This window comes from Pseudomonas qingdaonensis, from assembly GCF_018398475.1.
GTDB lineage: Bacteria > Pseudomonadota > Gammaproteobacteria > Pseudomonadales > Pseudomonadaceae > Aquipseudomonas > Aquipseudomonas palmensis.
Map to the genome: position 1 here is coordinate 2442342 of NZ_CP074676.1, position 115343 is coordinate 2557684.

The 115343-nt window shown below is 65.0% G+C and carries 93 protein-coding genes and 1 tRNA gene (2 of these 94 cut by a window edge); 55 read left to right on the forward strand and 39 right to left on the reverse strand.

Features of this window, described 5'->3' with window-relative positions; translation table 11 throughout:
• The 5 genes from KH389_RS11195 to KH389_RS11215 form a co-directional block, all read left to right on the forward strand.
• On the forward strand, positions 1 to 894 hold the 3' portion of the coding sequence (locus KH389_RS11195) for an aldehyde dehydrogenase (NADP(+)) (protein ID WP_213607356.1). 693 nt of this gene lie to the left of the window's left edge; only the last 894 of its 1587 coding nucleotides appear in the window; the start codon falls outside the window, past its left edge; it ends in the stop codon at positions 892 to 894.
• Positions 887 to 1945, forward strand: a complete 1059-nt coding sequence (locus KH389_RS11200; RefSeq protein WP_054914328.1) for an Ldh family oxidoreductase — start codon at positions 887 to 889, stop codon at positions 1943 to 1945. Before KH389_RS11195 ends, KH389_RS11200 begins: the two co-directional genes overlap by 8 nt.
• A gap of 26 nt (positions 1946 to 1971) precedes the next feature.
• Positions 1972 to 3189 carry a fumarylacetoacetate hydrolase family protein gene (locus KH389_RS11205; RefSeq protein WP_213607357.1) on the forward strand — a complete coding sequence of 406 codons (1218 nt, stop codon included), beginning with the start codon at positions 1972 to 1974 and terminating at the stop codon, positions 3187 to 3189.
• Positions 3190 to 3275: 86 nt separating this feature from the next.
• Positions 3276 to 4589 (forward strand): MFS transporter, encoded by a 1314-nt coding sequence (locus KH389_RS11210; RefSeq protein WP_054914329.1) that lies wholly within the window; start codon positions 3276 to 3278, stop codon positions 4587 to 4589.
• A 172-nt stretch (positions 4590 to 4761) separates the two neighbouring features.
• Positions 4762 to 5142 (forward strand): hypothetical protein, encoded by a 381-nt coding sequence (locus KH389_RS11215; protein ID WP_043864065.1) that lies wholly within the window; start codon positions 4762 to 4764, stop codon positions 5140 to 5142.
• A gap of 46 nt (positions 5143 to 5188) precedes the next feature.
• Here KH389_RS11215 and KH389_RS11220 read toward each other — a convergent pair whose 3' ends face one another.
• From KH389_RS11220 to KH389_RS11245, 6 genes are all read right to left on the reverse strand, one after another.
• Positions 5189 to 6409, reverse strand: coding sequence for a zinc-dependent alcohol dehydrogenase (locus KH389_RS11220; protein ID WP_058540342.1), 1221 nt, complete (start codon positions 6407 to 6409; stop codon positions 5189 to 5191).
• Positions 6410 to 6456: 47 nt separating this feature from the next.
• Entirely contained in the window at positions 6457 to 7251 is a 795-nt protein-coding gene (locus tag KH389_RS11225; protein ID WP_213607358.1) for a DUF3618 domain-containing protein, read from the reverse strand.
• The gene (locus tag KH389_RS11230; protein WP_078481157.1) at positions 7248 to 7676 is read right to left on the reverse strand and encodes a phage holin family protein; all 429 of its coding nucleotides are present in this window, start codon (positions 7674 to 7676) and stop codon (positions 7248 to 7250) included. The genes KH389_RS11225 and KH389_RS11230 overlap by 4 nt, the downstream gene beginning before the upstream one ends.
• Positions 7676 to 8257, reverse strand: coding sequence for a hypothetical protein (locus tag KH389_RS11235; protein ID WP_104572566.1), 582 nt, complete (start codon positions 8255 to 8257; stop codon positions 7676 to 7678). Before KH389_RS11235 ends, KH389_RS11230 begins: the two co-directional genes overlap by 1 nt.
• 185 nt (positions 8258 to 8442) lie before the next feature.
• Complete coding sequence (locus KH389_RS11240) at positions 8443 to 8916, reverse strand: hemerythrin domain-containing protein (protein WP_043864060.1); 474 nt, start codon at positions 8914 to 8916, stop codon at positions 8443 to 8445.
• Between the two features lie 231 nt (positions 8917 to 9147).
• Complete coding sequence (locus KH389_RS11245; RefSeq protein WP_043864059.1) at positions 9148 to 10938, reverse strand: thiamine pyrophosphate-requiring protein; 1791 nt, start codon at positions 10936 to 10938, stop codon at positions 9148 to 9150.
• A 176-nt stretch (positions 10939 to 11114) separates the two neighbouring features.
• On the opposite strand from KH389_RS11245, the gene KH389_RS11250 reads away from it, so the two are divergent.
• A complete protein-coding gene (locus KH389_RS11250) occupies positions 11115 to 12155 on the forward strand; it encodes a GlxA family transcriptional regulator (protein WP_244988720.1) in 1041 nt (346 codons plus the stop codon).
• A gap of 124 nt (positions 12156 to 12279) precedes the next feature.
• Positions 12280 to 12354, forward strand: a tRNA-Gln gene (locus tag KH389_RS11255).
• A 154-nt stretch (positions 12355 to 12508) separates the two neighbouring features.
• Here the strand turns inward: KH389_RS11255 and KH389_RS11260 are convergent.
• Together KH389_RS11260 and KH389_RS11265 are read right to left on the reverse strand one after the other, a co-directional pair.
• The gene (locus tag KH389_RS11260; RefSeq protein ID WP_213607359.1) at positions 12509 to 13738 is read right to left on the reverse strand and encodes a DUF3422 domain-containing protein; all 1230 of its coding nucleotides are present in this window, start codon (positions 13736 to 13738) and stop codon (positions 12509 to 12511) included.
• Between the two features lie 5 nt (positions 13739 to 13743).
• A complete protein-coding gene (locus KH389_RS11265) occupies positions 13744 to 14346 on the reverse strand; it encodes a TetR/AcrR family transcriptional regulator (RefSeq protein ID WP_213607360.1) in 603 nt (200 codons plus the stop codon).
• A gap of 97 nt (positions 14347 to 14443) precedes the next feature.
• On the opposite strand from KH389_RS11265, the gene KH389_RS11270 reads away from it, so the two are divergent.
• The 9 genes from KH389_RS11270 to KH389_RS11310 all read left to right on the forward strand — a co-directional run bounded on the left by KH389_RS11270 (position 14444) and on the right by KH389_RS11310 (position 26384).
• Positions 14444 to 15193, forward strand: a complete 750-nt coding sequence (locus KH389_RS11270; protein ID WP_043864056.1) for an SDR family NAD(P)-dependent oxidoreductase — start codon at positions 14444 to 14446, stop codon at positions 15191 to 15193.
• Positions 15186 to 15944 carry an SDR family oxidoreductase gene (locus tag KH389_RS11275; protein ID WP_078481155.1) on the forward strand — a complete coding sequence of 253 codons (759 nt, stop codon included), beginning with the start codon at positions 15186 to 15188 and terminating at the stop codon, positions 15942 to 15944. Before KH389_RS11270 ends, KH389_RS11275 begins: the two co-directional genes overlap by 8 nt.
• Before the next feature lie 160 nt (positions 15945 to 16104).
• Entirely contained in the window at positions 16105 to 18180 is a 2076-nt protein-coding gene (locus KH389_RS11280) for a hydantoinase/oxoprolinase family protein (RefSeq protein ID WP_213607361.1), read from the forward strand.
• Positions 18181 to 18220: 40 nt separating this feature from the next.
• Positions 18221 to 19873, forward strand: coding sequence for a hydantoinase B/oxoprolinase family protein (locus tag KH389_RS11285; protein ID WP_236171901.1), 1653 nt, complete (start codon positions 18221 to 18223; stop codon positions 19871 to 19873).
• Between the two features lie 3 nt (positions 19874 to 19876).
• Entirely contained in the window at positions 19877 to 21079 is a 1203-nt protein-coding gene (locus KH389_RS11290) for an aminotransferase class I/II-fold pyridoxal phosphate-dependent enzyme (protein ID WP_213607362.1), read from the forward strand.
• A 33-nt stretch (positions 21080 to 21112) separates the two neighbouring features.
• Positions 21113 to 21925 (forward strand): NAD-dependent epimerase/dehydratase family protein, encoded by an 813-nt coding sequence (locus KH389_RS11295; RefSeq protein WP_213607363.1) that lies wholly within the window; start codon positions 21113 to 21115, stop codon positions 21923 to 21925.
• Between the two features lie 33 nt (positions 21926 to 21958).
• Positions 21959 to 23155 carry an NAD(P)/FAD-dependent oxidoreductase gene (locus KH389_RS11300; protein ID WP_196932844.1) on the forward strand — a complete coding sequence of 399 codons (1197 nt, stop codon included), beginning with the start codon at positions 21959 to 21961 and terminating at the stop codon, positions 23153 to 23155.
• Positions 23156 to 23182: 27 nt separating this feature from the next.
• Positions 23183 to 24868, forward strand: coding sequence for a thiamine pyrophosphate-binding protein (locus tag KH389_RS11305; protein WP_244988702.1), 1686 nt, complete (start codon positions 23183 to 23185; stop codon positions 24866 to 24868).
• Between the two features lie 64 nt (positions 24869 to 24932).
• Positions 24933 to 26384 (forward strand): NAD-dependent succinate-semialdehyde dehydrogenase, encoded by a 1452-nt coding sequence (locus KH389_RS11310; RefSeq protein WP_043864048.1) that lies wholly within the window; start codon positions 24933 to 24935, stop codon positions 26382 to 26384.
• A 27-nt stretch (positions 26385 to 26411) separates the two neighbouring features.
• Here the strand turns inward: KH389_RS11310 and KH389_RS11315 are convergent, their stop codons facing one another.
• Positions 26412 to 27137, reverse strand: a complete 726-nt coding sequence (locus KH389_RS11315; RefSeq protein WP_043864047.1) for a FadR/GntR family transcriptional regulator — start codon at positions 27135 to 27137, stop codon at positions 26412 to 26414.
• A gap of 363 nt (positions 27138 to 27500) precedes the next feature.
• On the opposite strand from KH389_RS11315, the gene KH389_RS11320 reads away from it, so the two are divergent.
• From KH389_RS11320 to KH389_RS11340, 5 genes are all read left to right on the forward strand, one after another.
• Complete coding sequence (locus KH389_RS11320) at positions 27501 to 28649, forward strand: branched-chain amino acid ABC transporter substrate-binding protein (RefSeq protein ID WP_052504315.1); 1149 nt, start codon at positions 27501 to 27503, stop codon at positions 28647 to 28649.
• Positions 28650 to 28792: 143 nt separating this feature from the next.
• Positions 28793 to 29731, forward strand: a complete 939-nt coding sequence (locus tag KH389_RS11325; protein WP_043864046.1) for a branched-chain amino acid ABC transporter permease — start codon at positions 28793 to 28795, stop codon at positions 29729 to 29731.
• A gap of 12 nt (positions 29732 to 29743) precedes the next feature.
• Positions 29744 to 30985, forward strand: a complete 1242-nt coding sequence (locus tag KH389_RS11330; RefSeq protein WP_043864045.1) for an ABC transporter permease subunit — start codon at positions 29744 to 29746, stop codon at positions 30983 to 30985.
• Positions 30982 to 31755: an ABC transporter ATP-binding protein gene (locus KH389_RS11335; RefSeq protein WP_043864044.1), complete on the forward strand. Its 774-nt coding sequence runs from the start codon at positions 30982 to 30984 to the stop codon at positions 31753 to 31755. Before KH389_RS11330 ends, KH389_RS11335 begins: the two co-directional genes overlap by 4 nt.
• 2 nt (positions 31756 to 31757) lie before the next feature.
• Entirely contained in the window at positions 31758 to 32474 is a 717-nt protein-coding gene (locus tag KH389_RS11340; protein ID WP_088514428.1) for an ABC transporter ATP-binding protein, read from the forward strand.
• A 7-nt stretch (positions 32475 to 32481) separates the two neighbouring features.
• Here the strand turns inward: KH389_RS11340 and KH389_RS11345 are convergent, their stop codons facing one another.
• Positions 32482 to 33156: an SOS response-associated peptidase gene (locus tag KH389_RS11345; protein ID WP_213607365.1), complete on the reverse strand. Its 675-nt coding sequence runs from the start codon at positions 33154 to 33156 to the stop codon at positions 32482 to 32484.
• A gap of 92 nt (positions 33157 to 33248) precedes the next feature.
• Positions 33249 to 34433, reverse strand: a complete 1185-nt coding sequence (locus KH389_RS11350; RefSeq protein WP_100632636.1) for an acyl-CoA dehydrogenase family protein — start codon at positions 34431 to 34433, stop codon at positions 33249 to 33251.
• 246 nt (positions 34434 to 34679) lie between these two features.
• On the opposite strand from KH389_RS11350, the gene KH389_RS11355 reads away from it, so the two are divergent.
• On the forward strand, positions 34680 to 35645 hold the full coding sequence (locus KH389_RS11355; RefSeq protein WP_058540331.1) for an ABC transporter substrate-binding protein: 966 nt from the start codon (positions 34680 to 34682) through the stop codon (positions 35643 to 35645).
• A 14-nt stretch (positions 35646 to 35659) separates the two neighbouring features.
• Entirely contained in the window at positions 35660 to 36622 is a 963-nt protein-coding gene (locus tag KH389_RS11360) for an aliphatic sulfonate ABC transporter substrate-binding protein (protein WP_043864039.1), read from the forward strand.
• A gap of 191 nt (positions 36623 to 36813) precedes the next feature.
• On the opposite strand, the gene KH389_RS11365 is transcribed toward KH389_RS11360, so the two are convergent.
• Together KH389_RS11365 and KH389_RS11370 are read right to left on the reverse strand one after the other, a co-directional pair.
• Positions 36814 to 38397, reverse strand: coding sequence for a rhodanese-related sulfurtransferase (locus tag KH389_RS11365; protein WP_213607366.1), 1584 nt, complete (start codon positions 38395 to 38397; stop codon positions 36814 to 36816).
• Positions 38394 to 39002: a cysteine dioxygenase family protein gene (locus KH389_RS11370; protein ID WP_088514431.1), complete on the reverse strand. Its 609-nt coding sequence runs from the start codon at positions 39000 to 39002 to the stop codon at positions 38394 to 38396. The genes KH389_RS11365 and KH389_RS11370 overlap by 4 nt, the downstream gene beginning before the upstream one ends.
• A gap of 253 nt (positions 39003 to 39255) precedes the next feature.
• On the opposite strand from KH389_RS11370, the gene KH389_RS11375 reads away from it, so the two are divergent.
• The 4 genes from KH389_RS11375 to KH389_RS11390 all read left to right on the forward strand — a co-directional run bounded on the left by KH389_RS11375 (position 39256) and on the right by KH389_RS11390 (position 43446).
• Positions 39256 to 40338, forward strand: a complete 1083-nt coding sequence (locus KH389_RS11375) for an LLM class flavin-dependent oxidoreductase (protein ID WP_213607367.1) — start codon at positions 39256 to 39258, stop codon at positions 40336 to 40338.
• Positions 40339 to 40421: 83 nt separating this feature from the next.
• On the forward strand, positions 40422 to 40922 hold the full coding sequence (locus KH389_RS11380; protein WP_244988703.1) for a tripartite tricarboxylate transporter TctB family protein: 501 nt from the start codon (positions 40422 to 40424) through the stop codon (positions 40920 to 40922).
• A 10-nt stretch (positions 40923 to 40932) separates the two neighbouring features.
• On the forward strand, positions 40933 to 42435 hold the full coding sequence (locus KH389_RS11385) for a tripartite tricarboxylate transporter permease (protein WP_043864035.1): 1503 nt from the start codon (positions 40933 to 40935) through the stop codon (positions 42433 to 42435).
• A 36-nt stretch (positions 42436 to 42471) separates the two neighbouring features.
• Complete coding sequence (locus tag KH389_RS11390) at positions 42472 to 43446, forward strand: Bug family tripartite tricarboxylate transporter substrate binding protein (RefSeq protein ID WP_213607368.1); 975 nt, start codon at positions 42472 to 42474, stop codon at positions 43444 to 43446.
• A 39-nt stretch (positions 43447 to 43485) separates the two neighbouring features.
• Here the strand turns inward: KH389_RS11390 and KH389_RS11395 are convergent, their stop codons facing one another.
• From KH389_RS11395 to KH389_RS11410, 4 genes are all read right to left on the reverse strand, one after another.
• The gene (locus KH389_RS11395; protein WP_213607369.1) at positions 43486 to 44376 is read right to left on the reverse strand and encodes a LysR family transcriptional regulator; all 891 of its coding nucleotides are present in this window, start codon (positions 44374 to 44376) and stop codon (positions 43486 to 43488) included.
• A gap of 89 nt (positions 44377 to 44465) precedes the next feature.
• Positions 44466 to 46865: a hybrid sensor histidine kinase/response regulator gene (locus tag KH389_RS11400; protein WP_043864032.1), complete on the reverse strand. Its 2400-nt coding sequence runs from the start codon at positions 46863 to 46865 to the stop codon at positions 44466 to 44468.
• 9 nt (positions 46866 to 46874) lie between these two features.
• The gene (locus KH389_RS11405) at positions 46875 to 47336 is read right to left on the reverse strand and encodes a response regulator (protein ID WP_043864031.1); all 462 of its coding nucleotides are present in this window, start codon (positions 47334 to 47336) and stop codon (positions 46875 to 46877) included.
• 18 nt (positions 47337 to 47354) lie between these two features.
• The gene (locus KH389_RS11410; protein ID WP_054914354.1) at positions 47355 to 49610 is read right to left on the reverse strand and encodes an ATP-binding protein; all 2256 of its coding nucleotides are present in this window, start codon (positions 49608 to 49610) and stop codon (positions 47355 to 47357) included.
• Between the two features lie 295 nt (positions 49611 to 49905).
• On the opposite strand from KH389_RS11410, the gene mqo reads away from it, so the two are divergent.
• Positions 49906 to 51552 carry a malate dehydrogenase (quinone) gene (mqo, locus tag KH389_RS11415; protein ID WP_058540324.1) on the forward strand — a complete coding sequence of 549 codons (1647 nt, stop codon included), beginning with the start codon at positions 49906 to 49908 and terminating at the stop codon, positions 51550 to 51552.
• 34 nt (positions 51553 to 51586) lie between these two features.
• On the opposite strand, the gene KH389_RS11420 is transcribed toward mqo, so the two are convergent.
• The 8 genes from KH389_RS11420 to KH389_RS11455 all read right to left on the reverse strand — a co-directional run bounded on the left by KH389_RS11420 (position 51587) and on the right by KH389_RS11455 (position 58816).
• Complete coding sequence (locus tag KH389_RS11420; protein WP_104572556.1) at positions 51587 to 52954, reverse strand: sensor histidine kinase; 1368 nt, start codon at positions 52952 to 52954, stop codon at positions 51587 to 51589.
• Positions 52951 to 53613, reverse strand: coding sequence for a response regulator (locus KH389_RS11425; RefSeq protein WP_054914356.1), 663 nt, complete (start codon positions 53611 to 53613; stop codon positions 52951 to 52953). The genes KH389_RS11420 and KH389_RS11425 overlap by 4 nt, the downstream gene beginning before the upstream one ends.
• An 11-nt stretch (positions 53614 to 53624) precedes the next feature.
• The gene (locus KH389_RS11430; protein ID WP_078481133.1) at positions 53625 to 54269 is read right to left on the reverse strand and encodes a tetratricopeptide repeat protein; all 645 of its coding nucleotides are present in this window, start codon (positions 54267 to 54269) and stop codon (positions 53625 to 53627) included.
• Positions 54266 to 55075 (reverse strand): SDR family oxidoreductase, encoded by an 810-nt coding sequence (locus KH389_RS11435; protein ID WP_213607370.1) that lies wholly within the window; start codon positions 55073 to 55075, stop codon positions 54266 to 54268. Before KH389_RS11435 ends, KH389_RS11430 begins: the two co-directional genes overlap by 4 nt.
• Positions 55062 to 55733, reverse strand: a complete 672-nt coding sequence (locus KH389_RS11440) for an iron-containing redox enzyme family protein (protein WP_058540320.1) — start codon at positions 55731 to 55733, stop codon at positions 55062 to 55064. Before KH389_RS11440 ends, KH389_RS11435 begins: the two co-directional genes overlap by 14 nt.
• Positions 55730 to 57211, reverse strand: coding sequence for an AMP-binding protein (locus KH389_RS11445; protein ID WP_058540319.1), 1482 nt, complete (start codon positions 57209 to 57211; stop codon positions 55730 to 55732). The genes KH389_RS11440 and KH389_RS11445 overlap by 4 nt, the downstream gene beginning before the upstream one ends.
• Positions 57201 to 57878: a thermostable hemolysin gene (locus KH389_RS11450; protein WP_213607371.1), complete on the reverse strand. Its 678-nt coding sequence runs from the start codon at positions 57876 to 57878 to the stop codon at positions 57201 to 57203. Before KH389_RS11450 ends, KH389_RS11445 begins: the two co-directional genes overlap by 11 nt.
• A gap of 119 nt (positions 57879 to 57997) precedes the next feature.
• Positions 57998 to 58816 (reverse strand): LysR family transcriptional regulator, encoded by an 819-nt coding sequence (locus tag KH389_RS11455; protein WP_054914362.1) that lies wholly within the window; start codon positions 58814 to 58816, stop codon positions 57998 to 58000.
• Positions 58817 to 58917: 101 nt separating this feature from the next.
• Between KH389_RS11455 and KH389_RS11460 the strand changes: the two genes are divergently transcribed.
• Positions 58918 to 59643, forward strand: a complete 726-nt coding sequence (locus KH389_RS11460) for an SDR family oxidoreductase (protein ID WP_043864027.1) — start codon at positions 58918 to 58920, stop codon at positions 59641 to 59643.
• An 18-nt stretch (positions 59644 to 59661) separates the two neighbouring features.
• Here the strand turns inward: KH389_RS11460 and KH389_RS11465 are convergent, their stop codons facing one another.
• The 7 genes from KH389_RS11465 to KH389_RS11495 all read right to left on the reverse strand — a co-directional run bounded on the left by KH389_RS11465 (position 59662) and on the right by KH389_RS11495 (position 68068).
• The gene (locus KH389_RS11465) at positions 59662 to 62166 is read right to left on the reverse strand and encodes a TonB-dependent siderophore receptor (protein WP_143516628.1); all 2505 of its coding nucleotides are present in this window, start codon (positions 62164 to 62166) and stop codon (positions 59662 to 59664) included.
• Positions 62167 to 62292: 126 nt separating this feature from the next.
• A complete protein-coding gene (locus tag KH389_RS11470; RefSeq protein ID WP_213607372.1) occupies positions 62293 to 63273 on the reverse strand; it encodes a FecR family protein in 981 nt (326 codons plus the stop codon).
• 55 nt (positions 63274 to 63328) lie between these two features.
• The gene (locus KH389_RS11475; RefSeq protein WP_043864025.1) at positions 63329 to 63826 is read right to left on the reverse strand and encodes an RNA polymerase sigma factor; all 498 of its coding nucleotides are present in this window, start codon (positions 63824 to 63826) and stop codon (positions 63329 to 63331) included.
• A gap of 94 nt (positions 63827 to 63920) precedes the next feature.
• Complete coding sequence (locus tag KH389_RS11480) at positions 63921 to 64472, reverse strand: dihydrofolate reductase family protein (protein WP_213607373.1); 552 nt, start codon at positions 64470 to 64472, stop codon at positions 63921 to 63923.
• Positions 64473 to 64608: 136 nt separating this feature from the next.
• The gene (locus KH389_RS11485; protein ID WP_213607374.1) at positions 64609 to 65139 is read right to left on the reverse strand and encodes a cupin; all 531 of its coding nucleotides are present in this window, start codon (positions 65137 to 65139) and stop codon (positions 64609 to 64611) included.
• Positions 65140 to 65231: 92 nt separating this feature from the next.
• Positions 65232 to 66062 carry an alpha/beta fold hydrolase gene (locus KH389_RS11490; protein ID WP_043864022.1) on the reverse strand — a complete coding sequence of 277 codons (831 nt, stop codon included), beginning with the start codon at positions 66060 to 66062 and terminating at the stop codon, positions 65232 to 65234.
• A 146-nt stretch (positions 66063 to 66208) separates the two neighbouring features.
• Positions 66209 to 68068, reverse strand: a complete 1860-nt coding sequence (locus KH389_RS11495; RefSeq protein WP_054914368.1) for an ABC transporter ATP-binding protein — start codon at positions 68066 to 68068, stop codon at positions 66209 to 66211.
• A gap of 220 nt (positions 68069 to 68288) precedes the next feature.
• Here KH389_RS11495 and KH389_RS11500 point away from each other — a divergent pair, with 220 nt between their 5' ends.
• Positions 68289 to 69074 (forward strand): PhzF family phenazine biosynthesis protein, encoded by a 786-nt coding sequence (locus tag KH389_RS11500; protein WP_213607375.1) that lies wholly within the window; start codon positions 68289 to 68291, stop codon positions 69072 to 69074.
• An 81-nt stretch (positions 69075 to 69155) separates the two neighbouring features.
• Positions 69156 to 69374, forward strand: coding sequence for a hypothetical protein (locus KH389_RS11505; RefSeq protein WP_043864019.1), 219 nt, complete (start codon positions 69156 to 69158; stop codon positions 69372 to 69374).
• Between the two features lie 45 nt (positions 69375 to 69419).
• Here the strand turns inward: KH389_RS11505 and KH389_RS11510 are convergent, their stop codons facing one another.
• A complete protein-coding gene (locus KH389_RS11510) occupies positions 69420 to 70295 on the reverse strand; it encodes a helix-turn-helix domain-containing protein (RefSeq protein WP_052504313.1) in 876 nt (291 codons plus the stop codon).
• A 218-nt stretch (positions 70296 to 70513) separates the two neighbouring features.
• Here KH389_RS11510 and KH389_RS11515 point away from each other — a divergent pair, with 218 nt between their 5' ends.
• From KH389_RS11515 to KH389_RS11545, 7 genes are all read left to right on the forward strand, one after another.
• On the forward strand, positions 70514 to 71368 hold the full coding sequence (locus KH389_RS11515; protein ID WP_213607376.1) for a hypothetical protein: 855 nt from the start codon (positions 70514 to 70516) through the stop codon (positions 71366 to 71368).
• A gap of 163 nt (positions 71369 to 71531) precedes the next feature.
• Complete coding sequence (locus KH389_RS11520; protein WP_043864017.1) at positions 71532 to 72767, forward strand: MFS transporter; 1236 nt, start codon at positions 71532 to 71534, stop codon at positions 72765 to 72767.
• A 186-nt stretch (positions 72768 to 72953) separates the two neighbouring features.
• The gene (locus KH389_RS11525; protein ID WP_043864016.1) at positions 72954 to 73784 is read left to right on the forward strand and encodes a dihydroorotate dehydrogenase electron transfer subunit; all 831 of its coding nucleotides are present in this window, start codon (positions 72954 to 72956) and stop codon (positions 73782 to 73784) included.
• Positions 73784 to 74719 (forward strand): dihydroorotate dehydrogenase, encoded by a 936-nt coding sequence (locus tag KH389_RS11530; RefSeq protein ID WP_043864015.1) that lies wholly within the window; start codon positions 73784 to 73786, stop codon positions 74717 to 74719. Before KH389_RS11525 ends, KH389_RS11530 begins: the two co-directional genes overlap by 1 nt.
• Complete coding sequence (locus tag KH389_RS11535) at positions 74716 to 75972, forward strand: Zn-dependent hydrolase (RefSeq protein WP_043864014.1); 1257 nt, start codon at positions 74716 to 74718, stop codon at positions 75970 to 75972. Before KH389_RS11530 ends, KH389_RS11535 begins: the two co-directional genes overlap by 4 nt.
• Complete coding sequence (locus tag KH389_RS11540) at positions 75969 to 77327, forward strand: dihydroorotase (protein ID WP_213607377.1); 1359 nt, start codon at positions 75969 to 75971, stop codon at positions 77325 to 77327. The genes KH389_RS11535 and KH389_RS11540 overlap by 4 nt, the downstream gene beginning before the upstream one ends.
• Before the next feature lie 26 nt (positions 77328 to 77353).
• Positions 77354 to 77683, forward strand: a complete 330-nt coding sequence (locus KH389_RS11545) for a hypothetical protein (RefSeq protein ID WP_078481115.1) — start codon at positions 77354 to 77356, stop codon at positions 77681 to 77683.
• Positions 77684 to 77722: 39 nt separating this feature from the next.
• Here KH389_RS11545 and KH389_RS11550 read toward each other — a convergent pair whose 3' ends face one another.
• On the reverse strand, positions 77723 to 78625 hold the full coding sequence (locus KH389_RS11550; protein WP_058540305.1) for a LysR substrate-binding domain-containing protein: 903 nt from the start codon (positions 78623 to 78625) through the stop codon (positions 77723 to 77725).
• A 148-nt stretch (positions 78626 to 78773) separates the two neighbouring features.
• Between KH389_RS11550 and KH389_RS11555 the strand changes: the two genes are divergently transcribed.
• The 11 genes from KH389_RS11555 (at position 78774) to KH389_RS11605 (ending at position 96489) form a co-directional block, all read left to right on the forward strand.
• The gene (locus tag KH389_RS11555) at positions 78774 to 80357 is read left to right on the forward strand and encodes a zinc-binding metallopeptidase family protein (RefSeq protein ID WP_116053748.1); all 1584 of its coding nucleotides are present in this window, start codon (positions 78774 to 78776) and stop codon (positions 80355 to 80357) included.
• Positions 80358 to 80451: 94 nt separating this feature from the next.
• Complete coding sequence (locus KH389_RS11560; protein ID WP_043864009.1) at positions 80452 to 82188, forward strand: amidohydrolase; 1737 nt, start codon at positions 80452 to 80454, stop codon at positions 82186 to 82188.
• Positions 82189 to 82202: 14 nt separating this feature from the next.
• A complete protein-coding gene (locus KH389_RS11565) occupies positions 82203 to 83204 on the forward strand; it encodes a CobW family GTP-binding protein (RefSeq protein WP_058540303.1) in 1002 nt (333 codons plus the stop codon).
• A gap of 186 nt (positions 83205 to 83390) precedes the next feature.
• The gene (locus KH389_RS11570) at positions 83391 to 84992 is read left to right on the forward strand and encodes a 5-guanidino-2-oxopentanoate decarboxylase (RefSeq protein ID WP_043864007.1); all 1602 of its coding nucleotides are present in this window, start codon (positions 83391 to 83393) and stop codon (positions 84990 to 84992) included.
• 46 nt (positions 84993 to 85038) lie between these two features.
• Positions 85039 to 85845: an ABC transporter ATP-binding protein gene (locus KH389_RS11575; protein ID WP_054914376.1), complete on the forward strand. Its 807-nt coding sequence runs from the start codon at positions 85039 to 85041 to the stop codon at positions 85843 to 85845.
• Positions 85846 to 85925: 80 nt separating this feature from the next.
• Positions 85926 to 86702 carry a transporter substrate-binding domain-containing protein gene (locus KH389_RS11580; RefSeq protein ID WP_213607378.1) on the forward strand — a complete coding sequence of 259 codons (777 nt, stop codon included), beginning with the start codon at positions 85926 to 85928 and terminating at the stop codon, positions 86700 to 86702.
• A 36-nt stretch (positions 86703 to 86738) separates the two neighbouring features.
• On the forward strand, positions 86739 to 87452 hold the full coding sequence (locus KH389_RS11585; protein WP_043864005.1) for an ABC transporter permease: 714 nt from the start codon (positions 86739 to 86741) through the stop codon (positions 87450 to 87452).
• 10 nt (positions 87453 to 87462) lie between these two features.
• Positions 87463 to 88152 (forward strand): ABC transporter permease, encoded by a 690-nt coding sequence (locus tag KH389_RS11590; RefSeq protein ID WP_043864004.1) that lies wholly within the window; start codon positions 87463 to 87465, stop codon positions 88150 to 88152.
• 44 nt (positions 88153 to 88196) lie between these two features.
• The gene (locus KH389_RS11595) at positions 88197 to 89378 is read left to right on the forward strand and encodes a pyridoxal phosphate-dependent aminotransferase (RefSeq protein WP_043864003.1); all 1182 of its coding nucleotides are present in this window, start codon (positions 88197 to 88199) and stop codon (positions 89376 to 89378) included.
• A 21-nt stretch (positions 89379 to 89399) separates the two neighbouring features.
• Complete coding sequence (locus KH389_RS11600) at positions 89400 to 90860, forward strand: aldehyde dehydrogenase family protein (RefSeq protein ID WP_213607379.1); 1461 nt, start codon at positions 89400 to 89402, stop codon at positions 90858 to 90860.
• A gap of 505 nt (positions 90861 to 91365) precedes the next feature.
• Positions 91366 to 96489: a RecQ family ATP-dependent DNA helicase gene (locus KH389_RS11605; protein ID WP_058540300.1), complete on the forward strand. Its 5124-nt coding sequence runs from the start codon at positions 91366 to 91368 to the stop codon at positions 96487 to 96489.
• A gap of 31 nt (positions 96490 to 96520) precedes the next feature.
• Here the strand turns inward: KH389_RS11605 and KH389_RS11610 are convergent.
• The 4 genes from KH389_RS11610 to KH389_RS11625 form a co-directional block, all read right to left on the reverse strand.
• Positions 96521 to 97683, reverse strand: a protein-coding gene (locus KH389_RS11610; RefSeq protein ID WP_213607380.1) for an IS3 family transposase whose coding sequence is annotated in 2 segments (ribosomal slippage) — positions 96521 to 97431 and positions 97431 to 97683 — 1164 coding nt in all. Because the reading frame shifts where the segments join, the coding sequence is not laid out codon by codon here.
• A 299-nt stretch (positions 97684 to 97982) separates the two neighbouring features.
• On the reverse strand, positions 97983 to 99953 hold the full coding sequence (locus tag KH389_RS11615; RefSeq protein WP_058540299.1) for a dynamin family protein: 1971 nt from the start codon (positions 99951 to 99953) through the stop codon (positions 97983 to 97985).
• A complete protein-coding gene (locus KH389_RS11620; protein WP_058540298.1) occupies positions 99950 to 102187 on the reverse strand; it encodes a dynamin family protein in 2238 nt (745 codons plus the stop codon). The genes KH389_RS11615 and KH389_RS11620 overlap by 4 nt, the downstream gene beginning before the upstream one ends.
• A complete protein-coding gene (locus tag KH389_RS11625; RefSeq protein WP_058540297.1) occupies positions 102184 to 103941 on the reverse strand; it encodes a dynamin family protein in 1758 nt (585 codons plus the stop codon). Before KH389_RS11625 ends, KH389_RS11620 begins: the two co-directional genes overlap by 4 nt.
• A gap of 179 nt (positions 103942 to 104120) precedes the next feature.
• Here KH389_RS11625 and KH389_RS11630 point away from each other — a divergent pair, with 179 nt between their 5' ends.
• The 3 genes from KH389_RS11630 to KH389_RS11640 are packed head-to-tail and all read left to right on the forward strand — an operon-like array spanning position 104121 to position 110010.
• Positions 104121 to 105413, forward strand: a complete 1293-nt coding sequence (locus tag KH389_RS11630; protein ID WP_058540296.1) for a hypothetical protein — start codon at positions 104121 to 104123, stop codon at positions 105411 to 105413.
• Positions 105410 to 107401, forward strand: a complete 1992-nt coding sequence (locus KH389_RS11635; protein WP_058540295.1) for a phospholipase D-like domain-containing protein — start codon at positions 105410 to 105412, stop codon at positions 107399 to 107401. The genes KH389_RS11630 and KH389_RS11635 overlap by 4 nt, the downstream gene beginning before the upstream one ends.
• On the forward strand, positions 107398 to 110010 hold the full coding sequence (locus KH389_RS11640) for a helicase-related protein (RefSeq protein ID WP_078481721.1): 2613 nt from the start codon (positions 107398 to 107400) through the stop codon (positions 110008 to 110010). The genes KH389_RS11635 and KH389_RS11640 overlap by 4 nt, the downstream gene beginning before the upstream one ends.
• Before the next feature lie 226 nt (positions 110011 to 110236).
• Here the strand turns inward: KH389_RS11640 and KH389_RS11645 are convergent, their stop codons facing one another.
• Positions 110237 to 111151, reverse strand: a complete 915-nt coding sequence (locus KH389_RS11645) for a LysR family transcriptional regulator (protein WP_058540294.1) — start codon at positions 111149 to 111151, stop codon at positions 110237 to 110239.
• 198 nt (positions 111152 to 111349) lie between these two features.
• Between KH389_RS11645 and KH389_RS11650 the strand changes: the two genes are divergently transcribed.
• The 3 genes from KH389_RS11650 to KH389_RS11660 all read left to right on the forward strand — a co-directional run.
• Complete coding sequence (locus tag KH389_RS11650; RefSeq protein ID WP_043863985.1) at positions 111350 to 112372, forward strand: zinc-dependent alcohol dehydrogenase family protein; 1023 nt, start codon at positions 111350 to 111352, stop codon at positions 112370 to 112372.
• Between the two features lie 546 nt (positions 112373 to 112918).
• On the forward strand, positions 112919 to 114328 hold the full coding sequence (locus KH389_RS11655; protein ID WP_213607381.1) for a hypothetical protein: 1410 nt from the start codon (positions 112919 to 112921) through the stop codon (positions 114326 to 114328).
• Between the two features lie 71 nt (positions 114329 to 114399).
• Positions 114400 to 115343 carry the 5' portion of a VRR-NUC domain-containing protein gene (locus tag KH389_RS11660; protein ID WP_058540292.1) on the forward strand. The gene runs 709 nt beyond the window's last position, so only the first 944 of its 1653 coding nucleotides appear in the window; the start codon lies at positions 114400 to 114402; its stop codon lies beyond the right edge, outside the window.

The following is a 115343-nucleotide window of genomic DNA, read 5'->3' on the forward strand; positions in this document are numbered from 1 at the left end:
ATCCAGGCCGTGGGCTTCACCGGTTCGCTCAAGGGCGGCCGTGCCCTGTGCGACATGGCGGCGGCGCGGCCGCAGCCGATCCCGGTGTTTGCCGAGATGTCGAGCATCAACCCGGTACTGGCGCTGCCGCAGGCACTGGCCAGCCGTGGTGCGCAGATGGCCAGGGAACTGGCCGCCTCGGTGGTGCAGGGCTGTGGCCAGTTCTGTACCAACCCGGGCCTGGTGCTGGGCATCCGCTCGCCGGCCTTCACCACCTTCATCGAGCAACTGGGCGGCCACCTGGCCGAACAGGCGCCGCAGACCATGCTCAACGCCGGCACCCTGGCCAGCTATGGCAAGGGCCTGCAGGCACTGCTGGCGCACCCCGGCATCCAGCACCTGAGCGGCCAGGCACAAGCCGGCAACCAGGCCCAGCCGCAGCTGTTCGGCGCCGATGTCAGCCTGCTGCTGGAACACGACGAGTTGCTGCAGGAAGAGGTGTTCGGCCCCTGCACCATCGTGATCCAGGTGGCCGACGACGCCGAGCTGCTGCGCGCCGTCAGCGCCCTGCGTGGCCAGCTCACCGCCACGCTGCTGGCCGACGGTGACGACCTGCCGGCCTTCGCCCAGCTGTTCGGCGTGCTCGAAGACAAGGTCGGCCGCGTGCTGGTCAACGGCTACCCCACCGGTGTGGAGGTGTGTGACGCGATGGTGCACGGCGGCCCGTACCCGGCCACCTCCGATGCCCGCGGCACCTCGGTCGGCACCCTGGCCATCGACCGCTTCCTGCGCCCGGTGTGCTACCAGAACGTGCCCGACGCGCTGCTGCCGGACGCCCTGAAGGACGCCAACCCGCTGGGTATCCAGCGCCTGGTCGATGGCCAGTACAGCCGCCAGGGCCTGAGCGATGTCTGAAGCCCGGCGCTACGACACGGCCACGCTGACCCGGTTCGTCGAACAGTTGTTCGAGGGTGCCGGGGCCGACGCCGAGGTGGCCCGGGTGGTGACCCGCGTGCTGCTCGAGGGCGAGCTGCTGGGGCACCGCACCCACGGCCTGAACCTGGTCAGCCGCTATGTCGGTGGCGTACAGCGCGGTGAGGTCAAGGCACGTGCCGCCGACCTCGAACACCTGCAGGGCAGCGGCATCGCCACGCTGTTCGACGGCCACTACGTGCTCGGGCCGTACTGCGTGGAGCGTGCCCTGGCATGCGCCGCGCAGGGTGCCCAGGCGCAGGGTATCGGCATCTCGGTGGTGCGCCGTGCCTCGCACATCGGCTGCCTGGCGGCCTACCTCAAGCCCTACACCGACCGTGGCCTGGTGGCCCTGCTGTATTCCTCCGACCCGTCGGTGGGGCTGGTGTGCGCCCAGGGCGGCATCGACCCGATCTACACCCCCAACCCGATTGCCGCGGGTATTCCGACCCAGGGCGAGCCGATCCTGCTGGATGTGAGCATGTCCAGCGTCACCCTGGGCCTGGTGGGCCAGTGCCGCGATGCCGGCACCACCTTGCCTCACGCCGTGCTGATGAGTAACGACGGCACGCCGAGCAACGACCCGCGCGACTTCTTCACCACGCCCCAGGGCAGCCTGCTGCCATTGGGCGGGCAGGCCTTCGGGCACAAGGGCTTTGCCCTGGCCCTGCTGGTCGAGGCGCTGACCTCGGGCCTGGCCGGGCACGGGCGCAAGGACGCGCCGCAGCAGTGGGGCGCCTCGGCCACCGCAGTGGTGATCGACCCGCGCTTCTTCGGCGGGCTTGAGGCCTTTACCGCCGAGAGCAGCTTCCTTGGCCAGTTGGTGCTGGCCAGCCGTCCGCTCGACCCGCAGCGCCCGGTGCGCCTGCCGGGCCAGGCCGGGCTGAAACTGCGCGAGCAGGCGTTGCGCGAGGGCCTGGGCCTGTCGCCGGCGGTGCTCGATGCGCTGAACCAGACCGCTGCGCAGTTGCAACTTGCGCCGCTTTCGCAATGACCGACCACCACAACAAGAGTGCACACATGACCAACCAGAACCAGGCGCACGCGCCTCTCGCACTGAGCAACGATCTCGCCGTGTTCGCCACCGGCAGCTGGGTAGGGCGGGTGTGGCTGCCCGAGCAGGGCCCGGCCGTGGTGCTGGTCAGGGCCGGCGCGGTGCATGACATCAGTGCGCATGTGGCCACCGTCTCGGCCCTGCTCGAACAACCCGACCCGGCCGCCTACCTGCGCGCACTGCCGCTGGGCGAGGCGTTGATCAAGCTGCCCGCGCTGCTGGCCAACAGCGACCCGCAGCAGCGCGATGCACGCCTGCCATGGTTGCTGGCCCCCATCGACCTGCAGGCGGTCAAGGCCGCCGGCGTGACCTTCGCCGCCAGCCTGCTGGAGCGTGTGGTCGAAGAGCAGGCCAAGGGCGACCCGGCCAAGGCCGACGCGATTCGCGACACCCTGGTCAGCCGCATCGGCGCCGACCTGTCGCGTATCGTGCCCGGCTCGGCCCAGGCCGAAGAACTGCGCGTGCTGCTGGTGGAGCAGGGCATGTGGTCGCAGTACCTGGAAGTGGGCATCGGCCCGGACGCCGAAGTGTTCACCAAGGCCCAGCCGTTGTCGGCGGTCGGCCACGGCGCCGATATCGGCCTGCACCCCAAGTCCAGCTGGAACAACCCCGAGCCCGAGGTGGTGCTGGCGGTGTCGAGCAACGGCACCATCCACGGCGCCATGCTGGGCAACGACGTGAACCTGCGCGACTTCGAAGGGCGCAGCGCGCTGCTGCTGTCCAAGGCCAAGGACAACAACGCCTCGACCGCCCTCGGCCCGCTGCTGCGCCTGTTCGACGAGACCTTCAGCCTGGAGGACGTGCGCGCCGCCGAAGTCGACCTGCGCGTCGAAGGCCGGGATGGCTTCGTGCTGCAGGGGCGCAGCTCGATGCGCCAGATCAGCCGCGACCCGGTCGACCTGGTGCAGCAGACCCTCAACGAGAACCACCAGTACCCCGACGGCCTGGTGCTGTTTCTGGGTACCCTGTTCGCGCCCAAGCAGGACCGTGACCAGCCCGGCAGCGGTTTCACCCACAAGCTGGGCGATGTGGTCACCATCAGCAACCCGCTGCTGGGCAGCCTGTGCAACCGCGTGACCACCAGCGACCAGGCGCCACAATGGGCATTCGGCCTGCGTGCGCTGATCGAAAGCCTGAGCCGTCGTGGCTTGCTGGAGGTGGCAGTGACTGCACGCCAGCCCTGAGCGGGCGTGCGTATTCCAGGGATGACGTGTGGATGAAGGATCGCCTCGGCGTTTGACGCTGCAACAACAATAATAAAGGCCATCAGATGAACGCACTGAAGAAGTACCAACGCATCACCGTCGTGTTTCTGCTGTTGATCGGCATCGTCAACTACCTGGACCGCAGCGCGCTGTCGATTGCCAACACCTCGATCCAGCGCGACATGCTCATCAGCCCTTCGCAGATGGGCATCCTGCTGTCGGCCTTCTCCGTGGCCTACGCCTTTGCGCAGTTGCCACTGGGCCTGATCATCGACCGCCTGGGCAGCAAGATCGCCCTGGGCGCATCGTTGCTGGCCTGGTCGGTGGCGCAGTCGCTGTGCGGGCTGGTCAACAGCTTTGGCGGCTTCATGGGCCTGCGGGTGCTGCTGGGGATCGGCGAGGCGCCGATGTTCCCCTCGGCGGCCAAGGCGCTGTCGGAATGGTTCGACGCCAACGAGAGGGGCACGCCGACCGGCATCGTGTGGTCGTCGACCTGCCTGGGGCCGTGCCTGGCGCCACCGTTGCTGACGCTGTTCATGGTCAACTTCGGCTGGCGCGGGATGTTCATCATCACCGGCGTGATCGGCATCGTGCTGGCGCTGTGCTGGTTGACGTTCTACAAGAGCAAGGCCAGGTACCTGGCGGAACTGGCGGCGCAGGGCCAGGCGCTGCCAAGCGAACAGCCGGCGCCGCGGGCTGACGCGGTGCAGGCGCCCAAGGCGTCGTACTTTGCCGGCTGGCTCGACCTGTTCAAGCACCGCAGCACCTGGGGCGCGGTGCTGGGCTTCATGGGCGTGATCTACATGCTGTGGCTGCACCTGACCTGGCTGCCGGGCTACTTCGAGCGCGAGCACGGGCTGAACCTGTACGACACCGCGTGGGTGGTATCGCTGGCCTATGGTTTCGGCGCGGTGGGCACCATCGTGGCGGGGCGGTTCTGCGACCTGCTGGTACGGCGTGGCATGAGCGTGCTGGCCAGCCGCAAGTTCAGCGTGATCACCGGGCTGGTGCTGGCGGCGCTGTTCACCTTGCCGCTGTCGTATGTGAGCGGGTTGACCGGGTGCGTGATACTGCTGTGCCTGGCGCTGTTCAGCATCAACATGGCCAGTGCCACGGCGTGGATGATCGTCAACACCATCGTCGACAGCCCGCGGGTGGCCTCGTTTGGTTCGATCCAGAACTTTGGCGGCTACATTGCAGGGTCCGTGGCGCCGATCGTGACCGGGTTCAGCATCCAGTATTCGGGCTCGTTCAATACCGCGTTCATGATCAGTGCGGTGGTGGCGCTGTGCTCGGCGCTGGCGTACTTCCTGTTGCTCAAGGCGCCGATCGGCGGGGCGGATGAGCCGGCGGGGCAGATGGCCGGGGCTACCCAGTAGGACAGGTGGCGAGCGCTTCGCGCTCGTTCACTGGCGTGCCAGCGAAGAGGCCGGTGGTCTTCGCTCCTCTGCCATTCATCCACCCAATCGCACCCTGGCGCACGCGCGCCCTCAAACCCCCTGAATGGCCCGTGACACGGGCCCGCATTCAACCGGATCGAGGGTGAGCACCATGCCCCAGGGAAGCAAAGCCAAGTACACCGCCGAGCAGAAACGCAAGGCGCAGCACATCGAAGAAAGCTACGAGCAAAAAGGCACGCCCAAAGCCGAGGCCGAGGCGCGTGCCTGGGCCACGGTGAACAAGCAGTCTGGCGGGGGCGAGAAAAAGGGCGGCTCAGGTCGCAGCACCCCGGCCGGCGAAAAGCACGCCGCTGCCTCCGACTCGGCCAAACGCGCCGCCAGCACCCGCGCCGGCCACGCGCGCACCTCCACCACCTCGTTGGCCAGCCAGACCAAGCAAAGCCTGCTCAAGGAGGCGCGCAGCAAGGACATCAAGGGGCGCTCGAGCATGACCAAGGCGCAGCTGATCGAAGCGCTGCACGCCCACCACTGAACCCGCCCGACGCTGACCGGCGAGGCTGCCGGCCAGCGTCACGGGCTCAGGCCACCACGCCGTCGTCGACGATGGCCATCGGCAACTCGATGCTGCTGTCGCCAGGCGTGAGGATGACCTTGCGGCACTCCTGCTCCTTCTTGTCGAAGATCCTGTAGCCCTCGGCCGCCTGCTCCAGCGACAGGCGGTGGGTGATGATGGTTTCCGGCGTGAGCGCGCCGGTTTCGATGTAGCCCAGCAGTTCCGGCAGGTAGCGCTGCACGTGGGTCTGGCCCATGCGAAAGGTCAGGCCCTTGTCGAACGCATCGCCGAACAGGAAGCCGTGGATGAACCCCGAATACACCCCCGGCACACTGACCACACCGCCGCGCCGGGCTGCCGCGATGCACTGGCGCAAGGCCTTGCCGCTGCTGCCCTCGAGCTTGAGCGCGGCCAGCACGGTTTCGGTGGTGCTGCCCTTGGCCTCGAAGCCCACCGCATCGACCACACCATCCACCCCGCGCATGCCCGGGGTCTGGCGGATGATGGTATCGGCCGGGTCGTCGTCATCGTCGAAATTGATCGGGATCACGCCATACGCCTGCTGCGCATAGGCCAGCCGGTAGGGGTGGTGGTCGACCATGAAGATGCGTTCGGCGCCGAGCATCCGCGCCACCGCCGCGCACAGCAGCCCGACCGGCCCCGCGCCGTAGATGGCGAGGCTCGAACCCTGGCCGATCTCGGTGTTCTTCACCGCCTGGAAGGCCGTGGGCAGGATGTCGGACAGAAACAGCACCTTCTCGTCGCTCAGCGTGCCCGGCACGCGGAACGGACCGGTGTTGGCCTTGGGTACGCGCACGTACTCGGCCTGGCCGCCGGGTACGCCACCGTACAGGTGGCTGTAGCCGAACAGCGCTGCGCCAGAGGGGATGAGCTTCTTGTTGAGGATCGCCCCGCGCCCGGTATTGGTGGTCTCGCACGCGGCGAACAGGTCCTGCTGGCAGAAGAAACAGCTGCCGCAGGCAATCACGAACGGGATCACCACGCGATCGCCCGGCTGCACCGCGGTCACCCCGGTGCCGACTTCCTCGACCACGCCCATGAACTCGTGACCGAAGATATCGCCGTCTTCGACCGCCGGGATCTTGCCGCGGTACAGGTGCAGGTCCGAGCCGCAGATGGCGGTGGCGGTCACCCGCAGGATCAGGTCGTCGGGTTCTTCCAGAATGGGGTCGATTACGGTATCGACCCTGACGTCGTGGGCGCCGTGGTAGGTGAGTGCTCTCATGGTCTCTCCAGCTTCGCGTAGGTAGGTGCAACACAGAGGGGCGACACTCAGGGCCTGAAGCCCAGGCCGTCGGACAGGTCGGCAGGCCCCTCGCGGGGGGCCTGCGCGGCAGCTGCCGGCGCGCTGGCGTCGGCGTTGTGCACGGCCTGGGTGGCGTCGGCGTACAGCGCCTTGCCGGTGCGGGTCACCTTGTCGGCCAGGGCATCGCGGGTTTCGCCCATCAGTTCGTCCTCCTTGCGCGTGCCGGGCAATGCCGCGCCCAGGGCCGCGCCGAGGGCGATGCCGATGGCGGCCAGCACCAGCGGCTGGTCCTTGAGCAGGTGGTCGAACTGGCCCTTGAGCTGCGCGGCCTGGGCCTGCACCCGGTCGCTGGCGTGGTGCGCGGCCTGGCGCACCTTGTCGGCCGAGCTGCCCAGGCTGTCGCCGGCGTCGCGCGCCTTGTCGTGGGCCACGTCCGAGGCGTGGTGCAGGTGCTCGCCGGCCTGGGCCATGGCGCCCTTGATGCCGCTGGCAGCGTCGCCCAGCGTGTCGGCCAGGCCGCTGCCGCCAAAGGTCGGCGAGCCGGGTGAGAAGGGGCGGTTCTGGTTCAGCGCCAGCCACGCCAGGCCCACGCCGGTGAGCACGGTGGGCACCGGGTTGTGCTTCAGGGTGGTGCCCAGGTTCTGGAAGAACTCGCCGCCGTTGCCCTTGAAGTACGCCATGCCCTGGTCGATCAACTGGCCGGGGGGGAGGCGGTGTTCCAGCGAGTCCACCAGGTGGCTGATGCTGGCGCGCTTGGCGTCGATCTCCTGCTCCAGGGTTTCCGGGCTCTTGTGCGATTCGGCTTCGAATGAGGTGCTCATGAGACTTTCCTCTTCAGTGCGTCCTTGTCCTGTTGCAGGGCATGCAGGGTGCGGTCAGGGGTGAGGTTGGACGGGTCGAACTGCTTCTTGCCGGCCTGCAGCATCATGAAGCCGATGACCAGGGTCACCGCGCCCACGATCAGCGCCGCCAGCCAGGGCGCGACCACGTAGGCCAGGCCGTACACCGCCGCCATCAGCAGGATGATCAGGCCCGCCAGCAGCACCATGGCGCCGCCGGCCACGGCGGCTGTACCGGCCTTAAGGGTGGTCAGGCTGCGTTGCAGTTCGGCCTTGGCCAGTGCCAGCTCCTTGGTGAACAGCTCGGGCACTTCACGGGTGAGCTGGCGCAGCAGGCTGCCGATGCTGGTGTTGTCGTGCTCGCCCGGTGGCGCGGGGGGCAGGGTATCGAGTGGGTCGCGTTCCATCACACACCTCCCTTGAAGCTGTCCTGGGTGTTGGGGCCATCGGCCAGGGTGCGGCCCAGCGGGTCGGCGGGCACGGGGTTGTCGCGCAGCGGCGGTACCGAGCTCTGGTAGGGCGCGCTGGCGCCGTAGGCCTGCGTGGGGGTGCCCGACGCGGTCGGGTGGCTGCTGCTGGCGCGCAGAAAGCGCGACAGGCCAAAGCCGATGGCGACGCTGCCGGCCAGGAACAGCGTGGGGTTGTCGCGGGCCAGTTGCGCGCCCTTGTGCACCAGGTCCTCGATGCTGTTGTCGCGGACCTGGTCGGCAAAATCGCCCAGCCCGCTGGCCAGTTGCGCCATGTACTGGGCCAGCCCGAGGGAATCCTTGCCTTCAAGGGCCGAGGCTGCCGACTGGGCGCCTTCGACCAGCGAGTCGAGCTGTTCGGCGGCCAGGTCGCGATACTGCTCGTACTGTCTGGCGCCGTGTTCCCTGGCGTCGTCGAGCAATGCCCCGGCGTCTTCGGCCAGGGTGTGCAGGTGTTCCTGCGGGGTGCCCTGTGGCGACTGCGAGGCGTCGCCGTGGGCCGACTGATCAGTCCCGTTCATTGTGGTTCTCCCTTACGTTCGGATAAACGCCGGGCACACTGCGCTGATTGCCAAGCACTGTTTTACGGACTCTCAGGCGGATGACGATGGACGTGGCGGCAGAGTTCAAGGCAAGTGACAGGTGACTGCCAAGGGCACGACCAAAGGTGGGGCGGGCCCGCCCGGCGGCGGGCCTGGGGAAGGGGTCAGTGGCTGGTGGTATTCTTGAGGGCCTTCATGTAGTTGGCCTTGAACGCCTGCATCTGTTCGCCAAGGGCCTCGAGTTCGGCTTTTTTCAGCAGCTTGCGAGCCTGCGGGAACATCTCGGACTCTTCTTCCTCGATATGGTGTTCGAGCAGCTCTTTCACCACCTTCACGCGGCCGGTGAACTCCGGGGTCGACGGGTCGGTGGTCTTGAGGTCGGGCAGCACCAGGGAGTCGACGGTGCGGTGCTCTTCCTTGGCCTCGTAGTACATCACGTCCTGTTCCTTGCCGCCGGCCTGCTTGAACGCCGGGTAGAGGATCTGCTCCTCGATCTCGGTGTGCACGGTGATTTCCATCTCCAGTTCGGCAAGCAGCTGGGTGCGCGTCTTGACGCCGCGCTCGGTGGATGCGCTCAGTTTTGCCAACAGGGCCTTTACGCGCTTGTGATCGGCTTCGAGCAGTTCAATGGCATTCATGGTGATCTCCGGTGGCGGGTACGGTGGCGGGTACGGTGGCGTGTTCGCCTCGGTAGTCGTTGCATCAACGATGCCAGCCTGCACCGCTGGAAAAACCTCGTTGAATCAACGGCGTCGCCAGCGCATGGGCAGCGTCAGGCTTGCAAATTGCCCGAAACGGCCACCGGATCATGCAGTTTGGATGAAGGCACACTGCCCACGCTGCCTCAGCGAAGTGGCGTGGGCATGCAATCAGCGCTTGCGCTTGGGCAGCACCGCGCTGAGCACCTGCTTGGCGGTCTGGGTGATCACGCCGGCTTCGTCGGGGTCGCCCTTGAGCAGGGTGGTGGCGAAGTTCTTCGCCTGTTGCACGGTGATGTGCGGCGGCAGGGGCGCCACGTTGGGGTCGGTCTTGAACTCGATCAGCACCGGGCAGTCGCTGGCCAGGGCCTGCTCCCAGGCGGCGGCAACGTCTTCTTCACGCTCGACGAAAATGCCCTTGAGCCCGATGGAGATGGCAAACAGGTGGTAGGGCACGTCGGGAATGTTCTGCGACGCCTCGAACTTGGGGTCGCCCTCCATTACCCGCTGCTCCCAGGTGACCTGGTTGAGGTCCTCGTTGTTGAACACCGCGCAGATCCAGTTCGGGGTCTGCCACTGACGCCAGTACTTGGCCACGGTGATCAGCTCGGCCATGTTGTTCATCTGCATGGCGCCGTCGCCCACCAGCGCGATCACCGGGCGCTCGGGGTGGGCGAACTTGGCCGCGATGGCGTAGGGCACGGCCGCACCCATCGAGGCCAGGCCGCCGGACAGCGAGCACTGCATGCCGCGGCGGATCTTCAGGTCGCGGGCGTACCAGTTGGCGCACGAACCCGAGTCGCTGGTGATGATGGCCTGGTCGGGCAGCCGCGGGGACAGTTCGTGCACCACCCGCTGCGGGTTGATCGGGTTGGCGCTGACCAGGGCGCGTTTTTCCAGGGTCTTGTCCCAGCGGGCGCGCCAGCCTTCGACCTTCTTGCGCCAGCTGCGGCTGGTCTTGCTATCGAGCAGCGGCAGCAGGGCGCTCAGGGTTTCGGCCGCATCGCCCACCAGGTTGACCTCCATCGGGTAGCGCAGGCTGAGCATGTCGGGCTGGATGTCGATCTGCACCGCGCGGGCCTGGCCCTCCTTGGGCAGAAACTCGGCGTAGGGGAAGCCCGAGCCGATCATCAGCAGGGTGTCGCATTCCTGCATCAGCTTGTAGCTGGGCTCGGTGCCGAGCAGGCCGATGGCGCCGGTGACCCAGGGCAGTTCGTCGGGCAGGGCGGCCTTGCCCAGCAGCGCCTTGGCCACGCCGGCGCCGAGTTTTTCGGCCACGGCGATGACCTCGTCGGTGGCGTTCAGCGCGCCCGCACCAACCAGCACGGCGACCTTCCTGCCCGCATTGAGGATGTCGGCGGCGCGCTGCAGGTCGGCCTCGTAGGGCACCACCCTGGGCTTGCTGTAGCCGACGCCCGAATGCAGGGTGCCGTGGGCGCGGGCGGGTTCTTTATAGGGCAGGTCCTGCAGGTCGTTGGGCAGGATCACCGCCGTGACGCGGCGCTCGCCCACCGCCGTGCGCACGGCACGGTCGATCAGGTGGCGTACCTGGGAGGGTTCGGAGGCCTGCTGCACGAAGGCGCCGGCCACGTCCTTGAACATCGACAACAGGTCCAGTTCCTGCTGGTAATGGCCGCCCAGCGCGGTGCGGGCCTGCTGGCCGACGATGGCGAGCACCGGCATGTGGTCCATGCGCGCATCGTAGAGGCCGGTGAGCAGGTGCGAGGCGCCGGGGCCGGAGGTGGCGATGCACACCCCCAGCTCGCCGGTGAACTTGGCATGGGCTGCGGCCATGAACGCGGCCATTTCCTCGTGCCGCGCCTGGATGAATTCGATCTTGCCCCGGGCCCGGTCGAGCGCGCCGAACACGCCGTTGATGCCATCGCCAGGGTAGCCGTAGATACGTCGCACGCCCCATTGATACAGCCGCTCAACCAGGAAGTCGCCCACTGTCGTCGTCATTCGATCCCTCACGTTTACAAGTGATAGTCAGAGGTCTGGACCGGGCGCGCGCGCAGAAAGTTTCAACTGTCGAGCGTGGCGACGACTATCGCGGCGGGGGCATTTGGAGGCATATTGCCGTGCCACCCGGCGTGCTCTGCACGCTTTACCAGAACAACCAGAAGAGGCAGAACGTGGTGCAACGGCGGCAGTTCAGCGGTGCCCTGCAGGGCTCGAACCTGCGTTTTGTAGGCGGGCAGGGTCACGGCAGCGGGCCCCGGGCGCGGGTGGGCTTTGTGCTGCTCGAACATTTTTCGTTGCCGGCCTTCACCCAGGCGCTCGATACCCTGGTCACCGCCAACCTTATCCAGGCCGATGCCTTCGTCACCACCACCTTCAGCCTTGACGGTGCCTCGGTGGTCAGCGACCTGGGGCTGGTGATCTGCCCGGATGCGCCGCTGGGTTTGAAGACGCTCGAAGGCCTGGACCTGCTGGTGGTGTGCGGTGGCCTGCGCACCGTGCTGCGCCCGCTGCCGGAGCTGGCGCTGTTGCTGCAACGGGCTGCGCAGGTGGGGGTGGCGTTGGCGGGGCTGTGGAATGGTGCCTGGTTTCTGGCCCAGGCCGGCCTGCTCGATGGCTACCAGTGTGCGGTGCACCCGGAGAACCGTGCGGCGCTGGCCGAGCTGGCCAGGCATAGCCAGGTGACAGGGGAGAGCTACACGGTGGACCGAGACCGCCTGACGGCGGGCAGCCCGGCGGGGGCGTTCAACATGGTGCTGGAATGGATCGGCCAGCGTCATGGGCGTGGCCTGGTGGATGCCGTGGTCGATATCCTGGCCTACGAGGCCTCGCGCTTTCGCCGGGTGCAGCCGACCGTGCACCAGAACATGAGTGCGCCGCTGCGCGAGGCGATCAAGCTGATGGGGGCCAACCTTGAAGAGCCGCTGAGCCAGGTGCAGTTGGCGCAGTATGTGGGGTTGTCCCGGCGTCAGATCGAGCGGCTGTTCCAGTCGCAGCTGGGGACCACGCCGGTCCGTTACTACCTGGAGTTGCGCATTACCGAGAGTCGCCGGTTGTTGCAGCACTCGGACCTGGCGTTGATCGATGTGGCCCTGGCGTGCGGCTTTGTTTCGCCCAGCCATTTCAGCAAGTGCTACACCTCTTTTTATGGGTACGGCCCGTCGAAGGAGACGCGATTTGGCTGCGTGAACGGGCCGCAAAAGCCGGACATGCCGTAAGCCATGCGGTAACCACCTGTTTTTTCGTTATTTTTTATCGTTGGGGGCTTCCCTGGCGAAGCGAAAGTTGGTACATTTCCGCTCATTCCTGCCGAGGCCTTTCATGGGCTTCCAGTTGCATCACAGGGGCGTCGCCAAGCGGTAAGGCAGCAGGTTTTGATCCTGCCATGCGTTGGTTCGAATCCAGCCGCCCCTGCCATTTTTTCCCGTATCAACCTTCCCCAACTATCAAAAGCTGCTTGATTGCGGTTGGCTTCCGTTCGTGCTGCGTTTCGCTGCCGGGCCAGCGGCGCCAAGGCTGCAGGCCATGGCGCTCGGTTTAAACAACGTAGGTTCAAACGCTGGTCGCAGGGCTAGTGATCGTTGTGCTTGACCTTGCGCACCCGCACCAGAATCAACCCCAGCACGCCGATGGCCAGCGGCGCCATGCCCAGCAGTGCGTCCCGTGCGCTGACCTGCAGCCCCATCACCGTCAGGCCTGAATAGATCAGCTTGAACAGGTTGAGCAGGTAGTAGGTGATGGCGATGATCGACAACCCTTCCACTGCGCGCTGGATCTTGATCTGGGTGTCGGCGCGGGTGCTCAGGCTCTTGAGGATCTCCGCGTTCTGCTCCTCCATTTCCACCTGCACCCGTGCCTGCAGCAGGTCGCCCAGGTTGGCCACGCTCTTGGCCAGCTGGTCCAGGCGCTGTTCGGTCACGGCGCAGTAGCGCACCGTGGGCTTGAAGCGCCGTTCGATGAAGATACCCAGCCGCTGGCAATCGCCCAGGTGGCTTTCGCGCAGCTCGCCCAGGCGCTCGAACACCAGTTGCGCATAGGCCTGGGTGGCGCTGAAGCGGTGGCGGGTCTTCGCGGCGCTGCGCACCATCTGCGCCGACAGCCCGGCAATGTCGCCCAGCAGTGCCTTGGCGTTGCCCGGCTGCGGGTCGGCGTTGCGCTCGGACAGGCTCACCAGGGTTCTGTCGTAGGCATTGAGCTCCACGCTCAGGGCCTTGGCGGTGTCCAGCGACAGCGAGGCCATCATGCGGTAGGTCTCGATCTCCAGCAGGCGCCGGATCATGCGGCCCTGGCGGTAGGCATTGAGGCGCCTGTTGACGAACAGGAAGCGGTTGGTGCCGTCCTCGCCCAGGCGAAAATCGCTCCATACCCGCGCATCGCCCCCGCCAATGCACGAGCCGCACGGGTCCTTGAAACCGTAGCGCGACAGCTCGCCGGCAAATGCCGCGTCGTTGTGCACCATGATCTGCACGGCATTGATCAGGTAGGGCAAAAAAGCATCGACCCTGTCCATCTGCAGCGCGGGCAGGGGCTGCCAGGCCGGCGTCTGCTCGGTGGTGGTGACCACCAGGGTGAGGGTGACGAACTCGGCGTGCCGTTCCCATTTCAGGGCGTGGCCTTGCAGTCGGGTGATGCCTTGCACGGCGCCTGGGCTCACCGGCTCAGGGCAGCACTGCTGCAGCAGCGCCTCGCAACGTGCGTCGTCGCTGAGAAAGGCCAGGTGGTAGACGTGGGCGGGCTCGTCGAAGTACAGCGAGGGGCGGGCGTGCAGCTCGTTGTGCAAGGTCTTGCGCTGTGGGTGCATGTAGATCAGGCCATGTTGGAATTGTTCTTGGCGCTTTCGATGATGCCCGTGACGAAGGTGATCAGGGCCTGGGTCAGGCCCTGTTCGCTGACCTGCACCCCGCGCCACTGCGCGTGCCCGTACAGCATGCCGATGACGGCATGGGTGACGAGGCCGATCGCGCCTCCCTGGCGCCCGTCGCGTGCACACTCGCTAGCAATGATGCCGCTCAGGATCGACGCATGGCTGCGGTTGAGCGCGTCGATCTGCAACTGCTGTTCGTGGGACAGGTTGACGTACTCGCGAGTCACCAATTGCACGCGATGGGCGTGCGCCAGGTTGAACCGCACAAACGCCTGGACGAAGCGCTGCAGGCGTTCTTCGGGGGTTCTGGCGCCTTTCATGCAGCGTTTTGTGTCGAACACCAGGTCGGCCAGGGTCGACTCGATCAGCTCGAACAACAGGCACTGCTTGTTCTCGATGTGGTGGTACAGCGAGCCGGCACGCAGGCCCAGATGGCTGGCCAGGTCGCGCAGGCCGATGGCCTGGTAGCCGCGGGTGGCGAACAGTTCGGTGGCCGCGTCGAGCAGGCGGTCCCGGGGCGAGCAGGCATTAGCGGCAGCGGGCATGGCGCAGTCCTGTATGGGCATCGAGCGGGGCAAATTCGGTTTGACCAAATGTAAGACAACAGGCATCTTACGTAAAGACTAATGCGCGGAGGTGGTTATGGAAGGTCAGACGGTCGTAATCGTTGGCGGGGCTTCGGGTTTGGGCCTGGAGACCGCCAGGTTGATGGTCAAGCGTGGGGCACGAAAAATCGGCTTGATCGATCGCAATGAGCAGTTGATGGCCGAGGCGGCAAGCACCTTGCGCGCCCTGGATTGCGAGGTGGCCACGGCGGCGGCGGACATTTCGCGCCAGGCCAGCGCCCATGCAGCCTTCGGGCAGGTCGTCGAGGCACTGGGGCGGGTGCACTGCCTGGTCAACAGCGCGGCGATCTACCCGCGCCAGGACATCTTCGAGATCACCGACGAAGAGTGGGACCTGGAAAACGCGGTCAACATCAAGGGCACCTACCACATGATGGTCGCCGCCGTGCGCCACATGCAGGGCTTCGTCGCGGCGCCGCAGGTGACCGGGCGCATCGTCAACGTGACCTCGGTGGACGCCTTCAAGGCGCACCCGCAGAACGCCCACTATGCCGCCACCAAGGCGGCGGTGGTGAGCCTGACCAAATCCTTCGCCCAGGCCTGTGCCAAGGACCAGATCCTGGTCAACTCGGTGGCGCCGGCCGGCTTTGCCACCGAGCGCGCCCGCCAGCTGGGTTTTCTCGGCGAGCTGGCCGCCGCCAACCCGCTGGGCCGCGCGGCGGAACCTGCGGAGATCGCCGAATGGATCGTGATGATGGGCAGCAGCCGCAACAGCTATGCCACGGGTGAGAACGTGATTGTCAGCGGGGGTTACATCTATGCCTGAAGCAGCCGCATTACCGGCCTCCTACCGCTGTGCACTGGTGACCGGTGCCACCAGCGGCATCGGCAAGGCCATCGTGCTGGCCCTGCGCGATGCCGGCCTGCAGGTGATTGCCGTGGGCCGCAGCCGTGAGGCGCTGCAGGCGTTGGGCCAGGAGCAGGGCGTGGTGACGGTGGAGGCCGACGTGCGCCAGGCCGACGCCTTTGCCCAGGTGCTGAGCCAGTACCCGGTGGACGTGTTGGTCAACAATGCCGGGGTGCTGTCGAGCCGCGCCGCGTTCCAGGACATGGACCCGGCCGAGATCGACACCATGCTCGACATCAACCTCAAGGCGCCCCTGCACCTGACCCGTCAGGTGCTGCCGGGCATGGTGCAGCGCGGCCATGGCCACCTGTTCTTCATCGGCTCGAGTGCCGGGCGTGCGCCGCACCCCGGGGCGGCGGTGTATGGTTCGTCGAAGGCCGGCATCAGCCTGTTCTGCGACGCGCTGCGCTGCGATCTGCTGGGCAGCGGGGTGCGGGTGACCGAAATCGCCCCGGGTCGCGTGCAGACCCAGCTGTACCGCACCGCCATGGGCATGCAGGCCGCGGGCAGCGAGCTGTATGACGGCTACGCCTCGATCATGCCCGAGGACATCGCCCAGCTGCTGCTGGCGGCCTTGCGCCTGCCCGAGCAGGTGGACGTTTCGCGTCTGGAGGTGTTCCCCACGGCCCAGGCCGTGGGCGGCGCGCGGATGGTCAAGACGCTCGGCTGAGGCAGGCGGTGCCGGTGCGCACGGCGCATCGGCACGCCAGCCCGGGCGAGGGTGGAAAAGCGTGGTGTTAGTGCTTGACCACCTGTAAGACAACATATAACTTACATTAAGCCCGCCAACCAGTCGGGTGTGACAAGCACAAGAATTCAGGGGAACGACGATGACTGCTACAGCATGCCGAGTCGGCGTGGACATAGGTGGGACCTTTACGGATATCGCGCTGGATGTCGGCGGGGTGTTGCACTCGACCAAGATTCTGACGGACTACGCATTGCCCGAGCGTGCGATCCTCACGGGTGTGCAGGCGGTCGTCGACGCGGCAGGCCTGAAGCTGTCGGATATCGAGCAGCTGATCCACGGCACCACCCTGGCCACCAATGCCCTGATCGAGCGCCGCGGCGCCCGCACTGCGTTCATCACCACCGAAGGTTTTCGCGACACGCTGGAGATGCGCACCGAAAACCGCTTCGAGCAGTACGACATCAACATTGCGCTGCCACCGCCGCTGATCGAGCGCGAGCACCGCTACACGCTGCGCGAGCGCCTGGACGTACGCGGCAACGTGCTGATCGCCCCGCAACAGGCCGATATCGACGCGCTGGTGCAGCGCATCGGCGAGGGCGACTACCAGAGCGTGGCCATCGGCCTGATCCACAGCTACATCAATGGTGCCCACGAGCGCCTGTTGCGCGACGCCCTGCAGGCACGCCTGCCACACCTGTCGATTTCGATCTCCAGCGAAGTCTCGCCGCAGATGCGCGAGTTCGAACGCTTCAACACCGTGTGCGCCAACGCCTACGTCAAACCCCTGATCAAGTCGTACCTGGACCGCCTGGTGATCACCCTCAAGGCCGCCGGCGCCGATTGCCCGGTGTTCATGATCCATTCCGGCGGCGGCATCATCTCGGTGCAGAGCGCCGCCGAGTTTCCGGTGCGCCTGGTGGAGTCGGGCCCGGCGGGCGGGGCGATCTTCGCCGCCGACATTGCGCGCAAATACGCGCTCGACGCGGTGGTGTCGTTCGACATGGGCGGCACCACGGCCAAGATCTGCCTGATCGAGAACCAGGTGCCCAAGACCGCCAAGACCTTCGAAGTGGCGCGCACCTACCGCTTCAAGAAGGGCAGCGGCATGCCGATTTCCATCCCGGTGGTGGAGATGGTCGAGATCGGCGCCGGCGGCGGTTCCATCGCCAGCATCGACAGCATGCGCCAGATTCGTGTGGGCCCGCACAGCGCGGCGTCCGAGCCGGGCCCGGCCTGCTATGACCGCGGTGGCCTTGAGCCGACCATCACCGATGCCAACCTGCTGCTGGGCCGCCTGGATGCCGACAATTTCGCCGGCGGCGCGCTGCGCCTGTCGGTCGACAACGCCGCCGGCGCGGTGGACCGGGTGATCGGCCAGCCGCTGGGCATGGACCCGCGCACCGCCGCCTTCGGCATCTGCGAAGTGGTCGACGAGAACATGGCCAACGCCGGCCGGGTGCACGCGGTGGAGAGCGGCAAGGACATTGCCGACTACACCATGATCACCTTTGGTGGCGGTGGCCCGCTGCACGCTGCGCGTCTGTGCGAAAAGATGGGTGTGTCGCGCTTTCTGGTGCCGGCCGGCGCCGGGGTAGGGTCGGCCATCGGTTTTCTGCGTGCGCCGTTCGGCTATGAAGCGGTACGCAGCGCCTTCGTGCGCCTGGCCGAGTTCGAGGCGGGGCAGGTCAATGCACTGATCGACGACATGAAGGCCGAGGCCCTGGGCTTCCTGCGCCAGGGCATGCCCGAGGGCGAGCCGGAGATGGAGTGCACCGCGTTCATGCGCTACGTCGGCCAGGGCTGGGAGATCCCCGTGAGCCTGCCGTTCAAGGCTTTCAGCAACAGCGACACGGCGCAGTTCAAGACGCTGTTCGAGGCGGCCTACACGGTGTTCTTCGGCCGCCCGATCGAAGGCCCGGACGTGGAGATCGTCAGCTGGTCGGTCAAGGCCAGTTCGCCCTTGCCGCCCGTGGCGCTGGCCAGCCAGGTCAAGGCCTCGCACCGCGCCCACGAAGTGGCGCGTCGCCAGGTGTTCGACGTGGTCGCCGGCGGTTTCGTCGATGCCGGCATCTACCAGCGCGAAGCGCTGCAGGCCGGTGCGCGCATCGATGGCCCGGCGATCATCGCCGAGCGCGAAACCTCGACCTTCGTGTCGTCCTCGTTCACCGCCACGGTTCAGCCCGACGGCTGCCTGCTGGTCGTCCGGCGCTAAGCCGCATTCGTTTGGAAGGCGATAACCCATGAGCGAAACAATGATCGATATTCAAATGCAGGTGATGTGGAACCGCCTGGTGTCGGTGGTCGAAGAACAGGCCCTGACCCTGATCCGCACCGCATTCTCCACCAGCGTGCGCGAAGCCGGCGACCTCTCGGCCGGGGTGTTCGACCGCGCCGGCAACATGCTGGCCCAGGCAGTCACCGGCACCCCCGGCCACGTCAACACCATGGCCGAGGCGGTGGTGCACTTCATCAACGACATCGGCCCGGACAACATCTTCGAAGGCGACGTGTACGTCACCAACGACCCGTGGAAGGGCACCGGGCACCTGCACGACATCACCATCGTCTCGCCCTCGTTCTACAAGGGCCGGCTGATCGGCTACTTCGCCAGTACCGCCCACGTGGTGGACATCGGCGGGCGCGGTTTCGGCCCGGATGCCCGCGAGGTTTACGAGGAAGGCCTGTTCATCCCGATCATGAAGCTGTTCGAGCGCGGCCAGGTGAACCGCGACCTGATCAACATCCTGCGCAACAACGTACGCGAGAACGACCGCGTGGTCGGCGACTTCTACGCACTGTCGGCCTGCAACGAGACCGGGCACAAACGCCTGCTGAGCATGCTCGACGAGTTTGCCCTGGACGACCTGGAGCACATCGGCGGGTTCATCCTGGAGCACAGCCGCCGCGCCACCCTGGAATGCTTCAAGTCGCTGCCCCATGGCACCTACCACAACAGCATGACCCTGGACGGCTACGACGTGCCGGTGACGCTGGCGGTGACCCTGACAGTGGGCCCGGACGGCATTCTCACCGACTTCAGCGGCACCTCGGGCATGAGCCAGTTCGGCATCAACGTGCCGCTGGGCTACGCCAAGGCCTATGCCTGCTACGGGCTCAAGTGCATCGTGGCGCCGGAGATCCCCAACAACAGCGCCTCGCTGGAGCCTTTTGCGGTCACTGCGCCCGAAGGCTGCATTCTCAATGCCAAGCACCCGGCGCCGGTATCGGTACGCCATGTACTGGGCCACTTCGTGCCCGACCTGGTGCTGGGTGCGCTGCACAAGTGCCTGCCCGGCCAGGTGCCGGCCGAGGGCGCCAGCGCACTGTGGAACCTGCACCTGAGCGTGCGTCCGCTGGACAGCAACCCGACCGGGCGCAACGCCGAGATGCTGATGTTCAACAGCGGCGGCATGGGCGCGCGCTCCGGCATGGACGGCCTGAGCGCCACCGCGTTCCCCAGCGGCGTGCACACCATGCCGGTGGAAGCCACCGAACAGGCCGGCCCGGTGGTGGTGTGGCGCAAGGAACTGCGCGAAGGCTCCGGCGGTGCCGGCCTGCTGCGCGGCGGCCTGGGCCAGGAAATCGAGGTGTCGGCCGCCGAAGGCTACAGCTTCCGCTTCAGCGCCATGTTCGACCGCATCCAGTACCCGGCGCGTGGGCTCGAGGGGGGCAAGGAGGGGGCCCAGGGCTACGTGGGCCTGGACGACGGCACCCTGCTGCGCGGCAAGGGCCAGCAGTTCGTGCCGGCCGATCGGCGCCTGGTGCTGCGCCTGCCGGGTGGCGGCGGTTACGGCGACCCGCGCCAGCGGCCACGCCACGAGGTGGCGCGCGACCTGCGCTTTGGCTACATCAGTGCCAGCCAGGCACGCGACGACTACGCCTTCGAACCCGGCCAGGAGGGCTGACCCATGGACTTTCAGAGTGCCCGTGTGCGGGCGGTGAAAAGCTCGCCGAGCATGGCGGTATCGGTGCTGGCCAAGCAGATGCTGGCCAAGGGCGAGCCGGTGATCAACCTGAGCCTGGGCGAACCGGACTTCAACACCCCGGCCCACGTGATCGAGGCCGCGCACCAGGCGATGCTCGAGGGCAACAACCACTACACCGCGCCCAATGGCCTGGAGGTGCTGCGCCAGGCCATCGTCGACAAGTTCGAGCGGGAAAACGGCCTGCGCTACGCACTGGACGAAATCTGCGTGGGCAATGGCGCCAAACAACTGTTGTTCAATGCGTTTCTCGCCACCCTGGAGCAGGGCGATGAAGTGCTCACGCCAGCGCCGTACTGGGTGTCGTACACCGACATGGCGATGCTCAACGGCGGCGTGCCGAAGGTGGTGCCGTGCGGCGCCGAACACGGCTTCAAGCTGGATGCCGCGCGCCTTGAGGCCGCCATCACCCCGCGTACCCGCTGGCTGATGCTGAACTCGCCGAACAACCCCTGCGGGGCGATCTACAGCCGTGAAGAGTTCGCGGCCCTGGGCGCCGTGCTGGAGCGCCACCCCCGGGTGCTGGTGATCTCCGACGAGATCTACGAGCACATCGTGCTGGGCAGGCAGCCGTTCGTGTCGTTCGTCAGCGCCTGCCCACACCTGCGCGAGCGCACCCTGCTGATCAACGGCGTGTCCAAGGCCTACGCCATGACCGGCTACCGCCTGGGCTATGCGGCCGGGCCACGCGAGCTGATCGTGGCAATGAACAAGACCCAGTCGCAGACCACCACCTGCCCGTCGACCATTTCGCAACTGGCGGCTGCTGCGGCGCTCAACGGCCCGCAGGATTTCGTGCGCCAGGCCAATCGCGAGTACCAGGCCCGAGGGGCGTTGGTGGTCGAGGACCTGGCGGCCATCGAGGGGTTGAGCCTGCAGATGCCCGAGGGCGCGTTCTATGCCTTCCCGCAGTGCGCCGCGTTCATCGGCAGGCGTACGCCGGACGGGCAGGTGATCGAAACCGACGCCGACCTTGCCAGCTACCTGCTGCGGGTGGGCAAGGTGGCCACGGTGCCGGGCTCGGCCTTTGGCCTCGAACCCTACATTCGCCTGTCGTTCGCCACCTCACGCCAGGAGCTGGAGCAGGCCCTGGGGCAGCTGCGCGATGCGTTCGCGGCGCTGGCCTAGTAACGACAAACCGACTTTCACGAGGTTTCAAGCATGAGCAAGCCGTTCAAACGTTTGTTGATCACCGGTGCAGCCGGCCGCCTGGGCAGCGTGTTGCGCAAGCACATGCAGGCCTTTGCCGACGAGCTGCGCCTGACCGATATCGCCGACATGGGCAGCGCCGCGCCGCACGAAGAACTGGTGCGCTGCGACCTGGGCAACCTGGCCGATGTGCTGCCGCTGGCCGAGGGCGTGGATGCCATCATCCATGCCGGCGGCGTGCCGGTGGAGGACACCTTCGCGGCGATCCTCAACGGCAACATCGTGGGCACCTACAACATCTATGAAGCGGCGCGCCAGCATGGCGTCAAGCGCGTGATCTACACCAGTTCCAACCACGCCATCGGCTTCTATGACCGCACCGAAACCATCGACGCCAGCGCAGCGCACCGCCCCGACAGCCTGTACGGGGTGAGCAAGTGCTTTGCCGAGGACCTGGGCCGCTACTACTGGGACAAGTTCGCCATCGAGTCGGTGAACCTGCGCATCGGCTCCTCGTTCCCCGAGCCGCTGGACCGGCGCATGCTCGCCACCTGGCTGTCGTTCGCCGACTTCGCGCAGCTGTGCGAGCGCTCGCTGCTGGCGCCACGGGTCGGCCACATGATCGTGTACGGCATGTCCGACAACCGCGAAACCCTGTGGGACAACCGCCTGGCGTCCTCCCTCGGCTACGTGCCCAGGGACAGCGCCGACGACTACCGCGAGAAGGTCATGGCCGAGCACCCGCCGCTGGACCCGAACGAGCCGGCGGCGCGCTACCACGGCGGCAACTTCGCCGGCGCCGGCCACTTCGAAGACCCGAAATGACCTTTTCCGAGCACTTTTGAAGAGACCCCAGCCATGGCTTCGACAGCAACAAAGCAGCATTACGATGTGGTGATCGTCGGCGGTGCGGTGAATGGCAGCGCCACCGCGTATTTTCTGGCCAGCAACCCGGACTTCACCGGCTCGGTGCTGGTGGTGGAGCGCGACTGGACCTATGCCCAATCGGCCACGGCGTTGTCCAGCAGCTCGATCCGGGTGCAGTTCTCCAACCCGATCAACATCCAGATCTCGCGCTTTGGCGCGCAGTTCATCCGCGACTTCCCCGAACTGATGGCGGTCAATGGCGACAGACCCGACCTGGCCTTCAAGGAGAACGGCTACCTGTTCCTGGCCGACCAGAAAGGCTTCGACGTGCTCAAGCGTCTGCACCAGACCCAACTGGACAACGGTGCCGACGTCACGTTGCTGGACACCGAGGCGCTGATCCGCCGCTTCCCGTGGGTCAACCCCGACAGCCTGGCCGGCGGCACCTATGGCGAGAAGGACGAGGGCTGGTTCGACAACTACGGGATCATGAACGGCTTTCGCAAAAAGGCCCGCAGCCTGGGCGTGGAGTATGTCGAGAACGAAGTGGTCCAGGTGCTGCGCGAGGGTGATGTGATCACCGGTGTGCGCCTGGGCGATGGCCAGTTGATCGGCTGTGGCCAGCTGGTCAACACCGCCGGCACCCGTGGACGCCAGGTGGCGCGCCTGGCCGGGCTGGACATACCGGTGGAGGCGCGGCGCCGTTCGCTGTTCGTGTTCGACTGCCATACGCCGCTGCCCGGTACCGTGCCGCTGACCATCGACCCCACCGGGGTGTTCTTCCGCCCCGAAGGCCACCTGTACCTGGGCGGCACCTACCCACGCCACGACCCGGAGGTGGATTTCAGCGACTTCGACGTGATGCACGACGAGTTCGAGGAAGAGGTGTGGCCGGTGCTGGCCGAGCGTGTGCCGGCGTTCGAGGCGATCAAGGTGGTCAACTCCTGGGCCGGGCACTACGACTTCTGCGTGCTCGACCACAACGCCATCGTCGGCCCCCATGACCAGGTGCGCAACTTCCTGTTCTGCAACGGTTTCAGTGGCCACGGCCTGCAGCAGGCACCGGCCATCGGCCGCGGCCTGAGCGAGCTGATCATCTACGGGGGCTACCGCACCCTGGACCTGAGTGCCCTGAGTTATCAACGGGTGATCGAGAACCGTCCTTTCCTGGAAGACTCGGTCATCTGACCGCGCCGCCTGATGGAGAACAACAAGATGAACACTGACAACAACGGGCTGCGCACGGGCGGGCAGGTGCTGGTCGATGCCTTGCGCATCAATGGCGTGGAACGCGCGTTCTGCGTGCCCGGCGAGAGCTACCTGGCGGTGCTCGATGCCTTGCACGATGCCAGGGACGACATCGAGCTGATCGTGTGCCGCCAGGAGGGCGGCGCCGCCTACATGGCCGAAGCCTACGGCAAGCTCACCGGCAAGCCGGGTATCTGCTTCGTCACCCGCGGCCCGGGGGCGACCAATGCCTCGGTCGGCGTGCACACCGCCTTCCAGGACTCCACGCCGATGATCCTGTTCATCGGCCAGGTGGCCCGCGACCAGGTGGAGCGCGAAGCCTTCCAGGAGATCGACTACCGCCGCATGTTCGGCCAGATGGCCAAGTGGGTGGTGGAGGTCGACGATGCCGCGCGCCTGCCCGAGCTTCTCAGCCAGGCGTTCCACCGCGCCACCAACGGCCGCCCCGGCCCGGTGGTGGTGGCCCTGCCCGAAGACATGCTGACGGATCGGGTGGCAGTGGCCGATGCCGGCCCGGCCCGGCGGATCGAAGCGGCGGCGGCATCTGCCGACCTGCAGCGCCTGCAGGCTCTGCTGGGCGAGGCACAGCGCCCGTTGGTGGTGCTGGGCGGTGGCGGCTGGACCGCCGCGGCGGTGGCCGATGCGCGGCGCTTCATCCAGGCCCAGAACCTGCCTGTGGCGGCCTCGTTCCGCTGCCAGGACCTGTTCGACAACACCTTGCCCCAGTACGCCGGCGACCTGGGCCTTGCCGCCGGCTCCGAGCTGGTGGAGGCGGTGAAAAGCAGTGACCTGCTGCTGGTGATCGGTGCACGCCTGGGCGAGATGAGCACCGGCGGCTATGCCCTGGTGGACATTCCGGTGCCCAGGCAGGCGCTGGTGCACATTCACCCCGGCATCGAGGAACTGGGCCGGGTGTACCAGCCGACCCTGGCGATCAACGCCGGCATGCCGACCATCGCCGCGCAACTGGCGGCGCTGGCGCCGGTCAAGCCGCAGGCATTCGCCGAGTGGGTACAGCGCCTGAACCGCGGCTACCGGGCCAACTTCGAATGCCCGCGTTCGCCCGGCGCGGTGCAGATGAGCGAGGTGATCGCCTGGCTCAACCAGCACCTGGCCGCCGACAGCATCATCACCTGCGGTGCCGGCAACTACACCGGCTGGGTGCACCGCGGCTACCAGCACCAGGCGTTTCGCACCTTGCTGGGGCCCACCAACGGCTCGATGGGCTATGGCGTGCCGGCGGCGATTGCGGCCAAGCTCACCGCGCCGCAGCGCAGCGTGGTGGCGTTCGCCGGTGATGGCTGCTTTCTGATGAACGGCCAGGAGCTGGCCACTGCCGCGCACTATGACGCCCGGGTCATCGTGGTGGTGGTGAACAACGGCATGTACGGCACCATCCGCATGCACCAGGAGCGCAGCTACCCGGGGCGGGTGTCGGGTACCGACCTGCACAACCCCGACTTCGCCGCGCTGGCACGGGCCTATGGCCTGCATGCCGAAACGGTGAGCGCCACCGAGCAGTTCGCGGGTGCGTTCGAGCGTTGCGAGGCGTCGGGCAAGCCGGCGCTGATCGAGGTGCAGATCGACCCTGAGGCGCTGACCCCGCGCATGACCCTCAGCCAGATCCGCGAAAAGGCCCTGGCGTCGCGTTGACCCTCCAGGCGGGGGCAGGGTCTGCCTCCCGCCGTTTCCTTCATTCCCCTGCGAGCCCATCAGCATGAACCTTGCCGATCCTGATCTGCTGCGTGAACGTTGCTATATCGATGGAACCTGGGTGGGCGCCGACAGCGCCCGCAGCATTGACGTGACCAACCCGGCCACCGGCCAACGCCTGGGTGGCGTGCCGCGCATGGGCGCCGACGAAACCCGTCGCGCCGTGCTCGCCGCCCAGGCGGCGCTGCCGGCCTGGCGCGCCCTCACCGCGAAGGAACGCGCCAGCCGCTTGCAGGCGTGGTTTCGCGAAATTCTCCTGCACCAGGAAGACCTGGCGCGCATCATGACCGCCGAGCAGGGCAAGCCCCTGGCCGAGGCCCGTGGCGAGATCGCCTTCGCCGCAGCCTATGTGGAGTTCTATGCCGAGGAGGGCAAGCGCCTGTATGGCGACGTGATCCCCTCGCCGCAGGCCGACCGGCGCCTGCTGGTGACCAAGGAGCCGATTGGCGTGTGCGCGGCGATCACGCCGTGGAACTTCCCGGCGGCGATGATCACGCGCAAGGCCGCCCCGGCCCTGGCGGCCGGGTGCACGCTGGTGCTCAAGCCCGCCTCGCAGACCCCGTTCAGCGCCCTGGCGCTGTGCGTGCTGGCCGAACGCGCCGGCATACCGCGTGGCGTGCTCAACGTGGTGACCGGCGACTCGGCCGCCATCGGTGGCGAACTGACCGCCAACCCGGTGGTGCGCAAGCTGTCGTTCACCGGCTCCACGCCCATCGGCATCCAGTTGCTGCAGCAAAGCGCGGCCACGGTGAAGAAGGTGACCCTGGAGCTGGGCGGCAACGCACCCTTCATCGTGTTCGACGACGCGGACCTTGAAGCGGCGGTGGAGGGCGCACTGGTGGCCAAGTTCCGCAACAGCGGGCAGACCTGCGTGTGCGCCAATCGCTTCTACATCCAGGACGGCATCTACGAGCGCTTTGTCGAGCGTTTTGCCCAGCGGGTCGGCGAGCTGGTGGTGGGCGAGGGCAGCCAGGCCGGCACCACCGTCGGCCCGCTGATCGATGCCAAGGCCGTGGCCGGGGTCGAGGCGATGGTGAGCGACGCACTGGAGGGCGGTGCGCGACTGGTCGCCGGTGGCCGGCGCCACCCCCTTGGCGAGGCGTTCTACCAGCCCACCGTGCTGGCCGAGGTGACACCGGACATGCGCGTGGCCCGCGAGGAGATTTTCGGGCCGGTGGCGCCGCTGTTTCGCTTTCACAGCGAAGAACAGGTCATCGCCCAGGCCAATGCCACCGAGTTCGGCCTGGCCTGCTACCTGTATGCACGGGATGTGGGGCGGATCTGGCGGGTCTCGGAGGCCCTGGAGTACGGCATGGTCGGCGTCAATGTCGGCGTGCTGGCCACCGAGGTCGCACCGTTTGGCGGTGTGAAGTCATCGGGACTGGGGCGCGAAGGCTCGCGCTACGGGATCGAGGATTACCTCGAGATCAAGTACGTGTGCCTGGGCCTGGGCTGACCCGCGAGGGCAGGGCGACAGCGCCGCTCAGTCGCCGCTGTCGACCAGGCGCTGGTAACGCGACAGGCTTTCTTCCAGGTGCTTGCGCACCGCCGAACGGGCGGCGTTGACGTCGCCCATGCTGATGGCCGAGAGAATCGCGCCGTGTTCGCGGCCGATCTTCTTGATGTGCGCCAGGCGGTTCTTGCCGGTGGACTGGCCGTGCTTGAGGTTGAGGTCGAAGATGATGTCCGGGCCCAGGGCTTCGAGCAGCTGCGGGAAGTGCGGGTTGTTGGTGGCGCGGGCAATCGCCAGGTGGAACTCGAAGTCGGCACGGGCCTCTTCCTCGAGGTTGGAGCCATCCAGCGCGTTGAAGCGGTCGAAGGCCTCGGTGATCTGCGCCACGCTGGTGGGGCTGCGGCGCTCGGCGGCACGCGCGACCGACTCGGTCTCGATGCCCAGGCGCAGTTCCAGCACGTGGGCGGCGGCGCGCACGTCATCGACTGCGGTGCTCAGGGCAAAGCCCAGGCGCTTGACGTCCTGCTCGACCACGAACACGCCTACACCCTGGCGGGCGATCAGCCGACCGCCCAGACGCAACGAGGCCACGGCCTCGCGAATCACAGGGCGGCTGACGCCGAATTCCTTGCACAGCTCCTGTTCGGACGGAAGCTTCTGCCCCGGCCCGTATGTGCCATTGTCGATCCGGTTGGACAGCTCGTGGATCACTGTCTCCGCCAGATTGGCCCTGCGCGTTCCAAACGACGCATTCATAGTTGTGTAGCTCCTGAAACTGATGTGCTCATCACGATGGATTGAATGGTTGAACAGGTTGGCGCATCCGTCAAACGCGATCTGCGTCGATTTCAACCGACCCGCTAAAAACCCGAAGTAGCGGCGAAAATGTAGCCATATGTTATCAAACAACTGACTTGTTATGGTGCAAGCGCCTGATTCTACTGCAATCCCATGCCTCGTTAAGGTGCATGGATCAAGGCGTGCGTGGCTTTTGTCAGCATTTTCATTTTCCTCAAGCATACACCCATTGACAGTTGCCTGCTGACTGTTATCTTACAAGTGCGCCGGCGAGGTTGGCCAGGCGTGTGCAGTTCGTCCAATGATTACTGGGAGCTGAGAATGAATAAGAACAACCGGGGTTTGACCGCCCTTGCTGCACTGATGGCAACACTGATAGGGGCTGGCACGGCGAACGCGGCGGACACCCAGCTGGTACGGATCGGCTTTGCCGGCCCGCTGACCGGGCCCTCTGCACACCAGGGGCTGGATGTGGAACATGGCGTGAGCATCGCCATCGAAGAGGCCAACCAGCAGCAGTTGAAGCTGGGCGACAAGGTGGCCCAGTTCAAGCTGGTGTCCGAGGACGATGTGGCCGACCCGCGTACCGGTACCGCCGTGGCGCAACGCCTGGTGGATTCGAAGGTGGCGGTGGTGATCGGGCACTACAACTCGGGCACCAGCATCCCGGCCTCGAAGATCTACGCCGATGCCGGCATCCCGCAGATCTCGCCGTCGGCGACCAACCCGGCGCTGACCCGCCAGGGCATCAAGACCGTGTTTCGCGTGGTCAACGACGACGCCACCCTCGGCCGCTATGCCGGCAACTACCTGGTCAAGACCCTGCAGGCCCAGCGCATCGCGATCTTCGACGACCGCACCGCCTACGGCCAGGGCCTGGCCGACGAAGTGACCAAGGCGGTCAAGGCCGCCGGTGGCAACGTGGTGGTACGCGAATACACCAACGACAAGTCCACCGACTTCAATGCCATCCTCACCACCGCCAAGTCGCAGAAGGTCGATGCGGTGTTCTTCGCCGCCCTCGACTACCAGGCCGCCCCCATGGCCAAGCAGATGAAGAACCTGGGCCTGAAGGCCAGGTTCATGAACATCGGCAACCTGCCCAACGACGAGTTCAAGAAGATGGCCGGCAGCGCCGCCGAGGGCGTGTACGCCTGGAACTACGGCACCCCGTTGCTGGAGATGCCCAAGGGCGCGGCGTTCGAGCAGAAGCTCAAGGCCAAGTTCGGCACGGGCGTGGTGCAGTCCTCGCCGGCGGCGTACGACGCCACCTGGGCGGCGATCACCGCCATGGTCAAGGCGCAGTCGGCCGACCCTGCCGTGTACCTGCCGGTACTCAAGAGCGAAAGCTACGAGGGCGTCACCGGCACCATCGCATTCGATGAATTCGGCAACCTGAAAAGCCCGGCCGCCACGGTGTTCCAGTTTGCCGACGGCGGCTGGAAAACCCTCTCGGTCGAGCGCGACTGAGCCGTTGCTCTACCTCGAATAACAAGCGGGCCGCCCGGCTCGCAACAATAAGAAGCGTTCATTTCTGACCTGCCAGGCATGCCGCCGCGTCGCTGTTGCCAGCGCACGCGGTGAGCGACAACGCAGTTTTGAGGATTCAGCTCGTGGAAGGCAATTTCGATATCTTGTTGCAGCAGGTCCTCAACGGCCTGGTGCTGGGCAGCATCTATGCCCTGGTAGCCCTGGGCTACACCATGGTCTACGGCATCATCGGCCTGATCAACTTCGCCCACGGCGAGGTGGTGATGGTGGGCGCCATGGTGACCATCTCGGTGCTGAGCATGCTCGCGGGCATGGGCTTTGCGCCCGGCATCCTGACCCTGCTGCTGGCGATCATGGTGGCGGCGGCGGTGTGCATGCTGATGGCCCAGGGCATGGAGAAGTTCGCCTACCGGCCCTTGCGCAAGGCCCCGCGCCTGACCCCGCTGATCCTCGCGATCGGCATCTCGATCGCCTTGCAGAACCTGGCGATGATGATCTGGGGGCGTGGCTACAAGACCTTCCCCGAAGTGGTCGAAACCCGCCCGATCGAGGTGTTCGGCGCCACCGTCACCAACGTGCAGATGAGCATCATGATCATTTCGGTGGTGATCATGCTGGGGCTGTGGCTGCTGGTCGACAAGACCCGCCTGGGCAAGGCCATGCGCGCCACCGCGCAGAACCAGGAAGTGGCCGGGCTGATGGGCATCAACATCAACCGGGTGATTTCCGCGACCTTCCTGATCGGTGCCGGGCTTGGCGCCATCGCCGGGGTGATGCGCGCGGTCAACTACGGCCAGGCCGACGCCTACATGGGCCTGCTGCTGGGGCTCAAGGCCTTCTCGGCGGCGGTGCTGGGCGGCATCGGCAACCTGTTCGGGGCCATGGCCGGCGGGCTGCTGCTGGGCCTGATCGAGTCGCTGGCCGCCGGCTACACCGGCCACCTCACCGGGGGCTTCCTGGGCGCCAACTACCAGGACATCTTCGCGTTCGCCGTGCTCATTCTGGTGCTGCTGTTCCGACCCAACGGCCTGATGGGCGAACGCCAGGCCGACCGGGCCTAGGAGGCAACGCACATGAAAAACCAAACCGCACAGTACCTGCTGCTGATCCTGGCGTTCGTGGCCTTGCCCTTCGTCGTCGACAGCATTCCGTTCCTGGGGCCCACCTGGGTACGCATCCTCGGCTTTGCCATGCTCTACGTGCTGCTGGCACTGGGCCTGAACATCGTGATCGGCTACGCCGGCCTGCTCGACATGGGCTACATCGGCTTCTACGCCATCGGCGCCTACCTGTACGCCTTGCTGGCCTCGCCGCATCTGAACATGGCCGGCCTGGTGGACGGCGTGCTGAACTGGCCGCTGTGGGTGATCATCCCGCTGGCGGCGATTGCCGCAGCCATCTGCGGGGTGCTGATCGGCGCCCCGGTGCTCAAGCTGCGCGGTGACTACCTGGCCATCGTGACCCTGGGCTTTGGCGAGATCATCCGCATCTTCATGAACAACCTCGACCAGCCGGTGAACATCACCAACGGGCCGCAGGGCATCAGCAACATCGCACCCTTGCACATCGACGGTGGGGCCTGGTCGCATGCCGCAGGGCAGGCGCCCGAGGCGCTGCTGTCGCTGCAGACCTCATGGAGCCTGTTCGGGCTCAAGGTCACCCCGGTGATCAGCTACTACCTGTTCTTCCTGGTGGTGGTGATCTTCGCCATCGTGCTGTCCAAGCGCCTCGAAGTCTCGCGCATCGGGCGGGCCTGGATGGCCCTGCGCGAGGACGAGGTGGCGGCCGAGGCCATGGGCCTGAACAAGCGCAACCTCAAGCTGCTGGCATTTGCCATGGGCGCGACCTTTGGCGGGGTGTCCGGGGTGCTGTTTTCCAGCTACCAGGGCTTCGTCAGCCCCGAGTCATTCACCCTGATGGAGTCGATCATGGTGCTGGCGATGGTGGTGCTCGGCGGCATGGGCTCGATTCGCGGCGTGGTGCTGGGGGCGTTGATCCTGTCGGTGATGCCCGAGGTGTTCCGCGACCTGGTCAACTGGATACAGCCGTTCGTGATGGACAACGTGACCTTCGTCAGCCGCGAGGTGCTGCGCAACGTGCTGGATGCCTCGACCCTGCGCATGCTGGTGTTCGGCCTGGCGCTGATTCTGGTGATGCGCTACCGGCCCGAGGGCCTGTGGCCGTCCAACCGGCGCCGCGCCGAGCTGCATGACGGCGACCCCGAGCCCACCCCGGCGGCGACCGCGCTGAGCACCACGGTGCCCGCGAGCACGCCGGCCTTCGATCACCCGGCCCAACAGGCGGACAAGGTATGAGCGACGTATTACTGGAGCTGCGTTCGGTCAGCAAGTTCTTTGGCGGCCTGCAGGCCCTGCACGGCATCGACCTGTCGATCCGGCGCGGCGAGATCCGCGGCCTGCTGGGCCCCAACGGCGCGGGCAAGACCACCCTGTTCAACGTGCTTACCGGGCTGTACCGGGCCGAAGAGGGCAAGGTCGAGTTCGACGGCAAGCCGCTGAACATCAGCAAGCCGCACAAGGTGGTGGAGGCAGGTATCTCGCGCACCTTCCAGAACATCCGGCTGTTCCACAACATGACCGCGCTGGAAAACGTGATGATCGGTCGCCATGTACGCACCCGCTGCGGGGTGTTCGGGGCCGTGTTCCGCACCCCGGCCTGCGTGCGCGAAGAGCGCGAGATTCGCCAGGCTGCGCGGCACTGGCTGGCCTACGTGGGCATCGCGCACCTGGCCGGGGAGCTGGCCAAGAACCTGTCCTACGGCGACCAGCGGCGTCTGGAAATTGCCCGCTCGCTGGCCACCGAACCCTTGCTGATTGCCCTGGACGAACCGGCGGCCGGCATGAACGCCTCCGAGACCGAAGGCCTGCGCCAGCTGATGTGCAAGATGAAGGCCGACGGCAAGACGGTGCTGCTGATCGAGCATGACGTGAAGCTGGTGATGGGCTTGTGCGATCACGTCACCGTGCTGGAATTCGGCAGGAAGATCGCCGATGGCCTGCCGGCCGATGTGCAAAGGGACCCTCGGGTAATCGAGGCCTATCTGGGTTCGGAGGCGGTGGCCTGAACATGAAGAACATTCTTGAAGTACGCGACCTGCAGGTGTCCTACGGGGCCATCCAGGCGATCAAGGGCATCGACCTGCACATCCGCGAGGGCGAAATGGTCGCGCTGATCGGCGCCAACGGCGCCGGCAAGACCACCACCCTCAAGACCCTGGCCGGCCTGCTCAGCCCGGTGGCCGGGCAGATCACCTTCGATGGCAAGGCGCATGCGGCGATCAAGAGCTACGACCTGATCCGCCAGGGCCTGGCGCTGGTGCCGGAAGGCCGCGGAATCTTCCCCAAGCTGACGGTGTACGAGAACCTGGAGATGGGCGCGTTCTCGCGAACCGACGGCAAGGACGCGATCCAGGCCGATATCGAACGCATGTTCGGCATCTTCCCGCGGCTCAAGGAGCGCGCCTTTCAACTGGCCGGCACCATGTCGGGCGGGGAGCAGCAGATGCTGGCGATTTCCCGGGCATTGATGGGCAGGCCCAAGCTGCTGTTGCTCGACGAGCCGTCGATGGGCCTGGCGCCGATCATCGTGCAGAAGATCTTCGAAACCATCGTCGAGGTGGTCAAGGGTGGCGTGACCCTGCTGCTGGTGGAGCAGAACGCCAGGCTTGCCTTGCAGACCTGCCAGCGCGCCTATGTGATCGATGGCGGGCGCATCGCGCTGGAAGGCCAGGCCAGCGACCTGCTGCACAACGAGCAGGTGCAGAAGGCGTATCTGGGCGAGTAGGCGCCGTTCAGGGGTGCCGGCGCTGCACCAGGTCCGGGCCCTGGTTGCGACTGTTGCCCACGGCGCTGTCCACGGGGTACCACTCGAACACCTGGGCGGGCTCGGCGAGGTCCAGCAGCAGCTGTTCGGCGTATGCCTTGGAGGTGGCGGGGTCCAGCCAGTGGCGTGCCGCATCTGCAGCCAGCACCACCGGGCGCCGGTCATGCACATCCAGCAGGCCGCCCTGGCTGTCGGCCGTGATGATCACGCAGCCGTCCTGTTCGCCGGGTGGGTCGCCCAGCTGGCCGATGGCCGCGCACAGGGCAGGGCGTCCATCGCGGCGGCGGATCAGGTAGGGCTGCTTCTTAGGCCCGCCTTCATCGACCCATTCGAACCAGTTGTCGACCGGCACGATCAGCCGGTGCGGCCAGATGGCGCGAAAGAACGGGCCGTGGGCCACCTTCTCGACGCGGGCATTGATCGGTGCCGGCTTGTCCTGCGCCCAGTGTGGCCGCCAGCCCCAGCGCAGCAGGTCGGCGTGCAGGGTGTCATGCTGCAGGCCGAGTACCGCCAGCTGGGTGGTGGGGGCCACGTTGTAGTGCCCAAGCGGCGCATCGCCCACGCGGTTGACCAGTGGGTTGGGCATGCTCAGGGCGTCCACGAACTCGTGGATGCCGTGGTACTGGCTCAGTCGTCCGCACATGTGCACCTCCGCCGGCAGGCCTGTTTGAGCATAGGCCGATTTGGAGGGTGGCGGTGCGTGGCCGGTCGGCCGCTGTCAGCCGGGGGCGAGGGTCACGGCGCTTCCTGGCTCAGCGCCGAGCGCCCGGCACTGTGGAACACCACGTCATCCTGCGGGGTGTGGATGCGGCTGCACAGCACGTTGCGGTAGTGCCGCTCCAGCGGGTTGTGCCGCGAAAGCCCTGGGTTGCCGCTGGCCTCGATGGCCAGCTCCACGGCCTGGATGGCGTTGTGCGTGACCAGTTGCTTGAGCTGCCCGGCGTGCTGCGCGGTGACCTGGCCGCTGGCCGCGGAGTCGAGCAGGTTGCGGTTGGCGAACAGCAGGGTATCGATGCGCCCGACCCGCTCCTGAAAGCGCGGCAGGCTGGCCAGCGGCTGGCCGAGGTTGGACGGCACCCGCTCGCGCAGGAAGCTCACCAGCCAGTCGCGTGCGGCCTGGGCCACGCCGTCGTAGAGGCTGGCCAGCAGCACCGCCATCCACAGCTGAGCTTCGCCATCGAGCTCGGCGCGCGGTGCGCTGGCCGGGCTGACGGCCACGGCGTGCTCCAGCGGCAGCAGCACATCGTCGAACTCGACGCGGTGGCTGCAGGTGGCACGCATGCCCAGGTGATCCCACTCATCGACGATGCGGATGCCGGGGCTGTCCTTGTGCACCAGAAAGCCGCCCACCAGCGGGTCGGCATCGTCGCTGCGCGCCCACACCAGGTACCAGCTCAGGCCGTGGCTGCCGGTGGAGTAGAGCTTGGTGCCGGACAGGCGCCAGCCTTCGGCGGTACGCCGCGCGAGGGTCGCGGGCAGGCCGCCACGGGCCGGGGTGCCCAGCTCGGGTTCGACCCTGAAGGCATTGATCAGCGCGCCGTGCTCCACCGCTTCGCGGGCCAGGCGCTGGCGCAGCGACAGCGGCCAGCGCTGGTCGTCCTGCAGGCGCACGTGCTGCAGGTACTGCATGACCAGAATCAGTGCGGTGGAGGGCTCGCCCTTGGCCACGGCGGCCACCACCTTGCGCGCGGTGGCGAGGTCGGCACCGGCACCCCCCAGCTCGCGCGGCACGGTGAGCGCGAGCAGGCCATGGCGTTGCAGCAGGGCAAAGTTGGCGGCGGGGAAGGCACCGCTGCGGTCCACCTCGGCGGCGCTGGCGGCCAGCTCGCGGGTCAGGGTAAACAGCAGTGGGTCCAGGTCGGCCAGGGCAGGGGCCGACTCGATCGAACGGTACGGCGCGGCAATAGAAGACAGGCTCATCAGGCACTCATCGCAGAAAATCCAGGGAGCACCCGGGGGTGCCGTCGTCCCGCCCCGAGTTGTGTGTGCAGATCGGCGGGCTTATGACCGTATGCGTTAAATTTTCTGATGTAAAATTCTTTATGGTTATAAGCTAATGGCGATAATTAAACGTTATTTGCATATTAGGATATTCATAAAATGCACTTCACTGATTTATGACGAGCCGGTAGAGTCGCTCTACAATCGCCTTCAGGAGTGCACTGCATGCCACCCATTTCACGACTTCTCGCCCTCGCTGGCGCCTTGCTGCTGGCCGGGCAGGTGCTGGCCGAACCGCGTATCGAACTGCGCATCGGCGACCAGAAGGGCAACATGCGTGCCCAGCTGGAGGCCGCCGACGGGCTGCGCGACCTGCCGTATGACATCAAGTGGGCGGAGTTTCCGGCTGCCGCGCCGTTGGCCGAGGCGCTCAATGCCGGCGCGGTGGACGCCGGCATCATCGGTGATGCGCCGCTGCTGTTCGCCCTGGCGTCCGGCGCGCAGGTCAAGGCGATTGCCGTGGACAAGTCCGACGCCTATGGCACGGCGGTGCTGGTGGACCCCGGGTCGGCGCTGCACGCGGCGGCCGACCTCAAGGGCAAGCGCATCGCCACCGGGCGCGGCTCGATTGGCCATTACGTGGCGCTCAAGGCGCTGGCCAGCGCGGGGCTGAGCGAGAAGGACGTCGAGTTCCGCTTCCTTGGCCCGGTGGATGCCAGGATGGCCCTGGCCAACGGTTCGGTGGATGCCTGGGCGACGTGGGAGCCCTACACCGCGCTGGCCGAAACCACTGGCCAGGGCCGGGTGCTGGTCAATGGTCGCGGCTTGTCCAGTGGCAACAGCTTTCTGGCGGCGACCGACAAGGCGTTGGCCGACCCGGCCCGACGCGCGGCCCTGCAGGACTACCTGGCGCGCCTGGCCAAGGCCCAGGTGTGGGCCAACCAGAACCTGGACAGCTACTCCAAGACCCTGGCGCAGATCATCGGCTTCCCGCAGGACGCGGCCCGGCTGCAGTTCGAGCGTCGCCAGTTGCGCTGGCAGGTCGTGGACGCCGGCACCATCGCCGAGCAGCAGGAAACCGCCGACTTCTACCAGGCCCACGGCCTGATTGCCCAACGTCTGGACGTGGCGCCGACCTTTGCCGGCGGCTTCGTGCTGCCCGCCAGCGTCGCCGTGACCCAGGCCCACTGACAGGAGCTGACCCCATGCAACCGTTCAAACGTCTGCGACAACTGGCCATCGGCGCGCTGCTTGGCGCCAGCCTGGTCGGTAGCGCCAGCGCGGGGCAAACCCTGCGCATCGGTTACCAGAAATCCTCGACGCTGCTGATTCTGCTCAAGGCCCAGGGTACGTTGGAGCAGCAGCTGGCGCAGCAGGGCATACAGGTCAGCTGGCATGAGTTCGCCAGCGGCCTGCCGCTGCTGGAGGCCTTGAACCTGGGCAATGTCGATGTGTCGGCGGATGTGGCCGACACCGTGCCGGTGTTCGCCCAGGCGGCGGGGGCGCGGCTGACCTATTTTGCCCGCGAGACACCATCGCCGCTGGCCCAGGCCATTCTGGTGCCGGCGGATTCGCCGCTGCACAGCCTGGCGGACCTCAAGGGCAAGAAGGTGGCGGTGACCAAGGCCGCGGGGAGCCATTACCTGTTGATACAGGCCCTGGCCAGGGCCGGGTTGACCTTCAGCGATATCCAGCCGGCCTACCTGATCCCGGCCGATGGCCGTGCGGCGTTCGAGAACCGCAAGGTCGATGCCTGGGTCACCTGGGACCCGTTCGTGGCCAGCGCCCAGCGCCAGCAGCATGCGCGGGTGCTGAGCGACGGGCAGGGGCTGGCCAGTTACCAGCGTTACTACCTGGCGGGCAGCGATTACGCCAAGGCGCATCCGCAGGTGCTTGAAACCGTGTTCGGTGCGTTGCAGAAGGCGGGGCAGTGGACCAAGGCCAACCCCACGCAGGCGGCGCAGGTGCTGGGGCCGTTGTGGGGCAACCTGGATGTGGCCACGGTGGAGCAGGCCAATGCGCGGCGCAGTTACGACGTGCAGTTGGTGAAGCCGGAGCATCTGGCCGAACAGCAGCAGATTGCCGATGTGTTCTTTGCCCAGGGCCTGTTGCCGCGCAAGGTGGATGCGGCGGCGGTGTCGTTGTTCGAGCCGGTGGCAGGGCGCTGATTGCGGCTCGGCGGGTGGGGGCTGCCTGATCCACGGTGGGTTCAGGTTGTACGAGCGCTTCGCGCTCGATTCGCCGGCAAGGCCGGCGCCTACTGTGCTTGTGCCCGACGCAAGCAGGAGCGGGCCTTGCCCGCACCTGCGTATGCGGCCTGTCGGCCAGGGGCAGACCTGATACGGTCTGCTCAGGAGGTTCAGATCACCCGGAACCCATGGGTGCCATCACGCCCCAGCTGCGCCACCAACCCGAACTCCCAATCCAGGTACCCCTGCATCGCCTCACGCGGGTTGTCGGTGCCTTCATACGGCCGGCGGTAACGGTCGCTGCGCGGCACCGCCAGGTGCGTCTCGCCCGACTCCAGCGGCCGCCCCTCGGCAATCCAGCGGCCCGTACCACCCTCCAGCACGAACACCGGCACTCGGGTCAGGCGTTGCAGGTCCTGCGCCGCGAACCGCGCCAGCAAGCTGCTGCCGCAGGTCAGCACGTAACGTCCCGCCACCGGCAAGCGCTCCAGTGCCTGCTCCAGCTGTGCCCTGATCGCCCAGTGCGCACCCGGTATGTGCCGCTGCACGTAATTGGCACTGGTGGTGAAGTCGAGCAGCACCGTGTCGGCGTCGGCCTGCCACTGCACCAACTGCTCGGGGTCGATGGTCGAAGGCTGCGGCAACGCCGGCAACGGCGGCTGCCAATCACCCGTTTCGCTGAAGTCGCCTGCGCCCAAGCCATCGAGCACCGCCACCTCCCAGCCCATCTGCGCCAACCACGACGCACTCATGTTGGCACGCACGCCATCGTCATCGATCAGCACGATGCGCGCCCCGCGCACACTGGCCACATGGTCGGTTTCCTGCACCAGCTGACCACCCGGCGTCGAGCGGCTGCCTGGCAGGTGGCCCCGGGCAAATTCCTCGGGGGTGCGCACATCGAACACATAAGTGCTGCGATCGGCCTGGGCGCGCCACGCCGCCAGCGTCTGGCTGTCCGCACGCACGACGCCGGCCTTGTCGGCAACGGCGCGGGCCTGTTCGGCGGCGCGCTGCCGGTTGGCCGGGCTCACGTCGCCAAAGCGCCGCGATTGGCCATGGGCCAGGGTCTGCCCCGCCAATGTCCAGCCAATGGTGCCGTTGCGCAAAGCCGATACCGGGTTGGGAATGCCGGCGTTGACCAGCGACTGGGTGCCGATGATGCTGCGGGTGCGCCCGGCGCAATTGACGATCACGCGGGTGGCCGGGTTCGGTGCCAGCTCGGCTACCCGCAGCACCAGTTCGGCACCCGGCACGCTGATGCCGCCCGGAATGCTCATAGTCTGGTATTCGTCGAAGCGACGCGCATCCAGCACCACCACGTCGGCCTTTTCGTTCAGCAGCGCGTGCACTTCTTCGGCCGCCAGCGAAGGGGTGTGGCGCTGGCTTTCCACCAGTTCGCCAAACGCCTTGCTCGGTACGTTCACATCCTGGAACAGCTCGCCGCCGGCCTCGCGCCAGCCGGCCAGGCCGCCTTCGAGCAGGGCCACGTCGCTGTAGCCAAGTTGACCCAGGCGCTGGAGCGCAATCTGCGCCAGGCCCTCGCCATCGTCATACACGGTGATCGGTGTATCGCGCCGGGGCACTCGCGCGTAGATTTCGATTTCAAGCCTGGACAGCGGGATGTTGGCCGCGAACAGCGGATGTTCCACGGCGAAGGGCGCTTCTTCGCGCACATCGATCAGGGCCAGTTCATGCCTGGCCAGCAAGTGCTGGCGCAGGTGGGCGTAGGTGCGGGTGGTCGGGGTGCTCATGGCGCAAGGTTCTCTTTTGACAGGTCCCACAGATTGGGCAGTTGGGTGTTGGAATAACCGGAGATGAAGGGTTTCTCGCTGCCGTCGGCCAGGTACACGGCACGCCTGACCGCGCCGATGTTGGCGCCGTACACGTGGATGCTGATCGACACCTGGTCGTCGAAGGCATTGCTGACCTGATGGATGTCGCCGATGCGCGGCGACACCGCCTCGACCTGGCCGCGCTCGAGGCGCACCGGGCTGCCGGACGGCAGCAGCGCGCCGTGCTCGCTGCGGGCAAAACCCTGGGCGTATTCGGCGCCGCGCAGCATGCCGATCAGGCCCCATACCCGGTGGTCGTGGACCGGCGTGGTCTGCCCCGGCCCCCACACGAAGCTGACGATGGAGAAGCGCTGGCGCGAATCGCAGTGCAGCAGGTACTGCTGATAGCGTTCGGGGCTGGGCTGGGCCAGCTCTGGCGGCAGCCAGTCGTCATGGGCCACCAGTTGCTGCAACAGGCGCTGGCCATCATCGAGAAGGGCCGCTTCATCGGTTTCTCGGTCGAGCAGGCTGGCCAGTTCGTCGATGAACTGACGCAAGCGGTCCAGGCGAAGGGGGTCGGTCATGGTCGGGGCTCTGGCTACGGTTTCGAATCACCCTAGCAACCGCCTGATGATTCTCAAAATTCAAATTGAGCATAAGCTAATATGCGCAAAGTGAATTTTAAAGTCATTTCGTTATAAATCATTTTTTATATTAGGTTATGCCTAAAATGAATTTCACAAGGGGTGGCGGGCTCGGTAGCTTATAAGCGTTCGTTTTGAAGAAAGAACCTTCTATAACCAATAAGCTTTCTTCGCCCTCTTCAAGGAGCCCCCCATGAGCGTTCAATTCATCGGCATGATCGGCCACCGCCTGTCTTCGGAGACCCTCGATCCGGCTGGCCCGATCTTCGACAAGGCGTACATCACCCGTTTTGCCCAGGTGCACGAGCAGGCAGGCTTCGACCGGATTCTGGTGGGCTACTGGTCGGATCAGCCCGACGGCTTTCTGGTCACGGCCCTGGCCGGGCTGGCGGCGCCGCGTATCGGCTTTCTGCTGGCGCATCGCCCCGGCTTCGTGGCGCCGACCCTGGCCGCGCGCAAGCTGGCAACCCTCGATCACCTGCTCGACGGACGCCTGGCGCTGCACGTGATCAGTGGCGGCAATGACGGCGAGCAACGCAAGGACGGCGACTACCTCGACCACGACCAACGCTATGCGCGCAGCGACGAGTTTCTGGAGGTGGTGCGCAAGGTCTGGACCGAAGACACCCCCTTCGATCATCACGGCACCTTCTACCAGGCGCAGAACGCCTTCTCCGCCATCAAGCCTGTGCAAAAGCCGCACGTGCCGGTGTTCTTCGGTGGTTCTTCGGCGGCGGCCCTGGAAGTGGCCGGCAAGCATGCCGATGTGTTCGCGCTGTGGGGCGAGTCGCTGGAGCAGACCCGCGAAACCATTCAGGCAGTACGTGCCCAGGCGGCCTTGCACGGGCGCCAGGTGCAGTTCAGCGTGTCGTTCCGGCCGATCATCGCCGATACCGAAGCTGCGGCCTGGGCCAAGGCCGATGCCATTCTCGATACCGCTCGCCAGCGCCTGGAGCGCGCCGGCCCGGTGGTGGCCAACAAGCCGCAGAGCGTCGGTGCGCAGCGCCTGCTGGACACCGTGGCGCAAGGCGAGCGCGTGGATGAGCGCCTGTGGACCGGTATGGCTGCACTGGTTGGCGGTGGGCACAACTCCACCGCGCTGGTGGGAACCCCCGAGCAGGTGGCCGATGCCTTGCTGGCGTACTACGACCTGGGCGTGACCACCTTTCTGATTCGCGGGTTCGACCCGATCAACGACGCCGCCGACTACGGCCGCGAGCTGATCCCGCTGACCCACGCCAAGGTCGCGGCGCGCCAGGCACAACGCAGCGCCTGAACGGCGCAGCAACCCCAACCCCACCCCGAGACCGCACGCGCGGATCGCCTTGCCTTGTGCCGTACCGGCACCTGGAGACCTGCGTGCGAGATGCTCTGCAACGGGCCGCCACTGCGCGCCCGCATTCCCTGACCCTGAACCTCGATGCCCGCGAAGTGCTGGCCGGCTGCCTGTTCCTGGGCTTCGGCCTGACCGGGCTGCTGGTGGGCAGCGCCTATGCCAGCGGCACGGCGATGCGCATGGGCGCAGGCTACTTTCCCTGGCTGGTGAGCCTGGCCCTGTGCGGGCTGGGCGTGGCCTTGCTGGTGCGCGGCCTGTGGCTGGGCCGCGAGAAGGTCACGCTGGACGGGTTGTTCATCGTCCGCCCGGCGCTGGCCATCAGTGCCAGCGTGGTGGCGTTCGCGCTGCTGCTGCCCAGCCTTGGCCTGGCGCTGGCGACCCTGTGCATGACGCTGCTCAGCGGCCTGGGCCGGCACAAGGCGCACCTGGGCGAACTGCTGGCGGTGGGCAGCGCGCTGGGGCTGTTCAGCGTGCAGGTGTTCGGCTACGGGCTGGGCCTGAACCTGCCGGCCTGGCCTGTCTGAGGAGTGACCCATGGAGCTGTTGGCACACCTGGGTATCGGCCTTGAAGCCGCCTTCACCCTGAACAACCTGCTGTACTGCCTGATCGGTGTGACCCTGGGCACGCTGGTGGGGGTGCTGCCCGGCCTGGGGCCGGTGGCCACCATCGCCATGCTGCTGCCGATCACCTACGGCCTGAGCCCGGCCGCGGCATTGATCATGCTGTCGGGCATCTATTACGGCGCCCAGTACGGCGGCTCGACCACGGCGATCCTGGTCAACCTGCCGGGCGAGTCGTCCTCGGTGGTGACCTGCCTGGACGGCCATGCCATGGCACGCAAGGGCCGGGCCGGGGCGGCCCTGGCCATTGCCGCGATCGGTTCGTTCATCGCCGGCAGCCTGTCGATCCTGCTGCTGGCCGCTGCTGCCGCACCGCTGGCCGAGGTGGCGCTGAAGTTCGGCCCGGCCGAGTACTTCTCGCTGATGCTGCTGGGCCTGGTGGCCGCCGTGGTGCTGGCCCAGGGCGACGTGCTCAAGGCCGTGGCCATGACCCTGCTGGGCCTGCTGCTGGGCCTGGTGGGCACCGACGTGAATTCCGGGGTGGAGCGCTTTACCTTCGGCCTGCCCCAGTTGAGCGACGGCATCAGTTTCGTGGTGATCTCGATGGGCATCTTCGGCATCGCCGAAATCATCGCCAACCTGGAGCGCAGCCGCGGCCAGCCGCCCCAGGTGGCGCGGGTGGGCAGCCTGATGCCGACCCGCGAAGACTACCGGCGCAGCTGGAAGCCGATGCTGCGCGGCACCGGCCTGGGCGCGGTGCTGGGCGTGCTGCCGGGGGGCGGGGCGATGCTGGGCGCGTTTGCCTCGTACATGGTCGAAAAGCGTATCGCCAGGCACCCCGAGCGCTTCGGCCAGGGCGCCATCGAGGGCGTGGCCGGGCCGGAGTCTGCCAACAACGCCGGGGCGCAGACCTCGTTCATCCCGATGCTGGTGCTGGGCCTGCCTTCCAACGCGGTGATGGCGCTGATGGCCGGGGCCATGATGATCCACGGCATCGTGCCGGGCCCGCAGGTGATCGACGAGCGCCCCGAGCTGTTCTGGGGGCTGATCGTGAGCATGTGGATCGGCAACCTGTTGCTGCTGGTGCTCAACCTGCCGCTGGTGGGGATCTGGGTGCGGCTGCTGTCGGTGCCGTACCGCCTGCTGTACCCGTCGATCCTGCTGTTCTGCTGCATTGGTGTGTACAGCGTCAACAACAGCCTGTTCGACGTGCTGCTCACGGTGGCGTTCGGGTTGCTGGGCTACCTGTTCATCAAGCTGCGCTGCGAGCCGGCGCCACTGCTTCTGGGTTATCTGCTCGGCCCGTTGATGGAGGAGAACCTGCGCCGGGCGATGCTGCTGTCGCGGGGCGACCCCACGGTGTTCGTCACCCGGCCATTGAGCCTGACCCTGTTGATTCTGTGCGTGCTGGCGGTGGGGCTGATGCTCATCCCGCGGGTGCGCGCCACGCGCCATGTGGCCTTCAGTGAAGACTGAGGGCTGCTTCAACCCTGACTGTTCCAGGACCTTTGCATGAAAATCATCCTACCGCTCAAGTTTGCCCTGGCCGCACTGGCCCTGGGCGTTGCCGCACTGGCCCAGGCCGATACCTACCCGAGCCGGGCCGTGACCCTGGTGGTGCCGTTCCCGCCGGGCGGCGCTGCCGATACCGTGGGGCGCTACTACGCCGAGCAGTTGTCGGCCTCGCTGGGCCAGCCGGTGGTGGTCGACAACAAGCCCGGTGCCGGCACCGCAATCGCCGCCGAGGCCGTGGCCAAGGCCAAACCCGATGGCTACACGCTGTCGCTGGCCACCGCCGGGCAGCTGACCATACTGCCCAACCTGCAGAAGGGCCTGCGCTACGACCCGCTGCAGGACTTCACGCCCGTGGCGGTGCTGGCCTCGGTGCCCAACGTGGTGGCCGTACCGGCTGCCAGCAAGGTCGACACGCTGCAAGCGCTGATCGACCAGGCCAAGGCGCGCCCGGGCGCGTTGAGCTATTCGTCGTGCGGCAACGGCACCCTGTGCCACCTGTCCGGGGAGTTGCTGAAGAACCTGGCGGGCATCGACCTGCTGCACGTGCCGTACAAGGGCAGTGCGCCGGCGGTCACGGCGGTGCTGGGCGGCGAGGTGGATGTGGCGGTGGATACCCTCACCGTGCTGGCCCCGCAGATCCAGGCCGGCAAGCTCAAGGGGCTGGTGCTCAGCAGCGCGCAGCGCTCGCCGTTGCTGCCAGGGGTGCCGAGTGCCAGCGAGGCAGGCCTGCCGGGGTTCGAGGCATCGGGCTGGTTCGGCCTGGTGCTGCCCAAGGGCGCTTCGCCGCAGCTGGTCGAGCAGTTGAGCGCGGCGATTGCCGCGATTGCCCAGGCGCCGCAGACCGCCAAGCGGTTCGCGCAGAACGGGATCAGCGTCGAGCACAGTACCCCGGCGGGGTTTGCCAAGCTGATCGCCGATGACGGCGCACGGTGGGGCGAGGTGATCCGGGCGGGCAACATCACGCTGGAGTGAGGCCCGCTGCCTTGGCTGATGCGGGGCAGGGCGGGGCTGCTACAGCGCCAGCCGCTGCGCCGTGACGCTGCCGAACAGCTCCACCGGCTCCTGCAGGTTGCCCAGGTAGCTGGGGTGAAACAGCCACAGGTCGACCTGGGGCTTGAAGTCGCTGACGTTGACCACTTCAAGCAGGTCGCGATGACGGCTGGCGGCCAGCAGCGGCTCGGGCACCAGCCCCAGGCCCTGGCCGTTGGCGACCAGGCCCAGTTGCAGTTCGGTGCCGAAGGTTTCCAGGTTGATCTGCAGCGACAGCCCCTGCTCGCTCAAGGCGCGCTGCAAGCCGGCGCGAAACCCGCAGCCGTCGGGGTTGAGCACCCAGCCCTGGCTGTAGCAGTCCTTGAGCTTGTAGCTGCGCTTGCTGGCGCTGCCCTTGGCGGCCACCACCCGCAGGTGCATGCGGCCGATGGAACGGCCGGCGATGCCTTCGGGGAAGATCTTGCCGGAGGGGAACAGCGCGGCGGCCGCATCCAGCTCGCCGTTTTCCATCCTGGCGATCAGCGCGCTGCCCCAGCCGCTGGCGACCTGGGTCCGCAGCTCGGGGTAGGCCTGGCGAATCTGCGCCAGGGCATCGAGCAGCACTACATCGCCGATGGTCTGCGGTACGCCCAGGCGCAGGGTGCCGCTGGGCGAGCCGTGGCTGGCCACCAGCTCGCGCAGGGTGTCGATCTCGCGCAGGATGGCCTTGCACTGTTCGTACACGCGCCAGCCCATGGGCGTGGGCTTGAGCGGCTTGGTGTTGCGGTCAAGCAGGTTGGTGCCCAGGTCTTCCTCGAAGTTCTGCACGCGTCGTGTGATGGCCGGCTGCGTCAACTGCAGCGACTGCGCCGCAAGGTTGGTCGACTGGCAGCGGATGACGGCGACGAAGGCGTCCATGTCATCGATCTTCATATTCGGCTCTCACATAGTCTGGCGTTGAAAAATGTCATTCAAGAATAATCTTTTTTGCTCGGCCAGGTAGAAAGCGTGTACAGGTTTTTTCAACGCGCCAGCGCTGCCCAGATCTTGCTGCGCAAGTCGCGCTCGCTGAACGGCTTCTGGATCACCGTCGAATGGCTCAGCCCCAGCACGTCGGTATTGGCATAGCCAGTCACGAACACCACCGGCAACTGCGGGTAGGAGCGCTTGACCAGGGCCGCCAGCTCGCCGCCGGTCATGCCGGGCATGGCGTAGTCGGTCAGCAGCAGGTCGATCTCGGGGCTCAGCATGTTCAGTGCATCCGGGCCGTTGCGCGCCTGCACCACCTTCAGGCCAAACGATTCCAGCAAGGTGGCCGTGAGGGTACGCACGGTGCTGTCATCGTCCACCAGCAGGATGGTCGAGCCCAGCGGCTGATGCGGTTCACTCACCGGCGCAGGGCTGGGCAGCACGGCCACGGCATCGCCCTGGATCCGCGGCAGGTACACGCTGACCGTGGTGCCGACATCCAGGGTGGTTTCGATGCGCACCCCACCACCGGACTGCTTGGCGAAACCGAACACCTGGGCCAGCCCCAGCCCCGATCCATGCCCCACCGGCTTGGTGGTGAAGAACGGCTCGAAGGCCCTGAGCAGGGTGTCCTCGTTCATGCCGCTGCCCGAGTCGACGATGGAGAACACCACGTAGTGGCCGGGTTCCGGGTCTTCGGGCCGCAGGGGCGCGGCCTCCACGGTGACGTTGTGGGTACGCAGCAGCACCGAGCCGGGCCCGTTGGCCATGGCGTCGCGGGCGTTGATGATGAGGTTGAGGATGATCATCTCGGTCTGGGTCAGGTCCGCCGAGGCGGTCCACAGGTCCGGGGCCAGCGACATCTCTACCCAGATATTCGCCCCCAGCGCCTTGTTCAGCAGGCTCTGCATGCCGCGCACGGTGGCGTTCAGGTCCACCGGGCGCGGTTGCAGGCGCTGGCGGCGCGAGAACGACAGCAGCTGGGCCGTGAGCCGGGCGCCACGTTCACCGGCATCGGTGATGTGTTCCAGCCGGGTGCGGGCCTTGTCCAGGTTGCCGCGGGCAATGTCGCGCGTGGCAAAGGTCGCGCTGGTGAGGATCACCGTGAGCAGGTTGTTGAAGTCGTGGGCCACTCCAGCCGTCAGCTGGCCGACCACTTCCAGGCGCTGCATCTGCTGCAGCGTGGCTTCCACGCGTTCCTTCTCGTCGATCTGTTCGCGCAGGCGCTTGTTGGTGGCGGCCAGTTCCTCGACCACCGCACGCTCATCGGTGATGTCGCGCACCGCGGCGTACATCAGGCCGTTCTCCGGCACGATGGTCCAGGACAGCCACCGGTAGTCGCCGTTGGCGTGGCGCATGCGGTTGACGAAGCGGGTCGATACGTTGCCGCTGGCGATGCTGCGGGTTTCCTTGATGGTGGCGTCCAGATCGAGGGGGTGGATCAGCTCCCACAGGCGCAGGCTGCCGATCTGGTCCCGCGACCAGCCCAGCGCCGCCTCCCAGGCCGGGTTGAAGTTGATCGGGGTCATGTCGAAGCGCAGCACCCCCAGCAGTTCACGCGACAGCTCCCAGGTGCGGTCGCGCTCGCGGGTGCGTTGCTCCACGCGCTCGCCCAGGGTTTCGGTCAACTGCACCAGGGCCTGGGTGGCGACCTTGCGCTCGCTGATGTCCTGCATCACCCCGCTGAAACGCACGCAACGGCCATCCTTGAACAGCGAACGGCCGTTGGAGTTGATCCAGCGCAGGCGACCGCCCGACAACTGCACGCGGTATTCGGCATGGAACACCGATTCGCAGCTCAGGGCCTGCTCGACCTTGGCCCGCAGCATTGCCCGGTCGTCGGGGTGGCAGTGCTCCAGCACCTGGTCAAGGTGCAGGTTGCAGCTGGGCGTGACTTCGTACAGGGCGCGGCAGCGCTCGTCCCACAGCACCGAGCCGCTGGGCACGCTCAGTTCCCACACGCCCATCTCGGCCGCCTGGATGGCCAGGCGGGCGCGGGTCTCGACTTCTTCAAGGGCGTTTTCCGCAGCGCGGCGCTTCTCGCGTTCGCGCACTTCGAGCACGGCGCGGCGGATGGCCTTGGGCAGCACCTTGAGGTTCTGCTTGAGCACGTAGTCGACCGCGCCCAGGCGCATGGTCTCCACCGCCTGCTGTTCGCCGAAAATGCCGGACAGGAAGATGAACGGCGTTTCCGGGGCCGCCCGCTGGGCCACCTCGAGCACCTGGATGCCCGACGAGGAGGGCAGCAGGTAGTCGCACACGATCACGTCGAAGGTGTGCTGCTGCATGGCCTCGCAGGCGCCGATGTGATCGTGCACCACCACCGGGTCGACCTGCAGGCCATAGCGCTCCAGCGTCAACAGCGTGAGCTCGACGTCGTGGGTGCTGTCTTCGATCAGCAGCAGCTTTATTCTGGGGAGCGGCGTCGGCGCTCCGGGCTCTCGTCTAGGCATGTCTTGTCATCATGACTTGGGGCGACGCACGACCCGGGTGGAACCGGGCGGTGGCTCGTTGAGCACGGCCCAGAAAATCCCCAGGTCGGAGATGGCGCCGACGAACTCCTTGAACTCCACGGGTTTGACCACGTAGGCATTCACGCCCAGCTGATAGGCGCGGTCCAGGTCCGGCTCTTCGCGGGACGAGGTCAGCATCACCACCGGAATGCTGCGCAGGTCGGCCGAGTCGCGCACCTGTTCGAGCACCTCCAGGCCATCGACCTTGGGCAGCTTGAGGTCGAGCAGCAGCACTGCCGGGTTGCCTTGCGGGCGGTCGGCATGGCTGTTCCTGCGGAACAGGTAGTCCAGCGCCTCGGCGCCGTCGCGTACCACGATCACCTCGTTGGCCAGCTGGCTGCGCTCGAGCGCGAGCAGAGTCAGTTCGAGGTCGTTGGGGTTGTCTTCTACCAGGAGTATCGGTTTGAGCATGGAGCGCCCTCGTGTGGGTCATGCAGTGGGCATGAGGGTTTTCTTTGGAAGTGAAAAATAGAACGTCGCGCCCTGGTCCGGGACACCGTGGGCCCATACCGTGCCGCCATGGCGCTCGATGATGCGCCGCACATTGGCCAGGCCGATGCCGGTGCCTTCGAACTCCTCCATGCGGTGCAGGCGCTGGAACACGCCGAACAGCTTGTTGGCGTACTGCATGTCGAAGCCGACGCCGTTGTCGCGCACGCTGATCACGTGGGCGTCGTCGCGTTCCTGCACGTCGACCTCGATCAGCGCCACCGGCCGGCCGCGGGTGTACTTGATGGCGTTGGCGATGAGGTTGCGCAGGGCCAGGTGCAGGAAGGCCGGGTCGGCCACCACGATCGGCAGGGCGTTGAAGGTCCAGCGGATGTCGCGGCCCTCGTAGTCGGGCAGCATCTCCAGCTTGATGGAGGCGACCATCGCCGACAGGTTGACGTCGGACAGGTGCATGGCGCACCGGCCCATCTGCGAGAAGCTCAGCAGGTTGTCCACCAGGGTGCCGGCGAACTTGGCGGAGTTCTCGATGGTGCCCAGAAAGCGCAGACTGCGCTCGGACATGTTGGCGCCTTCGGCATCGCTGAGCAGCTCGGCGTAGCCGGCGATATGACGCAGCGGCGCGCGCAGGTCGTGGGAAACGCTGTAGGAGAAGGCTTCCAGTTCCTTGTTGGTCTTTTCCAGGGATTCGGACAGTTGCGCCAGTTCTTCGGCCTTGCGCAGCACGATGCCGAGGATGGCCTGGCGCAGCTCCTGCACGCCCTCGATTTCGCTGGGGTCCCAGGGGGTCGAGAAGCCTTCGACGATCTGCTGCCACTGCTCGAAGCTTTCGCGCGGGTTCAGCGAGCCGCTCTGGGCGATGCTTTTTTCCGGGCGGCCGGCCCAGTGCACCACCTGGGACTGCTGGGGTTTGAACCAGATCAGGTAATGCGGGTGCAGTTCGGAAATGGACACGGCAAGGATGCCGCTGGCCATGTCGGCCAGCCCTGCCAGGTGCGGGATATCGCGCCCGGCGTTGTCGGTATGGAACACCTCGGCGTCGCCGCGGGCGGTCAGCCAGCCCACCAGGGCCATGATCCGCGCCTGGGGCGGGGTGTGCCCGTAGGTGTCGCAGCCGGTGCTGGACACCACTGCGGCACCGGCGGCGCCGACGAAGTCGGTGAAGATGTCGGGCAGGGCGCGCAGGCCCAGGCGCACGCTGTCCTGGTCGGCGATGGCGCCCAGCAGCTGCACGATGCGCTGGCGGATCTCGAGCATGCGCGCGTGGCGCAGGTGGGCTTCGCGGGTCTCGATCTGCAGCGACAGCACCCGGCCCAGCAGTTCGCAGGCGGTACGCACCTGAAAGCTCACGCTGCGCGGGGTACGGTGATGACACGACACCAGCCCCCACAACCGGCCCTCGACCACGATGGAAACCGACATCGAGGCCCAGGTCTGCATGTTGCGCATGTATTGCAGGTGCACGGGCGAGACGCTGCGCAGGGTCGAGAAGCTCAGGTCCAGGGGTTGGCCGGTGAGCAGGTTGGCGGCCGGCAGCAGGCGCGCCGGCTGGTAGTCGGCATCCTCGATCACGCGGATGCGGTTGGCACAGTACAGCGCCCGGGCCTGCGCCGGGATGTCCGAAGCAGGGAAGCACAGGCCCTTGTAGCTGGGGTAGTCGTCGTCGACCAGCTCGGCGTTGACCAGCCCGTTGCCCTCGGTGTCGAAGCGGTAGGACTTGACCCGGCCGAACCCGGTCAGGCGCTTGATCACGCGCACCGCCCGCTCGCACAGCTCGTCGATGCTCTCGCTGTCCGGTGCGCCGCCAACGAAGGAGCGCACCAGCGGGTACAGCCGCGAGCTTGGCGCCGGCACGGCGGCCGGGCGCTGGAATTCGGCGATCAGCACCTGGTCGTGGCGGTGCAGCATCATCGGCAGGCGCTGCGCCTGCTGGCCGATCAGAAACTGCACGTCGGCCACGTGATAGGGCTGGGACTGGTCTTCGTCGAGTTCGCCCAGCTGCTCGACGAAACTGCAACCGTCCTGCACCACCGCATCGAAATGCACGCCCAGCAAGGCGTCGATCTCCACCCCCAGCCAGTCCGGCAGGTTCTCGCTGACCTGGCGGATCAACATGGCCGGCTCCTGCACCACGACCATGAACCCCTGGGGCTGAATGCTGCCGGGGGTACGGATCTGTTCACGGGCGCAGTTGGCCAGGGCGATCTGGAAAGCGTCGCTGGGGTGGGTGGTGGTCACAAGATCCCTCCTGAAGGCGTGTTGGCAGGCCGTGCAGGGGAAGGGCACAAGCGATCCCGGCCAAGTGTAGAAAGCGCGGACAAGGTATCAAATCCTGTGGTTTCACGATGCTAAAACTGATCCTTAGCTGATGAATTGGTTCAGTTTGATAGCGTTTTGCCCGTGCCCTGGCGCCGCCGCGGCCCGATCCAAGGGAACCCCACTGACTGCACCGGGTCGCTTGTACGGCTTGTCATGCGCGATCCATGAGCCACACTCACTGGATCGTCTCGTAATGCAATTGGGGGGATATGCCATGAAGTTCGCAAGGAACGTGGCCACATTGGGCCTGGCCGTGTCGCTGGCGGCCGGCCAGGCGCAGGGGGCGGAATCGAAGAAGGTCGATGTACTGCTGGTGGGGGGCGGCATCATGAGCGCCACGCTGGCAATCTGGCTCAACGAGCTGGAGCCGGGCTGGTCGATGGAGATGGTCGAGCGCCTGGACGGGGTGGCCGAGGAAAGCTCCAACGGCTGGAACAACGCCGGCACCGGGCACTCGGCGCTGGCCGAGCTGAACTACACGCCCGAGGACAAGGACGGCAAGATCAACATCACCAAGGCGGTGGAGATCAACGAGGCGTTCCAGGTGACGCGCCAGTTCCTGGCCTGGCAGGTCAAGAACGGGGTGCTGAAGAACCCGCGCTCGTTCATCAATTCCACGCCGCACATGAGCTTCGTGTGGGGTGACGACAACATCAGTTTCCTCAAGCGCCGCTACGAGGCGCTGCAGGCCAGCCCCCTGTTCCGGCCGATGCAGTACTCCGAAGACCCGGCGCAGATCCGCAAGTGGGTGCCGCTGATGATGGAGGGCCGCGACCCCAACCAGAAGATCGCCGCCACCTGGACGCCGATCGGCACCGACGTGAACTTCGGCGAGATCACCCGCCAGTTCGTGGCGCACCTGCAGCAGCAGGAGAATTTCTCGCTCAAGCTGTCCAGCGAGGTCGAGGACATCCGTCGCAATGACGACGGCTCCTGGCACGTGGAGTACAAGAACCTCAAGAGCGGCGAGAAGTCGACCGCCGATGCCAAGTTCCTGTTCATCGGTGCCGGCGGCGCGGCGCTGCCGCTGCTGCAGAAGTCCGGCATTCCCGAGGCCCAGGACTACGCGGGCTTCCCGGTGGGCGGCTCGTTCCTGGTCACCGACAACCCCACCATCGCCCAGCAGCACATGGCCAAGGCCTACGGCATCGCCGCCACGGGCGCGCCGCCGATGTCGGTGCCGCACCTGGATACCCGGGTACTCGATGGCAAGCGGGTGATCCTGTTCGGGCCGTTCGCGACCTTCTCCACCAAGTTTCTCAAGGAAGGCTCGTACCTGGACCTGTTCTCCAGCATGACCACCCATAACCTGTGGCCCATGACCAAGGTGGGGATCGACCAGTTCGACCTGGTGCAGTACCTGGCAGGCCAGCTGATGCAATCGGACGACGACCGCTTCGAGGCGCTGCAGACCTACTTCCCCCAGGCCAAGAAGGAAGACTGGCGCCTGTGGCAGGCCGGGCAACGGGTGCAGATCATCAAGCGCGACAAGGAAAAGGGCGGGGTGCTCAAGCTGGGCACCGAGGTGGTGAGCGCGGCCGATGGCAGCATTGCCGGGCTGCTGGGCGCATCGCCCGGCGCATCCACGGCGGCGCCGATCATGCTCGAAGTGCTGCAGAAGGTGTTCAAGGACAAGGTCGCCAGCCCGGCCTGGCAGCAGAAGCTGCACCAGATCGTGCCCAGCTACGGCACCCACCTGAACGACGACCCGGCCCGGGTGCAGCAGGAGTGGGCCTACACCAGCGAGATACTGCAGCTTGCGCCGCCACCGGGCATCGATACCCAGGCGCCGCAGCAGTCGCCGGCCACCGACCCGATCGGCCAGAAGCACAGCGACTCGGACCCTGACCTGGCGCCATGACCGTCGATGGCTACCTGTCAGCGGGGGGGCGGGTTCAGTCCAGCGCAATCTCCAGGGTTGCGCACAGCCCGCCGGTGGCCATGTTCTCCAGCCGGACCTGACCGCCCAGCCGCATGGCGACCGCTTGGACGATGGCCAGGCCAAGGCCGGCGCCCTGTGCATTGCCACGACTGTAGAAGCGTTCGAACAGGCGCTCGCGTTCAGCTTCGTCGATACCAGGCCCCTCGTCCTGTATCGACAGCACGAAATGCGTCGGCTGGCGGCTCAGGCGAACGCTGATGATCCCTCCCTCGGGGGAGAAGTTCGCGGCATTGGTCACCAGGTTGTTGAGTGCGATATCGATCGCCCCGCCATCCACTCGGGCAAGGTAGTTGCCCGGGGCGGCCTCGAACACCAGTTCAAGGCCCTGGTCCAGTAGCCATGGGGTCATCTGCACCAGGCTGTCGCGCACAGTGTGTTCAAGGTCGATTCGCGGGGCATGGGCATGACCCGGCTGCGGTTCCAGGCGTGCCATGGTGAGCAGCTGGTTGACCAGACGGCTGGCGCGGTCCACCCCGTGTATCAGGTGCGCCAGCGATTCACGGTGCTCCTGTTCGGTCCCGGCCTCCTGCAGGTTTTGCGCGTGCACCCGCAGGACCGCCAGGGGCGTGCGCATTTCATGAGCCGCGTCGGCAATGAAGCGTCGCTCGCGTTCCAGCACTTCCTGGATCTGCGCCAGCATGCGGTTCAGCGCGGCCTGCATCGGTTCGAGTTCTGCAGGCAATGGCATCAGTTGCAGAGGTTCAAGCGACCCTGAATGACGGGCACGCAGGGTGGCTGCCATGTTGGCCAGGGGTTTGAGCCCCCAGCCAATGGCCAGCCAGACCATTGCTGCCAGGATCAGGCTGCCGAGCATATTGGGCCACAGGGTGTGGCGTACGATGCGGTCGACCAGGTCAGTGCGTACGTCGTCGCGCTCGCCCACCCAGATCCGCACCTGGTTGATTTTGTCTTCGAGCAGGAAGGCGCGCCACTGCCGGCCATGCAGGTCATGCACGTCACTGAAGCCCGGTGCCGACGGTGGCGAGGTGAAGGCGGGGGCGCTGTTGGTATGTACCAGCACCTGGCCCTGCGCATCCCACACCTGAAACGCGATCTTGCTTTCATAAGGGTGGCCGTCAAGCCTGGGTGTGGCTTCGCTCAGGGCCTGGTTGAACGCCTGGTACAGTTCGGTGTGTTGGTCGCCAGCCAGCGGCATGCGCATGACGCCCTGCAGAAGCCGCGCGTTCTGGGCCAGTTGTGCGTCATACACCTCGGCTATTTCATGGTTGCTGTCATGCAGGTTGAAGGCGCTGAGAATCATCAGGCCGGTAAGCATCAGGCCGATGATCAGGGTCAGGGTACGGCGTCGGATCGACATCATCGGCGCTCCTCCACCAGATAACCCACGCCGCGTACGGTTCGGATCAGGTCGGCGGAGAATTTTCTGCGCAGGTGATGGATGTGCACCTCCAGGGTGTTGCTTTCTGCTTCTTCGTTCCAGCCGTAAAGCAACTGGGTCAACCGCTCGCGGGTCATGACACGCCCCGGCGGTGAAAGCAGCTCATGCAGCAGCTGATATTCCTTGGGCGTCAGGGGCACGTTCTGCCCATGGAAGGACACCTGCTGAGTGCCGGGGTCCAGGCTGATGCCTGCATGCTCGATTCTTGCCTTGGCCCGCCCGGCGCTGCGGCGCAGCAGGGCCCGCAGGCGCGCCTTGAGCTCCGCCAGGTCGAAGGGTTTGATCAGGTAGTCGTCGGCACCTGCATCCAGCCCGGCAATGCGGTCTTCGGTGGCATCGCGCGCGGTGAGTATCAGCACCGGCAGGGTGGAGCCGCTATGACGCAGGCGACGCAGCACCTGGAGGCCGTCCATACGCGGCAGCCCCAGGTCGAGCACCGCCAGGTCGAAGGTTTCACTGAGCAGCGCATGCAGGGCGCTGCTGCCGTCCCGGAGCCAGTCGACGGTGTAGCCTTCGCGCCCCAGGGCCTGATGAATGCCTTCACCCAGGGCCACGTCATCTTCTATCAGCAGCAAGCGCACGGTGACTCCTGTCAGTCGAGTTTCTTGTCGATGTCCGCCAGCAGCGCGTTGATTTCATGGCGACGTCCGCTATCGGCGATTTCACGCCCTGGCCTCGGGGTGGCTTGCAGTGCCTTGAGCAAGGCTGCCCTGGCCTCGGGGTAACGCTTTTGACGGTAGAGGTGATCGCCCCAGAAGTACAGGCTGTCGATGCCATCGGGATTGATCAGCAAGGCCTGCTTGAGCAGCTGTTCGGCCTTGTCGGCGTCACCAAAGCCGATTGGCCAGCCTGGTACGCGATCATACAGGGCTGCAAGGCTGGTGTAGGCGGAGCCCTGCAGCGCCCTGGGGTCCAGCGTCAGCGCCTTTTCAAGGTCGGCCTTGGCCGTCTTGGCCTTGCCCAGCGCGCCCAGCCCGCCCTGCGCACCGGCCCAACTGCTGGTGACGATGCCCGACCAGATCCAGGCTTCAGCCGTGGTCGGACGTTCCCGGGTAAACGCCGAGGCCTGGCTGGACAATTGCTCGAAGGCTGTCGCGCGTTGGTCTGGCGGCAATTGGTATTGGATGTGTGCCCAGCTTTGCTGAAGCATGTTCAGGCGTTGCTGGTCGGCATTGTCCAGGGCCCAGGCGCCTTGGCTCAGGCCCCAGACCAGCAGGCAGGTGGCAATCTTTTTCATGGTTTGGGCGGCTCGCGGTCGGTCTTGTGGCTGAGGCGGCGGATCAGTGGCAACTGCTTGCGCAGACCGCGGTCCACCAGGTGCGGCAGCAGGTTGTTCAGGCGCACGAAAAAACGCTCCTGCCAACCCAGGTAAAGGTCGCGCCGATCACCGGCAATGGCGTGAATCACGGCGCTGGCCACGGTTTTCGGATCATCGACATTGGCCTTGAGGGCAACGTTCAGGGCCTGCGCCGCCGGGCTGTTCATGGGGGTGCGGGTGGCCCGCGGGGCGACGTACAGGACGTTGACCCGGGTGTCGGCCAGTTCCCGGCGCAGCGCTTCGGAAAACCCGCGCAGGGCGAACTTGCTCGCGCAGTAGGCCGCGTAGCCGGGGTAGCCGATCGAGCCGTAGGTAGACCCGACATTGACCACCATGGCGCTGTCGGCCTGTTTGAGCAGCGGCAACAACAGCCTAGTCAGACACATGGGGGCACTGATGTTCACTGCCAGCATGGCATTGATGTCACTGTCGTCCAGTTGCTCGAACATGGCGAAATGGTTCACGCCCGCAGCATTGATCAGCAGGTTCGCGCCGCCCAGGGCCTGGGCCGCGTTGAGTACCTTGCGCCTGTCCACGAGAAAGGTCAGGTCGGCGCCCATCCAGGTCATTTGCGCGGGGTACTCTTGCAGCAGCGATTGCAGGGGTTCGGCATGCCGGGCCACCGCCAGCACGCGGGCGCCGTTGGCGCAAAGGGCGGCGGCTATGGCCAGGCCGATCCCGCCACTGGCACCGGTCAGGACCACGCGGGCGTCAGACAGGCGCATGCTGTGCTCCATCGTGCGGCAGGCCGCGAAACATGTCGGCATACAGGCGGTAGACCACGCGCGACGCATCGATCACCGCGGCCTGGTCATCAGGGGCCTGCAGGGTGTTCATCAAACGGCGATAGGTCTGCATGTGCTCGAGGTCCAGCGAGCCATGGGAACTGAGGTAGCTGAAGGCGGCCTCCGGCAGCGCCAGGCGCGCGCGGATGCTGTGCGCGGCATGGGTGGCCAGGGCGATACTGGTACCTTCCAGCACATTGACCATGCCGAACAGCCCTACCGGGTTGCCCCGCGCGATCAGGTCGTAGAGGTAGGCGACCATCAGCTCGATCGGCAGTGAAGGCCGACCTTCGCGCACGGCATCCCTGTCACCGCCGCAGGCAGCAATGTCGTTGAGTATCCATTGCTCGTGGCCATACTCCTCTTCGATGTACTCGCACACGGCTTTGCGCAGCCACTCCAGCCGCGAGGGCAGGCGGGCGCCGCATGCCATCATCAAGGGTACGGTGTGACGCACATGGTAGTAGGCCTGGGCCAGGAAGGCCTGGTAGCTATCGAGGCTGACCTTGCCTTCGAGGGCATCGCGAATCACCGGCAGGCTGAACAGCGCATGGCGTTGCTGATGGGTTGCTTCTTGCAGCGTGTCGAAAAAGCTCATGGTCGGGTAGCCTCGCAGGCAAGGGGGTCGGTGAGTTGGGAGCGGTAGCGCTCGACGATGGCATCGCGGCGCGGGCGGCCATTGGCCGTGAGCAGGCCATTGGCGGTCGTGAACGGTTGTTCCAGGCGCGTCCAGCGATGCACCTGGGCGTAATCGGGCAGGGCCTGATTGGCCTGGGCCACGGCCGCTGCCAGTTCGGTGTCGGTGCAGCCCGGTTGATGTGGCCACAGCAATGCGTGGTTGTGAGCCATGGCTTCGCCATAGACGAAGGCCTGGGCGAACACCCCTCGCTGGGTCAGTTCGGCTTCGACCCATTCGGGGTTGATGTTGCGGCCGAAGCTGGTGACGAACTGGTGTTTCTTGCGCCCCTTGATGTACAGGAACCCTTCGGCGTCCAGCTCGCCCAGGTCACCGCTGGGCCACCAGGCGTCGGTGTGCGGCGGTTGGCCCAGGTAGCCGAGCAGGGCCGAGCCCTTGATCAGCACCTCGCCGTCTTCGGCCAGCCTGACCTGCAGGTGGGGCAGTGGCTGACCCACGCTGCCGGGGCGATGGGCCTGTGGCCGGTTCAGGCACACCACCGAGGCGCATTCCGACAGGCCGTAGCCTTCATACACCGGCAGGCCGATGCGCTGCGCGCGGATCAGCAGTTCGGTGGCGACCCTGGCCCCGCCCACCGCGGCAAAGCGCAACGTGCGCGGGTCGAAGGCGCGCTGTTCAGCGGCGCTGACCAGCACCAGCAGCAGTTGCGGCACCAGGATCAGGCTGTGGGGCGCACGGTCGGCGAGGGTGCCGAGCAGGCGCGCAGCATCGACGCCACTTGCGCCCTGGATGCCCAGAGCCGCCAGGCTGGGGACACTCACCGTGGCCCCGGCCATCAGCGCGGCGTAGCCACCCAGGTTCTCCAGCAGGATCGCCAGCGGCAGCAGGGTCAGGTGGTGCTGTGGCGCGGTGATTCGGCTGGCCTGCTCCAGCGCCCGGGCAACGCGCAGCATGCTCTCGGCGCCCAGGCATACGCCCTTGGGGGTTCCGGTGGTGCCGGAGGTGAAGGTCAGCTTGGCGGTGCCCTCGGGCATCAGGTCGGGCCCCGACCATTGCCTGCGCCAGAACGCGCCGTCTTCGACATAGCCGCACGCCAGCAGTTCGGGGGCCAGGGCCGGCTCGGCAATCACCAGGCTGGCCTGGCTCTGCGCCAGGCAATGGCTGCGCTGTGCGGGGCTGAAAAAGGGCGGCAGCAGCACGCAGGTCACGCCTGCAAACAGCAATGCCAGATCCCACAGCATGGCTTCCACACCGTTATCCAGGGCCAGTGCCACGACCCTGGCCGACTCATCGCGCAGGCGTTGCTGGCGGTACTGCACCTCGGCCTGCAGCGTGGCGTAGTCGAGCTTCAACTGGTCGCCCCACAACGCAATGGCGTTGGGCGTGTGTTCGGCGTGCCTGCGCAGCACCTGTTCGAAATGCTGCAGTTCAGGCGACATGACAGGCCTCCCCGGCGGCGGTAGGCAGGCCCAGGCGTGTGAACACGCCCATGTTGCGCAAATGGATGAAGCCTGCACGGATGTTGCCAACATGCACCTGGGGCTGGCTCTGGTAGTAGCTGCCCCAGTTATGGCGTTCTTCGCCCAGGCGCAGGGGGTCGGCCGTGCACAGCCTCACTGGCTTGAGCCCAAGGCGGTGGAAGCTGTTTACCAGGCCGATGCTGCCGGTGAACGCTACCCACTCCAGACCGCCCATGGCCAGCAGGTAGGTAACGGCAATGATGCTCAGGCGCGCGCTGCCGGTATCGGCGGCCGCCAGGTTGCCGACCTCGACGATGGCGCTGCGATCGACAGGGTTGTTCTCGGTGGCGCTGATCAGGGGGTCGATCGGCTCGTCCAGGTAGCGCTCCAGAAACAGCGCCTCACTGCTGGCCAGCCGCACACCGGCCACGGCGCACAGCGCGCCAGAGGCATTGCTGATGCCGAACAGCTGCGGCATGAACTGTGCGATATGCGCACCATGGGCCTTGCGAAAGCGCTGCTGGATGAAGGCCTCGTAGGCCGGGCGCAGGCTATCGCCGGGCAAGGCCCTGGCAAGGCTCATCACCGAACCGCCTGCGGCTGCGAAGTGCAGGGGCAGGGGGATGTTCCAGTCAGAATCGGGCATCGATCACGCCTCCCAGGGTGTGTGTCGGGAGGAGTATCCGAGGCAATTCTTAACGGAGTCTGAAGATCGCGAAAACAGCCAGCGGTCTGTTCAGACCGCGGCTTTCGATGCCTGTCGCATCATTGCCAGGTACCGGCCGGGGCGTCGCGCAGCGCGGCGTGCAGCAGGCGCAGCACCGGGTGCTCCAGCGCAGTGCCGCTGTAGCACAGGCCCACCCGGCGACTGGGCAGCGGGCTGTTGAGCGCATGCACCTGCACCCCTTGTGCCGCGCTCACCAGCGAGTGCGGCAGCGCCGCCACGCCGACCCCGGCCGCCACCAGCAGCAGCGACTGCTGCAGCGAGCCGCTGCTGGCCACCGCCGACGCGGTGGAGTTGCCATACAGCGCCATCAGGCGCTGGTGGGAGGGGTGTTCGGGGCAGATGACCCAGGGGTACAGGCTGGTGACCGTGCCCGGCTGCCTGCCGGCTGCGCTCACCAGCACGAACGGGTCGTCCCACACCGGCAGGAACAGCTCGTCTTCGCAGCACTGTTCTTCCACCGCGAGGCGCGCATCGCCGGCACAGCCCTCGTGCAGCGTGATATACAGGTGCGCCACCACCTGGTGGGCAAAGCGCAGAAACGCAGCGACCTGCGCGGGGCTCAGGTCCGGCTCGATGCCCAGGCTCAGGTGCTGGCGCGCATCGCTGGTGCGAAAGCGCTGGCGCAGGGCCTCGGCCTCGCTGACCAGCGCGCAGGCCTGCGGGTACAGCGAACGCGCCGCCTCGCTCACCTCCACCCCTCGCGACTGGCGGTTGAACAGGGTGGCGCCCAGGGCTTCTTCGAGCTGGCGGATGGTCACCGACAAGGTCGGCTGGCTGATGCACAGGCGCTGGGCGGCGCTGGTGATGTTGCGTTCTTCGAACACCGCCACAAAGGCTTTGAGGTGCCGGATATCCATAGGTAAGGCCGATGTCTGCAAGAGGAATTAAGCATTTTATCTGCTGTGGCCGGCACTATACGCTTTGCGTCATCTGATAAACCAATGACGGAAGCACTTTCATGAACAAACCCCTGATCATCGTGACCGGCGCCAGCTCGGGCATCGGCGAGGCCGTCGCGCGCCTGTTCTCTGCCCAGGGCCACCCCCTGCTGCTGCTGGCCCGGCGCGTGGAGCGCCTGCTCGCACTGGGCTTGCCCGCCACTCTATGCAAGGGTGTCGACGTCACCGACCGCGAGGCGCTGCTGGCTGCGGTGAAGGAGGCCGAGGCGCAGTACGGCCCGGCCGATGCGATCGTCAACAATGCGGGGGTGATGCTGCTGGGTGATACCGCCACCCAGGCCCCCGAGCAGTGGGAGCGCATGCTGGATGTGAACGTCAAGGGCCTGCTCAACGGCATCCATGCGGTACTGGGCGGCATGATCGAACGCAACCACGGCACGGTGATCAACGTCGGCTCGGTGGCCGGGCGCAAGACCTTCCCCAACCATGTGGCCTACGTGGGCACCAAGTTTGCCGTGCACGCGATCTCGGAAAACCTGCGCGAAGAAGTGGCGGCGCACAACGTGCGGGTCATCACCATCGCGCCGGGTGCGGTGGAAACCGAGCTGCTCGGCCACACCACCGATGAGGCGATCAAGTCCGGCTACCAGGACTGGAAGGCCGGCATGGGCGGCGTGGTGCTGTCGGCGGACGATGTGGCCAATGCGATCCGCTACGCCTACGAACAGCCTCAGGGCGTGTGCATCCGCGAGATCGTGCTGGCGGCGACCCGCCAGCAGGCCTGATGGCGTGCGCGTTGCGCGTCAGAAGCTGTACCTGACGTTGAACATCACGTTGCGCGGGTCGCCGTAGTAGACCGAGTAGTAGTTGCCGATGCCGCTGTAGTACGTCTTGTCGAACAGGTTGTTGAGGTTGGCCGACACCTTCAGTTGCTTGCTCACGTCATACGCGGCCATCAGGCCGACCACTCCGTAGGCGTCCTGGAAGAACTTGTGGCTGGGCAGCGCCACGTCGTTGACGTCGTCGTAGAAGGTGTCGTCGACGAAGTAGGTGCGGCTCTGCCACTGCCAGTTGCCGCCCACGGTGAGCTTGTTCAGCTCGGCCGGCAGGCGGTAGCTGGTGGCGACCTTGAGCAGGTGCTGGGGCTGGTTGGTCGCCACGCGCCGGTGATCGGCGTCGTAGGAGGCCTGATAGACGTAGCCGGCGTTGATGTTCCAGTCGGGCAGGATCTCGCCGGACATTTCCAGCTCCACACCGCGGGTGGTGGCGCCCTGCACGGCGCGCATCACTTCATTGCCGAACTCCCCGGTGGTGCCGGTCGACTGCGCCAGGTTGTCCTGCTTGAGCTCGAACAGCGCCAGACTGGCATTCAGGCGACGGTCGAAATACTCGCCCTTGATTCCCACTTCGTAGCTTTGCCCGGTGAGCGGGTCCAGCGGCTTGTTGTCGGCACCCCGGTTGTAGGGCTGCGGCTTGAAGATGTCGGTGTAGCTGGCGTACACGGTGTGCTGGTCGTCGAGGTCGTAGGTGATGCCGGCATAGGGGATCACTTCACCGGTGTCGCGGGTGGCGGTGCGGCTGCTGCGCGGCAGCGCGTTGATGCTGTCCAGGCTCCACGCGTAGTCGGTGACCCGCGCCCCCAGCACCAGGTTGAGTGCGTCGGTGGGCTTGAGCACGACCGCAGCGTAGCCGACCTTCTGCGTGGTCTTGATATCGAAGGTCGACCACCAGGCCCAGTCGGTGGGGTAGGCGGCGTTGTTGTTCCAGTCGAAGGCATCGGGTGCCACGGCGTCGGTGCTGCCGTCGGTACGGTCCGATTGCGCGGTGGTGTGGGCATAGGTGTAGCCCACCACCAGGTCGTGGCTTCTGCCCAGCAGCGAGAACGGGCCCTTGGCGTAGATATCGAAGGACTTCTCGTCGGTATCGGTGTTGAACTTGGCCGCACCGCCCGGGTAGTAGCCGTGGGCGACGCTGTTGTCGTTCGGGTCGACATGGGCGGTGGCCAGGCCTGCGATGATCTCGCGCGAGGCATAGTTGCGGTAGCTGGCGGTGGCCTTGAGCGACCACTCGTTGTCGAACTGGTGATCGATGCTGGCGAATGCGCGCTGGGTGCGATGGTTGCGGTAGGCCCACTTGTCCGCCGGGTTGGTGGAGCGCGAGAAGCGCACCGGCGTGCCGTTCTTGTAGAAGGCCGGCAGGTGGGTGGTGGAGGACGCGTCGTTGTCGTTCTGCTGGTACTCGTAGCCCACGCTCAGCACGGTGGCGTCAGACAGGTCGCCGTCGAGCACGCCGTAGAAGATGTCCTGTTGCTGCTTCTGGTAGTCGATGAAGGTGTGCTGCTGTTCACGGGCCGCGACGAAACGCCCGCGCAGGGCGCCGCTGTCGAGCAGCGGTCCGGACACGTCCAGCTCGGTGCGGTAGTGATCCCACGAGCCTGCGCCGGCGGACACATGGCCCTGAAACTGGGCAGTGGGCCGCTTGCGCACCAGGTTGATCACCCCCGACGGGTAGCCGATGCCGTTGACCAGCCCGGTGGCGCCCTTGAGCACCTCGACGCGGTCGTAGATCACCGAGTTGGTGATGCTGTAGTTGTCGCGCAGGTTGCCGGCGTCGGTGCTCAGGCTGGGCACGCCGTCGTACTGGAAGTTCTGGATCTCGAAGCCGCGCGAGTAGAAGGTGAAGCCTTCGGAGTTCTCGCGGTTGACGGTGATGCCCGGGGTTTGCTGCATCACCTCGGACAGGTTGTTCAGGCCCTGGTCGTCCATCTGCTGGCGGGTGATCACGCTGATCGACTGCGGGGTCTTGCGCAGCGACATGTCCAGGCGCGTGGCGGTGCTGGTCTGCCCGGTGGTGTAGGAGCCGCTGCCCTCGGTGGTGCTGCCCAGGCTCCAGGCGCTGTTGATGGTGGTGGCGCCCAGTTCGATGTTGTTGCCGGCGCTGTCTGGCAGCGGTACCAGGTACAGGGTCGAGGCGTCACTGCGCCCGAAGGTGAAGCCGCTGCCGGCCAGCAGTTGGGCCAGGGCCTGATCGGCGGAGTAGCTGCCCTTGACCGGTGCGCTGCGCAGGCCGGCGTCCAGGTTGCCGTCGAGCATCACGTTCTGCCCGGTCTGCTGGCTGAACACCAGCAATGCCTGGCGCAGTTGCTGGGCGGGGATATCGAATGCCGTGTGCACGCTGACCGCCCCTGTACCGGGCGCGGGCAGCTGGGCCTGGGCCGGTTGGGCCAGCAGCGCGCAACTGATCGCGGCGCCCAGCGCCGACATGCGCCAGCACGAACCCTGGGGGAACAACGTCTGGGGTGTTGCCATTTCCTTGACTCCTCGGCAGAACGACTTCGCCTGTTTGCGAATGGGTTTCATCTGCTGGTGATGACGCACGAGGAGTGCAAATGTCTGATGGGTACTGCAAATAATTTTCAATCAGCCATCGGCGGGTCAGGCAGGGCGGATGATGGTCACCAGGTCGGTGTAGCGGCTCAGGCGGATCGGCAGGGTGCGCGCCAGCACATCGAGCATCTGCTCGGGGTGCTGGCGATTGAGGATCAGGCTCACCGGGCGTGCCGCCAGGCGCTCGTCGGCGATGAAGATGCGGCCCTCGCGCCAGCGCTGCAGGTGATTGACCACCTTGGCCAGGGGCGTGTCGAAGAACACCAGGCTGCCGTTGCGCCAGGCCAGCACCTGGTCGAGTTCGGCGCGCTGCACCGGGCCGAGCCCGGCGGCGCCGAAGGTCACGGCCTCGCCCTGGCCCAGTTGTGCCTGCTGGCCGGGGATTTGCACCCCGGCATTGTGCTCACTGACGGCCAGGTCGGCGCTGCCGGCATCGCAGGACAGGCAGAACGCACCCTGGTGGCTGATCACGGTGCCGGCCTCGGTGTCGATGCGCAGCGGGCGGGTATCGGCGGCCACCTTGAAATAGGCCTGACCACGCAGCATGCGCAGGCGCCGCGTGGTGCCGGAAAAGTCGAGGTCCAGGGCGGTGTTGCCGGCCAGTTCGATCACGCTGCCATCGGGCAGGCGCTCGGTGCGGGTTTCACCCACGCGCGTGTGCAGGTCGGCAAACGACAGGCCGTCGCCCTTGAGCCACAGCGTGGCCGAGCCGGTGGCCACTGCGGCGGTGCACGCCGCCATGGCCAGTTGCATGAAGCGCCGCCGCGAGATGCCGCGGGCCTTGGGGGCAGGCGGCGCCTGCACGGCAGGCAGCTCGGCGGCCAGGGCCCACAGCGCTTCGAGTTCCAGGTAGGCCTTGGCATGGCGCGGGTCGGCCAGCATCCACTCAAGCCATTGCTCGTGCTCGGCCTGGCTGGCCGAGCCTTCGAAGATCAGCGCGAACCAGGCGCAGGCCTGCTGCGAGATGGGGTCGGCCTGGGGCTCGTCGGGCGAGGCCGGGGCCGGCGTGGGGAAGGGCGGTTCAGCCATGGGTCGGGTCACTGTGCGGGCGGTGAGGTGTACAGGGGCGCATGATAGTCCACTCTCACTCGGACATGCCCAGCTTGAGCAATTCCAGTGCCCGCACCATGCGGCTGTAGGCGGTCTTGGGCGAAATGCCCAGGCGTTCACCGATCTCCACGTAGGTCAGGCCTTCGCCGCGCGCTAGCAGAAACACCTCGCGGCAAGGCTCGGGCATGCGCTGCATCACGCGGTTGAGCGTGGCCAGCTGGTCCTGGGCGATCACCGTGCGTTCCAGGCTCGGGGTCTTCTGCTCCAGCGCCTGCAGCTCGGTGGGCTCGACCACCTCGCCCTTGCGGTGGCGCTCGCGACGCAGGTAGTCGATGAACAGGTTGCGCGCGCACAGAAACAGGTACGCGCGAAAGTTGTCGATGGGCGTGCGCCCCAGCTGTTCGGACAGGCGAATGAAGGTTTCCTGAGTCAGGTCTGCGGCGGTGTCCTTGCAGCGCACCTGACGATTCAGGTAGTCCTGAATTTCTTCACGGTGGGCAAGGTACAACGCCTTGAGGTCTGCGCTTGACACGAAACACCTGCGAGCTGGGGGTCAGGGAGCGCAGGAAGATAACAGGAATTAATATCATTTAAAACAACGCGGCCGAGGCGCTGGGGTAGCGTCTCTAGCGGTTCGGGAGCAATCGGTAGTGGCTCTGCACGAAACCGTTGTCCGACGCGCAGGTGGCGACATGCTGCAGCTGGCGTTCGCTGCCTGCGTGGCTGAACAGCGCAATGCCCTGGCCAAGCAGTACCGGAATGCGCGTGATGATCAATTCGTCGATCAGCCCGACCTGCAGAAACGCCTGGAGGGTCTGGCCGCCATCGATGTAGAGGTGCTTGAGCCCTCGTGCTGCCAGTTGCTCGACGATGTCGGTCACGTCGCCTGCCAGCACCTCGACGTTGGCCTGCGGGTGCGCAGACATGTCCACGGGCCGGTTGGACAGCACGATGACCGGGATGCCTGCATACGGCCATTCGGGGAAGGACAGCACCTTGTCCAGGGGCTTGCGGCCCATCACCAGGGCATCGACGCCGGCGATGAACTGTTCGTAGGTCACGCCGTTGAGTACAGCGGTTTCATAGTCGGGGCGGTGCAGCCACTCGATGTCGCCGTCGGGGCGTGCGATGAAGCCATCGATGCTCGCGGCGACGAATACGGAGCACTTGATTGTCATTGAACGTGAATTCCTCGTTGCTGTAGGCACGCCTTTGAAAACGGGCGGTTGGTTGGCGACCGAATATACCGCGTTGCCAGCTCGTTACCAGTCATCAGCCAAAGGGCCTGGGCCTGCTGGAGCCAGACGCTGCCCATCAACGCTGGTTGAGCCAATGCTGCTGGTAGGCCCCTTGCGGGTCCTGCACCGGGCCGTGATCGGGAACGGGCAGGTTGGCGATGCACGCAAGCTGGGCCTGGGTTGGCGCTTCGCGTCGGATGTCTGCGTGCTGCCCGGGCGGGTAGGCCCCCACCACCAGAAAGCCCGGGCTGCAATCGAGTTTGCAGTGGCCCGTGCCGGCGGGCAGCAACAGCACATCGCCTGCACTCACCTGTACTTCGCGACCCCGCGGGCCGCCCAGTATCAGCCTTGCCTGGCCACACACCACGCCGAGCGCTTCGTGGCCCTCGGTGTGGTAGTGGTGGTAGGCGTAGATGCCATCGCGCCATTGCGCCGGCCAGCCATTGGCCTCGAAAGTGCGTTCGATTTGCGCCGCCGGATCACTGCCATGCAGCGCAATCGCGTGGGGGTAGATCAGCACCGGCAGCCGGGTGTTGTTGGGCACCCAGTCGTCGGGTTGCAGCCTCAGTACCTGCGAGGCTGTTGAAGGTGTGTGTCGAGTGTTCATGGTCGACCCTCGGCGATGAAGCCGGGGCGGCATCGGGTTGCCAGCCCGGCGTGGTGACAGGGAAGGGGCAGGTGGATGCCTGCCCCGGTCGTCTAGCTTCGCAGGAACGCGAGCAGATCGGCGTTGATCGTGTCGGCGTCGGTGGTCGGCATGCCATGCGGCAAGCCCGCATAGGTTTTCAGGGTGCCGTTCTGCAACAGCTTCGCTGACCGCGGCCCTGAGTTTGCATAGGGCACGATCTGGTCATCGTCCCCGTGCATCACCAGGACGGGAATCGTGATGCGCTTGAGGTCGTCGGTGAAGTCGGTCTGGGAGAAGGCCACGATCCCGTCAAGGTGTGCCTTGGCGCAGCCCATCATGCCCTGGCGCCACCAGTTCAGGATGGTGCCCTCGCTGGCGTTTGCGCCTGGGCGGTTGTAGCCATAGAACGGGCCTGACGGCAGGTCATGGTAGAACTGTGCGCGGTTGGCCTTGAGCTGCGCCTGCAAGTCATCGAACACCGACCTGGGCAAGCCGTCCGGATTGTTCGGGGTCTGGACCATCAGCGGTGGCACGGCACTGATGAGGGCAGCCTTCGACACACGCTCCTGGCCATGGCGAACGATGTAGCGGATCACCTCGCCGCCGCCGGTGGAGTGCCCCACGTGGGCTGCACCCTGCACGCCAAGATGGTCGACCACGGCCGCAACGTCGTCCGCATAGTGATCCATGTCGTGCCCGTCCCACACCTGGCTGGAGCGCCCGTGGCCGCGGCGGTCGTGTGCGACGACCCGGTAGCCGTGATCAAGGAAGAACAGCATCTGCGCATCCCAGTCGTCGGCACTGAGTGGCCATCCGTGGTGAAAGACGATCACCGGGGCATCGCGTGGGCCCCAGTCCTTGTAGAAGATCTCGACACCGTCCCGCGTAGTGACATACCCCATGTTCGTGGCTCCCGAGTGAAGTGGAGGGCGTGGTCAGTATCGTGTTGTGATCATGACCAGGTGAACAAAGTGCAGATCAGCGGATGAACGGCCTGCGCAGACGCTGCGATAGCCGTTGACCACGGACCATCGCAGGCTTGTACGGCTCAGTCCTGATGCATGGCCTGTGCTACCCCCTGATCCTCACCCAGGAACCCGCCACTCTGGTGGTGCCACAGCTGCGCATAGGTGCCATTTCTGGCAAGCAACTCGGCGTGGGTACCCTGCTCGATGATGCGCCCGTCATCCATCACCACCAGCCGGTCCATGGCCGCAATGGTGGACAGACGGTGGGCGATGGCGATCACGGTCTTGCCCTGCATCATCTCGTCGAGGCTTTCCTGGATGGCCACTTCGACCTCGGAGTCCAGTGCGCTGGTGGCTTCGTCCAGCAGCAGGATCGGGGCGTTCTTGAGCATTACTCGGGCGATCGCGACGCGCTGGCGCTGGCCCCCCGACAGCTTGATGCCGCGCTCGCCCACCAGGGTGTCGTAGCCGCTATGGCCTTGCTGGTCGCTCAACTGGCTGATGAAACCGTCGGCCTGGGCACTGGCGGCTGCGCTGCGGACCTGTTCGTCGGTGGCGTCGGGCCGGCCATAGGCGATGTTGTCGCGAATGGAACGGTGCAGCAGCGAGGTGTCCTGGGTGACCATGCCGATGGCGCTGCGCAGGCTATCCTGGGTCACATGGGCGATGTCCTGCCCGTCGATGCGGATCTGGCCGCTGTCGACGTCATAGAAGCGCAGCAGCAGGTTGATGAGCGTGGACTTGCCCGCGCCGGAGCGCCCCACCAGGCCGATCTTTTCACCCGGGCGAATGCTCAGGCTCAGGCCGTCGAGCACCTGGCGCTCGCCGTTGTAGTTGAAGCTCACCTTGTCGAAGGTGACCGCGCCGCCGCGGGTCTGCAGCACCTTGGCGTCCGGGGCATCCTTGACCTTGGGGCCGCGGGTCAGGGTGGCCATGCCGTCCTGCACGGTGCCGATGTTCTCGAACAGCGAGGTCATCTGCCACATGATCCAGTGCGACATGCCATTGATGCGCAGCGCCATGGCGGTGATCGCCGCCACGGCACCTGCGCCGACCTCGCCCTGGTGCCACAGCCACAGGGCATAGCCGCCGGCGGCCATGATCAGGGCCACCACCAGTGCCTGGTTGACGATCTCGAACTGGCTGACCAGGCGCATCTGGCGAAAGCCGGTCTGCTTGAAGTCTTCCATCGCCGCACGGGCGAAGTGCGCCTCGCGGTTGGAGTGGGAGAACAGCTTCACCGTGGTGATGTTGGTGTAGGCGTCGGAAATGCGCCCGGTCATCATCGAGCGGGCGTTGGCCTGCTCCTGTCCGACCTTGCCCAGGCGCGGCACGAAGTACAGCATGGCCAGGCCGAACAGCACCACCCAGGCAACGAAGGGCAGCATGAGCTTGAGCGCGAAGCCGCCGGCCAGCGCGATGATCGCGATGAAGTACACCCCGATGCCGGGGGCGATCTCGATCAGGGTGAACAGCAGGTCGCGCACCGCCAGTGCGGTCTGCATGACCTTGGTGGTGACTCGTCCGGAGAATTCGTCGGAAAAGAACGACAGGCTCTGGCGCAGCATCAGGCGGTGGAAGTCCCAGCGCAGGCGCAAGGGCAGGTTGATTGCCAGTATCTGGTGCTGAACCATGGTGCGCAGGGCCACCAGCCCGACGCTGCACAGCATCACGATACCGATGCCCCACAGCACGCGGCGTTCCTGCGCTGCCGCATCGCCCCCGGCCTGCCAGGTGGAGAGCAGGTCCACGACCTGGCCCAGGAACGAAAACAGCCAGGCTTCATAGATGGACACCGCAGCGCTGAGCAGTGCGAACGCCAGAATGTAGCCGCGCGCACCCCGCGTGCACGCCCACAGAAAGCGTGCCAGGCCCACGGGCGGCGGGGGCACCTCGTCAGGAGGGAAAGGGTCGAGCCTTCGTTCAAATGCACGAAGCATGGTGGTCTCCAAAACGATCGAATGGGGGCAATTCTGACATCGAACGGCGGGCTTGCGGGATTTGTGGGGAGTGAAGAGGCGGTGGTGGTTTGCTGCGCTGGTTGAGAGAAAGCCGCAATCGACCCAACGCGGGTTCCCGCTTCAGGATTTCAACAATAAATTGATAATTCAACGCCTGGTTGATATTTTCTAGGCCCGACGATCATTACTTGGGTGCCCGATGCAACTCGATATTTTCCAGGTGGACGCTTTTTCTTCCGAGACGTTCGGCGGCAACCCGGCGGCTGTGTGCCCGCTGGACGCCTGGCTGCCTGATGCAACGCTGCAACGGATCGCAGCAGAGAACAATGTGTCCGAGACGGCCTATTGGGTACGCAACGGTGAGGTGTTCGAGCTGCGCTGGTTTACCCCCGCAGTGGAGGTCGATCTGTGCGGGCACGCCACGTTGGCCGCCGCCTGGGTGCTGTTCGAACAGCTTGGTGAATGCCGCGACACGCTGCGGTTTTCCACCCGCAGCGGTGAATTGCGAGTGCGCCGCGAAGGCGGTCGCCTGGCCATGGACTTTCCGGCCAAGCAGCCTGAAGCCGTAGCCCTGCCGCCTGGCCTGCTGCAGGCCCTGGGGCTGCAACAGGCCGAGGCGCTGTATCGCACGGACGATTACCTGGTAGTGGTCGAGGATGAAAGCATCGTCGCCGGGCTCGACCCCGACTTTGCCGCCCTGGCCGCATTCGAGGTGCGCGGGGTTGCCGTGACCGCGCCGGGTCGTCACATGGACTTCGTCTCGCGCTGGTTCGGGCCGCGAGTGGGGGTCAACGAAGACCCTGTCACCGGCTCGGCCCACACTTCGCTGGCGACCTACTGGTCCCAACGCCTGGGCAAGCGCAGCCTGAGTGCCGAGCAGGGCGGGGCGCGCAAGGGCCAACTGCACTGCGAAGTCCTGGACAACGACCGGGTCATCATCAGCGGTCACGCGGCGCTCTACCTGCGCGGCACCATCTTCATCTGAGGCCGGCCGGCCAAATCACTTCAAACTTTTCCTACCTCACGGGTTCTGCTTAGTAACACCCCGCACTCGAAGGAGAACCCGATGAAACCCACCGATACCAAGCAGGGCGACAAGGTCCCGCGGCCACTCTCGTCGGACCAGGCGCAGAAGGGCACGCCATCCCCCGACCCGGTGCTGGAACAACCGGACCCGGATACCGAGGCAGTGGACAAGGTGATCACGCCGACGTCCATCAAGGAGCAGGAAGAAAAGACCCGCGAAATCCAGCGGCGCCTGGCCGAGGCGCAAAGGAAGGGCTGAAAGCGGCCCTGCCGGGCCCTGCGTGCCTTGGCGTGCCAGCGCCAGTCACAGCTTGGCGAGCAGGTGCTGCAGTTTTTTCGTGGCTTCGCGCCCGGAACAGGCGCGGCTGAGCAGGTCGCTGGACATGTTCTTGTACATGTCCACGGCCTGGGCAGAGGAGGTGACGCTGGCAATGCCCACATGCAGGTTGGGCAGCTCCCCTAGCCGGTAAGGGCTCACCGCCACGTAGCTGGTGGTCTTCTGCTCGAAGATCTGGAAGGTGGCGCTGGGCAGTGCCTCGTCGATCAGGTAGATACCCGGGTGATCGCTGTTGGTCTCGACGATGGAGATCAGGTTCTCGATTTCCTTGCGTGCCAGCAGGGCGCGCTCCATTCGCACGCTGGGGGGCAGGTCCAGGCGACCGACCAGGCCGATGTGCAGGTAACGCTCGATCTGACGCAGGCTGACAATCGACCTGACCTGGAATTTTTCGCGAAAGAAGGTGGATTTGCGCTCGTCCAGAATGCTCAGAATCTGGCTCTCCATCGCTTCCTGTGCCGGGCTGAAGCCCTGCGGTCGAGCCTCGTGGAGCATGGTCTGAAACAGCGCCGAGTATTCGGGCGTGGTCAGCAGGTAGGAAAACGGGTCGAAGTAGGAGATGACGCTGCTGGAACGGGCCTCCAGCTGGCGCATGCGCTCGAAGTAGCCGAGGGCGTTGTCGAAGTACTCCGTATCGGAACCCAGCAGGCTGGTCAGCGACACCTTCAGCAGGTCGGCCAGGCGCTCCAGTGTGTCGAGTTTGACGATCTTGCCCAGTTCCAGGCGGTACACCGCAGCCCGCGAGATGCCGAGCTTGTCGGCCACCTGGTCGGCGTTGAGCTGGCGGCCGATGCGAAAGGCCCGGAGGCGCTCGCCGATTGCCTGGTAATCAATCTGGTTCACTGGGGGATCCTTGTCGTTTTTCGTGGTGGCATGTTCTACCAGATCGGCTTGACGAGGCCATGGCGCGAGTGTATCAATATTTAGACATGAACTGTTGCTTGTCCAAAAAATATAAAAAAGGCCGACACATGTCCACACCACCCTGCAGCTGCTGCGGCATCGCCTGCGCTGCCACCTGATACCACAACCCCACCCCCCACCTGATAGGAGCTTCCCTGATGAAGACTCGCATCGGCGCGCCCGCGTTCGCGCTTTTCATGACCCCGATGGTGATGGCTGGCCCGCCGCCAGCCTTCAGCGATACCTTTATCGGCTATCGCTACAGCAGCCATTTCTCGGACCCGGGCAAGCGCCAGGACATAGCCAAGCACATTGTCCAGCTTGCCCATGTGAGCAGCTACGCCCTGGGCCAGCAGTTCGCCAACGTGGATGTGTTCAAGTCCGACCGCGATGACCCGCGCAAGGACAGCAGCAGCGGCGCCACCGAGGTCTACCTGACCTACCGCAATCAGTTGCAGCATGCACGGGTGTTCGATCGGCCGCTGGCGTTCGGGCCGGTGAAGGACGTCGCGCTGACCCTGGGCCTGGACTGGAACACCAAGAACAACGCGTTCCAGTCGCGAAAGCGCATGATTTTGATAGGCCCGACCCTCAAGTTCGCGCTGCCGGCAGGGTTTCTCGACCTCAGCCTGTTCTATGCCAGGGAATGGAACCACTGCGGGCTCGACAGCTGCCGGCAGCCGGGCAACCATTCGCGCATGGCGTTCGACCCGTTCTACCAGCTGAACCTGACCTGGGGCATACCGTTCGCGCTGGGCAGCCTGCCGATGAAGTTCCAGGGCTTCTACAGCTACAGCGGCGAGAAGGGTGATGACTACCGGCGCAACCCGACGGCGGATGAACAGCTGATGCGCACCTCGCTGATGCTGGATGCAGGGGCTGTGCTGGGCGGCGCAAGAAACACGCTATGGATCGGGCCCGGATACGAGTACTGGCGCAACAAGTTCGGCAACCGCCGTGGCGACGGGATCGACGTGGACGCCTTGTCGATCAACCTGGAGTGGCATTTCTGAGCGCGGCGTTTTTTTTTGCGAGCCCGCAATCTAAATATTTAGACAATCGCGCAGGCTGGCAGTACGCTTTGTGAAGCCTTGCACGGGCGGACCGGCGGCGATCCTGGGCGGGTTCAGGCGTCAGCTGTCTAAAAAACCATACAAAAACAAGAGGTAAACCAAGATGGCTTCTTCCGAAAAGCGTCCGAAGAAGGACGCGTCACCCAAAAAGGCCCTGATAGCCAGCGTGACCGGCTATGCGATGGACGGCTTCGACCTGCTGATTCTCGGGTTCATGCTGCCGGCGATCACCATCGGTCTCGGTCTGAGTTCCTCGGAGGCTGGCTCGCTGGTGACATGGACGTTGCTCGGCGCCGTGGCCGGGGGGCTGATCTTCGGCCAACTGAGCGACCGCTATGGCCGGGTACGCATGCTGACCCTGTGCATCCTCACCTTCTCGATATTTACCGGGCTGTGCGCATTCGCCCAGGGCTACTGGGACCTGCTGATCTATCGAACCCTGGCCGGGTTCGGCCTGGGCGGGGAGTTTGGCATCGGCATGGCACTGATCGCCGAAACCTGGCCGGCCAACCGGCGCAATCGTGCTTCTTCCTATGTGGGCATGGGGTGGCAGGCCGGGGTGCTCGCCGCTGCATTGCTCACGCCATTGCTGCTGCCCTACATCGGCTGGCGCGGCATGTTCCTGGTCGGGTTGCTGCCGGCGTTCGTCTCGCTCGTGGTTCGCCATACCATGAGCGAGCCGGCAGAGTTCGTGAAGGCCGCAGCCGACCCGGTGCCTTTCGCGCGGCGCTTCACCGACCTGTTCAAGGACCGGCAGACCAGCAAGGCGAGCCTGGGGGTGATGGTGCTCACCTCGGTGCAGAACTTCGGCTACTACGGGCTGATGATCTGGATGCCCAGCTACCTGTCGAACAAGTTCGGCTTCTCGCTGATGGCCTCCGGAACCTGGACCGCAGTGACGGTGCTGGGCATGGCGTTCGGTATCTGGCTGTTCGGGCACCTGGCCGACCGTTTCGGACGCAAGCGCATGTTCCTGCTGTATCAGGCCGGCGCAGCGTTCATGGTCATCGCCTATGCCAACCTCGACAACCCCACGGTAATGCTGTTTGCCGGCGCGATCATGGGCATCTTCGTCAACGGCATGATCGGTGGCTACGGCGCATTGATCTCCGATCTGTACCCCGCGCAGATCCGTGCCACGGCGCAGAACGTGCTGTTCAACGTGGGTAGGGCCGCCGGTGGCTTCGGGCCGCTGGTGGTGGGCGCCGTAGCGCTGCACTATTCGTTCTCGGCGGCCATCATGCTGCTTGCCTCGTTGTATGGGGTGGCGATGCTCGCGACGGTGTTGCTGCTTCCTGCCTGCCAGGCCCACGACGTGCCGAAGCCGCAGCCGGCCTAGCCCGGCGGGATGGTTATGAATTTGCCCTGGCTTATTCGTATCAAAAATTAGACAGAAACACCGAGCTGCAGTACAGTCAACTTACGCAATCGCTGAAACACCGCTTCATCTGCCGCTTCATCACTGAGGCGGCATTTACTTTTGACCATGCTGTATAAAAATTTAGACAAATGCGAGGCCACCTCAATGAACGTGATTTCCGGCTGCTGCCAGGCGAGTGCCCTGACTCCCCCAGACGACACCTTGGCGGTCGTGATTTCCAACCAATGGGTCAACGATGAATACAAGCGCCTGGTGCTACAGGCCGACGGCGCCGCCAGCCAGTCGTTGCCGGGGCAGTTCTTCAACCTGCTGTGCCCGAGTGAAGGCGAGCACAAGCCGTACTTCCGTCGCCCCATGAGCACCTACAAGGCCGACCCGGCCACGGGCCAGGTGGAGTTTCTGTACAAGGTGACCGGCAAGGGCACCTATGGCCTGGAGACGCTTGGCCAGGCGCAGACCGTGGAGATTCTTGGCCCGCTGGGCAAGGGCTTCGACCTGCAGCCGGGGTGGCAGCACATGATCATCGTGGCCCGGGGTGTGGGGCTGGCCACCCTGGCGCCGCTGGCCGAAGCGGCGCATCGGCTGGGCATCCGCCTGACCGCAGTGCTGAGTGCCCGCAGCGAGAAGAGCCTGCTTTCGCGCGAGCGCTTCGCCTCGCTGGGGGCCGACGTGCGGGTGGTGCTGGATGAGGATGGCAGCAGCTCGCCCGAACGGCTCGAACCGCTGCTGCGCCAGATCATCGCCCGTGAAGGCACCGATGCGCTGTTCACGTGTGGCTCCAGGCGGCTGACCCAGTTGCTGAAGAAGCTGAGCGCCGAGCTCGGCCTGGTGGGCCAGGTAGCGCTGGAGCAACAGATGGTGTGCGGCCTGGGTATGTGCCAGTGCTGCGTCGAGGTGTTCGAGGTGGACGGGCTCAGGGTGGGCAAGCGGGTATGCCTCGAAGGCCCTGTATTCGACCTGGCGGAGGTGGTGTGATGATCAATCTGAGCGTACAGGTCGGCGGGTTGCGCCTGAAGAACCCGGTGATGCCGGCATCGGGCACCTTTGCCGAAGAGCTTGCCCACCTGCTGGACTTCAACCAGCTGGGTGCACTGGTGACCAAGACCATCACCACCGAAAAGCGCAGCGGCAACCCGATGCCGCGGGTCTGCGAGCTGAATGACGGGATGATGAATGCCATCGGCATTCCCAGCAAAGGCGCGCAGCTGTTCATCGACAAGGTGGTGCCGTTCTACCGCGACTACGACGCGCCGTTGATCGTGAGCATTTCGGCGCCCACGGCCCAGGGCTTTGCCGACCTGGCGGCGCGGCTGAGCGATGTGCCAGGCGTGGCTGGCATCGAGGCCAATATCTCGTGCCCCAACCTGGAAGCGCATGGCCAGTCGTTCGGCATGCAGGCTGAAAGTACCCGCGACGTGGTGGAGCTGATGCGCCAGGTCACCTCGTTGCCGCTGTGGGTCAAGCTGACCCCCAATGCCGGCGAGGTGGTGCCGGTTGCCCTGGCTGCGCAGGAGGCCGGGGCCGATGCCGTCGTGGTGGGCAACACGCTGCTCGGGTTGTCGGTGGACATCGAGCGAGGCCGCGCGCGGCTGGGCAACTTCATGGGCGGCATATCCGGCGCCGCCATCCGCCCGCTGATGGTGCGCCTGACCTATCAATGCGCCCAGGCGCTGGAAATTCCGGTGATTGGCTGCGGTGGCATTGCCACGGCCGACGATGCGCTGGAGTTCATCTATGCCGGCGCCTCGGCGGTGCAAGTGGGTACGGCCACCTTCCTGCACCCGAAAACCATGAACACCATGGTGTCTGAACTGGAGGCCTACTGCCGGCGCAAGGGCGTTGCCTCGATCAGCACCCTGATCGGCGCCCTCGACGATTTGCCCGCCGAGCCGTTTGGAGCCTTGCCATGATCGCGCAATGGCCTGAACAGGCCGCCAGACTGTTCGACACCATCGCCGCCTTGTCACGCGATGCCCAGGAGGGGATCACCCGCGAAAGCTACGGCCCCGGCGAGAGTGACGCCATCGCCTGCCTGAGCGACTTCGCCTTGACCCAGGGGCTGGAGGTGGCAACCGACCGTGCGGGCAACGTGATCTTCACGCGCAAGAGCGACAATGGCCAGCCCGCACTGTGGTACGGCTCGCACCTGGACTCGGTGCCCCAGGGCGGCAACTACGACGGCCTGGCCGGCGTTGTGGCGGGCCTGCTGTGCCTGTGCCGGCTCGACCGCGAGGGCGTGGCCACGGCGCAGCCGGTGCGGGTCATCGGGTTGCGTGGCGAGGAGAGCGCCTGGTACGGCAAATCGTACATCGGTTCGCGTGCGCTGGTCGGCGGGTTGAGCGAGCACGACCTGCAGCTGACCAACCGCTTCAGCCAGCGCACCCTGGGCCAGGCCATGCAGGCCGTGGGCGCCGACCTGGCAGCGATTGGCCGTCAGCAGTGGCTGGTCGATCGCACCCAGTTTGCCGGCTATCTGGAAGTGCATATCGAGCAGGCGCAGTCGCTGGAGCGCATGGGGCAGGCCGTGGGGATCGTGCCCGGCATCCGCGGCAACCTGCGCCATAACCAGGTTCGCTGCCTGGGCGAAGATGGCCATTCGGGCGCCGTGGCTCGGGAGGACCGCCACGACGCCGTGTTTGCCGTGAGCGAGCTGGTGGCCCGCATCGACCAATGCTGGCGTGAGTACCTCGCCGCCGGGCGAGACCTGGTGGTTACCGTCGGCACACTGGGGACCAACGCGGCGCACCATGCCGTCTCGCGTATTCCCGGCGAGGTCAGCTTCAGCCTCGAGATGCGCAGCCTCGACATGGCCACGCTCGAGGCCTTTCACGCGGTTGCGCTGCACGAGGCAAAGGCCATCGAGCAGGCCCGCCAGGTTCGCTTCGAGTTCGACCTGCGTATCGATACGGCCCCGGCGGCCATGCACGCCCCCTGGGTCGAGGCGCTGGTGCGCCAGGCCCGCCAACAAGGCTGGCAGGGCGTGCTCACCCCCAGCGGGGCCGGCCATGACGCTGCGGTTTTCGCCAACGTCGGCATCCCCAGCGCCATGCTGTTCATCCGCAACCAGCACGGCTCGCACAACCCCCACGAGGCCATGGCCCTGGACGACTTTCTGGTGGCCACCGAGGTGCTCTATCACACGACACTGGAGCTGACACCATGAGCGTACCCCGCAATGCCTGGCTGATCCGCAACGCGACCCTGGTCAACGAAGGCCGCACCTGGGCGGCCGATGTGCGGCTGCGCGAGGGCCGCATCGACTGTATCGGGCAGGCCCTGCAGCCGCTTGCCGGGGAGGGCGTGATCGAGGCGCACGGCCTGTGGCTGCTGCCGGGAATGATCGACGATCAGGTGCACTTCAGGGAGCCCGGCCTGACCCACAAGGCGGACATCGCCAGCGAGTCGCGGGCCTGTGCAGCGGGCGGCATCACCAGTTTCATGGAGATGCCCAACACCAACCCGCCCGCGCTCGATCGGGCCAGCCTTGAAGCCAAGTACGCCATCGCCGCCGCATCGAGCGCGGTCAACTACGCCTTCTACATGGGGGCAAGCAACGACAACCTGGCCGCCATTCGCGCCATCGACCCGGCCAGCACGCCAGGGCTGAAGGTGTTCATGGGGGCCTCGACCGGCAACATGCTGGTGGACGACCCCGAGGTATTGAACGAGATATTCCGGGTTTCGCCAGTGCCGATCATCACCCATTGCGAAGACACGCCCATGATCAATGCCGAGCTGGAAAAGGCCAGGGCGCGCTTTGGCGAGGACATTCCGGCCCGCGAGCACCCGCTGATCCGTTCGCGCCAGGCGTGCATCAGGTCCACTCGGCTGGCCATCGACCTGGCGCGCAAGCACGGCACGCGCCTGCATGTGCTGCACATCTCCACGGCAGAAGAGTTGCAGCTGTTCGAGCCCGGCCCCCTCAGCGGCAAGCGCATCACCGCCGAAACCTGCGTGCACTTTCTGCACTTCACCGATCACGACTACGAGCGGCTGGGCTTTCTGATCAAGTGCAACCCGGCGATCAAGTCGGCCAGTGACCGCGACGCCATCGTCAAGGCGCTGGCCGAAGGTCGGCTCGACGTGCTCGCGACCGACCATGCCCCGCACCTGCTCGAAGAAAAGCGCAGCACTTACGCCAAGGCGCCGTCAGGCATTCCGTTGGTGCAGTACGCGCTGCAGGCCGCCCTGGAGCGCGTCTTCTGCGGGGAGCTGAGCCTGGAGCGCCTGGTCGAGGTAGTCAGCCACGCACCGGCGCAGCTGTTCCAGGTCAGTGGCCGGGGCTACCTGCGCGAGGGCTACGCCGCCGACCTGGTGCTCGTCGACCCGCAGCGCCCGCACCGGGTGAGCAATGACCAGGTGCTGTCCAAATGCGGCTGGACGCCGTTTGCCGGTACCGAGTTCTCATCGAGCATCGTCGCCACGTTCGTCAATGGCGAACGGGTGTGGGACGGCGCCACGGTGAACAGTGCAGTCCGTGGGCAACGACTTTCCTTCAACCGCGCCACGCCTGCCTAGTGGCGCAACAAGAGGTACGAACAACGATGAATTTTCATGAAATGGTGCAACGCTTCGCCGCCGCGCTGCCGGGCACCGACTCGTTCAAGCAGGCCAACGCCGACTGTGAGGCCATCATCCGTGACGAGCCGTTCCAGGCCGGCGCGGCCTTTCTGGTCGCGGGCTTTTGCCGCAGCTACGTGCTCATCTACGAGGATCAGGGGCTGGAGCACGACTTCGCCCTGCGCAACCAGCGCCAGCTGCTCGAGTACATGAACAGCCTGCAGGCGGCCCTGGCGACGTGCGATCACGCGATTGCGCACCAGGCGCTGATCGAAGTGGTAACCCATTACGCCAGGAGCGAGCGGATTTTCTAGGGCGGCGGCTGGCGGCGCCAGCAGGCCGGAGCCAACGGCCTAGAGCGCCGTCCAGGACTGCCTCGAAGCCTGCAGCTGGTTCTTGATCCAGTTGGTAAAGGCCCGCACGGCGGGCCGTTCGCACTTCTGCAGGTCGGTGACCAGGTAGTAGCCGCGGTGCGAGTGGATGACGATATCGAAGGGGCGCACCAGCAGCCCCTTGGCCATGGAGTCGCCACACAACAGGTTGTCGCCCATGGCAACGCCCTGGGCCGCGATGCACGCCGCCTGTGCGCAATGTGCATCGGAAAACAGGATGCCGGTGGCCACGTTCAGCTCCGGGGTGTTCGCCGCCGCCTGCCACACCCGCCAGTCGCTGTAGTCGCTCATGTGCAGCAATGGGAACGCGGCCAGGTCCTGCGGGGTCTTGAGCCCGCCCAGGGCGTTGATCAGCCGCGGGCTGCAGACCGGAAAGTAGTTCAGCGCCGCTATCTGTTCCACCTGCATGCCAGGCCAGTCGCCGATACCGTAGGAGATGAACAGGTCGGCGTTGTGGTTGCTCACGTCATCCGCCGTGGTCGGTGTGACCATGTGCAACTGGACCTGGGGGTATTCCTTCACGAAGCCGCCGATGTGATGGCACAGCCAGTAGGTGGAAAACCCCGAGCTGCAACTGATGGTCAACTTGCCATACACCTCCTGGTCATCGACCCGCCGGCCTGCATCCTCCAGGTTGGCCAGCAGGCGCTGGATCTCCCGGGCGTAGCGTTCGCCGCGAAACGTCAGCGAGATACCCCGGCCCTGGCGCTCGGTCAGGGCAAAGCCGAGGGTGTCCTCCATGCCCGTGATCTGATGGCTGATGGCGCTGCGGGTGAGGTTGAGCTCAAGCGCCGCGGCAGTCACGCTGCCCAACCGGGCAACCGCTTCCAGGGCACGTAACGCGGGCATCGAGGGTAGACGCATGGGGCGCTCCACTGACTTATTGTTGAGCAAATATAAACATTAATGGCGAAATAAATCGATTGTCGTATTTTCTGGTTCAACAATACTAGACAGGCCCTGCGGGTCCGAGCCGCTCAGCGGGGTCACATACCAATAAGGAATGCCCTGCATGATCGAGCCCAAGGCCTTTGCCCAGAACTGGGTGGACCAACAGCAAACGACCCTGTCCGACTGGCACCAGGTGATCTGGCACTATGCCGAGCCGGCCTTTCGCGAGTACAAGTCCTGCGCCTGGTACGTCGAGCTGCTGCGCAGGCAAGGGTTCGAGGTGGAGGAGGGCAGCGGCGGCATGCCTACCGCTTTCTGTGCCACGTTTCGCAACGGCGACGGCCCTGTGCTGGCGACCTACGCGGAGTACGACGCGGTGCCGGGCAACAACCAGGCGGCGACCACCCGGCGCCAGCCGCGCGAAGGGCTGTCGCGTTTCGCCCCGGGGCATACCGACCCTCATTCGGCGCTGGGCATCAGTGCCCTGGGGGGCCTGCTGGCCGCCAAGGCCGCCATGCTCGAACATGGCATCGCGGGCACGCTGAAATTCTTCGGCGAGCCGGCGGAAAAGCTGCGCGCCTCCAAGCCGGTGCACGCGGCCAAGGGCTATTACGATGACCTGGACGCGGCCATCAGCTTCCACCCCACGTACATGCTGCCGCTGAACAACACCACTACCTGGGATACGCACTGCGGCATCGCCTACGCCTACATCTATACCTTCACCTGCGATTCGCCCCAGGACTGGATCGCAGCGGACAAGTACAGCCCGATCCCGCAGAACCACCTGGCCGCCAGGGCGCCTGGGGCCAACGACGCGCTGGTGCACTTCTATACCCTGAACGAAAGCATGCGCCGCTCCACGTTGCCGTTCACCGGGCTGTGGAGCTACAACGAGGCGATCCTCACCGCCGGCCAGGCCACGGCCGACAACCTGCCGCCGCACATCGCGCAGATCCAGTACCTGTCGCGCTGCGACTCGCTCGAGCAGGCCGAGGCCATCTCCCAGGTGATGGACAACAACGCTGCCGCCGCCGCCCTGGCCACCGGCTGCCAGTGGAACAAGACCTGGGTGTGCAAGTCCCGTGGCGGGCTGCCCAACCATGTGCTGGCGCAGGCCACCTACGACAACCTGCAGGCCATCGGCGCCCCCACCTGGGACGACGAGGCCATCGCCATCGCGCAGCAGATCCAGGGCAACCTGGGGCTCGAACCCATGGCCCGGCCGTTTCTGCCCGAAACCGAAACCCTGATCGACCCACAGGAGTGCGAGCGTCTGCTGCGCCAGCAGATGCCCGCCTGGCAAAAGCACCTGACCTCGGACGACTACCCCGAATACACCTGGCATTGCCCGACCGTGCGCCTGCTGGTGGCCCGCCCGATGCTCTCGGCGCCGCCTGGCTACACCTACCCGGACTGGGTGCCCAATGCCCTGGGCGGCATCCGCCAGACCATCGACCCGATGATCCAGGTGGCGGCCAAGACCATCGGTGCCACCCTGATCGACCTGCTCACGCGGCCCGAGCTGCTGGCCGCCGCCCGCCAGGAATTCACCGAGCGTACCGGCGGCGGCATTGGCGGCACACGCTGGCAGGCGCCGCTGCTGCCCCGGGACTTCAAGGTCCCGCATGACTTCCGCTGGCCCGAATACATCCGCACCGCCCGTGGCGAGGAGTGGTGGATTCCGGCCCGGGACGACGAATAGCCGACCGGCGACGGCGCCTGCGGCGCCTTTTACCCAAACCTGGTTTTCTTGGACTGGTGCCGCGCGGCGGTGCCATGCAAAGGTGTTCCCTGCGATGAGTGCGATGACCGATTACCGCTCCAGCCATGTGCCCGGCCCCCAAGGCGCCGCCGACCTGGTGTTTCTGAATGGCCGCATCTATACGGTCGATGAGTCTGCCCCCTGGGCCGAAGCCGTGGCCATTCGCAATGGCAGCTTCGTCGCGGTGGGCAGCAACGACGAGGCGAAGGCGTTCGTCGGCCCGCGCACCCAGGTGGTGGACCTGGACGGCCGTTTCGTGATGCCGGGTATCTACGACATGCACACCCACCCGGACCTCAAGCTTGCGCCCGGTTACTCCGGCTACCTCGAAGTCGGCGTCAGCGATCCGACCCCGGAGCAGGTGCGCCAGGCCATTCTCGACTATGCGGCCGAGCACCCGGGCGACGGCTGGGTGTATGGGCAGTACTTCGTGCGCTACACCTTCAAGCAGGCCGGGCTGGTGCCGTCGCGGCAATGGCTGGACAGCGTGCTGCCGGACCGTCCGGTGGCGATCCTGGATCGCTCCTGGGGCTGCATGATGGTCAACTCCAGGGCGCTCGAGATCGCCGGGATCGACGCCGACACCATCGACCCGCGCCACGGCTACATCGAGCGCGACAGCGTCACCGGCGAGCCGACCGGCATCCTGGTGGACGGTGCCTATGCACTGATGCACGCCGCCATGCCGCCCACGCCGCAACACGCCCTGAAGCGTGCCTATCGCGAAGGGGTGTGGTTCCAGAGCGGTCATGGGGTGGTGGGCACCAAGTATGTGCACGTGTGCGAGCACCGTCTCAATGCGCTCAAGGCCATCGATCAGGCGGGCGAGCTGTCGGTGCGCGTGGAGGCCGCGATCAGCTGGCAGGACGACATCTTCCCGGTCAAGCGGCGCTGGGAGCTGCTGGCGGGTGAGCGTCACTTCTATCGCAGCGCACGGCTCAACGCCAATGCGGTCAAGTTCCACTTCGACGGCACCCACGAATCGCGCTCGTCGTACCTGTCCAGCGCATGGCCGGGCGAGGAGCGCTGGCGCGGCCACCTCAACCTGACCCCCGAGCACATCACCGACATGGTGGTGGACATGGACCGCCGGGGTATCCGGGTCATCGCCCATTGCACCGGTGACGGCGCCTCCGACCTGTTCCTCGATGCCGTGGCCATGGCGCGGGCCAAGAACGGGCCCGACGGCGTGCGCCACCAGTGCGCGCACAGCACCACTTTGCTGGATGCCAACCTGCCGCGTTTTGCCGCGCTCAACGTCACCGCCGAGTTCTCCCCGGTGGGCTGGTTCCCTTCATCGTTCGCCAACGCCCGCGCCGTGTTCGGCGAGGACCGCATGCAGCGCGCCTACAACTTCAAGGGCGTGTTCGAGCATGGCGGCGTCGCGGTGATGGGCACCGACTGGCCGGTGTCCAGCATCAACCCCTGGATCGGCTTCGAGGCCATGGTCACCCGGCAGAACCCGTTCGGCGAGGAGCAGGGCAGTTTCTACGGCTCGCCCATCAGCCTGGAGCAGGCCATGCGCGTGATGACCATCAACGGGGCGTGGTGCATGGGTATCGAGGACAAGGCCGGCTCCATCGAGACGGGCAAGTCCGCCGACCTGATCGTGCTCGATCGCAACCTGTTCGAAGTGGAGCCCAAGGGCAACATCCACAACACCCAGGTGCAGATCACCGTGCTCGAAGGTGAAATCACCTGGGACCGCAACGGCGAGTTCGATGCCGGCACCCACGCGGCCACCTGGCGCCGTGAACTCCCCAACTTCTGAGGCGGGCCGTTTTGATGAACAAGCAGTCTCCCATTCCGGTGACGCTGGTGTCGGGGTTTCTCGGCTCCGGCAAGACCACCCTGCTCAACAAGATCCTGGGCAGCGATCACGGCTTGCGCATGGCGGTGATGGTCAATGACTTTGGCGCGATCAACATCGACAGCGAGCTGATCGTCAGCCAGACCCAGACCACCCTCAGCCTGGCCAACGGCTGCATCTGCTGCACGGTTGAAAGCGACCTGATCGAGCAACTGGGGCGCCTGCTCGGCGACCGGCAGAACCGCCCGGAGTACATTCTGATCGAGGCGAGCGGGGTGTCGAGCCCGGGCAAGATCGCCCGCACGCTGAAGTACCCGCAGTTTCGCGATGCGCTGTCGATCGACAGCATCATCACGGTGGTGGACACCGAGCAGTTCGGGCAGCTCGAGGGCGAGATGGCGCAGTTGGCCATGGACCAGCTGGACGTGGCGGACATCATCGTGCTGAACAAGGTGGACCGGGTCGAACGCAGCCAGATCGAGGCGCTCAAGAGCCGCTGGCTGTACCCCCGGGCGCGAATGCTCGAATGCCAGTATGGCGATGTGCCGCTGGAGCTGGTGCTGGGCGTGGGGCGCGGCAACCCGCTGGCGTCGTTCACGCCGGTCAAGGCGGCCTCAGCGCCGAGCCTGGGCGGGCACGCGGCAGATCACGCCAGCGTGTTCGAGTCCTGGAGTTTCGCCAGCGACAGACCGCTGGCGCTCGACACGCTGCGCGCGACACTGGCGCAGCTGCCGGCGTCGATCTATCGGGCCAAGGGCACGCTGCACATCGCCGAAGTGCCGGGCAAGCGGTTCATCATGCACCTGGTCGGCAGCCGCTGCGAGATCCTGCCCGACCGCGTCTGGGGCGATGAAACGCCCCACACCCGGCTCGTGTGCATCGGCAAGCGCGGCACCCTGGCCCCCGAGGCGCTCGAGGCCGGCTTCCAGGCGTGCGTTGTCCACACAAATGACAAGCTTTATTCACATCATGGGTGAAGCGGAATTGGCGACGGCCTCCGGCAGGTTCAGCAATGTGGGTGGTAGTGGCCTTCTGGCCTGTGCGGAGGGGGCAGGAGTGGTGAGCAGATATCAACAATCAGCCAAATTTAATTCGATTGTGGTTGCCCAGCATCTACTGAAAAATGCCTCGGCGGTCTGGTAAAAATAACAGGAGAAGACCCAATGACTAGTTGTGCTCAGGCGCTCGTCAAACTGCTTGAAGGTTATGGTGTGGACACCGTGTTCGGTATTCCGGGCGTGCACACTGTTGAGTTGTATCGCGGATTGCACGGTAGCCGGCTTCGCCATGTCAGCCCTCGCCACGAGCAGGGCGCAGGGTTCATGGCGGACGGCTATGCCCGAGCCAGTGGCAAGCCGGGGGTGTGCTTCATCATCACAGGCCCCGGCATGACCAACATTCTGACCGCCATGGGCCAGGCCTACGCCGACTCGGTGCCGATGCTGGTGATTTCCACCACCAGCCGTCGCGAGCATCAGCGGCTGGGGCACGGTTACCTGCACGAACTGCCTGACCAGCGCGCGATGGTGGCCGGCGTGTGTGCCTTCAGCCATACCCTGCAGCGCCCGCAGGAACTGCCGGAGGTGATTGCCCGTGCCTTCGCGCTGTTCGGTTGCGCCCGGCCGCGCCCGGTTCATATCGAGATCCCGCTGGATGTGCTGGAAATGCCGGCCGATGGCCTGGACCTGAGCCCTCGCGCATTGCCGCTGGCCAGCGCGCCTGCCGAGGCGGCTGTACAGCAGGCCGCCGCCCTGCTGGGCGCGGCACGGCGGCCGCTGATTCTCGCCGGCGGCGGCGCGCGCGGTGCCAGTGATGCACTGCGGGCACTGGCCGAGCGTCTCCAGGCACCCGTTGCGCTGACCACCAATGCACGCGGCATCCTGCCGCCTGCGCACCCGCTGCTGCTCGATGGCGTGCAATCGTCCGCCCATGGCCGTGCACTTTTCGCCCAGGCCGATGTGGTGCTGGCGGTGGGCACCGAGCTGGGCGAAACCGACTACGACTTCTTCGGCCTCGGGCCACTGGCCCTGCAGGTGCCGGTGATTCGCCTGGACATCGACCCGATGCAGATCCTGGGTGTGCAACGCGCAGCCGTCGGGCTGCTTGGCGACGCACGGTTGGGGCTGCAGGCCCTGATCGCAGCGCTGCCCGGGGCGGCCGCAGACAGTGACTGGGCCGCGTTGAACGTGCCGCGGGTCAATGCCGCCGAGCGCGGCAGCTGGACCGGCAGGCAGCAGGCCATGCAGGCGCTGCTGGATACGCTGCGCGACAGCCTGCCGGCGCCGATCCTGGTTGGCGATTCGACGCAGCCGGTGTACCAGGGCGCGCTGGGCTACCGCGCACCGGCCCCGTGCACTTGGTTCAACGCCGGTACCGGGTACGGAACGCTGGGCTACGGCCTCCCGGCGGCCATCGGTGCCAAGGTTGCCCTGCCTGAACGTGCCGTGGTGGCGCTGGTGGGCGATGGTGGTTTGCAGTTCTCGAGCGCCGAACTGATCGCGGCGCGCGAGCACGGCATCGGGGTCATCCTGGTGCTGTGGAACAACCAGTGCTACGGCGAAATTCGCGACTACATGACGGCGCGCGACATTGCGCCCCTGGGCGTGGACATCCTCACGCCGGACTTCGCGGCGTTCGCACGCTCCTGTCATGTGCAGTACCACACCGCCGGCAGCCTGGACGGGTTGCGCGATCTGCTGCAAGGCCTGGAGAGCGGCGAGCCGCATGTCATCGAACTGAACGCCTCGGACTTTCTGCCTGCCTGACGGGGCTGTCCGGTCGGGTTGATCAACAACAATGGGACATCGAAGCATGATCCACGAAAAAGGGCTGCCAAGCGTGCAGTCGACCCCCGTCGTCGCCATCGATGACCTGCACAAGAGCTACGGCGACCATCACGTCCTCAAAGGGATCTCCCTGCGTGCCCATGAGGGGGACGTGGTGTCCCTGATCGGTTCCAGCGGCTCGGGCAAGAGCACCTTGCTGCGCTGCATCAACCTGCTGGAGATTCCCAACGCCGGCAGCCTGCGCGTGAACGACGAGGAAGTCAGGTTCAGGCAGGGGCGTGGCGGGGTGCGCGAGATCGCCGACCTGCGCCAGGTCGAGCGGCTGCGTGCGACCCTGAGCATGGTGTTCCAGAACTTCAACCTGTGGCCGCATCGCACCGTGCTGGAGAACGTGATCGAGGCCCCGGTGCATGTACTGGGTGAGAAGCGCCAGGACGCGATCGCGCATGCCGAGCAGTTGCTGGAGAAGGTCGGGCTGGCCCACAAGCGCCACGACTACCCCTCGTTTCTGTCCGGTGGCCAGCAGCAACGGGTCGCCATCGCGCGGGCACTGGCGGTACGGCCCAAGGTGATGCTGTTCGACGAACCTACCTCGGCGCTGGACCCGGAGCTGGTGGGCGACGTGTTGAAGGTGATCCGCGACATCGCGCAGGAGGGCCGCACGATGATCCTGGTGACCCACGAGATGGCGTTCGCGCGGGATGTCTCCACCCAGGTCGTGTACCTGCACCAGGGCCAGATCGAAGAGCAGGGCCCACCGCAACAGGTGATGCTCGACCCGCACAGCGAGCGGTGCCGCCAGTTCGTGATGGCGCAGAACAATCGCTCATAACAACACTATTCATCCGCGGGGGCGTGCCCCTGCATTGTCCGCTGCCAAAAACCAAACAATAGCTGCATAAGGACTGTTAAATGAAAAAGACACTCGTTGCTGTCGTGCACTCGCTCCTGCTGGCCGGGGCGATCAATGTCGCTCACGCCCAGGACAAGGTGGTGTTCGCGATTTCCCAGGAACCCTACCCGCCGTTTTCCTTCAGAAACAGCAATGGTGCGTGGAGCGGTTTCGAGCCTGACCTGATCAGCGAAGTGTGCAAGCGCATGCAGGCCGAGTGCTCGCTCAAGGGAATGGCCTGGGACGGCCTGATTCCGGCGCTGCGCTCCAAGCAGGTGGACGTCATCATGAACTCGATGTCCATCACCCCCGAACGTGAGCAGGTGGTGGACTTCAGCGACCCGTACATCGAGACGCCCGCACTGTGGGTCGGGGATGCCGCCCTGGAACTGACGCCCACCCCGGAAGGGCTCAAGGGCAAGATCATTGGCGTGCAGGGCTCGACCAGCCATTCGGCCTACGTCAAGGAGTACTTCGGCAAAGGCTCGACCATCCGCTACTACAACGACCAGGACGACCTGCTGGCCGACCTGCGCAGCGGCCGCATCGACATCATGCTGGCCGACAAGATCTCGGTGGCGCCGATGCTGGCACTGCCCGACAACGCGATGCTGGCCGGCAAGGGCATCGCGCCGGCCGACCCGCTGTTCGGCAAGGGCATCGGCGCGGCGGTGCGCAAGGGCGACGATGCCCTGCGCGAGAAGCTGAACCAGGCGCTCAAGGCCGTGCGCGAAGACGGCACCTACGACGCCATTGGTGCGCGCTACTTCAAATCCAGTGTCACAGCCGCCCAATGAGGCGGTTGAAACCTGCGCGGGTGATCGGGTGCCTGTATGACCATTTCTGAAATGTCCAATCTGCTGTTCGCCGAGGGCTGGATTCAAACCCTGGCCCAGGGCGCGGTGAAAACCCTGGGTATCTCCCTGGGGGCCTTCGCGCTGGGCCTGTGCATCGGCCTGCTCGTCGCGTTGATCAAGCTCAGGGGGCCACGCTGGATGGTCGCCTGTGCCAACTGCTACACCACGCTGTACCGCGCCGTGCCGGAACTGCTGCTGATCCTGCTGCTGTACTACGCAGGCACCGACCTGCTGAACCTGGCGATGGCCGCGATGGGCCGGCCCAGTGTCGAGATCAACGGGTTTCTGGCTGCGGTCGTGGTGCTGGGGATTGTCCAGGGCGCCTACTCGGGTGAGGTGATTCGCGGCGCCGTCGAGGCCATTCCTGCGGGGCTGGTGGAGGCCGGCAGGGCCTACGGCATGTCGCGGGCAAAGCTGTTGAGCCGGATCATCCTGCCGTGCATGTTGCCGTTCGCCATCGCGGGCCTGTCGAACCTGTGGCTGGTGCTGGTCAAGGAAAGTGCGCTGATCAGCGTGGTGGGCTACAGCGAACTGCTGACCGCCGGGCGTCAGGCGGCGGCCAGCACCAAGCACTACCTGCTGTTCTACCTGGTGGTCGCGGCGTTCTATTACGTCATCACCCTGGTTTCCAGCATGGTGTTCCGCAAGTTCGAGGCCGGCTTCGAACGCTGGATGCCCAGGAACGTATAAGGGGACGATCATGGATTTGACTTGGCTGAATGATTTTTCCAGTGAACTGCTGCGCGGTGCCGGCCTGACCGTGCAGTTGCTGCTCATCTCGGCAGGCTTCGGGTTTGTACTGGCCATCGCGATGGCCCTGGGGCGCCTGTCCAACAGCGTCGTGCTGGCCAACGCCTGCCGGTTTGTCAGCAGCGTGATTCGCGGCACGCCGCTGCTGGTGCAGATCTACATCCTGTATTACGGCGTCGGCAGCGTGCTGGCCAGCTACCCGCTGATCAGGGGCGGGGTGTTGTGGCCCTACCTGCGCGAAGGGTTCTGGTATGTGGCCCTTGCACTGACCTTGAGCGTGGGGGCGTATGTGGGCGAAGTGCTGCGCAGTGGCCTGCGCGCCGTACCCAGGGGCGAGCTTGAAGCGGCACGCGCCTATGGCATGCGCCGCGGGCAGATCCTGCGCAGGGTGTGGTTGCCGCGGGCATTGCAGATGGTCAGGCCGACCCTGGCGGGGGAGAGCGTGATGCTGCTCAAATCCACGGCGCTGGCCTCCACCGTCGCGGTTACCGACCTGCTCGGCGCCGCCAACATCGTGCGTTCGCAGACCCTGCGGGTCTATGAGCCGCTGCTGTTGGTGGCGATCACCTACATCGTCCTGGCCCTGATCATCGAAAAGAGCTTCAAGTTGATGGGCACCACCTCGCAGCGTCGAGTCTAGTGGCTAACGTATTGGCGTCGGTCTGTACGCCACAAGGAATTCAAATGAAGTATTCATCTCTGGTTCAACGCATCAGCGGCGAGAGCGTAGCCGCATGGGACATTCACTATGCTGCCTGCCAGGCGCAGGAGCGGGGCGAGAACGCGATCATCCTCAGCATCGGCGACCCCGATTTCGCGACGGACGATGCGATCTGCGAGGCCGCGATCCAGGCCCTGAAGGCCGGCGATACCCACTACACCCCGGTAGTGGGCCGGGAAAAGCTGCGCGAAGCCATCGCGGCCAAGCAGCGCAAGCTGCTGGGCATACCGGTTGCCGCCGAGAACGTCGCGCTGGTGGCCGGTGCGCAGAACGGCCTGTACGCCGCAGCCATGTGCCTGTTCGAAAGCGGCGATGACGTGCTGGTGCCCGAGCCGATGTACCTGACCTACGCTGCCAGCGTGCAGGCATCCGGTGCGCGGCTGGTGTGCATCGAGCAGCCTGCCGAGAAGGACTTTCGCCTCACGGCCCAGGCGCTTGAAGCCGCACTGACCCCCAACACCCGTGGCATCGCCCTGGCCACGCCGAACAACCCCACCGGCAACGTCTACACCCGCGAGGAGCTGGAGGCGGTGGCGCAGGTGGCCCGGCGTCACGACCTGTGGGTGATCTCGGACGAGGTCTACTGCCAGCTGACCTACGACGCGCCGCACATCAGCATCGCCAGCCTGGAGGGCATGGCCGAGCGCACGGTGGTGCTCAACAGCCTGTCCAAATCCCACGCCATGACCGGCTGGCGGGTCGGCTGGGTGGTGGCGCCCACGAGCCTTGTCCAGCACCTGGACAACCTGCTGCTGTGCATGCTCTACGGTCTACCGGGCTTTGTTCAGGAAGCCGCGCTCAAGGCCATCGAGCTGGACGATGAGATCGTCGCCTCGGCCCGCGAACTCTACACCCGCCGCCGTGACCTGATCGCCCGAGAGCTGGACGGGGTGCCGCTGATCAAGGGCAAGGTGCCCGAGGCGGGCATGTTCATGCTGCTGGACATTCGTGCCACGGGCCTGTCGGGCGTCGATTTTGCCTGGGCGCTGTTCCGCGAGACCGGCGTCTCGGTGCTCGATGCCCAGGCCTTTGGCGCCAGTTGCGCGGGCTTCGTGCGGGTGTCGTTCACCGTTGCCGACAAGGACCTGCTGGACGCCTGCCAGCGGATCCGCCAGTTCATCGAGAAGCTGCAGGCCGGCCTCTGAGCCGCTTGCGAAGGAATGACGATGCTCCCTCCTGAATGTTCATCCGAAGTGCTCGCCGGCGTGCTGATCGGCGAGCAATGGCTCGCCGACGGCCCGCCGCTCGAGGTCATCAACCCCTCCACCGAGGCGCTAATCGCCACGGTGGGCGGGGGCAACGCTGAAACCGTCGAGCTTGCCGTGCAAAGCGCCGCTGCTGCATTCGCGCAGTGGTCAACCAGCACTGGCGCGTTGCGTGCCCAGGTGTTGCGCCGCATTGCCCGGGGCATACAGCAGAACCGCCAAACCCTGATGGCGCTGCAATCGCGCAACAACGGCAAGCCATTGGCCGAAGCGGGGCTGGACGTGGACGACGTGATAGCCACCTTTGACTATTACGCCGACCTGGCCCAGGGCCTTGACGCTGCACAGGACCGCGATGTGGAGCTGCCTGTCAGCGACTATGCCGCGCGCTTGCGCCGCGAGCCGTGTGGCGTGGTTGCGCTGATCGTGCCGTGGAACTTCCCCATGGTCACCACGGCCTGGAAACTGGCGCCGGCCCTGGCTGCGGGGTGCACGGTGGTGCTCAAGCCATCGGAGGTCACGCCGTTGCCGGAGCTTGCACTGGCGCGGATCATTCTCGAGGCGGGCCTGCCGGCGGGCGTGTTGAACATCGTGTGCGGTACCGGCCTGGCCGTGGGCGCACCCTTGTCGGCGCACTCGCAGGTGGCCAAGATCTCTTTCACCGGCAGCAACGCGGTGGGGGTTCAGGTGATGCAGCGTGCGGCAGAGACGGTGAAGGGTGTCAGCCTGGAGCTGGGCGGCAAGTCCTCGCTCATCGTGCTGGAGGACGCCGACCTGGAACTGGCGGTCGAGCTGACCTGTGGCGGCGGCTTCTACAACGCTGGCCAGATGTGCTCGGCCACCAGCCGGGTGCTGGTCGCCGAGCACCTGGCGGACGCCTTCGTGGCAAAGGTCAGGGCCCGCGCCCAGGCGATCATCGTTGGCGACCCCTTTGTCGACGGGGTGCAGATGGGTGCGCTGGTCAACCGTGCCCAGTACGAGCGTGTGCTGGCGCACATCGCGCGCGGGCTGGCTTCCGGCGCCCGGCTCGAGTGCGGCGGTGGGCGCCCGCAGGGCTTGGCGCAGGGGTTCTACGTTGCGCCGACGGTGTTCACCGACGTGGCGCTGGACAGCAGCTTGTGGAACGAGGAGATCTTCGGCCCGGTGATCTGCATCCGCAGTTTCGGCACCGAAGCCGAGGCCATTGCGCTGGCCAACCAGGGTGATTTTGGCCTGGTGGCCACGGTGGTCGGCCGCGACCGCGTTGCGGCCAACCGGGTAGCGGATGCCTTGCAGGCCGGCATGGTCTGGATCAATGCGCCTCAGGTGATCTTCCCGCAGACCGCCTGGGGTGGGTACAAGCAGAGCAGCATCGGGCGCGAGCTCGGCCCCTGGGGGCTGGCAGCGTTTCAGGAGTTGAAGCATGTGGTGAGTGCTGGTTGATTGGGGGGCTGATGGCGTGCTGTTGCGTCGGTAATTCACTGCATCGGCAGCTTTGAGGGGCTGCATCCTGTCGCTCGATTGCCAGCTGGTATTGGCGGTCCGTCTGTGGCTTGTCGTGATGTGGCAGGCCGGCAGGGGGCTGTTGCAGGCTGTCAGGATCCCCAAAAAACATTTGGACAGGGCTCTAGATCGGTGGTTTAAGTATGAAATTCTTAGCCTGTGCCCCCAATTTTGCCCCTAGTCCCGACCGGTACGCGCGCCAATCGTGATTGGCGATCTCTGACGCGGATCAGGATGGTTGTCGGTGGCTTTTAGTGTACGTCAGTCCCTGCTTGCTCGGAGGTTGTCGGCATAATTGGTTGTCAGGACAGTGCGCCAAGTGTCTCGTAGGAGTGCATCTAGATATCTCTTATTGGTGCTTGATGGCATGATGATGCCCATCACTTCCATCGTTCATGCGTTGAATGATGATTGTCGCAATAGCTGAGCAGGGAATGCCCGTTTGATGTCGTCACTTCCTCAACCCAAATGCCTTATTTTCGATCTTGAGGTGGTGCCGCCCAAGAGCAATGAGCCTGCCCAGATCATGATGGTCGGTGCCCTTCGGCCTGACTCGGGGGCGGAGTTGGAGCTGAAGGTATCTGGAAACCCGTCCCTAGCCTTGCAGCAGTTGGATGCACTGTCCGAGGGGGCGAGCTTCGTACTCGGACACAATGTTATCGATCACGATCTGCCTATCTTGCGCGAACATTTGCCTGGTATGGCTTTGCATGCTCTGCCGGTCATCGATACTCTGCGTCTGTCGCCACTGGCGTTTCCACAAAACCCATATCACCGGCTGATCAAGGATTACAAGCTTGTCCGTGACAGCCTGAACTCGCCGTTGTCAGACTGCCGCTCGACGTTGGTTCTTTTTCAGGATCAACGCCAGGCCTTCACGCAGTTGAACGAGATCAACCAGATGGAGCTTCTCTGCTATCAGGCGTTGCTAACGCCGAGTATGAGGGGAGACCTGGGAGCTTTCTTCGCATCCTTGACTGGGCAGTCTCCGGTATCTGTACCCGAGCTCAAAATGCTGGTTCCGCAATTGCTGCAAGAGACGGATCCTTCTCAACTGCGGGATTTGAAGGTATGTCGGGCACGACTGGAGCAACTGCTCGACGACGATCTTCAAGGGGAAGAATTGCATTGGTCACTGGCCTATGTGTTGGCCTGGCTCCGGGTATCTGGCGGCAACTCGGTGTTAGCGCCTTGGGTTCGACACCAGTTTCCGGAGGTTGGACGGTTAATCTCCGAGCTACGTGATGTGCCGTGTGAGCGCGAGGATTGTCAGTACTGTCAGACGACTCATGATCCACGTCACGAACTGAATCGCTACTTCGGCTTCCCTGATTTTCGCTACGAGAGGCCAGGGGAGAGTCTTCAGCACGACATCGTGCTGGCCGGTATGCGTGGCCAGCACGTATTGGCCATCCTGGCGACCGGCGGGGGCAAGTCGCTATGTTATCAATTGCCGGCATTGAACCGGTTTCATCGTAACGGCAGTCTCACCGTCATCGTTTCGCCGTTGCAGTCACTGATGAAGGATCAGGTCGACGGACTGCTGGAGCGCAACGTCCAGTGTGCCGCAGCACTGAATGGCCTGCTTACTATGCCGGAGCGCGCAGAGGTACTGGAGAAGATCCAGATGGGCGACGTCGGCATTTTGCTGGTGTCGCCCGAGCAGTTCCGCAACAAGGCTTTCCGGCGAGCGATCCGTCAGCGTCAGGTTGGTGCTTGGATTTTCGATGAGGCGCATTGCCTGTCGAAATGGGGCAGCGACTTTCGGCCAGATTACCTTTATGTGTCCCGCTTCATCCGGGAGTACACCGATGACCAACCGCTAGCGCAGATCGGCTGTTTTACCGCGACGGCCAAGCCCGATGTGCTAGCGGATATTCAGAGCCACTTCAGGGAAAGCCTAGGCATTGAATTCAAGGTGTTCCCTGGAGGGCACGAGCGAACCAATCTGCATTTTGACGTGCTGCCCTGCACCAAGGCAGAGAAGTGGTCGCGTACGGATGGGTTACTGCGTGAGCACCTGAACGCTCAGGAGGGCGGTGCAGTCGTCTTCGTTTCCAGTCGTAAGAGTGCTGAGGAACTGTCCGATTTCCTGATTGGCCAAGGCTGGTCTTGCAAACATTTCCATGCCGGTCTTGAGCCCAACACCAAAACGGATATTCAGGACGATTTTAAGGCTGGGCAACTGAAAATCATCGTTGCCACCAACGCTTTCGGGATGGGCGTGGACAAGGCAGATATCCGTCTCGTTGTACATGCCGACATACCAGGCTCGCTGGAGAACTACTTGCAGGAGGCGGGCAGGGCTGGGCGTGATCAGGGTGATGCGCGCTGTGTGCTGTTGTACGACCCACAAGACATCGAAACTCAGTTCGGCATGAGCGAGCGCTCGAAGCTCAGCATCCGTGACATCCAGCAGATCCTGCGCAAGTTGCGTAACGAGAGCAGTCGACGCAAGAGTGGCAAGCTGATCATCACGGCGGGCGAAATCCTGTTAGACGATAACGTTGAAACCAGTTTCTCCGCGGATGAACGTGATGCCGAAACCAAGGTCGTTACGGCGGTTGCTTGGCTGGAGCGTGGTGATTACCTTAAACGTGAGGAAAACCACACGCAGATTTTCCCAGCACGGCTGGATGTGAGCGAGGAAGAGGCCGAGAAACGTTTGCTGAAGGCCGAGTTGCCGCAACGTCGATTGGAGGAGTTCAGGGCTATTCTGCGCTTTCTCTACGGCGCCGATGCTGATGAGCGGGTGAACACCGACCAGTTGATGCAGTTGACCAGCCTGGAATCGGAGGAGGTTGCCAGCGCACTCAAGCAGTTGGAGGAGATGGGGCTGCTGGTCAATGACTCGCAGGTAACGCTGTATGTGCGCCATGGTGTGACGGGGGCTTCCAGTCAGCGCCTTCAGAACACCCTGGAGCTGGAAAAGGCATTGCTGCGGTGCTTGCCAGAGCAGGCGCCGGACGCCGAGCAGGGCGGTTGGCAGGATCTGAATCTTCCGTCACTGACCGCTGAACTTAAGGCAGCGACAAAGCTGGAGGAACTGCTCCCGCTGCACGTGCTTCGGTTGTTGCGCAGCCTGGCACAGGATCATGATGCGGATGATCAGCAGCGCAGTAGCTTTGAGCTCAGGCAACTCAATCGTGACTACCTCAAACTGCGCATCAAGGGTGGTCATTCCTGGGCGAAGATCGTTGGCTTTGGTGACGTGCGGCGCGTATTGGCGAGCAAGTTCCTGGAACTGTTGGTCGGTAAGCTACCGGCAGGATTGCGTGGCGCGGATCTGCTGGTCGAAACGAGTTTTGGCGAATTGCTCCGGGTGATCGAAAGTGACCTCGAACTGCCGCATCTGATTCCGCCTAACAGGCGCCGCAAGGTGATTGAGCATGTCCTGCTCTATTTGCATCGGCAGGACATTTTGACCCTCAACCACGGCATGACGGTCATGCGCCGGGCTATGACCATCGAGGTCAAGAAGGAAGACAAGCGCAAGACCTTCCTCAAGGAGGACTACTTGCGACTCGACGAGCACTACCGCGAGAAGCTCATTCAGGTTCATGTGATGCGTGAATATGCGGAAGTGGCGCTGAAGGAGATGGCTGAGGCGTTGCACCTGGTGCTGAATTACTTCACCGACTCCAAGCAGGCATTCATCAAGCGGCATTTTAATGGGCGGGAGGACGTGCTCAAGCTGGCGACCAGCGAGGAGTCATGGAAATCAATCATCGAGTCGCTGAGCACCACTCAGAAACTAATCGTCGCTGACGATGACGACATCAATCGGCTAGTGCTGGCTGGACCGGGCTCCGGCAAAACACGTGTGATCGTGCATCGCATCGCTTACCTGTTGCGAGTGCGGCGAGTACCAGCGACCAGCATTGTGGCGTTGACCTTCAACCGTCATGCAGCGAACGAGATCCGCAAACGGCTGTTGGCCCTGGTCGGGGGCGACGCCTATGGTGTCAGTGTTCTGACTTATCACAGCATGGCCATGCGTTTGACCGGAACCCGTTTCGAACGAGGCGCGACGGTCGACGAGCGAGCTCTCAAGCAGGTGTTAAGCGATGCCGTCGAGTTGCTGGAGGGTAGGCGCAATATTGAGGGCGAGGACGACCTCCGCGAGCAGCTACTGCGCGGATACCGTTATATCCTGGTCGATGAATATCAAGACATTGATGATCTGCAGTACCGCCTGGTCAGTGCTCTAGCTGGGCGGCACGCGGAAGAGGATGGCCGGTTGTGTATCATGGCGGTAGGCGATGATGACCAGAACATCTATGCCTGGCGCGATACCAACAATCGTTATATCGAACGCTTCCGCGACGACTATGAGGCGTCGACCAGCTTCCTGGTCGATAACTACCGTTCTTCCCTGCGCATTATTGAGGCGGCCAACCAGCTCATTGGCCAGAGTTCGGCTCGACTGAAAGAGGCCGACCCAATCCGGATCGACAGGGCTCGGCAGGAGCTGCCGGCCGGCGGGCTATGGGAAGAGCAGGATGAGCAACGCAAGGGCCGGGTACTGAGATTGCTGATCGACCCGAGTGACCGTGAGCGCGGTAATCTGCAGGCTCAGGCGGCCATGATGGAGTTGGAGCGGTTAGTGATGCTCGAGCCAGGGAGTTGGAACGGTTGTGCGGTTCTGGCGCGGACGCACCGCTATCTTTGGCCAATTCAGGCCTGGTGCGAGCAGCACGAGATTCCTTATTTCCTGGCAGCAGACAAGGAAACGGCATTACCCATTACTCGGCAGCGCAGTTTTGTGGCTGCAACCGACTATCTGCGAGAAATCGAAGGCGCTTTGTGCGCAGCGAACGCATGGCAGCGTTTGTCGTGTAGTAATCAACTGGTGGAAGCCGAGTGGCGGAGTTTTTTCCAGACAGCCTTTGAGCAAATGCGAGGAGAGTTGGGCGAATGCCAACTTGGCAGTGGTGCCTTGATCGACTGGTTGTACGACTACGCCCGTGAATTGCGCCAACAGCCGAAGGAAGGCCTATGTCTTGGCACCGTGCACTCGGCGAAAGGGCTGGAGTTCCGCCATGTCGTTCTGTTGGATGGTGGTTGGAGTGCTCAGGTCGATACGCTGGCTGATGAGCGACGTTTGTACTACGTGGGGATGACGCGAGCCGAGCAGACCCTTACGTTGTGCGAGTTCGCTGACGGCAATCCATTCAGTCGCAGTCTGATGAGGGATGTTCAGCAACATGGTTTTCAGGGGCAACCTCTTCCTGAGTTGGAAGTGCGCTTTCAGCAACTGACGCTGAAGGAGATCGATATTGGCTTTGCCGGTCGTCAATCACTGCATGCCCGGATACACAAGGCGGTTGAGGTACTTCGCGAGGGGGATCCCCTGACGCTGAAGGAAGAGGCTGGCCGCTATCAACTGCTCGACAAGCAAGGCAACGTGGTAGGGCGAACCGCCAAGTCTTTCCAACCACAGATCGGCTTCGATCAATGCGAGGTCGCTGCCGTCATGGTTCGGTTTGCAGAGGATGGTGAGGAGCAATTTAGGGATTTGAATAAGTGTGAGCGTTGGGAAGTGGTTGTGCCGAGAGGGAGATGGTAGGTGAGGTTCTTAAAAAACGGGATTGTAGTGGTCAACTAATCCCGGACACTGCGTTAAGTTTTTCCTCGGCCACAGCGGGCGCCAGCCCGCTGTTAAATTGATGTGGCCGTTGCCAGTTGTAGCGCTGCATCAAAAACCGGCCGATATCCTGCTGTGCTAACGAAGCGCTCATGTAGCCCACGGTCGGTATCCATTCCGTTTTCAGGCTGCGAAACAACCGTTCCATCGGTGCATTGTCGTGGCAGTTTCCACGTCGACTCATGCTCTGGTTGAAGCGATAGCGCCACAGTCGCTGACGGAAGCCTCGGCTGCCGTACTGGCTTCCTTGGTCGCTGTGAAACAGAACGTTTTGAGGCCGACCACGCTGCTCATAGGCCATATCCAAAGCCTTGATAACCAGGTCAGCGTCAGGCTTCGATGAAAACGCCCAGCCCACCACGCGACGGGCGAACAGATCGATCACAGCCGCCAAATAGTGCCAGCGACCTTGAGCCCAGACATACGTGATGTCACCGCACCAGACCTCATTCGGCGCCGACACGGTGAACTCTCGATCCAACACGTTCGGGATATCCGGCCGCTCCACCGTCGCCTTTTTATAGGCATGTGAGCCAGGTTGCTTGCTGATCAACTTCATTTCGCTCATCAGCTTGCGCACCTTGAATCGCCCAATCTCTATGCCGTCCGCGCGCATCATGAGCATGATGCTTCGGCTGCCCGCCGCGCTGCGGCTTTGAGTGAACAGCTCGTTCACTCGGCTGCGTAAAACCAATCGCTCAACGTCCGGAGATCGGCGCTTGCGGCAGTGCGCGTAATAGCAAGACCGGGTGACTTCAAATACCGAGCACAACAGATCAACAGGCTCTTCAGAACGAAGTTGATCAATTAACGCGAACGCTCGTGCTCCTCGGCCATCAAGAGCGCGGTGGCCTTTTTTAAGATCGATTTTTCCCGTTCCAGCCGATTGATTCGGGCTTCTAATTCCTGGATTTTTTGCTGCTCGGGCGTCAGCGCCTTGCTGGTCGGAGTGACACCGCCTCGCTCTTTCTGGAGCTGGTTGACCCATCGACGCAGGGCCGACTCCACCAGCCCAAGTGAACGGGCGGCATCGATATGGCTATAGCCTTGGTCGAGCACCAGGCTGGCAGCTTCGCGCTTGAATTCTGGGGTAAAGGTACGACGTTGCTTGGTCATCAGACACCTCTCTATGGCGAGCATTTTCGCCTAAATGGGTGTCCGGAATCATTAGACCACTACAGCCTGAACTTAAATAAAGAGAGGCGCTACTCCAGTGTTTGCTTTGCCTTGGCCACGTGATTTTCCTTCATATGGCAAGCGGTGCTGCCACGCTGCGCAACACGCTGATATCGCTGGAGCAACGTTTGAGTGATCTTCATCACATACATTGCCTGACCAGGTATGCTCTCTACGGTTTTTACTTTGACGAGCTGTGTGATCAGAAAGGTGTTGGGGCAGTTTTCGCCGAACCAGCTTCACACCTCTGACTCAGATGCTTCCACAGTTAGCCGAACCGCCTCGCTGAACGCCCCATACAGCTGTCGTGATTCCTCAAGGCAGCGTTCCAGCGGAGCGGTGTCGAGTTTGCTGTCGAGCTTGTCGATGGGGCCGAGCATGCGCTTGTAGACCTCCTCTCCGGCGATTTGCAGGCTGTCGAGCCGCAGGCCGTTGATGGCGGTTTTCTGCGCGCGGATGGTGTCGATATCGGCCTGGATGGCCTCGTCGTACATCGAGAACACCTCTCGCAGCCGGCCGTCCAGGTGACTGCGGGCGTTGCCGCGCTGGTTGATCCCGCTGAAATACTCCAGCAGCGGAACGCCTTGATACATCAACTCTTCGCGCAGGGTGGAGCTGTACGCGCTGATGCCTGCCACCGCAATGCCCATGTCTTCCAGAATCTCGCGGACCTCGTCCATGACGTCCTCGATGTGGTCCATGGCCTTCAGGTCGGCCTTGGTCAGCACCACGTACACCGGACGCTGCTCGACACCGATCTCCTGGATGAAATGCAGGTCCGAGTCCGGCACCGTGCCGTTGACGTCCAGGCCGATCAACCAAACGATCGCGTCGGACTGCCGGGCGAACTGGATGGCGGTGCGCTTGTCGCCATGACTGTGCTCGGCGGCCGTCAGCGGTGGGTTGTAGCCAGGGGTGTCGATGAGGCAGATGTGGCTGAAATGCTCGGGATGCATCCGCACGCCCACACACATGAAGGGCATCAGGCTCTTCAGGTCGAAGCTGAAGGAGTTGATGAAGGCATGAGAGATGCTTTGGTAGAAGTCTACCTCCAGCGGGATATGCCCGCCGTTCGCCGAATAGCCGCGGATCATCGGCGCTGGGGTCGCCAGCACGTAGCTGGGAATGGCGGTCACCGGCTGCATGCCGACCGGCAGGCGTACTTCGGGGTCCTGGATGAAGCTGTTGATGAACTCCGACTTGCCGCTGCTGAAGCCGCCGACGATCCCGACGATAGTGCGCTGGTGAACTTCCGGGAAGCCGACCAGCAGGGCCAGTTCCTGCTGTATCGATTGCAGCATCGTGACTGCCTTGGCTTCTGTCGCCAGGGATGATTCGCCGTCCGCGAACGCCATGTATTCGTTGCTCAGCAACGCCTTGAAGCGCACCAGCCCGGCATTGTCCCTGGGCCGGGCGGCGAGCAGCCTGGAGATGAGCTGAAAGCGCGTCCAGGTGTCGCCATGGCGTTGATGTAGTGCGTTAAATTCGTCGATCAACTGGGCGCGCTGCTGCTGTTCGTCCTCGAGGGTCCGTTGCAGGGCGTCATGTGCTTCCAGGCGATTTTGCAGGTCCTGGCGGGTGTGTTCCAGCGACTGCCGTGTGTCTTCGAGTGCCAGTCGGGTGTTGTCGAGCTCGGCGGCGGTAGCGGCCTGTCTTACGCTCAGGCGCTCGTGTTCGGTGCTCAGCGTGTCGAGCCGCTCCAGGGCGTCGTGGTGCTCCTGATTCAGCAACTCGTGCCGCCTGGTCGTCGCGTCGAGCGCCTCGACGCCGACCTGCAGTTCACTCCGGGTCTCTTCGAGGCTCAGTTCCACGGCCTGGCGCGCCTGTTCGAGGCTGTTGCGCTCCTGGACCAGTTGCGCATGCCGCGCCGACAACGTGTCGAAACGCAGCTTCGCCGTCTGTTGCGCCTGGAGATGCCGGGTATTGGCGTCCTTCAGGGAGCCTTTTGTCTCGTGCAGGGTATGTCGGGTGTCGTCCAGTTCGGCGCGGGTGCTGGCCTGGCGCTCGGTCAGTTTCGCATGGTCGGCCTGCAGCGACGCCAGGTGCCCGACGGTGTCCTGATGCTCACGGCTCAGGGCATCGTGCCGATCATCCGCCACCTGCAGGGACTCGACCACGGTGTTGTGCAATCGCTTACGATGGCGGATGAACCACTGGCCGAGCTTGTCCAACTGTTCCATCAGCGCCGGCGAAAAGAGTTCGGTCTTCATGCCGCTTCCAGCTCCCGGGCCATGCGTTGCAGGCGGTCCAGGGTCATGAGGGCGTTGTCGACCTGTTGTTCCAGTTGCTCCATGCGTTCGCGCATGTCCTGGAAGAATGCGGTGCCGTAGGAAGCCGGTAGCCTGTCGGGCACATCATCTGCGAACTCGCGGATTTGTGTCCGGGCCTGTCCCTTGAGTGCTTCCAGAAGAGCCTTTGCGTCCCGCAGGAACGTTCGCGCCTCGTCGTCCATCAGGACGCTTCCAGTGCCCCTGAGTTTGTTCAACTGCCGGGTGTCGAGTTCGAAAACGGGTAGTTTCAGACCCGCCGCCAGGGCTTTGGTAGTGCGGATGACCAGCGCCGGGTCGAGATCGTCGCCCAGGTGGCGCCTGGCAACTGCGGTAGAAGCCTTGTTCAGATCTTCCCGGAACTTCTTGGCGAGCGTTTTGCTCGTGCTCTTCAGGGTTCCGCCCAGGCCCTTGGCAAACTCTTCCAGACCCTCGCGGACCTGGAGCCAGTACAGCTTGAACTCGGTGTACTGGTGGGTTTCGGTACCGCCGCCCCAGATCCAGTTGGCGACTTTTGCCGCGGCGCTGTCGCGCACCCTTGTGACGTGTTTCGTCTCTTCTTCAGCCGAGTTTCCGACCTCCTTGAGCGTCGAGCGATAGGCGGCGTCGAGCTCCTTGGTGAGATCCCGCTTCAGGTTTTGGCAAAACTCCTCTGCGCAGTCGTCCAGGACGTTATCCAGATCATGGATGCCCACCTCCATCAAGCTGTCCAGCTTGCGCCGCTGGGCCTTGAGGCTATCGATGTCGGCGCTGCGCACTTCCTGGTACTTTGCCTGGGTGAAGTCCAGCAGGTCGGCGCGGAACGCTTCCAGGGCGGAGGCTTTGGCGCGGACGAGCTCTTCGCGACGGTCCTGGATGATCCGCGCTTTCTGCTCGCGGACTTCCTCCAGCACCGCGAGCAACGCCTCGGTATTGGCCAGCAGGTCGAGATTGCCCCGGCAGCGCTCGGCATGCTCGGGTGTGAAAAAGTCGGGGTAGTGGGTCCGCAGGTTTTCCCAGGCCTTGCACTCGCCGCTGTCCCAACCGTCCTGCTGCTCGAAGCGCACCGACAGGCTGCGGCAGATGCCCGAGGTATACAGGACCCGGCCGGCACCGCGCTCGATCAGGCTGTCGAAGGTCGCACCGATCTCCGGGTGCTGGACCTTCAAGCGTTGCAGGGTATCGACCATATGGGTGCCGAGGGTCCGGGTGATCTTGTCCAGGGCGCCCTGCAGGATTGGCTGGCGGGTGTCGCTGCCATACAGTTGGTTATCGACCTGGCTGGCGATCAGGACCAGCTCCTGCACGCCTTCCTTCTGGGTGATCCGGCTCATCATCTCGATGTCCTGCTCGCTGAGGAACTGGCCGGCAGGGCTGACGATGAACACCACGTCGCAGTGCTTGAGCAGGGCGGTGGTGCGCTCCTCGCGGGACTGGACCGGGTCGTTCAGGCCCGGTGTGTCGATGATGCGCAGGTTACGCAGCGAGTCCAGGGGCAGGAAGATGTCCACGCTCTTGGTCAGTGGCATGTACTCGCCACCGGCGCCCACATAATCGAGCAGCTGTCTGGCCAGCGCCTGAGCGTCGGCAGCCTGCAGGCGGGCTTCGCTGTCGAGGGCCGCGAGGTCGATGTTTAGTCCGCGAATGCGCTGCCACTGGTCATGGGCCGCGACCAGGGCATGTTCGCCCTGGAGGGCACGTTGCGCAGTTTTCTCGACGTCGGCATGGAACTGCTCGTCATCGACGCTGCGTCCGCTGCGCAGGCGGCGCTGCCTCAGGGTTTCGAACGCCTGGGCCTTTTCTTCGCGCAGGCGCTGCTCGTAGCGCAAGGCGCTTTGCTCGATGTTTTCCCGGTCGGCGGCGCTGTAGAACTGGACCTGCGCGCCGAAGGCATCATCGTAGGTCAGGGTGGTCAGCGCTGCGGTCATCGGTGTCGCCGCCTTGGGCAGGATCGAGTGCCCATCGAAGATCAGCGCATTGAGCAGCGAGGACTTGCCCGCCTTGACCCGGCCCACGACGCCTATCTGCAGCAGGCGATCTTCCTCGGCCAGTTGGTCGAAGGCCTTTTCCAGGGCTTCGGGACGGTCGATGGCGTGCTTTTGCAGCCACTGGGCGATGTCCTTTTCCAGTTCCGGGTTGTATTTCTCCATCCATTCATGGAGGCGCTGGCTCAGGTCCAGGAGGTGCTGTACGTTCATTGGCCCGGCTCGTAGAGGGCTTGCTTGGCGAGTTGCTGCAGTTGCTCACGGGCGCTGCTCAACAGCGCAATCTGATGCCCGGCAGCCTCTGCATCCTGGTTGCGGGTGGTGACCAGCTCGTCGATGAGCTTCTGCTTTTCACCGATCTCGTGGCCGAATTCCGCGCCGACCTGGGTCACCAGAACGTCCATCTGCTCGGCCAGCAGTGCCGGCAGCCGGTCCCGTAACTCGCGCTTGACCGACGGGATGATCTCGTTGGTCACTTTCTGGCGCAGTTGATCGCGCTGACGCCCTTCGTTGAAGAACGACAGGATCTGCGGAAGGAAGATGATGGCCAGCTCGATCAGCGGATTGACCACCGAGGTGGTGACCGCCAATACCGTGGCCAGGCCCTGGTAGCTCACCCTGGGCAGCGGGTTGCCTTCCTTCCAGCCGGTTTCCTGCTTCAGCCTTTCCAGTTCGTTGCCATTGCGCGCCGCCAGGGACTGGCTCCAGTGCCCCAGCGCCTCCCCGGTCTTCTGCAGGGACCGGTTGATCCTGCCTGTGAGTTGTTCCAGCCAGTTGGGGTCGTTGCTGAACTGCCCCATGCTCTTGCCCAGGTCGCCGACGGTTTGCGCAAAGTCGCTGACCACGGTGCGGCTGAGCAGGTCCATCTGTTCCTTGATGGTGCGGGTCATCGAGCCCCGAACGACTTCGGAGACGATCCGCGAAAATGCCTCCTGATTCCCCGCCAGGCCGGCATTGACCAGTTCCGACTGGGCGTTGTCGAGCTCGCGGCCGACCACGTCGAGGCAATTGGCGACGGCCCGGTCCAGCTGGCGGTCGCGCAGATCTTCCAGAATGCCGTCGCGCTTGCGTTCGATCTGGCGGACTCCACGGGTCAGTTCGCTCAGGGCATGTTCGTTTTCGGCCTGGTTCTTCTTCAGTGCGGTCAATGCCAGGTTGATCTGATTCAGCAGCCCGTGGGTCAGGTCCTTGAGGCGGTCCTCGAAGACCTGGCGGACGATTTCCTCGGGTTGCAGGCCGGCCAGCACTTCGCCCAGGCGCTTGTCGCCGTCGAGGCCGATGCGTACCAGGGGGCGGGTGTCGGCGAAGTTGAGGCTGATCTGCTCGTCGATAAGCTCGGCGACGTCCTGCACGTCATCGTCGGCGCGCAGGTTGACCTTGTTCAGCAGGAAGGTGAAATCCCGGCCATAGGTCTGCAGATCGTCCAACTGCCGCAGCATCGACTGGGTGATGTTGCCGTCCTCGACGCTGGTCACCACGATGAAGTGCACGCCGCGCGGCAGGTAATAGGCGATCGCCTTGTTGTGGTTGCCCAGGGAGGAGCCGAAGCCCGGCATGTCTACCAATACCAGCGAGGGCAGGGCCTTGAGGCGCGGGTTGTCGAGGTACAACTGGAGGTGGGTGAACTCGCCGGCCCGGGTCTTGATCGTGGCAAGGTCTTCGACGGCCAGGCGCTCGCTGCTGCCATCGGCGCGGACCGCCAGCAGATGAGGGGCGCTGGAGTAGCGCAACTCGGTGGCCAGCTCGGTCTCCGGCGCCAGGCCCACGCCTAGCACGTTCTCGCCAAGAAACGCATTGAGCAGGCTGCTTTTACCCGCGCTGTAGGCACCGATGACCGGTACCAGCAGTTCGGTGTGCTGGATGTCGTCCTGCAGCGTCGTCACCTCGTCGACTCGGATTGAGGTTTCGGCCAGCAGTGGCGGGATGGATTTCAGGTAGGCGAGGTAGGTGCGCTGGGTGCTCAGCATGGTCGACACGAATCCTTGCGTATATCAAATACGTTGATGAGCGCAGGGGAACGCAGCGGCTGCAGCCGGTCATGACGTGGGCCTCCCTGCGGTCTGGTTGCGATTGCGGCATTTTGCTATTGTCGGCGGCCTTGTGCCAGCACGAATACCGATCTTTCACGGATGAAGAGGATGGCGTCATGAACATGACCTGGGGGCTGTGTGGCCCGGATCACACGGGCAGCGAGCGACGGACCCGCACGCTCGATATCGGCGCGGCGGTTCGCGAGTACAACGAGCGGGCCGTGCCCGGCATGGGCGCTGTCTGGTACGCCAAGCAATTGCTGTTGGCGACCCTGGGTGTAGCCCTGGCCCAGGCCCTGCGCCGGCACGGAATGACGCACTCGAACATCGCCGTGGCCAATGCCGTCGAAGCCTTGGGCTGTTACTTCGCGCTCACCCATGACAACGGCCAGGGTGATAGCCGGGTGCGCGGCTCGGAGAAGCTGCGCGGCAAGGCCGGTTTCGACTTCAAGACCCTGTGCAAGCCCGGCTTCTATGTCAGCCAGCCGATGCGCATGGGCTCCGGCCAGGCCTTGCTGGCCCTTGGGCTGGTGCATGCCCAGGGCGAGCGCTTCAATGCCTTCGCCTGCACGGACTTCGGCCGTGAGTTCATCAATGCCAGCAGCGAGGATGACGGCGCGCTGCTGGAGACCCTGGTGCAATGGGCGCTGAGAGGCCGCGCGGTGGGTGACCTGAAGCCGGGTGTCCGGAAGCTGCTTTCACCGCTGCACGGGTTGCCCGCAGCCGCCTGTGCGCTGCTGTCGCGGCGTATCGACAGCGGTGCAGACGGGGGTGAACGCCGCGTCGCTATCCGTCGCTGGCTGGCCGCCCGTCACGCCGAGCCGGCGCAGGGGTTCGACTGGCGCCTGCGACCTGATGCCATCGACCCCGAGCACTGGAACGACCTGCACTACGGCGCGTTGTTCTTCCAGGTCCAGGATGCGGCCTACGATGTGCTCAACGCGCTGGAGCAGCATCTGGCAGTACTGAGCACGCTGCGCTTCAGGTTGGACAATGTCCTGCCCGAGCGTATCGCCACGCGCCTGGATCACCTGCGGCAACTGGCCCGCCTGTTCCTTGAAAACCCAATGGCGCAACGGACAATCACCGTGGCCGAGGCCTTCTGCCGCGAATGCGCGGACCCCGACGATGCGAGCCTGCTGACCCACCTGGTCCGCCGCGACGACCGGGTGTTGCGTCTGCGCGGCCGGGAGGTTGTGCCCGGCGCTGCATTCCTGCACCAGGGCGCGCCAATCGACGGCGACCGGGTGACCGACGAGGTTTCCGAGGTGCCAGCCCATGCAGCGCTGCCCGCCTGGATCTCCCACCGTGTTGAGCGCCTGCGGTGTCTGGACCTGGATCTCCAGGGCCTGGCGCAGGTCAGCACTTCAGCGAACCCGAGCACAGCCATCGAAGAGGTGAATCTATGAACCAGGTACCTGCTTCTCTCGTTCGGCACTTCGAGGTACCGGAGGGTTTCACCGGTCAGTTCGGCTGGCTGTGCGGCTTTTCCGCAGACGAGGGTTTCCTCAATGAGGCCCTTGAACGCTTCACCTACCAGCAGGCCAATCAGCGTGCCTATGCCGGGCAGACGCTTCTGGCGCTGATGCTGGACCCGCGTGCGGGCCAGATCGACCCCATCGGGGTGCCGGGCCTGCTGCACTTGCCGTGGGCCAACGGCAAGCTGCCGTTCAACCTGATGCACGCCAAGGTGGCGCTGCTGGCGTTTCGCAGCACGGACACCAGCGGTGCCTGGTGCCTGCGCCTGCTGGTGTCCACCGGTAACTGGACGCGACAGACCCTGGAACAGAGCCTCGACCTGGTCTGGTGCCTGGATTTGCACAGCGATGACCTGTCGTCGCCGTCCGACGCCACTCGGCAGGTGTGTGCGGACATCAGCAGCGCCTGGGGACTGCTGGGCTGGCTTCGCAGCCGTTACGACGGGCGGGCGCTGCAGGCTAATTCGGATACGAAAGACGTCGTAGAGCAACTGGACAAGTGTCTGCTCAAGCTGGTCAAGCCCTGTGCAGCCAACCTGACCCCGCGCTTCTTCGATAACCGCAACAAGTCCCTACTCGACCAGTTGTCAGCCAAGGTACTGCATGCCTCGGGCCGTGGCAGCGCGCGCAACTATTTGGCCATGGGCTCGGGTTTTTATGAATCGTCCCTGGCCGTCGAGCAGTCATCGGTCCCGCTGAGCATCGTCCGACGCCTGCGCGGTGAAGAGGGCGAGCCCCGTCTATTGACGACGAGCAGTTGCGTGGACCTTTTCGTCAACGAGGCGAGTTGTCAGGGCATCGCTGATGCCGTCCCAGGATTGAAGGCGGCAGGCATCAGCGTAAAACCTGCGGCCCAGCCGGCCTGGTTTGCTGAGCAGCCCCAGCGCACCTTGCACGCCAAGTTCATCTTCAGCGCCAGCGAGGTCGGCCACTCGGGAAAAACCGCCAGCCCGTGGCTTTACCTTGGCTCGGGCAACCTGACCCGACAGGGCTTCACCCTGCAGATGGGGCGCTTGAAGGGCAACCTGGAGGCCGGAGTGGTCTTCGCTCCTGAACCGATGAACTGGTATCCGGCGAAGACGGCTGTCGCCGACCCGCAAGCGATCGGCTATCGACTACCGATCCAACGGGAGCAGGAGTGTGTCCCCGAAAACCTGCGTCAGGGCCAGGACCTCGAAGTGGGCGATGAGGTATTCGCCGCGGCCCCTGTCGCCTATCTGGTCTGGCGGGATGCTGAGACGCCGGAGCACGGCTGGTTGAGCGCCGACGAGCTTGCGCAGCCGGCTTGCTCGCTGCTGGACACGTCGGAGCAGTCGTGTGCCTGGGTCGAGGGGCAGGGCTTCGTCTGGTCCGGGTCGCGACCGCGGCAGGTGCGGATGGCATGGCAGGACGCCGGGGCTACCCGTACTGCCGTGGTACCGGTACTCGACGGATTCGGCCGTTTGGCCGCCACCGGCTTGCCGGACATCAGCCTGGAGGATGCTTGGCTGCAGCTCGACGGATTCCCCCACACCCCCGGGGAAGACGAACTGCCCAATGCGTTCGATCCCTCCCAGGACTCGCCTGACCGGCAGGGCAGCCGAGCATCTGCGGGGGAGGCTGCGCGCTATCCGATCCGGCAGATGATGGAACTGATCGAAAGCATCGCCGCAAAACAGACGGCCCTGGAGCCTCGGGACTGGCCACTGTGGTGTGCCCGCCTGGAGCAGTCCCTCAGCCAGGCTGCCGGCTGCGAGCTGTTGCAGCAGTTCCTGGCCCTTGAGCTCAATCCTCTCCACGCGCTGCGCCAACCGGCATTCAGGCCAGGGTTTGCGGAAACGGCGGATGGGCCGGAAGGCCAGCGCTACGAGACGGCACTAAGCACCATCGAAGCTCATTGGAAGCTCGGCAGTGCATTTCCTCTGGGAGCTGCGATATGACACGGACGGATTTCAGCTGGGCGAAGGTTTCGGCGGCCCTGCGTAGGCGGGTGGCGGAGCAGGAGCAATTGGCGTGGGAAAAGGGTGAGGCGGCTGCGCACCTGAACAAGGGCCAGTGCGCCAGCGTGCTGGCGCTGGCCGAGCGCATCGGCGAACACGGTGTCGTGCTGGCCGACGAAGTGGGCATGGGCAAGACCCGTATCGCCGTCGAGCTAATTGGTGCGGTCAACGAGGCTGGAGGCCGTGCCGCAATCATCGCGCCGCCGGGACTGGGCTATCAGTGGCAGGACGAGTTGAAACGCGGCGGCGTCAGCGTGCCCCCCATGCTTCGCGGGTTGCTGGGTTATTTCGAAGCCTGGGGGGCCGCAGAGGCCAGCGAGCAGACCCCGTGGTTCGAGGTGCCAACCGTGCTGCTGTCCCATGCTTTCGCCAATTGGCGCCTTGGAGAGGGCACCCAGCGTTGGCGCAGGGAGCTGGTGCCCGAGGTGTTTGCGCAGTGGCGCAAGGCAACCGGAAGCCGGTATCCGAACGGTTATCTGCACTCGGGTAAATACGATAAGTGGGTCACCAATACCGCAGCCAGTATCGTCAACGCACTCAGGGACAATCCCCGCCAACCTGCCAGTGCCTGGTTGAGCGATGTCACTGCACAGCACCCCTGGCCCCACCCGGAGGTCTACACCGACTACGGCAACGGCAGCCTCTATCGAAGCTGGCTGGAGCAGACCGTCGGGATTGGCCTGGGCACGTTCGACTTGGTGGTGATCGACGAAGCCCATAAAGGTCGCGGCAGCGGCGGTGGCCTCAGCCGTTTGCTCGGCATGCTCTGCGGCGCGCCGGATTGCCGACGCCTGTGCCTGACCGCAACCCCCGTGGAATTGAACGTCCAGCAATGGCGGCAGACCTTCCAGCGGCTGGGGCTGGACGAGGCCGTGTGCGACCGGCTTCAGCCGGTGATCGACGACTTTGACCAGGCCATCCGTCACCTGCGCATCCATTGGCGTTCGAGTGACGCCGCACGGCATCGTTACGAGACCGCGGCCAGCGCCTTCCAGACCATGCTCCGTCCCTATCTACTGCGCCGGGACAAGCGCGAAGACGCCGACGTCCTGCGCTTCACCGAACGCACCCGTGGGGAGAGCCATCGCAATACCCGCGAGCCGGTCAGCGTGGATGTTCAGCGCCTGGCGCTGCCCTGGCGCCAGGCGGTGTGCGCGACCGAGGCGCTCTCGGTGGCGTCGCGACTGGAGGAAAACGCCACGGCCAAGCGCCTGCGCTTGACCCTGGCCAACGGTCACGGGATCGCCGACCTGCTCGGGCAGATTGATGAACCTGTGGAACCGTCCGCATCGACGCCGGACCAGCCGCTCAATCCGCTCGATGAAAAGCGCCAGCAGCGCGTGCAATGGTGGTTGAAGAGCGCTGCCCAAGCGTTCCAGAGCCCTCATCACCTGTTCGAGCATCCGGCGATCCTGGCCACGATCAGCGCCATCGAAGCGGTGCACGAGCGCAAGGAGAAGGTCCTGGTGTTCGGGCGTTTCACCGCGCCCATGCGCGTCCTGGTACGCCTGCTCAACGCCCGGGAAATGCTGCGCAGGCTGGACGCCGGGGTGTACTGGCCGCAGAGCGTTATCCGCGCCGATGACACCGATGATCATTCCGAGTGGGCCGCGGTACAGGTTGCCCATCGCCAGTTGCAGTCGCCCCTGGACCTTGCCGCGATCCCTGAATTGCTGGCTCGCCAGTACAACAGCCAGGGCTCGCGCCGCGAGCAACTACGCCGACGCCTGCTGGAGTGGCTGGATGCGGGGCTGGGCGAACACGAGCAAGTGCCCCGGGCTATGTTCGGATGCCTCAGGGACGCCGAACTCAACAAGGACCTGGCTGACGCGGCCGAGAAGCATCCCGTGGCGCTGTTCACCCGGGCGATCCTCGACCTGACCGGCGATCCGGCCGGATCACCGACCCCCGAGCAAGTCTGCGCGGCCTTTCGTCAGTTGCTGGAGGCCGCCAGCGACAGGTACGCGGACGACAGCGACGTCGCCCAAGACGAAGTGGCCGTGCAATGGGAGCCGCTCCTCGCCCGCCTGCAGGATGAATATGCCCATCAAGAGGGTGGCTTCGCCCGCTTGATGTATGGCGGCACCGAGCAGTCCACCCGCCGGCTGTTGCAGATGGCCTTCAATCGTTCCGACAGCTTCCCTCGGGTGTTGGTGGCCCAGTCCGCCGTCGGTCGCGAAGGTCTCAACCTGCACCTGGCCTGCCGCACCGTGATCCTCATGCACCCAGAATGGAACCCCGGTGTGGTTGAGCAGCAGATAGGCCGGGTTGACCGGGTGGGCAGTCACTGGAGTCGCCAACTGGACGAAGAATTGGAGCGAGATGTTCCAGCGGCGGAGCTACCACGCATTGATGTGCATCCGGTGATCTTTCGAGGGACCTACGATGAATATAACTGGCAGGTTTTATTGGAGCGTTGGGATGACCTGCGTGCTCAGTTACATGGCGAGGTGATCCCTGCACGAGAGGCTGAGGGAGATTTGGAGTATGAGAAGGTGTTGGCGAATTTGCAGGCTAGCGCGCCATGCTTTTCTCCGTTGCGGCGATGAATGCAGACTGTCATCGCGATGGTGTGCTGGTCAGGATATTGCCCAGACGCTTGGCAGTTTGCGAGCCGCCTCTACAGGACAACAATGACGGCTGGGGGCATCCTTTTCGAACCATCCAAAGCATGCCCTCAAATATGCCCCAAATGTAGCAATTAGCTGGAAGTAAATGGCTCTTCGAGGCTAGGAAAAGGCAGAAATGATCAGCTAACAAGCATGCGCTAAGCCCCTAAAGACTCTCAGGATCCCCAAAAAACATCTGAATCCGCGACCGCAACCACCGCTCCCCCGGATCATTGTCCTGCGACCCGCGCCACGCCATATGCAGCTCGAAGCTCTGCACCTCCAGCGGCGGGTCTTCGGCGCGCAGGCCGCCGGCGGCGGTCAGCTGCTCGGCGGTGTAGTCCGGCACCGTGGCGAGGATGTCGGTGCCGGTCAGCAGGCTGCCCAGGCCGTTGAACTGCGGCACGGCCAGCACCACATGGCGCTTGCGCCCCAGCTTCTCGAGAATCTCGTCCATGAACCCGCTCAGGTCGCCGGCAAACGACACCAGGGCATGCGGGCGTGCGCAGAACTCATCCAGGCTGAGGCTGCCCGGCTTGCTGTCGGCACGCAGCACCTTGGGCCTGCTGCGACGCAGCACCTTGCGCTTGGCGTTGGCCGGCAGGTCGCTGGTCCAGCTCACACCCACCGAGATTTCACCCGACGCCAGCAGCGAGGGCATCAGCAGGTAGTTGACCCGGCGCACCACCAGCACGATGCCCGGCGCCTCGGCGCGCACACGTTTGAGCAGTTGCGGCAGCAAGGCGAACTCGGCGTCGTCGGAGAGGCCGATGCGAAACACAGCCGTGCTGGTGGCCGGGTCGAAGTCGGCAGCGCGGCTTACCGCCGTGGAGATGGAGTCCAGCGCGGGGGAGAGCAGGGCGAAGATCTCCACCGCCCGCGCCGAGGGCTCCATGCTGCGCCCGGTACGCACGAACAGCGGGTCGTCGAACAGGCTGCGCAGGCGCGACAGCGCCGCACTGATGGCCGGCTGGCCGAGGAACAGTTTTTCCGCGGCGCGGGTGACGCTGCGCTCGTGCATCAAGGTCTCGAACACGATCAGCAGGTTCAGGTCGACGCGACGCAAGTCGTTACGGTTCATCGGCTTCGCTTCATAGGTCTGGTCGGGGCAGGGGTGAATCTTAAGGGCAAAGACGGTACCCTGCACCGCATAAATTGCGCAGCAGGCGCTATCACCAATCAATGACAGGCATGTTGACTATTAATGGCCACTGATGGTCTAACCGCTATAGCCCCGATAGAGTTGCGGGTATTAGAGGTTCACTAGGCGAGGTTTGCGATGTCCCGCATGATCCGTTTTCACAAATTCGGCCAGGCCGAGGTGCTCAAGTGCGAGGACGTGGCCACGCCGCAACCGGCTGCCGGTGAAGTACAGGTGCGGGTGCAGGCTATCGGCATCAGCTGGTACGACGTGCTGTGGCGGCAGAACCTGGCGCCGTCCCATGCGCGCCTGCCGGCCGGCATCGGCCACGAAATGGCCGGTGTGGTGACCGCCCTCGGCGCCGGCGTCGACGACCTGGCCATCGGCGACAAGGTCGCCAGCTTTCCGGCCACCAGCCCCAACGAGCACCCGGTGTATGGCGAGGTCATCGTGTTGCCGCGCAACGCACTGACCCGCTACCCCGATATCCTCAGCCCGATCGAGGCCAGCGTGCACTACACGCCGCTGCTGATCGCCTATTTCGCCTATGTCGACCTGGCCCGGGCCAAGGCCGGGCAGACCGCCCTGGTCACCGACGCCAGCCACTGCGCCGGGCCGGCCTTCGTGCAACTGGGCAAGGCCCTGGGCCTGAAGGTGATCGCCGCAACCAAGGACAGCGCCGAGCGCGACAACCTGCTCAAGCTGGGGGCAGAGAAGGTCATCGTGACCGAAGAGCAGGACCTGCTCATGCAGATCAACAAGTACACCGACAACCGTGGCGTGGACATGGTGCTCGATGGCCTGGGCGGCCCGCAGATGTCATTGCTGGGCGATGTGCTGGCGCCACGCGGCAGCCTGGTGCTGTACGGCCTGCAGGGCGGCAACCAGACGCCGTTCCCGGCCTGTGCGGCGTTCCAGAAGAACATCCAGTTCTTCGTGCACTGCGTGAGCAACTTCACCGGCAAGCCGGAGCTGGGCATCACCCAGGACCAGGTGGCGCTGCAGCGCGCGCTGCGCGATATCAACCAGTTCACCGCCGACCGCCAGGTATTGCCACACATCATCAAGGCCTACCCGTTCGACGAGGTCGTCGCCGCACACCGCCACATGGACGAGTGCCCGTGTGGAGGCCGCGTGGTACTGGTGCTGCCTGACGCCTGACAGGCTGCGCGACACGCCAAGCCCGAGCCGAGTCTCGGGCTTTTTTGTGGAAATTTCTTATTAAAGTTTCAGATGTTTCCTATTTAACTTGTGCGGACTAAGTACGGCGCTTGCGTTATGTTGTGGGCGTGGGAATAAAGACTTTCCGGTGTCCGTAAAATTACATCTTCGCGTGGAAGGGCTGCTGTTTCCTATGGGCGTCGGGCACTGTAGTGCCTAAGGCGGCGCTGTTCATCCAACCATCAATCATCTCAAGGAGCGAGATATGGTGTGCCAGCTGTACTGTTCATGGAGGTGGGGCCCTCGCACGCAACGCGCCGGGGGGCGCTGTCCGGGGCAAGGGTGGTCATCGGGCGATGCTGTTTCGACCTGAGTCGGAATAATCGTAGGAAGTTGTAAGAAACATCCTAAGACCATCATTCTTTTTTTAATTCACTTTGCCGTTGTTACGCAACGATGTCCTGTTACCCGCATCGGGTAACTTCCGGCTGCCGGCAGTCGTTATCGAATCAGGTATACACCATGAGTACCCTCCACGATCAAGCCATGACTCACATTTACCAGCAGGTCCTGCAGCGACTGCTCGAGTGCCTTACCCAGGGCCAGCGCGCGTCGCTGCAATTGCTTATCCAGCGCATGCTGGTGGCCGCCGGCGGGATCGAGCGCATAGGCGACTTCAAGGTGATGCTGGCCCATGGCGGCGGCAAGGACAGCTCCTTCGCCCTGGCGTTTCTGCGCGCCGCGCAGTTGAGCATTGCGGCGCGTGCGCCGGCCACCTTCGAGCTGCGCGTGGTCACCGCCCGCCATGTGGGCATGTCGAGGGCGGTGATCGAGAACATCGAGCGTGGCTATTCGGCGCTGGTGCTGCATGACGACCTGCGGGTCGAGCTGCTGGTGCTGGACGACGGCGGCCTCCAGCACTTCGATGCACTCAAGCCGCTGTCGCCGCGTCAGCAGCAGGTCGAGCGCTTCGACACCCTGGTTGCCGGGCACCTGACCGCCGGCCAGGTGCGGCCGATGTTCTGCAATCGCTTCTACCTGGCGCTGGCCGAACTCTACCGCCAGGGCATGGGCTGGGAGGGCGGGGTGGACGCATTGATCAACGCCGACCCGATGCCCGAGCGCAAACGCTACCTGGCGTGGGGCCGCCGCATGATGCGCGAGGCCGGGTTGAGCAGTGCAAGGCCGGCCCACTCACACCCTGGCGCCCTGTTGCAGGGCCTTGGCCAACTGCGCCGCATCTACCTCAACGAGGTGCTGGGCCTGCCAGCCGAGCCCCTTCGGCAGGTCCCGGGCCCCCGCCGTATCCCGCGCTTCATCGACATCGCCGACCTGCTGCAGGACAGCCAGCAGGGGCAGAGCGTGCTGCTGCTCGAATTTCTCAGGTTTCGCTATGACGAGCTGGCCCTGGGTTTCAGCCAGTCGGCCTGTGCCAACCCGTTGCTGATGGCACACCTTGCCGGGCTGCGCGCGCAGTGGGTGCAGGGGCAGGACTATGCGCTGGGCATTGCCGAGCACCTGCAGCAGGTCAAGGCCCAGCTGCGGCGCAAACCGGTGCCGGCGGCGCTGCAGGCACTGGCCATGGAAACCTGGCAAGACCGCGAGCGCCACGGCCAGCGCCGCCGCCTGGCGGACAACTTCGCCCTGCAGGGCTACAACCTCAACGAAGAACAGCTGGCCTGCCTGCTTTTCGCGCCCTTCGTCGACCGCGGGCGCAACCTGGAGCGCTTCGTACAGGTGCGGCACCCCGGCATGCAGGCGGCGCTGCCCTACCTGCACAAGGCACTCAAGGGCGTACCCTCGCCACAGCCCATGGTGCAATGGCTGGAGGAGATCAGCGGCTTGTCCCTGAGCACGCTGCAGATGCTCTACCAGCGCGAAAGTGAAGCGGCCGCCGGTGGACGTTCGCTGCTGGCGCGGGCCCGGGATAGCGATCCGGGCCGGTTGCGCCATTGATCCCCTGAGGTTGCCAAGCTCGCCTGTCTGTATGTATAACCAGTGGATTCCTTCTGCTGGTTACCCGCTCCGTGATCGCCCATTCCGTCGCCGACCCGTTCTATTACCTGTGCAACTTTCAGCAGGTACTGGCCTGGGTGCAACTGCGCTACGCCGACCTGCTCGATGAACACGAACACGCCTTCATTCAACAGTTCGCGACGCTGGGCCAGGCCTCCCAGGCCCTGCTGGTACGCATGGTGATGCGCAAGGGTGTGATGTTTCGCGCCAGCAAGCTGACCTACCTGGAAATCGGCGCAATCGAGCCTGCCGCCGCGCCGCTGGTGGCGCTGGGCTGGCTCGACGACCAACCGAGCCTGGGCCTGGACCACCTGTTCCAGTTGCTGCGCAAGGACGAAATCGCCCGCTGTTTCGCCGACGTGCTGGAGCGCCCGCGGGCTGCCAAGGGCGAACTGCTCGAACAGTTGTCGGCGCTGTATGCCGAGGCCAGGCCCCTGCGTCAGTGGTGGCCCGAGTTCGACGAACCGGTGTACGTGCTGCACCTGCAGGCGCTGTGCGATCGTCTGCGTCTGCTGTTTTTCGGCAACCTGCACCAGGACTGGTCGGAGTTCGTGCTCGCCGACCTTGGCCTGCTGCGCTACGAGCAGGTCGCGTTCGGCGAGGATTCCCGGGCGCTGCGCGAGCGCGCCGATATCGACCTGTGCCTGGCCCTGCACACCTGTGCCGAGCAGCTCGAGGCCGGGCAGCCGGTCGAGCAGGTGCTGGCACTGCTGGACGGCCTGCAGCCGAGCAACCCGTGGCTGGAACGGCGCCGCGCCAGGTTGCTGTTCCAGCTTGGCCAGCATTGCGAGCGCAGCGGCGACTGGGCCCAGGCCCTGAACATCTACCCCCGCAGCAACCACCCCCAGGCACGCATCCGGCATATCCGCGTGCTGGAGCGCAGCGCCGATCATGCCGCCGCCCTGGAGCTTGCCAGCGTAGTGGGCGCCAAACCGGCCAACGCGCTGGAGGTCCA

What these genes read in the sequence shown, in the direction of transcription:
- KH389_RS11200 (WP_054914328.1), top strand. Translation starts at nt 887, where the DNA reads ATGTCTGAAGCCCGGCGCTACGACACGGCCACGCTGACCCGGTTCGTC.
- KH389_RS11205 (WP_213607357.1), top strand. Translation starts at nt 1,972, where the DNA reads ATGACCAACCAGAACCAGGCGCACGCGCCTCTCGCACTGAGCAACGAT.
- KH389_RS11210 (WP_054914329.1), top strand. Translation starts at nt 3,276, where the DNA reads ATGAACGCACTGAAGAAGTACCAACGCATCACCGTCGTGTTTCTGCTG.
- KH389_RS11215 (WP_043864065.1), top strand. Translation starts at nt 4,762, where the DNA reads ATGCCCCAGGGAAGCAAAGCCAAGTACACCGCCGAGCAGAAACGCAAG.
- KH389_RS11220 (WP_058540342.1), bottom strand. Translation starts at nt 6,409, where the DNA reads ATGAGAGCACTCACCTACCACGGCGCCCACGACGTCAGGGTCGATACC.
- KH389_RS11225 (WP_213607358.1), bottom strand. Translation starts at nt 7,251, where the DNA reads ATGAGCACCTCATTCGAAGCCGAATCGCACAAGAGCCCGGAAACCCTG.
- KH389_RS11230 (WP_078481157.1), bottom strand. Translation starts at nt 7,676, where the DNA reads ATGGAACGCGACCCACTCGATACCCTGCCCCCCGCGCCACCGGGCGAG.
- KH389_RS11235 (WP_104572566.1), bottom strand. Translation starts at nt 8,257, where the DNA reads ATGAACGGGACTGATCAGTCGGCCCACGGCGACGCCTCGCAGTCGCCA.
- KH389_RS11240 (WP_043864060.1), bottom strand. Translation starts at nt 8,916, where the DNA reads ATGAATGCCATTGAACTGCTCGAAGCCGATCACAAGCGCGTAAAGGCC.
- KH389_RS11245 (WP_043864059.1), bottom strand. Translation starts at nt 10,938, where the DNA reads ATGACGACGACAGTGGGCGACTTCCTGGTTGAGCGGCTGTATCAATGG.
- KH389_RS11260 (WP_213607359.1), bottom strand. Translation starts at nt 13,738, where the DNA reads ATGCACCCACAGCGCAAGACCTTGCACAACGAGCTGCACGCCCGCCCC.
- KH389_RS11265 (WP_213607360.1), bottom strand. Translation starts at nt 14,346, where the DNA reads ATGCCCGCTGCCGCTAATGCCTGCTCGCCCCGGGACCGCCTGCTCGAC.
- KH389_RS11270 (WP_043864056.1), top strand. Translation starts at nt 14,444, where the DNA reads ATGGAAGGTCAGACGGTCGTAATCGTTGGCGGGGCTTCGGGTTTGGGC.
- KH389_RS11275 (WP_078481155.1), top strand. Translation starts at nt 15,186, where the DNA reads ATGCCTGAAGCAGCCGCATTACCGGCCTCCTACCGCTGTGCACTGGTG.
- KH389_RS11280 (WP_213607361.1), top strand. Translation starts at nt 16,105, where the DNA reads ATGACTGCTACAGCATGCCGAGTCGGCGTGGACATAGGTGGGACCTTT.
- KH389_RS11285 (WP_236171901.1), top strand. Translation starts at nt 18,221, where the DNA reads ATGATCGATATTCAAATGCAGGTGATGTGGAACCGCCTGGTGTCGGTG.
- KH389_RS11290 (WP_213607362.1), top strand. Translation starts at nt 19,877, where the DNA reads ATGGACTTTCAGAGTGCCCGTGTGCGGGCGGTGAAAAGCTCGCCGAGC.
- KH389_RS11295 (WP_213607363.1), top strand. Translation starts at nt 21,113, where the DNA reads ATGAGCAAGCCGTTCAAACGTTTGTTGATCACCGGTGCAGCCGGCCGC.
- KH389_RS11300 (WP_196932844.1), top strand. Translation starts at nt 21,959, where the DNA reads ATGGCTTCGACAGCAACAAAGCAGCATTACGATGTGGTGATCGTCGGC.
- KH389_RS11305 (WP_244988702.1), top strand. Translation starts at nt 23,183, where the DNA reads ATGAACACTGACAACAACGGGCTGCGCACGGGCGGGCAGGTGCTGGTC.
- KH389_RS11310 (WP_043864048.1), top strand. Translation starts at nt 24,933, where the DNA reads ATGAACCTTGCCGATCCTGATCTGCTGCGTGAACGTTGCTATATCGAT.
- KH389_RS11315 (WP_043864047.1), bottom strand. Translation starts at nt 27,137, where the DNA reads ATGAATGCGTCGTTTGGAACGCGCAGGGCCAATCTGGCGGAGACAGTG.
- KH389_RS11320 (WP_052504315.1), top strand. Translation starts at nt 27,501, where the DNA reads ATGAATAAGAACAACCGGGGTTTGACCGCCCTTGCTGCACTGATGGCA.
- KH389_RS11330 (WP_043864045.1), top strand. Translation starts at nt 29,744, where the DNA reads ATGAAAAACCAAACCGCACAGTACCTGCTGCTGATCCTGGCGTTCGTG.
- KH389_RS11335 (WP_043864044.1), top strand. Translation starts at nt 30,982, where the DNA reads ATGAGCGACGTATTACTGGAGCTGCGTTCGGTCAGCAAGTTCTTTGGC.
- KH389_RS11340 (WP_088514428.1), top strand. Translation starts at nt 31,758, where the DNA reads ATGAAGAACATTCTTGAAGTACGCGACCTGCAGGTGTCCTACGGGGCC.
- KH389_RS11345 (WP_213607365.1), bottom strand. Translation starts at nt 33,156, where the DNA reads ATGTGCGGACGACTGAGCCAGTACCACGGCATCCACGAGTTCGTGGAC.
- KH389_RS11350 (WP_100632636.1), bottom strand. Translation starts at nt 34,433, where the DNA reads ATGAGCCTGTCTTCTATTGCCGCGCCGTACCGTTCGATCGAGTCGGCC.
- KH389_RS11355 (WP_058540331.1), top strand. Translation starts at nt 34,680, where the DNA reads ATGCCACCCATTTCACGACTTCTCGCCCTCGCTGGCGCCTTGCTGCTG.
- KH389_RS11360 (WP_043864039.1), top strand. Translation starts at nt 35,660, where the DNA reads ATGCAACCGTTCAAACGTCTGCGACAACTGGCCATCGGCGCGCTGCTT.
- KH389_RS11365 (WP_213607366.1), bottom strand. Translation starts at nt 38,397, where the DNA reads ATGAGCACCCCGACCACCCGCACCTACGCCCACCTGCGCCAGCACTTG.
- KH389_RS11370 (WP_088514431.1), bottom strand. Translation starts at nt 39,002, where the DNA reads ATGACCGACCCCCTTCGCCTGGACCGCTTGCGTCAGTTCATCGACGAA.
- KH389_RS11375 (WP_213607367.1), top strand. Translation starts at nt 39,256, where the DNA reads ATGAGCGTTCAATTCATCGGCATGATCGGCCACCGCCTGTCTTCGGAG.
- KH389_RS11385 (WP_043864035.1), top strand. Translation starts at nt 40,933, where the DNA reads ATGGAGCTGTTGGCACACCTGGGTATCGGCCTTGAAGCCGCCTTCACC.
- KH389_RS11390 (WP_213607368.1), top strand. Translation starts at nt 42,472, where the DNA reads ATGAAAATCATCCTACCGCTCAAGTTTGCCCTGGCCGCACTGGCCCTG.
- KH389_RS11395 (WP_213607369.1), bottom strand. Translation starts at nt 44,376, where the DNA reads ATGAAGATCGATGACATGGACGCCTTCGTCGCCGTCATCCGCTGCCAG.
- KH389_RS11400 (WP_043864032.1), bottom strand. Translation starts at nt 46,865, where the DNA reads ATGCCTAGACGAGAGCCCGGAGCGCCGACGCCGCTCCCCAGAATAAAG.
- KH389_RS11405 (WP_043864031.1), bottom strand. Translation starts at nt 47,336, where the DNA reads ATGCTCAAACCGATACTCCTGGTAGAAGACAACCCCAACGACCTCGAA.
- mqo (WP_058540324.1), top strand. Translation starts at nt 49,906, where the DNA reads ATGAAGTTCGCAAGGAACGTGGCCACATTGGGCCTGGCCGTGTCGCTG.
- KH389_RS11420 (WP_104572556.1), bottom strand. Translation starts at nt 52,954, where the DNA reads ATGATGTCGATCCGACGCCGTACCCTGACCCTGATCATCGGCCTGATG.
- KH389_RS11430 (WP_078481133.1), bottom strand. Translation starts at nt 54,269, where the DNA reads ATGAAAAAGATTGCCACCTGCCTGCTGGTCTGGGGCCTGAGCCAAGGC.
- KH389_RS11435 (WP_213607370.1), bottom strand. Translation starts at nt 55,075, where the DNA reads ATGCGCCTGTCTGACGCCCGCGTGGTCCTGACCGGTGCCAGTGGCGGG.
- KH389_RS11440 (WP_058540320.1), bottom strand. Translation starts at nt 55,733, where the DNA reads ATGAGCTTTTTCGACACGCTGCAAGAAGCAACCCATCAGCAACGCCAT.
- KH389_RS11445 (WP_058540319.1), bottom strand. Translation starts at nt 57,211, where the DNA reads ATGTCGCCTGAACTGCAGCATTTCGAACAGGTGCTGCGCAGGCACGCC.
- KH389_RS11450 (WP_213607371.1), bottom strand. Translation starts at nt 57,878, where the DNA reads ATGCCCGATTCTGACTGGAACATCCCCCTGCCCCTGCACTTCGCAGCC.
- KH389_RS11455 (WP_054914362.1), bottom strand. Translation starts at nt 58,816, where the DNA reads ATGGATATCCGGCACCTCAAAGCCTTTGTGGCGGTGTTCGAAGAACGC.
- KH389_RS11460 (WP_043864027.1), top strand. Translation starts at nt 58,918, where the DNA reads ATGAACAAACCCCTGATCATCGTGACCGGCGCCAGCTCGGGCATCGGC.
- KH389_RS11465 (WP_143516628.1), bottom strand. Translation starts at nt 62,166, where the DNA reads ATGGCAACACCCCAGACGTTGTTCCCCCAGGGTTCGTGCTGGCGCATG.
- KH389_RS11470 (WP_213607372.1), bottom strand. Translation starts at nt 63,273, where the DNA reads ATGGCTGAACCGCCCTTCCCCACGCCGGCCCCGGCCTCGCCCGACGAG.
- KH389_RS11480 (WP_213607373.1), bottom strand. Translation starts at nt 64,472, where the DNA reads ATGACAATCAAGTGCTCCGTATTCGTCGCCGCGAGCATCGATGGCTTC.
- KH389_RS11485 (WP_213607374.1), bottom strand. Translation starts at nt 65,139, where the DNA reads ATGAACACTCGACACACACCTTCAACAGCCTCGCAGGTACTGAGGCTG.
- KH389_RS11490 (WP_043864022.1), bottom strand. Translation starts at nt 66,062, where the DNA reads ATGGGGTATGTCACTACGCGGGACGGTGTCGAGATCTTCTACAAGGAC.
- KH389_RS11495 (WP_054914368.1), bottom strand. Translation starts at nt 68,068, where the DNA reads ATGCTTCGTGCATTTGAACGAAGGCTCGACCCTTTCCCTCCTGACGAG.
- KH389_RS11500 (WP_213607375.1), top strand. Translation starts at nt 68,289, where the DNA reads ATGCAACTCGATATTTTCCAGGTGGACGCTTTTTCTTCCGAGACGTTC.
- KH389_RS11505 (WP_043864019.1), top strand. Translation starts at nt 69,156, where the DNA reads ATGAAACCCACCGATACCAAGCAGGGCGACAAGGTCCCGCGGCCACTC.
- KH389_RS11515 (WP_213607376.1), top strand. Translation starts at nt 70,514, where the DNA reads ATGAAGACTCGCATCGGCGCGCCCGCGTTCGCGCTTTTCATGACCCCG.
- KH389_RS11520 (WP_043864017.1), top strand. Translation starts at nt 71,532, where the DNA reads ATGGCTTCTTCCGAAAAGCGTCCGAAGAAGGACGCGTCACCCAAAAAG.
- KH389_RS11525 (WP_043864016.1), top strand. Translation starts at nt 72,954, where the DNA reads ATGAACGTGATTTCCGGCTGCTGCCAGGCGAGTGCCCTGACTCCCCCA.
- KH389_RS11530 (WP_043864015.1), top strand. Translation starts at nt 73,784, where the DNA reads ATGATCAATCTGAGCGTACAGGTCGGCGGGTTGCGCCTGAAGAACCCG.
- KH389_RS11535 (WP_043864014.1), top strand. Translation starts at nt 74,716, where the DNA reads ATGATCGCGCAATGGCCTGAACAGGCCGCCAGACTGTTCGACACCATC.
- KH389_RS11540 (WP_213607377.1), top strand. Translation starts at nt 75,969, where the DNA reads ATGAGCGTACCCCGCAATGCCTGGCTGATCCGCAACGCGACCCTGGTC.
- KH389_RS11545 (WP_078481115.1), top strand. Translation starts at nt 77,354, where the DNA reads ATGAATTTTCATGAAATGGTGCAACGCTTCGCCGCCGCGCTGCCGGGC.
- KH389_RS11550 (WP_058540305.1), bottom strand. Translation starts at nt 78,625, where the DNA reads ATGCGTCTACCCTCGATGCCCGCGTTACGTGCCCTGGAAGCGGTTGCC.
- KH389_RS11555 (WP_116053748.1), top strand. Translation starts at nt 78,774, where the DNA reads ATGATCGAGCCCAAGGCCTTTGCCCAGAACTGGGTGGACCAACAGCAA.
- KH389_RS11560 (WP_043864009.1), top strand. Translation starts at nt 80,452, where the DNA reads ATGAGTGCGATGACCGATTACCGCTCCAGCCATGTGCCCGGCCCCCAA.
- KH389_RS11565 (WP_058540303.1), top strand. Translation starts at nt 82,203, where the DNA reads ATGAACAAGCAGTCTCCCATTCCGGTGACGCTGGTGTCGGGGTTTCTC.
- KH389_RS11570 (WP_043864007.1), top strand. Translation starts at nt 83,391, where the DNA reads ATGACTAGTTGTGCTCAGGCGCTCGTCAAACTGCTTGAAGGTTATGGT.
- KH389_RS11575 (WP_054914376.1), top strand. Translation starts at nt 85,039, where the DNA reads ATGATCCACGAAAAAGGGCTGCCAAGCGTGCAGTCGACCCCCGTCGTC.
- KH389_RS11580 (WP_213607378.1), top strand. Translation starts at nt 85,926, where the DNA reads ATGAAAAAGACACTCGTTGCTGTCGTGCACTCGCTCCTGCTGGCCGGG.
- KH389_RS11585 (WP_043864005.1), top strand. Translation starts at nt 86,739, where the DNA reads ATGACCATTTCTGAAATGTCCAATCTGCTGTTCGCCGAGGGCTGGATT.
- KH389_RS11590 (WP_043864004.1), top strand. Translation starts at nt 87,463, where the DNA reads ATGGATTTGACTTGGCTGAATGATTTTTCCAGTGAACTGCTGCGCGGT.
- KH389_RS11595 (WP_043864003.1), top strand. Translation starts at nt 88,197, where the DNA reads ATGAAGTATTCATCTCTGGTTCAACGCATCAGCGGCGAGAGCGTAGCC.
- KH389_RS11600 (WP_213607379.1), top strand. Translation starts at nt 89,400, where the DNA reads ATGCTCCCTCCTGAATGTTCATCCGAAGTGCTCGCCGGCGTGCTGATC.
- KH389_RS11605 (WP_058540300.1), top strand. Translation starts at nt 91,366, where the DNA reads ATGTCGTCACTTCCTCAACCCAAATGCCTTATTTTCGATCTTGAGGTG.
- KH389_RS11615 (WP_058540299.1), bottom strand. Translation starts at nt 99,953, where the DNA reads ATGAAGACCGAACTCTTTTCGCCGGCGCTGATGGAACAGTTGGACAAG.
- KH389_RS11620 (WP_058540298.1), bottom strand. Translation starts at nt 102,187, where the DNA reads ATGAACGTACAGCACCTCCTGGACCTGAGCCAGCGCCTCCATGAATGG.
- KH389_RS11625 (WP_058540297.1), bottom strand. Translation starts at nt 103,941, where the DNA reads ATGCTGAGCACCCAGCGCACCTACCTCGCCTACCTGAAATCCATCCCG.
- KH389_RS11630 (WP_058540296.1), top strand. Translation starts at nt 104,121, where the DNA reads ATGAACATGACCTGGGGGCTGTGTGGCCCGGATCACACGGGCAGCGAG.
- KH389_RS11635 (WP_058540295.1), top strand. Translation starts at nt 105,410, where the DNA reads ATGAACCAGGTACCTGCTTCTCTCGTTCGGCACTTCGAGGTACCGGAG.
- KH389_RS11640 (WP_078481721.1), top strand. Translation starts at nt 107,398, where the DNA reads ATGACACGGACGGATTTCAGCTGGGCGAAGGTTTCGGCGGCCCTGCGT.
- KH389_RS11645 (WP_058540294.1), bottom strand. Translation starts at nt 111,151, where the DNA reads ATGAACCGTAACGACTTGCGTCGCGTCGACCTGAACCTGCTGATCGTG.
- KH389_RS11650 (WP_043863985.1), top strand. Translation starts at nt 111,350, where the DNA reads ATGTCCCGCATGATCCGTTTTCACAAATTCGGCCAGGCCGAGGTGCTC.
- KH389_RS11655 (WP_213607381.1), top strand. Translation starts at nt 112,919, where the DNA reads ATGACTCACATTTACCAGCAGGTCCTGCAGCGACTGCTCGAGTGCCTT.